The organism is Imhoffiella purpurea (assembly GCF_000585215.1).
In the GTDB taxonomy this organism is placed as follows: domain Bacteria; phylum Pseudomonadota; class Gammaproteobacteria; order Chromatiales; family Chromatiaceae; genus Imhoffiella; species Imhoffiella purpurea.
Window position 1 is genome coordinate 1 of sequence record NZ_AONC01000035.1, and the last position, 99,359, is coordinate 99,359.

Below are 99,359 nucleotides of genomic sequence, written 5' to 3' on the forward strand. Positions count from 1 at the left end.
CTTTCATGAAGCAGAAAGACATCGCCGCACTACTCGACGAGCCGGCCTGCGTTCATAACGCGAAGGGCAAGACCGGCTGCGCCAAGCCCAAGCCGGGCACCACGGCGGGCGGCGAGCTGCGACCGGATCAAGATCGGCGACCTCAAGGACCTGGAACTGGCCGCGCGCGAGCACAAGGCCGAGGTCCTGATCACCAATTCGCACGGCGTGCACACCGCCGAACGGCTGGGTATCCCGCTGTTGCGCGCCGGCTTCCCCCAGTACGACCGGCTCGGCGGCTATACCCGCACCTGGATCGGCTACCAGGGAACGCGCGCGACGGAACGCGCGCGACCCTCTTCGACCTGGCCAACATCCTGCTGAGCCTGGAGAAGGGCGAGATCCATCCCTATCGCTCGAGGCTCGAGCAATGGCCGGAGAACGAGCGCCATGCCGAGATGAAGCACGCCGCATAGGATGGGTCGAGCGCATCCGGGCCCAGCGGCCCGATGCGCCGGCACCACGCCCACCGGCACTGGAGCCATACACCAATGGAACGACGACTGAGAATTCTGAGCTGCTGCAGCGAGGCCAACCCCATGGGCACGATGGTCAAGGTCGCCTTCGCGACCTCCGACATGAAGCACGTCGACCAGCATTTCGGTGCGGCCGAGGCATTCGCCATCTATTCACTGGACGAACAGGACGCCAACCTCGTCGAGGTGGTGCAGTTCGGACAGCTGGATATGGACGGCAACGAGGACAAGCTGTCCGCCAAGATCGAGGCGCTCGACGGCTGTATCGCCGTCTATTGCCAGGCGATCGGCGCATCGGCTGTCAACCAGCTCCGCCCCAAGGGCATCCAGCCGGTGAAGGTCACGCCCTGCACCCCCGTGAGCCAGGCCATCGCCGCCCTCCAGACCGAGATGCGCGACGGCCCCAGCGTCTGGCTGGCGCGCGCCATCGAGAAACGGAATCCCGACCGCGCCAGCCGTTTCGAAGCCATGGAGGCGGAGGGCTGGAGCGAATGATCGAGGAAAGCGCCACCGTCGTCGCGGTGGGAGAGGGTTTCGCCTGGGTCGAGACCCAGCGCCGTTCGTCCTGCTCGACCTGCGGCAAGGCGGCGAGCTGCGGCACCTCGATCCTGTCCTGGCTGTTCCCCCCCACCCGCAACCGTCTCAAGATCCAGGACCCGATCGGCCTGCGGACCGGCGAGCGGATCGTCATCGGCATCACGGACGCCACGCTCAACAGCGCCGCGCTCCTGGCCTACATGCTGCCCCTGCTCGCCCTGATCGGCGCCTCCGGGCTGGCGACGGCCCTGGAGACCGGCGAAGGGGTGGCCGCGCTCGCCGGACTGGGCGGACTTGCACTCGGCCTCTGGCTGGCTCGGCTGCTCACTGGCGGCGCCACTGGGCAGGCGCGTTTCCGGCCTTCGCTGATCCGGCGCGAGGCCCCGGAGCACCAGTTCGCGCTCGCAGACCTGGCCCTGGACGACAGCTTGCAGAGTCACAAGCGATTCACCGCTTGACCACCTAGGACACGGCTTCAACATCCATTCGAGGCATCCATCATGACCGAGACCGCCGCGGCGACCGCCGAAAACGAAGGACTCCTGCAGTCCGCATTCGTCGTCGAAATGGTGCGCCAGATGCGCGCCATCGACCCCTATGGACACTACGACTCCATGTCCACCACGGAGATCCTGGAGCCCTTCATCCTGACCAAGGAGAAGAAGCGGGAGATCCCCATCATCGGCGATCCGGACGAGCTGGTGGTCGCGCGGGTCAAGGTCTTCTTCAACGCCATCTCGGCCATGATCGAGTCCGAGTGCGGCCTCATGGCCGTGCCCCTGGTCAACCTCACCCACGAGGGCTTCGGCCGAGCGCTCATCACCGTGGGCAAGCTGGTGGTCATGGACCGCACCCTGCGCGACGTTCATCGCTTCGGCTTCCCCAGCCTGTCCAAGATGAAGGACGAGGGCGACAAGATCCTGTCCATCGCGCTCGGACTCATCGGAGAGCACTCCAAGGTCGCGGGACTCTGACCCGGTCGATATCACCAGGACAGGTCCGATCCGGTCGCCCCGCGCGGCCGGACCGGGGCGTCACCGACTCCACATTCGCTCAGGGAACGCCAACCATGACCCCAGAAGAGCTCAAGGCCCTCGAAAAATCCGTCAAGAAGGCCAAGCGCATCGCCTCGGAGAAGGCCAGCGAGCTGCACGACCTGGTCGAGGACCGCTTGCCGGGCGCCTATGAGGAGATCCCGGCCATCGCCCAGGCGACCTACGACGCCTGCAAGGCATGGGCCGATGCCAACGCGCAGCTCGCCGCCGCTTCGGCGGCGGCATCCAACTAACCCTTTCGATCATCATCACGCAAGGCGGCACATGCGGTGTCGCACTCGGAGAGAATCATGTCCGTCATCACAGGTCTTACCCGCGGAGGCGTCGAATGGACGCCGTCCTTCGTCATCGCCCTCAACCAGAGCAAGTGCATCGGCTGCGGCCGCTGCTACAAGGTCTGCCCGCGCGACGTCTTCGAGCTGATCGATCGCGACGATCTCGACGACGACGATTTCGAGGACATGGACGACGATTTCGATGACGAGGCGCCCGGCATGGTCATGAACCTGAAGGACACGCTCGACTGCATCGGCTGCGAGTCCTGTTCGCGCGTCTGTCCCAAGGGCTGTCTGACCCACGAGCCCCAGACCGTCGCCGCCTGATCCGCCCCGGCATGCGCCCGAGCATCCTCGCTCGGGCCAGCGTGACGATGCCGCCATTGCCCTCCGCTGAAAGCTGACGACTGGAGGCTGGCGGCCAATAACATTGACCCGCACGCCCCCGGCTGCTAGAAACGGCGCCGTTCCCATCCCAGCCATGGTCGACGGACTTCATGCCTTCCCCATCTCAGCCTCTCGACCATCATCCCTGGCCAGCCCCGGTCGCGTTGGTGAGCGGCGCCATCGCGGTGCTGGGATTCGCGCCCTTCTCCTGGTTCCCCGTCGCGATCCTCGGCATCGCCCTGCTCTACGAAACCTTGGCGGGCACCTCGCCCCGACAGGGCTTCTGGCGCGGCTGGCTGTTCGGCGTGGGGCTCCTCGGCTTCGGGGTCTTCTGGATCCGCATCAGCCTCAACGAATTCGGCAACATGGACGCCTGGGTCGCGCACCTGCTCACGGCCCTCTTCATCGGTCTCATGGCCCTCTATTACGGGCTGGCGGGCTGGCTGATCGCGCGACTGGACACAGGACGCAGCTGGGCCGGCCCCGTGCTGACACTGCCCTCCGTCTATCTTCTGACCGAATGGCTCCGGGGCTGGCTCTTCACCGGATTCCCCTGGCTGAACCTCGGCTATACCCAGATCGACGGACCGCTCGCGGGCTATGCGCCCCTGGCCGGCGTCTATGGGGTCACCCTGGTCGCCGCCCTGTCGGGCGGTCTTCTCTGGACGCTGATCCGCCGGACCGGCCGAGAACGCGCCCTGGCGGGCATGGCGCTCGCCGCCATCTGGTCGGGCGGAGCGGCGCTCCAGCAGGTGGAATGGACCCGCCCGGCCGGGCCTCCGCTCGAGGCCAGCGTCCTGCAGGCCAACATCCCTCAGTCCATCAAATGGACGCCAGAGGGCGCCCTCATGATCGCCCGGACCTACCTGGAACTCACCCGCGATCATCTGAAATCGGACCTCATCGTCTGGCCAGAGACCGCCCTGCCCGATTTCCTGCACCAGGTCCGCGAGCCGCTCATCGAGCCGCTGGCCGAGCGCGCCCGCGCCGAGGGTGCCGAGATCGTGCTCGGCATCCCCGTCCTCGACGCCGAGCGGTCGCGCTATTACAACGGGCTCCTCAGCATCGGCAGCCACGAGGACCTCTATGCCAAGCGCCACCTGGTCCCATTCGGCGAATTCATGCCGCTCAAGGAATGGCTCGGTCCCCTGGTCGAGCTGTTCGAGGTTCCCATGTCCGACTTCAGCCCGGGCGAGGCGAAACGGCCGCTGCTCCGGGTCGGCGATCATCTGGTCGGGGCCTCCATCTGCTACGAGGACGCCTTCCCCGCCGAGATCGTCCAGGCCATGCCCGAGGCCGAGTATCTGATCAACGTCAGCAACGATGCCTGGTTCGGCGATTCGCTCGCGCCCCATCAGCATCTGGAGATCGCGCGCATGCGCGCCCTGGAGAACGGACGCGATCTGGTGCGCGCCACCAACACGGGTGTATCGGCCATCATCGATCACCACGGCCGGCTGGTCGCGACCCTGCCCTCCTTCATCCGCGGCGGGGCCAGCGCCGAGATCCAGCCGCGTCAGGGCGCGACGCCCTTCGCCCGCATGCACGACCTGGCCGCGATCGCCCTCGCCCTGGGCATGCTCGGCCTGACACTGGCGATTCGACGCCGCCAGCCGCTCTGATCACGCCGAATCGCCCCGGCCGAGCCGATATGCAACGCAGGTTGTCGCATTCGAGGCGCTGGCGGTTATCATTGAGGCTTCATTCGCCGGTGTAGGATCTTCTCGTGCAGGCCCTGATCATATTCTTCGTCGAGCTCTGCCTGCTGCGTCGCCCCCCGCAGCATCTACCCGCATCCGAGGTCCTACTCGGCATCGTCCTCGTGACCGATCTCTTCACCGGCATGCTGGTGGGCATGACCGCCAGCCTCAGCTGGCTGGAGAGCTTCCTGCAAAGCCTGGTCGAGATCCTGCTGATGATGAGCGCGCTCTATCTGGCACTCAGGCAGCTTCGGCTCGCTACGCGCTTCGTTCAATCGGCCACCGCGCTACTGGGCAGCGGCACCCTGCTCGGACTGCTCGCGCTGCTTCCGCTCAGCCTCGACCCCACCGGCAGCGACGAGACCGATCTGGCGGCGCTCGGCGCCTTCCTGCTGCTCTCGCTCGTCATCTGGGGCATCCTGGTCACCGGGCACATCCTGCGCCACAGCTTCAGCATCACCCTAGGCCAGGGCGCGGCCATCGCCATCGCCTTCGAGATCTTCGCCGTCACCTTCGTGACCAGCCTCTTCGGCGGCGCCTGAGATCCGCGCCTCCCGGCTCACCCACCCCGAATTCGAACCCACTGGCTCCATCACAGGTCCAGACATGCATCTTCACATCCTTGGAATCTGCGGTACCTTCATGGGCGGTATCGCGCTGCTGGCGCGGGAACTGGGTCATCAGGTCACGGGCTCGGATGCCAACGTCTATCCGCCGATGAGCACCCAGCTGGAGGCGGCCGGCATCCGGCTCATGGAGGGCTACGACGCCTCCCATCTGGACCCGGCCCCGGACGTGGTGGTGGTCGGCAACGCCATGAAGCGCGGCATCCCGGCCGTGGAGGCCATGCTCGACCGCGATCTGCGCTACTGCTCGGGCCCCGAATGGCTGCATGAGAATCTGCTGCGCGACCGCTGGGTGCTGGGCGTCGCCGGGACCCACGGCAAGACCACGACCTCCAGCATGCTGGCCTGGGTGCTGGAGGATGCGGGGCTGCAGCCAGGCTTCCTGATCGGCGGTGTCCCGCTCGATTTCGGCCTCTCCGCCCGGCTCGGATCCGCACCCTTCTTCGTGGTCGAGGCGGACGAGTACGACACCGCCTTCTTCGACAAGCGCTCCAAGTTCGTCCATTACGGTCCCAGAACCCTGATCCTCAACAATCTGGAGTTCGACCACGCCGACATCTTCGACGACCTGTCGCAGATCCAGCGTCAGTTCCATCACCTGGTGCGCACGGTCCCTGGCAGCGGTCTCATCCTCCATCCGGGCCGCTCGGCCGCCCTGGATCAGGTGCTGGGCATGGGATGCTGGACGCCGCGCGAGTCCTTCGGTCCGGACGGTGACTGGAGCGCCGAGCTCCTCGAGGCCGACGGATCCGAGCTGCGGGTGCTGTTCAAGGACGAGGAGATCGGAACCCTCGCCTGGCAGCAGACAGGTCTGCACAATGTCGAGAACGCACTCGCCGTCATCGCCGCCGCGCGACACGCGGGCGTCCCGCCCGAGACGGCGATCGAGGCGCTGGGACGCTTCAAGGGGGTCAAGCGGCGCATGGAGCTCCGCGGCGAGGTCAAGGGGATCCGCGTCTTCGACGACTTCGCCCACCACCCCACCGCCATCGCCACCACCCTCGACGGCCTGCGCCGCCAGGTCGGCGACCGGCGCATCCTGGCCGTGCTCGAACCGCGCTCCAACACCATGCGGCTGGGCGTCCACAACCAGGAGCTCGCCGCCTCGCTCGCCAAGGCCGATCAGGTCTTTCTCTACGCCCCGTCGGACCTGGGCTGGGACGCCTCCGCCATCTTCGCCGGACAGGGCGAGCGCGTGGCCGTGCTGGACTCGATCGACGCCATGGTGACCCGGATCGCGGCCGAGAGCCGGCCCGGAGACCAAGTCCTGGTGATGAGCAACGGCGGATTCGGCGGCATCCACCAGCGTCTGCTGGATGCCCTGCAGGGTCCGGCGTCCGCCTGAGCGGCGCGACAGACCCGAGCAAGCCGATCGATGACGGACCCGCTCCAGCCCAACAGAGTCACGGTCGCCATCACGGGCGCCTCCGGTGCCAGGTACGGTCTGAGACTGGTCGAGTGTCTGGCGGCCGCCGGGATTCAGGTCGACCTGCTCATCTCACAGGCCGGGCAGGTCGTGCTGAAGATGGAGGCCGACCTCGAGGTCCCGTCGCGACCCGCCGAGGCGGAAGACTTCTTCCGCAAACATTTCGGTTCTCAGCCAGGACGCATCCGGGTCTTCGGCCGCCAGGAGTGGACGGCCCCAGTGGCGAGCGGCAGCAACCCGCCCGACGCCATGGTCGTCTGCCCATGCACCTCGGGGACGCTGGGACGCATCGCCGCCGGTCTCTCCTCGTCACTGATCGAGCGCGCCGCCGACGTGGTCCTCAAGGAGCGCAGACCGCTGCTGCTGGTGGTGCGAGAGACCCCATTCAGCAGCATCCATCTCGAGAACATGCTGCGTCTGACCCAGGCCGGCGCCGTCGTGATGCCGGCCAGTCCGGGGTTCTACCACAAGCCGACCAGCGTCGAGGCCATCGTCGACTTCATGGTGGCCCGCATTCTGGATCATCTGAGTGTGCGGCACGCGCTCATGCGGCGCTGGGGGGAATGAGACGCCGCCAGGCGGCGTCCGGGGGGCTGCATCAGGCCGCTTCGCGGTCCTCGCCGATCAGGAGGGTGGTGTCATCCAGATAGACGTGCTTCGGGATGACCAGATTGGTCGGAGCCGGCACGTTCTTGAAGACGCGCGCGGCCAAATCGAAACGCGACCCGTGACAGGGACAGAAGAATCCTCCCTTCCAGTCCGACCCCAGATCGTCCGCGCCGAATTCGGGCCGATAGGTCGGCGAACAGCCCAGATGGGTGCAGATTCCGATCGCCACCAGATATTCCGGCTTGATCGATCGGGTCGGGTTCTGGCAATAGCTCGGCTGCTGGGGCACCTCGGAGCCCGGATCCACCAGTTTGGGATCGTTGCTCGCCAGCGCCGCCAGCATCTCGGGCGTGCGGCGGACCACCCAGACCGGTTTGCCGCGCCACTTGACGCGCAGCAGCGCGCCCGGCTCCAGCTTGCCGATGTCGGCCTCGACCGGGGCACCGGCGGCCTTGGCGCGTGCGCTCGGATTCATGGAACCGATGAAGGGAACCAGGGCGAAACCGGCACCCACGGCACCGACCAGACTTGTCGCGGCGATCAGCACGCGCCGCCTTTCCTTGCTCTCAACTTCTTCGTTCATGGATTCGCTCCTGACCGAAACAGACGCGCCAATCGAGCGGACGACTGTTGCGGCCGATTGGGTCATGGTTGGATCTACGAGATAAATGCTCGATTGAGAAGCATTTTCCCCCATTAACCAACCAAATTACCCTGACATTTATCAATCGGGGGAGAGCAGGATTTCGATGAGGCGCCAAGGCGAAACAGGGGCTCGAATGAACAAAATCCCAACTGGACACACAAGCCCCATCCATCCATGACAAACCCGGCATCGACGATATATGAGGATGCGATCGGAGATTCGATAGCACCATCCCGAGCGGGTGACCAAGACCTAGAAGGCTCTCGCGGTACAACCGAGCCAATCGTCCCAATCGACCAGTGTGACCACTGAAATCCCGTTTGGTTGCCGACCGGCATGCCCCGCAGATGGATGCCGGGATGGAAGACGCGATCAGCGTCTCGCGCTTCCCAGGGTCATGACGACGCCCCGGATCAACACGGGGATGCCGAGGATCTGGATCAGATGGAAGATCCCATTGTGGTCGAATTCCCAGATCAGTCTGAACCTCATGGCACCTTGCGCCTGCGCGACCGCGGCGACGATGGTGATGGCCAGCCCGACCGCGATCATCCAGAAGCCCGTATCGGCGCGACGCCAGGCGAGATGGACATAGATGCCCAGGGCCGACGCCATGACGACGCCTTCGTAGAGAATGACCTGGAGAAAGGTACCGCCCAGCAGGTAGAGGGAGGCATAGACCCCCAACCCCAGAGCCAAGAGCAGCGGACCGAGCCTGAACATCCAGGTCGGGCCGAGCCGGTCCAGTATCGCGGCCATGCCGAAGCAGGTGATCAAGAGGATCAGCAGGAGATTCAGGACACGCCACAGGTCTTCGTGAACCTCATCCGTCATGACCAGTCCATGAGCGCCCGCGCCCAGCACTCCCGAGACGGCCAGCAACGCCAGCATCCCGATCCAGAGCCCGCGTTTCCAGGTCTGATCCGTCCCGGTGCGCAACAGCCACAGGATGGCGAAGAGCGAAACCAGGGTCAGGACCAAGTCCGTGACCGCCGTGGTCATTTCGGTTTGAGATTGGACGAAGGTCATGGTTGCCTACCTCGATGAGTGAGGAACGGGGAATCGCGGGATCGGGCGAGGACGCCTCGCGCCTGCCGGACTGCCGAGCCGGCACCGCATCACAGCAGCCCGAACCAGAAGGCGCAGCCGCCGACGAAGAAATGGAGCAGGGTGACTCCGAAGATATTGGGGTTGCGCAGATAGAAGAGCCCGAAAACGACCCCGCTCACCAGCGTGAGGGCCACGGCCGAAAAACCGAAATGCAGATGGAAGAGCCCGAACAGGGAGGACGTCAGCAGAACCGACCTGACGCCTTTCCGATCGTCGAGGAAGCGCTGGAAGGCCGTCTGCAGGAATCCCCGCGCCACCAGTTCCTGAAAGAAGCTGTGGATCAGATAGCCGAAGGTGGGCAGGGGCTCGAATTGTCCCGGATGCCCGGGCAGTGCACCGAAGTGATAGAGGGTCAGGGCCAGGATTGCGACCAGACCGGCGAAGGCCACCGAGATCAGGATCCCTTCCTTGAGCGAGCGAGAGAGTCCATCCGCGCTCAATCCAAGGTCGCGCCAGCTCAGCCCCATCGCCCGGATGGCGAAGAATGACGGGACCAGGAGCACCACCAGATAGCCCCAGGCGAAGGCTGGGGTGTAGATATCGAAATCGACGATGGAACGGGCGATGAGATTGTTGACGATCGTGCCGATCGACATCACGCCGAGCGTATAGAGGAAGAACCGGCCGAAGAGCTGTCTGACCCGGACCTGCTCCAGCTTCTCTTCGAGCAGACGCACCTGCTCGCTGACATCGGCGACGACCGCCACGACACCGACCGGCTCCCCGCCCTCGCCGACGAGCAGGCTGGTCCGGACGACCAGATGATAGCGGTCGCCATTCCCCCCCAGGATCTGGATCTCGGCGGTATGGGGCGTCGCCGGATCGTAGATCGCCTGCAGAATGCAATCGTTCAGATCCTCGAGGTCCACCCGGTCGATGAAGGTCTGGGCGAAGCTGCGTCCCAGCACGTCCCCCGCGCTCACCCGCAGCAGCCGCTCCGCCGCCGGATTGAGCATGATGATGGTCCCGGTGCGGTCCATCGACATGACCGCGTCCCGCATACTGGATACGGTCTCGCGGGCCAGCAGATCGGATATTTGGATATCGTCGCTCATCGGCTTCCTATCGTCGTTGTGGGCGTGCGAATCGGGCCCGGTCCCATGCTCGCATCAGAGGGGCTCGCTTCGATCCGGCGGCCACCGGTTCTCCAATAGCCGGTCGATCGCCGACTCCCAGCTCAGGCTCGTCTCCAGCGGATCGGCTGCGGGCTGGTGGGTCAGCGCAAATCGAAGGCACGCCTGAAACCCCTCGGGCGAGTCGTAAATCAGGGCGTTCTCGAACGGATAATAGGGCTCGTTGCTGACATCCCTGGGCAGGATCACGAATTTGCGCTGCCCCAGGGCCTCGGCCGTGGTGGTGCAGAGCCCCTCGCTCCGGGACGGGTTCACGAAGATCTTGTAGGGCGCGATATCCTGGGCGGGCCGCGCGGAAAGTCCCTTGAAACGCAGACCGACCCCGCGCGCTCGGGCATGGTCCCCGATCGCCTCCCGGTCTCGGCCCGCACCGAAGACATCGACCTCGGGGTGCTCGTCCGCGGCGAGCAGGTCGATCAGCTCGCGAAAGCCCTTCTCCCAGATCAGCTTGCCCATGAAATAGAGTCCGCCGTCTCCCCCCGCCCGGCCGGCGTGGGCGAAAAACTCGGGATGGATGCCGCTGCTCAGGAATCGGCGGGCGTTCGGCAGACCGCAGATGCTGTTGCCAAGCACGATCCAGTCGTCGCAATGACGCCGGGTCAGCCAGCGGTCGTAGCGCTCCAGAAGGTCCGCGACCCAGGGCGCGGCGGGCAAGGCATGGGCACAGTAATAACGATAGTTGGTCAGCAGGATCCCGGTGATGCGGGGTGAGACCCGGCGATAGTCGCTCCAGGGACGTGTCCAGTTCAGATGCTCCGGCTCCTCGAGGATGAGCCAGTCGCACACGCGCAGACGCCGCGGAAGGGAGCAGGCGGGCAGAATGGAGCCGAGCGAGGCTCGATATCTGGCGGGATAGAAGACCAGATGCAGGCCCGGACACCCGGGCTCCGGCAGACTGGAGCGGATATGGGCCGCCTGATCCTCCTCGCTTGCGAAGATGCGGCCCTCGCCGAACAGCGCGGGCTGCTGCTCGGGCGGAATCCAGGGCAGATGGAGCTGGACGTCCAGCCCGCAACGGGCCAGGTAGAAGGCGCGCAGCAGGGCCAGGACGGCCGTCCCAGTCCGCCAGGGAAGCGCGGCGGTTGCAACGATATCGACAGTCTGGAGCACGCCTTGGATCGCCCCTTCGAAGTAGTGGCACGCGGCGAAATCCGTGTTTCACTCGGCCATATCCGCCCGAGCGGCTATATTAAGCCGCTCGGCGGGGATCCTTCCAGGAGGTGATGGCGGATGTTTCGAGCGCTCGTGGTTCGCGGAGACCGGCGCAGACTGGATGGCATCGCGAATGCGGTCGTACCGATGCTCCCCGATGGGGATGCCTCGCTCCTGGACGTCGGATGCGGCAACGGCGTCCTCGCCGCACGCCTGCAGCAGCGCAAGCCCGATCTGCGCATCGAGGGTGTCGACGTCGCCGTGCCGCCCGACGGTCGCATCCGGTCATCGGTCTACGACGGGCGCACCCTGCCTTTCCCGGACGACGCCTTCGATCTGGTGCTGTGCGCGGACATGCTGCACCATACCGACAACCCCCAACGGATGCTGAGGGAAGCGGCTCGCGTCGCCCGCTCCTGGGTGATCGTCAAGGATCACGTCGTCGAGACCCGGTGGCAACGCCTAACCATGACGGCTCTCGATTGGATCGGCAACGTCGGCACCGGGGTCCCCATGCCGTTCAACTTCCTCTCATCCCAGCAGTGGCGGGATGCCTTCGGGCGGGCCGGGCTTCGGATGGAGGAAGAGAGGAGCGGACTCCGCTACTGGTTCTGGCCGCTGACCGAACTGGTCGACCGCGACATGCATTTCGTCGTCAAATTGCGGCCAACGCGACCGGCATCCATCGCCGAATCGAGCGAGTCACATCACCCCGATCCGGACGCTTGATCTTTGTTCCTGCAAACAGCATCATCGGCCGCATGCGGATCGAACGCCCTCGGGCATGCGATCGGCGCCCCGAACACGAATGCAGCTCGGATCAATGGGAGTCGGCCCGATAGGTGCGCACAGATCTCACGTCCTAGTCGTCTACACCGAAGCGGGCGGCGGCCACAAAGCAACCGCAGAATGCATGCGCGACCTGCTCGAGCGAACCGGCCGCTATCGGGTAACGCTGGTCAATCCATACCGCGAGATCCATCCGCAGCTCGACGTCTACGCACGCTGGACCCCCTACGACGGCGAGCGCATCTACAACGAACTGATCATCAGGGACGGACGCACCGGCCCCTTCTGTCTCGCCTATTATGCGATCATCATGGCGAGCGTCGTCATCCAGGCACCGATCGGAAGACGCGCCTTTCGGGCCTATTTCGACCGTACCCGCCCGGACCTGATCATCTCCGTGCTGCCGCTGCTCAACCGGGTCATCACCGACGCGGCCAGGGACGCCCGTGGCCATCCCGAGATCCCGGTCGCCGTCCTCATGACGGACTGGCTGGAGGTCAAGCGCGGCTCTTGGTATCCCAGGGGGCGCGACTATTACGCGCTGTGCGGCACGGCGGCCGGCCGCGCGTCGCTGGCCGATGGGCGCCGAGGCGCGCGCCTCTTCCCACTGACCGGACTCTTGATCCATCCCCGCTTCCTGAACGCCCGGCTCCGTCCAGAGGATCGCGCCGCCGAGCGCTCCGCCTTGAATCTCGATCCCGCCCGCCCGACAATCTGCTTCCTCTATGGCGCTGGCGGGAATTGGCGTATCCGCGACCTGGCGTTGAAGCTGCGTGAAGATCCGTTGCCGATCCAGGCCATCTTTCTCTGCGGACGACATCAGGCACTGACCGAGGAGCTCGCAGCGATCGACTGGCCCTTTCCCGTCGTCATCGAGGGTTTCACGCGAGAGGTCCACCGCTTCCTGGGGCTCGCCGATCTCTTCGTCGGCAAGCCCGGCCCTGGCAGCGTGAGCGAAGCGCTGGCGCTGGGGCTGGGATTGCTGCTCGATCGCGCCACCGCGCTCCCCCAGGAGCAGGCACTGGTCAAATGGCTCGACCGCGAGGGACTGGGCCAGAGCTTCAGGCGTCCCGATCAATTCGTCGCACTGGTGCGAAAGGCGTGCGGAGCGGAGAATATGGCACCTTTCCCCCCGCATCCACACCGAGGACCGGGGACCAACCGCGCCGCCGACGAGCTGCCCGGCGTGATCGATGAAATCCTGCGACTCGGCCCTCCGCCATGAGGCTGGCCGAGCCGCCACCGGGCACCACCGAGGACGCCATGGCGTTTTCAGCCGGTGCCGCCGTCTCGCCGACCCAAAATCTCACCGACCTTGAATCATGGAGTGACACGAGATGAGTCTTACGTCGAGCAAACAGTCGGGTGTGCTGGTCATGATGCCAGGGTCTCGACTGGACACCCAGACCGCCCCCGAGGCCGACGCGCAGATCGCCGCGGCGATCGCAGGGGGCGAAACCCGCATCCTGATCGACTTCGCCCAGACCCGGTACATCTCGAGCGCGGGCCTGCGGGTCCTGCTGAAGGCATCCAAGCAGCTTGGCAAGGTCGGCGCCTTCGGACTCTGCAACGCCAATCCGCAGATCCGAGAGGTGTTGGATATCAGCGGCTTCGCAACCATCATGCACTGTTACGGCGGCCTCGACGAAGGTCTCGAGGCACTGACCTCGCCCTGAATTCGCTCGCATCGGCCGGCGCACGCACGCACCCGACCGCAAGGCACGGCGATCGACGAGCCTCTCCGATTCCACGCAGTTCTGGACCGCAGACCGGATCATGACTGACGACAGAGCACATCCCCAACCTCCGGCCGGGCCGACGGATCGGTGTCTGCAGATGACGCTGAACAACCGTGCGGAGGATCTCGGCGCGGCCCTCCTGAAATTGGAGGCATTTCTGGAACGGACGGACACCAGCCCCAAGCTCGGCTATGCCATTCAACTGGTCTTCGAGGAACTCGTCACCAATATCATCAAATATGGCTACGACGACCAGGATCTGCACCAGATCCATGCCGACATCAGCCTGGGGCCTCCGACCGTCCTGACCATCGAGGACGACGGACACCCCTACGATCCGACCACCCAGGCCGAGGAAGTGGATACGCTGGCCCCCCAAGAAGAACGCCAGATAGGCGGTCTGGGGCTGCATCTGGTCCGAGCCCAGACGACCTCCATGCGTTACGCGCGAACCGCCCGCCTCAATCGGCTCGAACTCGTCTTCGCCGAATGACGATCGCCGCTCCAAGGATGCGAACGGCGCATGGATCTCGGCGTCAGCGAGTCGCCGTGTCGGGATTCGCGGACACGATTATTGCGGCTCGAATCACACATGGGGCCGCAGGGCGGCCACGAAACGCTCCATCGCGCTTCAGCCGCCTGCCATTGCACGGTATCATCCCCGCGCAAACCGTCAAGAGATCGCGGACCTTCCTCTCGGACATCCTCCCTGAGACTTTCCGCAATTGCCATGATCGTCATGGCTGCCAGGGTGGCGCGACACCTCAGCGCATGCATTCGACTCCAACGCTTGCAGCGCGCCCGCGGCCATAGAGGACGCCTCCGAGGTGTCTATACCCATGGGTCCTTTGGGGACAGGGTCTACACATAATGATCACGAACCCATTGCCCTCGGCGTACAGCCTCTGAACATGCGTATCGAACCCCATGACTCCTGATCGACACGACGCGAGCGACTCGAGCCTGCATGCCGTCGAGAATGGAGATGACTCGGCGCTGGCCCAGCCCACCGCCCAGGCGCCCCGCGCTCCCGTCGCCTCGACGAATCTGTTCCGGAATTTCAATCGTCTGATCGGCGTCGCCTACGGGGCGCTCCTGATCGTGCTCACCCTCTTCTTCGCCTATCTGTTGCACCGCAATCTGCAGGAGGAGATCGGGCTGATCAAAGGGGATGTGGCCCGACATGGACAATTCTTCGAGTTCGTGCTGAGGGCATCCGCAGATCAGCTCGAAACCTTTCGCATGTCGACGTCCTCGACGGACCAGGAACAGTCTCCGGCCACCGCCGAGGCGATTCTCGACCGCCCCCCGGGCGCCTGGCTGCGAGAGGATGCCGAGCGCGGCATTTTCCATCTGGACGCCCTGCCGAACAGAGATTCCGCGGGCAATCTGATCGGATTGGGATCGCTGCACGGCCGCGATGCCCAGTTCTACGACGACCTGGACACCGCCCTGCGTCTCAACGGCGAATGGAGCTCGCTCATCTTCACCCTGCCCAACGCAGCCGAGGCACGCTTCGTCACCGTCGACAGCTTTCAGGCGATTCTGCCCTGGCGCCCATCCATCGAGCTGACCTTCGACCCGGAGATCTACGACAGCCCGGTCTGGACCATGGGACAGCCCGCGACCAATCCGGATCGACAGAAATACTGGGCGCCCGTCTATTTCGCGGGTCCCGAGCGCGGGCTCCTTGCGCCGGTCGCCGCCCCCGTTCACGATGGAGAGCGATTCGTCGGCATCCTCTCGATCGACGTCAGCATCGATTATCTCAATCGCATCAACGCCGATTTCAACTATCCCCTGGGAATCACGCTGCTGGTCGATCAGCGCCGCCAGGTACTGACGCATCCGGAACTCTTCGCCAAACCGCTGCAGGTCGACAGGACCCAAGATCTCGCCCAGGCCCTGCCGCCGGAGCTCGCCAGCGAAACGGAGCGTCTGCTGCGGCTTCCCCCGGGCACCCCCACCCACCTGAACGGCTACCTGGTGATCCGCTACGGCCTGGTCAGCGCGCCCTGGTCCCTCTTCTATCTGGTCCCACTCTCGGACCTGCGCATGGCGGTGGCCTCCGACATGGGCGCCCACATGATCGCGGTCCTGATCGGCCTCGCCCTGCTCATGGGGTTGACCTATCTCCTGACCGCGCGCGAATTCGTCGGCCCGGCCGCCAAGCTGGTGGCGCACATCGCCTCCGAGTCGAACTTCGTCCCCACCACCATTCCGGTGGTGCCCAGCGGCTGGCGCCCCTGGTTCGAGACCATCACGCGCGCCTTCCGCGAATCGCTCCAGCTGGTCGCCCTGCGCCAGGAGCTGAGCATCGCGGCGAGCATGCAGCAATCCATCCTGCCCCGCCATTGGCCCCAGGATTCGCGCTATTCGCTCTGGGGAATGATGCGGCCGGCGCGCGAGATCGGGGGCGACTTCTACGATCATTTCGCCCTGCCGGGAAATCGTCTCGGTCTGGTCGTGGCGGACGTCAGCGGCAAGGGAGTCCCCGCCGGACTCTTCGCCATGGTGTCCAAGACCCTGCTGCGATCGGCCGCCATCAGGGGAGAGCTCTCGATTCGCGAGATGATGGCCGAGGTCAACGACGGGCTCGCCGAGGACAACGAGAACTGCATGTTCGTCACCCTCTTCTATGCCCAGTTCGATCCCGACACGGGTCGCCTGGACTATGTCAATGCCGGGCATCCGTCGCCTCTGCTGGTCCATGCCGACGGCACGGTCTCCGAGCTGCCGCTCACCCGCGGAATGGCGCTCGGGGCGCTGGAGGGACTCGGCTACGCCTCCGCCTCCATCCAGCTGTCTCCCGGGGACACGCTGCTGATGTTCAGCGACGGCGTCACCGAGGCCATGAACGCACGGCATGAGGAGTTCGGCGACGCCCGGCTGTCCGAACAGCTGCGCGGAAGCTCGCCGCGGAATCCACGCGAGGCCGTGGAGCGCGTCCTGACCGGCGTGGATCGATTCGCCAGCGAGGTGGAGCAGGCGGACGACATCACCTGCGTCGCGCTGCGCTATTGCAGCGACCAGCCTCCGCCCGAATGCCGAAATACGGATCGGCAGGAGGTCAGGACATGATCCCCGCCGGACTCGCCCGCACCCTGGCCTGGACGCTCGCGATCCTCACGGCGCTCCTCGCGTCGCCGGCGCGGGCCGACCTCCTCGCCGAGATCGAACAACGCGGCACCCTGATCGTTGGCGTCAAGGCGGACGTGCCGTCCTGGGGTCTGCTCGACAAGGCGAGCGGCCGCATCATCGGCCTGGAACCCGACCTCGCCAAGGATCTGGCCGAGCGACTGGGCGTCGATCTCGAGCTGGTCCCGGTCTTATCGGCCGACCGCGTATCGGCGCTCGAGAGACGCCGCGTCGACGTGGTGATCGCCACGCTCAACCAGACCCCCGAGCGCAGCAAGCAGCTGGCCCTCGTCTCGCCGAGCTACTACGAATCCGGCGCCAGCCTGCTGACACGCCGCAAGGACGGCTTCAACGACTGGTCCGAGCTGCGCAACCGGCGCATCTGCTCGCGTCGCGGATCCTTCTACAACCGCCCCATCGCCGTCGAGTACGGGGCCGATATCGTGGCCCTCTACAGCGCCGAGATCGCCCTGGCTGCGCTGCGGGACGGACGTTGCGACGGCTTTCTCGGCGACACGGCGGTGTTCGGGTTGATGCTGCAGGACCCGGCGATGGCCGCGCGCTACGAAATGACCCTGCCGGCACTCAATCCGACGGGCTGGGCGGTCGCGCTGCGCCGGGAAGAGCGCGGCGGCCGACTGGAGAATCTCATCTCCGAAACCATCATCGATTGGCTCAGCAGCGGGCTGATTGGACGACTGGAGGACAAATGGGGCATTCCACGCTCGGACTTCAGCCGCCGAATGGAGGCCTACTGGAGCGAGCACTCACAGAGGAAGAACCACTGATGCCAACAGCCTTCGGCAAGACCAGGGCATCGGGATCCGTGCCCGGACGAGGCCACTGGCACCTGATCCTCGGGCTGATTCTGGCCGGCCTGACACTGGTCGCAACGGCCCGGCCCGGTTCCGCCCAGGAGCCCTCGTCGGCGGCCGAGGGTCGCCCGGATCTGGCCCCGGATATCGCGCGAATCGTCGATCGAGGTGAGCTGATCGTCGCAATGGCCGACATGAACACCCCGCCGTTCTTCTACCGGCAGGGCGATGATCTCGCGGGGCTCGAGGTGGACATGGCCAGGGAGCTGGCCAGAGAGCTTCGGGTCGGAATCCGCTTCGACCGCAGCGCCAAGACCTTCAACGACGTGATCGACGTGGTGGCCGGAGGGAAGGCCGATCTCGGCATCAGCAAGCTGTCCCGCACCCTGAGCCGGGCCGGGAAGGTCCGCTTCTCGGACCCCTATCTGCGACTGCACCACGCGCTCGCCTTCAATCGCCTGGCGCTCGCGCGGATGGCGATGGACACCCCCATCCCGAGCATCGTCCGCAATTTCCGGGGATCTCTGGGCGTGATCGCCGATTCGTCTTTCGCCGACTTCGCCAAGCGACACTTCCCCCAGGCGAGCATTCGCACCTATTCCAGCTGGCCCGAGGTGGTCGCGGCCGTTCGCTCCGGGGAGGTCGTCGGCGCCTATCGGGACGAATTCGAGATCAAGCGCCTGATCACCAGCAATCCGACCATCGCCCTGACGCTGCGCACCGTGACGCTCACGGACCTGGAGGACACCCTGGGCATCGCCGTCGGCGCCGACTCGCCCGTGCTCCTGGATCTGGTCAATCTCTTTCTCGCCCAGCGCCAGGAGAAGCTCACCATCGACAAGGTCCTGGATGCGGTCAAACCCTATCGCAACAACCGACCGGCAGCGCCTTCCATGAACCCCATCCCTGACCTCGCGGGCATGGATCGGGATACAGACAGCAAGCAAGAGCGCGACCGTTAGCGAGACGCTCGCCTCATCGGATGACCAACATGCATGCGCAAAAAAAGCAGCCGCCACGCCGCCTGATCGACCTGGCCCTGAGTCCCTGGCTGATCCTCCTGAGCATGGGGGGAGGTCTGGCCTTCGGCACCTATATGCCCGAGATGTCGCTCAACCTGGGCTTCGTCGGAGAGGTCTATCTGGACCTGATGAAGATGGTCGTGCTGCCCTTCATGCTGTCGGCCGTCATTCTCAGCACCCAGCGTCTCATCCAGGAGGGCCGCAGCGGACGTCTCTTCGGCCGGCTCGTGATCGTGTTCGCCGGTTTCTCGGTCGTCTCGGTGCTGGTCGCGATCGGCATCATGCTCGTCATGCAGCCGGGCGCCGACCTGACGCCGCAGACCATGAGCAGTTTCGGCGAGATCGTCGGCGGCGACCTGGATTCGAACAACCTCTCCATGACGCTCAACGGCGAGGACCAGCAGTCCGAGTCCAGCGCCATGGGATTCGAACAGCTGCTGCTGAGCCTGGTGCCCTCCAACATCTTTTCCGCCCTGGTCAACGACGACACCCTCAAGATCCTGGTCTTCTCGCTGCTCATCGGTCTCGCCGTCGGCCATGTGACCAAGGACGCATCGGATACCTTCGGCAAGACGCTCGAGGCCCTCTACGAGGGCTGCCAGATGCTGATGCGCTGGATGACCTATCTGCTCCCGCTGGTCCTCTTCTGCATGACCGCCGGCCAGCTGGCCGAGACGGGCGTGGGCCCCCTGCTGGCCATGATGCAATTCGTGGCCGCCTTTTCGGCCGCCTCGCTCATCGTGCTGATACTGACCTTCTGGATCATCTGGTTCCGCGCCAACGTGACGCTGGGCCAGGCGGCCATGGCCATGAAAGGACCCTTCGCGCTCGCGGTCGCCACCCGCAACAGCGTCATCTGCATGCCGATCATGATCGAGTCGCTCATCGAGCGACTCGGCTTCGCGCGCTCCCAGGTCGAGCTACTGGTCCCGCTCAGCGTCTCGCTGCTGCGTATCGGCCCCATGGTCTATTACGCCTGCGCCACGCTCTTCATCGCCCAGCTCTACGGCATTCAGCTCAGCATCACCGAACTGGCCCTGGTGGTGACCGCCTCGGTGATGGCCGGATTCGCCTCCGCCGGCATGACGGGTCTGGCGGTCGTCTCGCTGATCGGCGTCTCGTGCGGCTATCTGGGGCTGCCCTTCGAGGCCGCCTTCATGCTGTTCCTGGCCGTGGACCCCATCTGCGACCTGCTGCGCACGCTGGTGCTGGTGCTCGCGAACATGGCGTCCGTGACGCTCATGACCACGCGCCCCGAGCCGATGCCGGAGGACGCATGCCCTGTCTAGGCGTACTCGGCGGCATGGGGCCGGCGGCGACCGTGGACTTCATGTCCAAGCTCGTCGCCCTGACCCCGGCCTCGCACGATCAGGAGCACCTTCCGGTCCTCGTGGCCAGCCTGCCTCAGATCCCGGACCGCAGTGCCGCGATCCTGGGACAGGGCAAGGATCCGCTGCCCGCGCTCCTCGAGGGTCTGCGTTTGCTCAATCAGGCCGGGGTGGGACTCATCACGATCCCCTGTGCCACATCGCATCATTGGTACGACAATCTGAGCGCGCAGAGCAAGGCCCCCATCCTGCATATCGCCCGAGCCACAGCGCAACGGATCGCACAGGGCGGGCATGCGATGCTTCTCGCCACGCGCGGAACCATCGCCTCGGGGTTCTTTCGCGATGAGCTGATCGCGCAAGGCATGACGGTCGAGATTCCGGATCCGGAAACGGAACAGATCACGGTCGACGACTGCATCCGTCTCGTCAAGGAAGGCAGGGCGCCATCCGCGAACCAGTTGATGGAACGATTGCTGGAACGGGCCGATGCGCGGGGAATCCGCACCTTCATCCTTGGCTGTACCGAGCTGCCGCTCGCCGCCCGAGGGATCGCCCGGGATGGTCTGACCCTGATCGACAGCACCCTGGAACTGGCACGCCAGGCCGTCGAGCACGGCCTGAGGCAGGGCTGGAACAGACAGCCGATCGTCGACGTCCCCATGATCGATCATCCTGGATGACCTATTCCCTGCGCAAGCGCGTCCTCGTCACCGGCGGAGCGGGCTTCCTCGGCAGCCACCTCTGCGAACGCCTGCTCGCCGATGGCCATGACGTGCTCTGTATCGACAACTTCTTCACCGGCACCAAGGAGAACATCGCCCACCTGCTCGACAACCCCTTTTTCGAGCTGATGCGCCACGACGTCACCTTCCCGCTCTACGTCGAGGTCGACGAGATCTACAACCTGGCCTGTCCGGCATCGCCGATCCACTACCAGCTCGACCCGGTGCAGACCACCAAGACCAGCGTGCACGGGGCCATCAACATGCTCGGTCTGGCCAAGCGATTGAAGGCCAAGATCTTTCAGGCATCGACCAGCGAGGTCTATGGCGATCCGGCCATCCATCCTCAGCCAGAACATTACTGGGGCAACGTCAACCCCATCGGCCCCCGCTCCTGCTATGACGAAGGCAAGCGCTGCGCCGAGACGCTCTTCTTCGATTACCGACGCCAGCACGGACTCCGGGTCAAGGTCGCCCGCATCTTCAACACCTACGGCCCGCGAATGCATCCGAACGACGGACGGGTGATCTCCAACTTCATCGTTCAGGCACTACGCAACGAGCCGATCACGGTCCACGGCGACGGGAACCAAACGCGCTCGTTCTGCTATGTCGATGATCTGATCGCGGGTTTCCTGCGACTGATGGACAGCCCGGATACGTTCGCAGGCCCCGTGAATCTGGGCAATCCCGAAGAATTCACCATGATCGAGGTGGCCGAGACCATTCGCAACCTGACCGGATCGCGCTCGTCGCTGGTGCAACAGCCGCTTCCGGCCGACGATCCTCGCCAGCGCAAACCCGACATCGGCCTGGCACGCTCGGCACTCGGCTGGGAACCCGAGGTGCCCCTAGGGGACGGGCTGAAACCGACCATCGCCTATTTCGAGCGGTTGCTAAGACGGGTCTAGCGACACCATCATGCCCGGCCCAGACCGCGCGCCATTTTTCGACGCCGACCTGAATCTCAACGCCGAAAGAACCCCCGCCCCCGCAAGAACTCCAGCAGTCCCTCGCGCTTCTTGCCCTGAAGCGCAGCGGCGGTGGTAACGGACCAGTTCCCCGAGCGGCGATTGGTCGGACGAGCGCTGTAATACTCGGCCATGCGCGCGTCGTAATCGGCCATGGTCTGGGGGAGCGGATCGCGATAGACGTCCTGATGCAGGATCACCTGACGCGGAAGACGCGGCTTGACCAGCGGATCGTCGGCCGGCCAACCGAGACAGAGGCCGAACAGAGGAGCCACCAGATCGGGCAGTTCCAGCAGCTCGGCGACCCGATCCGGATCGTTGCGGATCGCCCCGATGAAGACGCAGCCCAGACCCAGGGACTCGGCGGCCAGGGAAAGATTCTGCGCCATGAGGGCGACGTCGATGACCGAGGTCAGGGCGTGCTCGGAATAGCCCTCCAGCTCACCCTGGCCCGTTTCGCGACAGGCCGCATCGGCCCGTCTCAGATCGGCGCAGAAGACCAGAAACTCGGCCGCCTACTCGACCCAGCTCTGCCCTCCAGCGAGCGCGGCGATGGCGCTGCGCGACTCGGTCCGGATCACACGCACGACCGAGTAGGCCTGGATGAAGTTGGACGAGGCCGCCGACTGTCCGGCCTGGATCAAGAGATCGAGCATCTCGGGCGGAATGGAGGCGGAGGTAAAGGCGCGGATCGAACGGTGCGCCAACTGCTGGGCGATGACGGGAGAGGATACCGGACCGGAATACATGGGCGACGAGGCTCCCGAGGGATTGGAGAATGGGCAGGAGGGAGGCGGGATCGGTGCCGCGCCGACGGGACGCGGCACCGATTCGGATCAGCGCATATTCTCCTGCAGCAAACGGATGATGCGCTGGGCGCCCTCGGTGCGGTCGGGCTCGCCCTCGGCATCGAGCACGCTCACCCTGGATTCGGTATCGTTGCCCGTCACCTTGATCCGATACTGACGAACCTCGTCATCCTTACCCTTGCCGCGCCAGAAGGCCATGCGCGAGAAGAAGCCGGGTTTCTCCTCCTTCCCCGGAGGCGGCGCGGCCATGGTGGCCCCCGCATCCCGACCGGAATAGCGCACGTAGTAGAGGCCGTCCGACTGATTGCGGTCCTCGACCGCGAAACCGGCCCGATCGAGCGCCGTCCCGGTCAGACGCCAGGCGCGCCGGTATTCCTGCGGGATCACCAGCACGGGCAGACCGCCCTGGGTCTCGAGCCGACCCACGGGCGCCTGGGAGGCAGACCCGGACGGGGCCGAGGTCGCAGCGGCCGCGGTCCCCTGAGGCGCCCCCAGATAGACCATGAGACGCCTCAGCATCTCGGCCTCCTTCTCGGTATCCGTTCCGCTCGGCTCCCAGATGGTGCGGCTGCCGTCGCCGATGGCGTTGGTCACCAGCTTCTCGGCCATGCCGCGGTGGGTGAGATGGATATCCGTCGTCCCCGACTTCCGGCCCTCCTCGATGCGCAATGTGTACTGGTCGCGGGTGGAGGTCGAATAGACCCCCTCGACCACCTTGCTCATCATGCGGGTCACGAAGTCCTTGCGGATCTCGGCGCGGTTGTCGAGCCAGTCGGTGCGCATGACGCCGACCGCCGGATCCTGCTCGACCAGCAGAATGCCCTGCTGACGCCAGAAGTCCATCACCCGCGGCCAGACCTGACCGGGCGAGCCGTCGACCTGGAGCCAGCGGTCGTCGCCGCTGCGCTCGAGCTCGACGTTCGACGTCGTCGGCAGCACGTCTCCCCTGTCGGCGACCTGGCGGCGATGCTCGCGACTGCCGCTATATTCGGAGTAGGTCGTGGGCTCGCCGGCGGCACCCGGGATGTCCAGCGCGTCGTCGAAGGTCCCGGACGTCAGATCCGGCGGGACCTCCAGATTCTCGCTGGCCTCGCGCTGCTTCTTATAGACGAGACGCTGATCGGGAACGGCATCCTTGAGGTCGGTCGAGCAACCCTGGAACAGAGACACCAGGAATAGAACGGCCAGCGCACCGACGAATCCGAACTCGGGTCTCGAGACGGGCGACCTCTCATTCATGATGCCCAGCCTGTTGACAATACTCAACATGTTCACATTGCCGATCCTGTTCACATTGCTGTTCCTGAAAAACTCCCGTTGGGAAGGGCGTGCTCAGCGCAGGCCGGCCCGCTCCATCGCATGACGGACACGCGCATGGTATTCCTCGGAAAGCCGCGTCAACGGCAGACGGATGCCGCTCGGACAGAGCCCCAGCTCGGCCGCCGCCCATTTGACGGGGATCGGGTTGGATTGGACGAAGAGCTCGCGATGCAGCGGATCGAGCTCCTGATTGACGGAGAGGGCGCGCTCGCGATCCCCTGACAGCGCCGCCTCGCACATGAGGTGCATCTTGTGCGGCGCGACATTGGCGGTCACCGAGATGACCCCGTCGCCGCCGAGCAGCATGAAATCGCAGGCGGTCGCGTCGTCGCCGCTGTAGAGGGCGAAATCCGCGCCGCAGCCCTCGCGCAGAGTGGCCACCCGGCTCAGATCGCCCGTGGCCTCCTTGAGTCCGACGATATTCTCGACCTCGGCCAGGCGGACGACGGTCTCGGGCAGCATGTCGCAGGCCGTGCGCCCGGGGACATTGTAGAGGATCTGCGGGATGTCGACGGCCTCGGCCACCGCCTTGTAGTGCAGATAGAGCCCTTCCTGGGTGGGCTTGTTGTAATAGGGCGTCACCAGCAGGGCGGCATCGGCCCCGGCATCCTTGGCGCAGCGGGTCAGGGCGATGGCCTCGGTGGTCGAATTGGCCCCCGTCCCGGCGATCACGGGCAGACGTCCGGCCGCGAACTCGACCGTGCGGGCGATGACGTGGCAATGCTCGTCCTCGTCCAGGGTCGCGGACTCGCCGGTCGTGCCCACGGCCACGATCGCCGACGTCCCCTCGGAGACATGGAAATCGACGAGACGTTTCAGGCCGGCGTCGTCGATCCCACCATCCGGATGCATTGGCGTGATAAGCGCAACGAGGCTGCCGCGAAACATGCTCGAACTCCACTAAATGAATGCAAAGGGCGAAAGACCGCATGGTAGCTTGCGCGACCATCGGGACACAACCGAAGCAATCTGCAGAAGAACGGAGACGGAGAGTCCCCGGAGGGTCGCGATGGTCGGACCCGAGATCCGCGACCCCTTCACCAGGCTCGCTCCCCCGATCCGGCCATCGGATCGCATCAGACGAAGGCGGATTGACAGAGCGTCAGGAGCGCCGCCGGGAACATACCTAGGGCCAAAAGCGAGAGACCGTTGAACGTCATGGCAACGCGCACGCCGCCGGTCGTCGCCAAGACAGGGGCGTCCTCGGCGGGCTTGTCGAAATAGATGTATTTGACCACCCGCAGATAATAGAAGGCGCCGATGATGGAGAAGAAGACGGCGACCAGGGCCAGCCAGACCATGTCGATCCGCACCACGGCCTCCAGCACCAGCAGCTTGGCCATGAAGCCCACGGTCGGCGGCACGCCGGCCATGGAGAACATGACCAGCGCCATCATGGCCGCGTACCAGGGGTCGCGGTCGTTCAGCCCCTTGAGATCCTCCAGACGCTCGGCGTCGAAACCGGTCCGGCTGAGGATGATGAGGATGCCGAAGGCGCCGGTCGCCATGACCGCGTAGACGATCGAATAGAACATGGCCGCCGCATAGCCCTGATCCGACCCCGCGAGCAGACCCAGGAAGATGAAGCCCACGTGCGAGATGGTCGAATAGGCGAGCATGCGCTTGATGTTGGACTGGGCGATGGCGACCAGATTGCCGAGCCCCATCGAGAGCACCGCCAGGATGACCAGCATGTCGCGCCAGTCGGCGTGCAGGCCCTGCATGGCGTCGATCAGGATACGGACGGCCAGCGCGAAGGCCGCGATCTTGGGCGCGCTGCCGAGGATGAGCACAGCCGGGGTGGGCGCGCCCTCGTAGATGTCTGGCACCCACATATGGAAGGGCACGGCGCCGAACTTGAAGCCGATGCCGATCACCATGAAGACGATGCCGAACACCAGGACCTTGTTGGACATGCCCTGCTCGGCGATGGCCTGGGCGACCGGACCCAGCTCGATCGAGCCGGTGGCGCCGTAGACCATGGAGATGCCGTAGAGCAGCATGCCCGAGCCCAGCGCGCCCAGCACGAAGTACTTCATGGCCGCCTCGGCCCCGCGCTTGGAGTCGCGCTCGAAGGCGACCAGGGCGTAGAGCGACAGGGCCTGGAGTTCGAGCCCCAGATAGAGGGTGAGGAAGCTGTTGGCCGAGACCATGATCAGCATGCCCAGCACGGCGAGCAGGCCCAGCACGTAGAACTCGCCGACCAGCATGCCGCGGTCCTTGAGCCAGGGACGCGCGTAGATGAAGGCCAGCAGGCTGACGACGAGGATCGCGCCCTTGAGCAGATCGCTCATGGCGTCGCGGACCAGGTTGCCGTCGAACAGGATCTGGGTCTCGCCGCCCCCGACGAAGCCGGTCAGCAGCAGGGCGACCACCAGCCCCAGGAGCGACAGGCTGTGATTCAGCCCCTTGTTGCGCTCCTCGAGATAGAGATCCAGGACCAGCACCGTGCTCGCGGTCACCAGGACGGCGATCTCAGGCAGGATGGGCAGCAGATTGGCGGCGTCGAATGACATAGCTAGTTCCAATTCTCAATGGGGCATCGCCCGCTGAATCCGCGGGGGTCACTCCGAGCGCACGGCAACCGCCGCAACCGCCTCGGGGCGCATCAACTCGCACTGGCCGCGCTCGGCGTCGGGCAGTTTGCAGACGCTGACCTGGGTCACCAGGTTCTCGACCGTCGCGTGCATGACGTTCATCAGGGGCGCGGGCCAGAGACCCAGGGCCAGCACGGCGGCCGCCAGCACCCCCAGGTTGATCCGCTCGCGAATGTCCAGATCGGCCAGCGCGGCGACCTTCTCGTTCTTGACCTCGCCGAAGACCACCCGCTTGACCATCCAGAGGGTGAAGGCCGCGGCCAGGATCAGGGTCGTGGCGGCCAGGAAGGCCCACCAGAAGTCCGCCTTGAAGGTGGCCAGGATGACCATGAACTCGCCGACGAAACCGGAGGTCCCGGGCAGACCGGCGTTGGCCATGGCGAAGTAGACCATGAAGGCGCCGAACCAGGGCATGGTGTTGATGACGCCGCCGTAGTCGGCGATCTCGCGCGAATGGACCCGGTCGTAGAGCACGCCGACGCAGAGGAAGAGCGCGCCCGAGATGAATCCGTGCGAGATCATCTGCACCATGCCGCCCTCGATCCCCATGACCGAGCCGCTGTCGACGGCGGGGTTGGCCAGGATGCTGAAGACGATGAAGAAGCCCAGGGTCACGAAGCCCATGTGGGCGATCGAGGAATAGGCGATCAGCTTCTTCATGTCCTGCTGGACCAGCGCCACGAAGCCGATGTAGACGATGGCGATCAGGGACAGGGCGATGATGAGCCAGTCGAGCGAGGCGCTGGCGTCCGGCGTGATCGGCAGCGAGAAGCGCAGGAAGCCGTAGCCGCCGATCTTCAGCATGATGGCCGCCAGGATCACCGAACCGCCGGTGGGCGCCTCGACGTGGGCGTCGGGCAGCCAGGTGTGCACCGGGAACATGGGCACCTTGACCGCGAAGGCCAGCAGGAAGGCGATGAAGATCAGGGTCTGGGCCGTCATGCCGAGCTGCAGCGAATGGAAGTCCAGGATGCTGAAGCTGCCCGACTGGAAGTACATGTAGATCAGCGCGATCAGCATGAAGACCGAGCCGAAGAAGGTATAGAGGAAGAACTTGATGGTCGCGTAGACCCGGTTCGGACCGCCCCAGACCCCGATGATGATGAACATCGGGATCAGCATCGCCTCCCAGAAGACGTAGAAGAGCACCGCGTCCAGGGCCGAGAAGACGCCGACCATGATGCCGTCCATGATGAGGAAGGCGGCCAGGTACTGGGTCTGCTTGTATTTGATCACCTCCCAGCCCGCGATCACCACGAAGATGGTGATGAAGGTGGTCAGCACGATCAGCGGCATGGAGATGCCGTCGACGCCCAGGAAATACTCGACGTTGAAGGTCGGGATCCAGGGCGAGCGCTCGACGAACTGCATCTGCGCCGTCGAGGCGTCGAACCCGATCCAGAGTCCGAGACTCACCAGGAAGGTCAGGGTGGCGAAGGCCAACGCCGTCCATCTGGAGAGGTCCCTGGATTTCTCGCCATTCGCCAGGACCACCAGACCGCCGAGGATGGGCAGCCAGATGGTCAGCGTCAGCAGGGGGAAATCGTTCATTCGGAGTCGTCTCCCTTCGGCGTCAGAAGGTCACGAAGACCGTCAGCAGGCCGACCAGCCCGACGATCATCGCAATCGCATAGTGGTAGAGATAGCCGGTCTGCAGATGACGGGCCTGTAGCGCGAATCGACCGACCGTGCGCGCCGAGCCGTTGACCACGGCGCCGTCGATCAGGGCGCGGTCGCCCGTCTGCCAGAACAGACGTCCCAGGCGGCGTCCGCCGCCGGCGAAGACGCGCTGGTTGAAGTCATCGAAGCCGTACTTGTCCTGCAGGACGCGGGTGACGGGACCGCCCAGGGCCTGGAGCTGATCGTCGATGCGCGGATTCCATTTGTGGATCAGCCACCAGACGATCGTGGCCATGATGAGTCCGGTCATCGCCAGGATGAACGGCAGGCCGCCGAGACCATGATGCACGAACTCCGCCTGGCCGTGCCAGTTCTCGCGCAGATGGTGGAGCGTGTCGTGCTCGTGGGCGACGACGATGGGATTCCAGTCGCCCGACGCCCACCAGTCGCCGATCAGCATGGGCTCGATGGCGTACCAGCCGATGAAGACGGACGGAATGGCCAGCATCAGCAGGGGCAGGGTCACCACCCAGGGGGTCTCGTGCAGATGATGCTTGGTGTGCTCGTCCATGCGCTCCTTGCCGTGGAAGACCAGGAAGTACATGCGGAAGCTGTAGAGCGCGGTCACGAAGACGCCCGCGGTGAGCAGCAGCGACGCATAGCCCGAGCCCGTGACCTGCGAGGCATGGACCGCCTCGATGATGGCGTCCTTGGAGAAGAAGCCGGAGAAGCCGGGGAAGCCGATGAGCGCGAGCGTGCCGAGCAGGGCCGTCACCCAGGTGATGGGCATGTGCTTGAACAGCCCGCCCATGTCGCGGATGTCCTGCTTGTGGTGCATGGCGATGATGACCGAACCGGCGGCCAGGAACAGCAGTGCCTTGAAGAAGGCATGGGTCATGAGATGGAAGATGCCGGCGGCATAGGCCGAGGCGCCGAGCGCGGTGACCATGTAGCCGAGCTGCGACAGGGTCGAATAGGCGACCACACGCTTGATGTCGTTCTGCACCAGACCGATCAGCCCCATGAAGAAGGCGGTGGTGGCGCCGACGATCAGCACGAAGCTCAGCGCGGCCTCGGAGAGCTCGTAGAGCGGCGACATGCGCGCCACCATGAAGACGCCCGCGGTGACCATGGTCGCGGCGTGGATGAGCGCCGAGATGGGGGTCGGACCCTCCATCGAGTCGGGCAGCCAGACGTGCAGCGGAACCTGGGCCGACTTGCCCATGGCGCCGATGAAGAGCAGGACGCAGATGAGCGTCATGAGCGAGACGCCGCCGAAGAGATCGACCTGGGTCTCCGCATGCCCGGGCGCGGCGCCGAACACCTCGACATAGTCCATGGAGCCGAAATACATGCCGACCGCGGCAATGCCGAGGATGAAGCCGAAGTCGCCGACCCGGTTGACCAGGAAGGCCTTGAGGTTGGCGAAGATGGCGCTCTCGCGGGTCGACCAGAATCCGATCAGCAGATAGGACACCAGACCCACGGCCTCCCAGCCGAAGAACAGCTGCATGAAGTTGTTCGACATCACCAGCATCAGCATGGAGAAGGTGAACAGCGAGATGTAGCTGAAGAAGCGCTGGTAGCTGTTCTTGCCCGTGAGCGCGCCATGCGGCCAGTTGTGCTCGTCGTCGGCCATGTAGCCGATGGTGTAGATGTGCACCATGAGCGAGACGAAGGTCACGGTCGCCATCATGACCGCGGTCAGCTTGTCGATCAGGAAGCCGACCTCGAAACGCATGCCGTCCGAGACCATCCAGGTATAGACGGTATCGTTGAAGACGGGCTGATCGCCCCAGATGAAGCGCGACAGCACCCACAGCGACAGTCCCGCCGAAACGGCCACGCCGGCAATGGTCGCCCGATGCGCGCCACGACGGCCGATCCGGCCACCGAAGAAGCCGGCGACGATGGCGCCGATCAGCGGCGCGAGCACAATGGTCAGGTAGACGTTTTCCATTCGTTCGCTCTAATTCGCTCGTGTTACGACAGCCGCGACCCTAGCCCTTGAGGGCATCGAGGTCCTCGACGTTGATGGTTCTCCGGTTGCGGAACAGGACCACCAGGATGGCCAGGCCGATCGCGGCCTCGGCGGCGGCGACCGTCAGGATGAAGAAGACGAACACCTGCCCGGTCATGTCGCCGAGGAAGTGCGAGAAGGCGACGAAATTCATGTTGACCGCGAGCAGCATCAGCTCGATGCACATCAGCAGCAGGATGACGTTCTTGCGGTTGAGGAAGATGCCCGCGACCGAGATCGAGAACAGCAGCCCGCCCAGGACGAGATAGTCGGACAGTGCGATCATGATGTCTCTCCGCTTTCCGTGGTGGGGGACGCGCCGAAGGGTTCCTCGACCTCGGGCGCCATCTTGACCAGACGGATCCGGTCCGGTCCCTTCTTCACCCGGACCTGGCGCGCCGGATCCACCGACTTGTTGTCGGGGCGGCGGCGCAGGGTCAGGCGAATCGCGGCGACGATGGCGACCAGCAGGATCACGGCGGCGATCTCGACCGGATAGATGTAGATGCTGTAGAGCAGGATGCCCAGATCGCGCGTATTGGTGGCGTCGGCGGGCGCGGCGTCCGGCGGCGGAAAGGCCTCTAGGCCGAAGTTCGCCGGTCCCACGATGAGGAAGATCTCCACCGCCATCACGCCCGCGACCAGCAACCCGAGCGGCAGCGCCCGGATGAATCCGGCGCGCAGCGCCGCGAGGTCGACGTCGAGCATCATGACGACGAAGAGGAAGAGCACCATCACCGCGCCGACATAGACCAGCACCAGCACGATACCGAGGAACTCGGCCTCGATGAGCACCCAGAGTGCCGCGCTGCTGACGAAGGCCAGGACCAGGAACAGCACGGCATGCACCGGATTGCGCCGGGTGATGACCATCCCCGCCGCCCACAGGGTAATGAGCGCGAAGACGTAGAAGAGGAATTTTTCAAAGCCCATGATTCGTCCCGATTAGCGATAGGGCGCGTCGGCCGCGCGGGCGGCGGCGATATCGGCCTCGTACTGATCGCCGATCGCAAGGAGCTGGTCCTTGGTCATGACGTTCTCGCCGCGATTCTCGAAGTGATACTCGTAGACCCCCGTCTCGACGATGGAATCGACCGGACAGGACTCCTCGCAGAATCCGCAATAGATGCACTTGAAGAGGTCGATGTCGTAGCGCGTGGTGCGGCGCGTCCCGTCGGCGCGCGGCTCGGCCTCGATGGTGATGGCCAATGCCGGACAGACGGCCTCGCACAGCTTGCAGGCGATGCAGCGCTCCTCGCCGTTGGGATAGCGGCGCAGTGCGTGCAGGCCGCGGAAGCGCGGCGAAATGGGCGCCTTCTCCTCCGGGTACTGGACCGTGAACTTGCGGCGGAAGAAATAGGCGCCGGTCAGACGCAGCCCCTTGAACAACTCCACCAGCAAGAGGCTTTGGAAATAGTCGCGTGCGGTTTTCAGCATCCTCGTTCTCCCGGTCAAGCCGACCACCAGGGCGGCAGTCGGTAGACCACCGCGAGCGCCACGACCAGGATCCAGACGATCGTGATCGGGATGAAGACCTTCCAGCCCAGGCGCATGATCTGGTCGTAGCGGTAACGGGGAAAGGTCGCCCGCAGCCACAGGAAGACGAACATGAAGAAGAAGGTCTTGAGCAACAGCCAGTGGAAGCCGTCGCCGAGCAGCCAGAGATCCCCGACCCAGGCCTGCGGCAGCGGCGACAGCCAGCCACCGAGGAACATCAGCGACGTCAGGGCCGCGATGAGGATCATGTTGGCGTACTCGGCCAGGAAGAAGACGGCGAACCCCATGCCCGAATATTCGACGTGGAAGCCGGCCACGATCTCGGACTCGCCCTCGGCGACGTCGAATGGCGCACGGTTGGTCTCGGCCACGCCCGAGATCAGATAGACCCCGAACAGCGGCAGCAGCGGCAGCCAGAACCAGGTCAGGAGGCTACCCTGCTGGGCCGCGACGATGGCCCCTAGATTGAGGCTGCCGGCGGCCACCAGCACCCCGACCAGGGCGAAGCCCATGGCGATCTCGTAGGCGACGATCTGGGCCGCCGAGCGCATGGCGCCGAGCAGGGCGTAGCGCGAGTTGGAGGCCCAGCCGGCGATGATGACGCCGTAGACCCCGAGCGAGGTGAGCGCCAGGATGTAGAGCAGCCCGGCATTGATGTCCGCCAGGACCAGTTCCTCGTCGAAGGGAAACACGGCCCAGGCCGCCATGGCCGGCGCGATGGCGATCATGGGTGCCAGCAGGAAGAGCGTCTTGTCCGCCTTGGTGGGGATGACGATCTCCTTCATCATCAGCTTCACCGCGTCGGCGATGGGCTGCAGCAGCCCGCGCCAGCCGACGCGGTTCGGCCCGATGCGGATCTGGATATAGCCGATCACCTTGCGCTCGGCATAGGTGTAATAGGCCACCAGCCCCAGCAGGGGCAGCAGGATGGCGGTGATCTTCAGCAGAATCTGGATCACCAGCGGGAGTGCGTTCCAAAGTTCGGTCATCTTGGTCGTCTCGTCTCGCCAGTGGCCTAAGGGTTTTTCACGCGCTCGAGACTGATCGGCCCCATCAGCGGCCCGAGCGTCTCGCCGCCGGGCAGACCGCCCGGAATGCGCGCGCAGCCCATCGGCACGTGATCGTCGAGGATGACGCGGATACGCACACCCGACTTGCCTTGCTGCGCATAGAGTAGGGTGCCCGGACCGAAGCCATCCTCCGCCGCCTGCGCGGGATGCAGATAGACGGCGAATTCGCCGCGCGCCAAGGGCACCTCCTGCAGCGGCGCCGAACGTCGCGTCAAGGGGTCGAGCGCATAGACCGGGATGTTGCCGATCCGCGTCAGACCGGCCCGCGCCGGGCTCGTAGGCTCGGCCTCGCAGTCGCCGCGCGGGGCGTTGGCGTCGTACTGGACCTCGGCGCACAGGGCCGCCAGCTCGGACTGCACCTCGGCACCGTCGCGGTATTCGAAGCCATTCAGGTCCAGCAGGTTGCCGAACACGCGCAGCACCTTCCAGCCGGGCCGCGCCTCGCCGGGGGGCGGAACCGCGCCCTGAAAGCGCTGCCAGGTTCCGTTCGCGTTGACGAAGGTCCCCGAGGTCTCGGCGAAGGCGCCGATCGGCAGCATGAGGTCGGCGGCGCTGTCCAGACCCGGGCCGCGGAAGGCGGAGCAGGCGATGACGAACTCGGCCTCGCCGAGCGCCTCCGCGGCACCGGCCGCGTCGACCAGATCGCGATCGGGCTCGAAGCCCCAGAGCACCAGCGTCTTGAGGCTGCCGTCGAGCATCGCGGCAACCGAACGGCCCGGGGCCTCGCTCGGCTTGGCGCCGGGCAGACGATCCGGATGGGCGCCAGCCAGATAGGCGCCGACGCTGTTGGCCGCCGCGGGCAGATAGCCGACCCGGCATCCGGCCGCGGCGGCGATCGCATGGGCCAGGACCTTGATGAGGCTGTAATCGGGATGGGTCGCCGCCAGCGCACCGAGCAGCACGACCGCTTCCTGTTCGCCTGCCTCGCGCAATGCGGATGCCGCCTCGGCATGCGCCTCGGTGGGCTCGGCGGCGCCGATCAGATCGTTCAGGGCGGAAGAACCACGCGCATCGAGCGACTTGGCGATGGCCGCCAGGTCGTCGAGCATGGCCGCGGGCGTGCCGACCAACTGGCTGGCCGGGTGATTCAGGTTCAGCTTGAGCGGATTGACGCAGCAGACCGTCGCACCGGCCAGGGCCGCCTTGCGCAGACGATGGGCCAGCAGCGGCTGCTCCTGACGGATGTCGCTGCCGACGAGCAGTACGGCCTTCTGGCGCTCCAGCTCGGCGACCGGCAGTCCGAGGGTCGGCACCAGCGGATCGGCCGCGTCGGCGCGGAAGTCCTGCTGGCGCAGACGGTGATCGATGTTGGCGCAGCCGAGATCGCGCGCGATCCGCTGGGCCAGATACAGCTCCTCAAGGGTCGCGTTGGGCGCCAGCAGCCAGCCCGTCTCGGCGGGATCGGCCCCTTTGAGGCGCTTGGCCGCCAGTTCGAGCGCGTCGCTCCAGCCGATCTCGCGCCAGACGCCCTCCTCCTTGACCATGGGCGCGGTCAGACGATCATCCGACTCCAGACCGGCATAACCGAAGCGGTCGCGGTCCGAGATCCAGGTCTCGTTGACGGCCTCGTTGTCGCGCGGATGCACCCGCATGATGCGGTTGCGGCGCACGTGCAGGCGGATGTTCGAGCCCAGACCGTCGTGCGGCGCGATGCCGTCGATCCCGCTGAGCTCCCAGGGACGCGCGGTGAAGCGGAACGGCTTGGAGGTCAGGGCGCCCACCGGGCAGAGGTCGATCACGTTGCCCGAGAGCTCGTGCGTCACCGCCTGACCGACGAAGGTACCGATGCGCATGTCCTCGCCACGGCCGGTCGCACCCAGCTCGCGCACCCCGGCCACCTCGGCGGCGAAGCGCACGCAGCGGGTGCACTGGATGCAGCGGGTCATGTCGGTGGCGATCAGCGGCCCCAGGTCCTCGTCCTCGACCACCCGCTTGCGCTCGCTGAAGCGCGAAACGTCGCCGCCATAGCCCATGGCGACGTCCTGGAGCTCGCATTCGCCGCCCTGGTCGCAAATGGGGCAGTCCAGGGGGTGATTGATGAGCAGGAACTCCATCGTCCCCTTCTGGGCCTCGATGGCCTTGGGCGAACGCGTCCACACCTTGAGTCCATTGCCGACCGGGGTCGCGCAAGCGGGAACGGGCTTGGGGAAAGGCCGGCCGCCCTGCTCCGCCTCCACCAGACACATCCGGCAGTTGGCCGCAATGGACAGCTTCTTGTGATAGCAGAAGCGTGGGATCGAGATGCCCTCGCGGTCCGCGACCGCGATGATCATCTCCCCCGGCGCCGCTTCACAGTCGCGGCCGTCGATCTCGATGGTGATCTTGTCCGTCATTTAGGTCTCTCGATCGGCACCAGCTGCACGGGTCCAGCGGATCCGGCCGACTGAATCGGCCCTGCGAACGCATACGCGGCCCGCTGCATCCGCCACGGCGAATACTGCCTGATTTCAAATTAAGCCAGTCGGACGCAATGCACTCGCGCGCCCGGCGGCGGAAAGAGCGATCGGGCCGAATCAGGCCGCCATCGGGCGGCCATGCTCGATCATGTAGGCGAACTCGTGCCGGTAATGCTTCATGAAGCTCTGAACCGGCATGGCCGCGGCGTCGCCCAGCGCGCAGATGGTGCGCCCGCCGATCCGGCCCGCGACGCTGTCCAACAACTCCAGATCCTCGGGGCGTCCCTTGCCGTCCAGGATGCGACGCAGCACCCGCTCCAGCCAGCCGGTCCCCTCGCGGCACGGCGTGCACTGACCGCAGGACTCGTGCATGTAGAAGTGCGACAGATTGTGCAGCACCTTGACCATGCAGGTCCCCTCGGCGATCACGATGATGGCGCCCGAGCCCAGCATGGAGCCCGCCTTGGCGATGGAGTCGTAATCCATGTCGATGTTCATCATGACATCGCCCGGCACCACGGGCACCGAGGAACCGCCGGGGATGACGGCCTTGAGTTCGCGGCCGTCCTTGACGCCCCCGCACATCTCGAGGAGCGTGCGGAACGACGTTCCCATGGGCACCTCGAAGTTGTCCGGTCGGTTGACGTGCCCGGACACGGAGAACAGCTTGAGCCCGCCGTTGTTCGGACGGCCCAGTTCGAGGAACCACTGGCCGCCCTTCTCCAGGATGACCGGAACGGACGCCAGCGATTCGGTGTTGTTGATGGTCGTCGGACAGCCGTAGAGCCCGTACTGGGCCGGGAAGGGTGGCTTGAATCGCGGCTGCCCCTTCTTGCCCTCGATGGACTCGAGCAGAGCGGTTTCCTCGCCGCAGATATAGGCGCCGGCGCCCATGTGGGAGTAGCAGTCGAAATCGATCCCGCTGCCCTGCACGTCCTTGCCCAGCAGACCGGCCGCGTAGGCCTCGCGCAACGCGCCCTCGAAACGGGCGATGGGTTCGAAAAACTCGCCGCGGATGTAGTTGTAGCCGGCGGTCGCGCCGATGCAGTAGCCGGCGATCGCCATGCCCTCGATCAGCTGGTGCGGGTTGTAGCGCAGGATGTCTCGGTCCTTGCAGGTACCCGGCTCGCCCTCGTCCGAATTGCAGACGATGTACTTCTGACCCGGCGCCGTGCGCGGCATGAAGCTCCATTTGAGCCCGGTGGGGAAGCCAGCGCCGCCGCGACCGCGCAGGTTGGAGGTCTTGACCTCCTCGATCAGGTCGTTCGGGTCCGGACGCTCGCGCAGGATACGCTCCCACTGCGCATAGCCGCCGACGCTGCGATAGGACTCCAGGGTATGGCGGACGTCCTCGCCGAGGTGCATGGTGCGGAAGCAAACTTCATTCTGATTCTCTACCACGGCCCTCACTCCAGCTCGTCGATCAGCTTGTCCAGCGACTCGGGGGTCAGATCCTCGTGGTAGCTCTTGTCGAGCAGCACCACGGGCGCGTGACGGCAGGCGCCCAGACACTCCACCTCCTTGAAGGTGAAACGACCGTCGGCGGTCGTCTCTCCCGGGCCCACGCCGTACTTGTGCTCGATGTGCTCGATCAGCGCCTCCGAGCCCTGCAGCAGGCAGGAGATGCTGTTGCAGACGCAGACCTTGTGCCGGCCCTGCGGCTCCAGGTCGTACATGCCGTAGAAGCTGGCCACCTCGTAGACGGAGACCTGCGGCATGTCGAGATAGGCGGCCACATCGTCCATCAGCTCGGTCGTGAGCCAGCCGCCGTTGGCGTCCTGGACGATCGTGAGCGCGGGCATGACGGCCGACTGTTTCCACTCCGGCGGATACTTGGCGATGTGCGCGTCGATCGCGGCGCGAATCTCGGGCGTGAAGAGTGTCGTCTTGTCGCGTTCGTGATCGACGGCGACGGGTGCGTTACGGAAGCTCATCAGCGATCGATCTCCCCGAACACGATATCCAGTGTCCCGATGATCGCGACGACATCGGCCAGCATGTGTCCCCTGGACATCTCGTCAAGCGCGGCCAGATGCGGGAAACCCGGCGCGCGAACCTTCAGACGATACGGCTTGTTGGCGCCGTCTGAGATGATGTAGCAGCCAAACTCGCCCTTGGGCGCCTCGACCGCGGCATAGACCTCGCCGGGCGGCGGGCAGTAGCCCTCGGAGAAGAGTTTGAAGTGGTGGATGAGGGCCTCCATGTCGCTCTTGACCGTGGCGCGCTTGGGCGGCACCACCTTGTGGTCGTCGATCGAGACCGGCCCCGGATTGGCGCGCAGCCAGTCCACGCACTGTCTGATGATGCGGTTGGACTGGCGCATCTCCTCGATGCGGACCAGATAGCGGTCGTAGGAGTCCCCGTTCACGCCCACCGGGATGTCGAAGTCGACCTTGTCGTAGGCGGCATAGGGCTGCTTCTTGCGCAGATCCCACTCGACGCCGGAGCCGCGCAGCATGGGCCCGGTGAATCCGAGCTGCAGCGCGCGCTCGGGCGAGACCACGCCGATGTCCACGGTCCGCTGCTTCCAGATGCGGTTGTCCGTCAGCAGGGTCTCGTATTCGTCGACATGCCCCGGGAAGCGGTCGGTGAAGTCCTCGATGAAGTCGAGCAGCGAGCCCCCGCGCGCCGCGTTGCGCTTGGCGATGGCGCGCGCGCTGTGCCACTTGGACTTGCCCGCGTACTGGGGCATGCGGTCGGGCAGATCGCGATGCACGCCGCCCGGACGGTAGTAGGTCGCATGCATCCGCGCGCCCGAGACCGCCTCGTAGCAGTCCATCAGATCCTCGCGCTCGCGGAAGCAGTAGAGGAACATGCTCATGGCGCCGATGTCGAGCGCATGCGCGGCGAGCCACATGAGATGGTTCAGGATGCGCGTGATCTCGTCGAACAGTGTGCGGATGTATTGGGCGCGCTCGGGCACCGGGACGTCCAGCAGCTTCTCGATGGCGCGCACGTAGCCGTGCTCGTTGCACATCATGGACACGTAGTCGAGACGGTCCATGTAGCCGATGCTCTGATTATAGGGCTTGTACTCGGCCAGCTTCTCGGTCGCGCGGTGCAGCAGACCGATGTGCGGATCGGCACGCTCGATCACCTCGCCGTCCATCTCCAGGACCAGACGCAGGACGCCGTGGGCCGAGGGATGCTGGGGACCGAAGTTGAGCGTGTAGTTGCGAATCTCAGGCATCGCCCGTCTCCTTGTCGACACCGGTCCCGACGTAGCGGCTGTCCGAGCGAATCACGCGCGGCACCAGGACCCGCGGCTCGATGGAGACCGGTTCGTAGACCACGCGCGCCTGCTCGGGGTCGTAACGCATCTCGACCTGGCCGATCAGCGGGAAGTCCTTGCGGAAGGGATGGCCCACGAAGCCGTAGTCGGTGAGGATCCGGCGCAGATCCGGATGCCCCTTGAAGAGGATCCCGTAGAGGTCGAAGGCCTCGCGCTCGAACCAGTTGGCCGCCGCCCAGACCGGAATCAGCGAATCCACCATCGGCCGGTCGCCGCCAGCGTAGACGCGCAGACGCAGACGCCGGTTGAACGCAACCGACAGCAGATGAACGGCGACCGCGAAGCGCTCGGGATCCTCGGATTCGACATCCAGGTCGCGGTCCACGCCGCGACCGAAGCCGGTGAAGGATGCCTCGTCGGTCTCCCACTCGGACTGGCCGTAGGCGGCATAATCGACGCCGCAGAGATCGATCAGCTGCTCGAAACGGAAGTCTTGATGGTCGCGCAGGGTCAGAGCGACATCCAAGAGACGCTCGGCCGGCACGACCAGGGTCAGCTCGCCAGGGGCCTCGATCAGCTCGCAGCCCTGGTCCGCGAAGTGTTCGCGGATGGAGACGGCGAGCGCGTCCAGCCTGGCGTTGCGGGTCAGGGAATGTGTTGCCATTGGGTTCTGGGTACGACTCAGCGGGCGATGGTATTGGTACGGCGGATCTTGCTCTGAAGCTGCAGAATCCCGTAGAGCAGCGCCTCCGCCGTCGGCGGACAGCCAGGGACATAGACGTCGACCGGAACGATACGGTCGCAACCGCGCACGACGGAGTATGAATAGTGATAGTAGCCGCCGCCGTTGGCGCAGGATCCCATGGAGATGACCCAGCGGGGCTCGGCCATCTGATCGTAGACCTTGCGCAGCGCGGGCGCCATCTTGTTGACCAGGGTCCCGGCAACGATCATCACGTCCGATTGACGCGGACTCGGCCGAAAGATGATGCCGAACCGGTCCAGATCGTAGCGCGCGGCGCCCGCGTGCATCATCTCGATGGCGCAGCAGGCGAGCCCGAAGGTCATCGGCCACAGCGAGCCGGTACGCGCCCAATTGATCAGCTTGTCGGCCGACGTCGTGACGACGCCCTCCTCAAGCAGCCCTTCTATTCCCATTCAAGTGCACCTTTCTTCCACTCGTAAATAAAGCCAACGACCAGGATCCCGAGAAAGACGACCATGGCCCAGAAGGCGAAGATTCCGAGTTCGTCGAGCACGATGGCCCAGGGAAACAGAAAGGCAATCTCCAGGTCGAACACGATGAAAAGGATCGCGACCAGATAGAAGCGGACATCGAACTTCAGACGGGCAGTCTCGAATGCCTCGAAACCACACTCGTAGGGGGAGTCTTTCTCCGCATCGGGCCGACGCGGGCCAAGCAGGTAACCAAGCGCGAGCGGCCCAACCCCCACCAGGATCCCGACAAGGATGAAAATCAGGATTGGTAGATAGTTGTCGAGCACTGTCCCCTCTCTATAGTTTTTCTAATATAGCCAGCAGGATTAGGAGTCTAGTGCAGCCGCCGCCGCGGTGTCAACCCAAACATCAATCCAAATTATTAGCTATTTCAAGGATTTATATTTTTATTAGGCATAAAAAAACGGCATGCCGCTAAAAGCGGCATGCCGTTTGCTTGTTGGTGCCGACGGCCAGACTCGAACTGGCACGGCTTGCGCCACTACCCCCTCAAGATAGCGTGTCTACCAATTTCACCACGTCGGCTAATAGAAACCTCTCAACTCAATACTATTCGTCTTTCTGCCCGGAGTCTGCAGCAGACTCGACAGGCGCCGCCGGTACATCGGAGCCCGATGCCTGGCCAGCGTCACCCACCGGGGCCGGAACCACCGGCAGATCGGACGACTGCGGCTCGACCGCCGCGTCCGACCCGGGGACGACCGGCACATCCAAGGTCGAGGCGGGCTCAGCCTTGGGCGCCTGCGGCACGATCAGCGTCTCGTTCAAACCGTCCATGAGACCCTCGGGTTCCGTACCCTGGGTCGCATAATAGGCCAGCGCCATGCTGGTCAGAAAAAACAGGGTCGCTATGATAGCAGTCAGACGGGTCAAAAACGACCCCGAGCCCTGCGCCCCGAAAACCGTCGCCGAGGCACCACTCCCGAATGCGGCCCCAGCATCCGCCCCCTTGCCGTGCTGAATCAGCACCAGGCCGATCAGACCCAGGGACAAGAAGACTTGAAAGACTGTCAAAATCGTTTGCATGCCTTACTCACAGATTGAGGACGTCAGCCTGCCGACAAGTCCCCAGCCTGACAGATTGCCAGGAAGTCGTCGGCGACCAGCGACGCACCGCCGATCAAGCCACCGTCGATATCAGCCTGCGACAGCAATTCACGCGCATTGGCGACCTTCATGCTGCCACCATACAAAATTCGGATCTTCTCCGCGATGACCGCACTCTGGGCGGCGATCCTTCCGCGAATGAAGACGTGCACATCCTGCGCCTGCTCGGGCGTCGCCGTCTTGCCGGTGCCAATGGCCCAAACCGGCTCGTAGGCGATCTCGAGACGGTCGAAGGCATCGATACCGATCTCGCTCAGAACACCCTCGAGCTGAGATCCGATCACCGCCTCCGTCCGGCCTTCCTCGCGATGCTCCAGCGTCTCGCCGACACAAAGGATCGGAGTCATACCGGCATCCATGCAGGCCGCGAGCTTGCGAGCGATGATGGCATCCGTCTCGCCATAATACTCGCGACGCTCCGAATGTCCGCAGATCACGTACCGGCAGCCGAAGTCGACGAGCATCGCCGCCGAGACCTCGCCCGTATAGGCGCCGCCCGCCTCCGTACAGACATTCTGCGCACCCAGCCTGACCGAACTGCCCGCGAGCAACTGCTCGCCGAGATAGAGCAATGGAAAGGGAACGCAAACCGCGATCTCCGACTTGGAGATGGATGCCGATCCCGAAACGACCCCGTTCAACAGCGCATCGGCGCTGGACTTGGTGCCGTTCATCTTCCAGTTTCCTGCAATCAGAGGCTGGCGCATGTCAGAACTCCATTGAGGCGAGCGCGGAATGATAGCCATATTTCCGCAGATTTCAAGTATGGATTCGAAAAAATTCCCAAGCCCCGAGATTCGACCGCACTCGCGACCGACATGCAAGCCCCATCCCGACTCTTACTTATACATGACGCTTTCCGATAGAATCGCGCGCATGGCAAAAGCGAAGAAAAAACAGGACGGCGGCTCGACCATCGCCTTGAACAAGAAGGCGGGGCACGAGTATTTCATCGAGCAGCGCATCGAGGCCGGCATCGCCCTCGAGGGATGGGAGGTCAAGAGCCTGCGTGCCGGGCGCATCCAGCTCAAGGAGAGCTACGTCAAGATCCTCCACGCCGAGGCATTCCTCATCGGCGCCCACATCTCGGCGCTCGCCGCCGCCTCGACCCACATCAATCCGGATCCGACCCGCAGCCGCAAGCTGCTGCTCAAGCGCAGCGAGCTGAACCGCTTCATCGGTCTCACCGAGCGCGCCGGCTACACCCTGATCCCGACCGCCATGTATTGGAAGCACGGCCGGGCCAAGCTGGAGATCGGCCTGGCCAAGGGCAAGAAGCAGCACGACAAGCGCGCCACCGAGAAGGACCGCGACTGGAAGCGCGAGAAGGAGCGCATCTTCAAGACGGGCTGAGCCCCACAGACAGGTCGAGCTTGCCGCGGAACCAATCACACCCTATATTGACCAACTCGTTACCAAGGGGGCGACATGGCTTCGACGTGGGTCGCAAAACCTGAGGTGCATGCCGAGGTGCGGGTTACCTCGTAAATCCATCCGCAAACTTATAGTTGCCAACGACGACAACTACGCTCTCGCTGCTTAACCAGCGGGCCTCTGACCGTCTCTTGCCTATGGGCGGCGGATTCCAGGGGTAAAATCACATGGGATCGCGGTGACGGGAGTCCGGACCTGATCCGCTAAAACCTAACGGAATCGCCGACTGATCGCCCTGCCCCTCGGGCGGCGGAAGGTTAAAAATAATTGAGCGGGCTAAGCATGTAGGACCAAGGGCAGAGGGCTTGCGGACGCGGGTTCGATTCCCGCCGCCTCCACCAAATACCCATCCAGAGACATCCAAGAACGACAAAGAACCCGCCTAAGTGCGGGTTTTTTATTGCCTATTTGTCTTGCAGCGTCCAGCGGGATCCATTGACATCAACCTTTGAGTGGGGGCAGCATCGGGGGCAAGAGCCGATACACCCAATCGGATGCCCCCAATTTCTCCGCTCACCGGCCCGAAGGAGTTGCCCCCATGCCGCTCACCGACGCCAAGATCCGCAACGCCAAGCCGTCCGAGAAGGCCGCCAAGCTCTTCGACGAGCGCGGCCTATATCTCGAGGTCTCTCCAGCCGGAGGCAAGTGGTGGCGGCTCAAATATCGATCTGGGGGCAAGGAGAAGCGGCTATCCCTCGGCGTCTACCCCGAGGTAGGGCTCAAGGAGGCTAGGGAACGCCGCGAGGAGGCCCGCGCCCAGCTGGCCAACGGGATCGATCCGAGCGAACACCGGAAGGCTCAGAAGGCCGCCCAGCAAATCCAGGCCGCCAACAGCTTCGAGGTCATCGCCCGCGAGTGGTTCGCCAAGCACGAGGGCACATGGTCGGAGAGTCATGGCGTGCGGATCATCCGACGCCTGGAGCGCGACATCTTCCCGTGGATCGGCTCTCGCCCAATCACCGCCGTCGCTGCCCCCGAACTACTGGCGACCGTGCGCCGCATCGAGGACCGCGGCGCCCTGGAAACCGCCCATCGAGCACTTCAGAACTGCGGACAGATCTTCCGGTATGCCGTTGCCACCGGACGCGCCGAGCGTGATCCGTCGGCCGATCTCCGAGGAGCCCTGCCACCAGTTCGAGGCCGGAACTTTCCAGCGGTCACCGAACCGCCCCAAGTCGCCGAGATCCTGCGCATGCTCGACGGCTACACCGGCACGCCGACCGTTCGGGCCGCGCTGCGCCTGGCGCCGCTGGTGTTCGTGCGCCCTGGCGAGCTGAGAAAGGCCGAATGGAAGGACATCGACCTCGAGGCGGCCGAGTGGCGCTACATCGTCACTAAGACCGACACCCCGCATATCGTGCCGCTCTCGACCCAGGCCGTTGCGATCCTGCGCGAGCTGGAGCCCATCACCGGACGCTGGCGCTATGTCTTCCCGTCCGCTCGCGGCGCCGATCGCCCGATGTCCGACAACGCGATCCTGGCGGCGATGCGCCGGTTGGGGATCCCCAAGGAGGAGATGACCGGGCACGGCTTTCGGGCGATGGCCCGGACCATCCTGGACGAGGTCCTCGGCTTCCGGCCCGACTTCATCGAGCACCAGCTGGCCCATGCCGTGAAGGATCCGAACGGCCGCGCCTACAACCGCACCGCTCACCTTGAGGCCCGCAAGATGATGATGCAGGGATGGGCGGATTACCTGGACCAGCTGAAGCAGGGCGAAGAAAGCAACGTCGTCCCGCTCAAGGCGCAGCGCACCGGATAGATGAACCCGGTTTCGTGTTCGGATCTGACGATTTCGAGCCTTTTCCGACCCGGCGCCGACAGCTCGAGCCCGACGTTATCGGCTTTTCGTACACGTCAAAATGAACAGGCCCCGAGACGGCTCTACCCGCCTCGAGACCAAGACCTTACCGAACTATCAGGGAGATTCGGCAGTGTCCTGCGATCATGATCTCAGAGAAGCCGTGCGAAGACTAACCGCCCCCAAGCCGCCCCCGCGTCGCCTTGGCCCCATAGCCCCATCCGACATCCCGGGAATGGTGGCTGCAATTCTCGATGGCGGACAGGATGAGCCCGCCCTTCAAATACCGCCACACATTGACAGTTGGCTCGGACGCAAGGAATGGACGGCCGAGCAAGCATCATGGCTGGCCGTCAACGTAGACCCGCATTGGAAATTACGCCCCGGCATAGGCTCAAGGGGCAACCGCTTGCACGATCTCGGCATGGTCATGACCGAAGCGCTACGGGGGCACGTGGGTGAGCGAGGGAAACCCGCCGACTTCATCAATGCCATGAGGAAACTGAGCATCGATCCTCCTTGGATGACTCATCCCGCCTCGGCCGAGCAACTACTGGATAAGCCAATGCGCGAAATCGAACGCCGAACTCTGCTGGTCGTCATCGAGGCCCTGGCTCGACACGCCAAGATAGACACAGGTCGCCACGAAGCGGCAGGCGCCATCATCGAGAGGCTGACAGACGAGATCGGCGCTCATGTCGATTCAGGCACTATCGCCCGGCACCTGAAAAAGATTCCAGACGCCCTCGAGGCCCGCACGAAATAGCCCGCCAATCCACGTGAGGACTGACCCTATCCTCACGTGGATCCACGTCACCGACGCGGTGATAGTGTCTTGCCACGTCCACCTAGGTTGCAAGGCAAACAATGGCGAGCAAGAACACGATACCCCCCACCAAACGCATCATCCGCCTCCCCGAAGTCGTCGAGCGCTGCGGCCTGTCGAGATCGAGCGTCTACAACCTGATGGCGGCCGGCCGGTTCCCCCGGTCCATCAAGCTCTCCGAGCGGGCCGTCGGCTGGCGCGAATCCGATATCGACAACTGGCTGGCCGGGCGCCAGTCGGTCGCCGCGTAGGAGGCCAAGATGTCTGCACGTTCAAGACAGATCCGCGCCGAACGACGCGCGAAGCAAGGCCGGAAGTGGCCCAGAAACGAACAACGCCCGGCGGGGACCAGCCGCACAGGCGTTGCAAAGGATTCGATTCTGGGCTTATCGTGCAAACCGTCCGCCGAGGTGTTTGCACCACCCCGACGGTAAAGCAATCCGACTGGCATCGGCTTGCACCGGCGTGGAAATTATACCGTCCCAGGATACTTGCGTCTGCACTATCCGTCCGTCCGCGCCCATGCCCGCCTATCCGGTCGGTCAATCCATTCCTATTGGAGACCGACATCATGAAAACTACCACCGCCCCCATCGCCACTATCTCCCAGGCCCAGCGCGTCGCAGACGATCTGGACAGTCTGACCCAACGCATCCTGGGCGACCTCGAGGCCCTTTTTGTTGCGGTTCAAGACGCGACCGACAGACACCCCAAGGCCAACCAGCTCGCAGGGATCGGCAAATATCTCGCGCAAGATTGGGCGAACCTGCTCGCATCGAACCTGGAGGAGCTACAGGCCGCGCTGGCCGACGTTGCTGGACTGGAGGCCAAGGACGCGCCAGCCAAGGAGGATGCAGCGTGAAATCCGCATCCGATCTGTTCGACCTCGCCGCCGGTCTGCGGTCGATCACCATCAAGCTCGTCGAGCACTCCGACGACAAGAGCCCGTCCGAGATGCGGTTCGGGCTCTGTGTGGCGGCCGAGCACCTGGCCACCGATCTCGCCGCTGCGACTTGGGAACTCGTCGAGGCAGACGGCCAGCCCCAGGGTTCTGAGCACTTGGCGCGCCTGCAACGCCTCGCCGACACCTGCAACAGCGGCCAGATCGACGACATCCTGTTCGAGTCGATCGAGCTGGCGATGAGCCGCACGGGGCGCCCCGAGCTGACCGGCGAGGAGGCTGCCGCGTAATGAGCCAGCCCGCCCCCTGCGAGGGGGCGGCTGCGGCCGCTCCCGGCATCGACATCGCCAAATTGTCCCCGGAGGTTCGGGCGCAGCTCGCCATGCAGGCGCCCGCCCAGGCGCCGGTCCATCTCGAGCGGCAGGATGTTGCGGCGGAGCCGTCCGCCAACCGCCCGCCACGGGTGGACATCAAGGACACCGCCCGCGCGGCCCTGGATGCAGCCGAGTCCATCTGCCGGCACTGGCTGCCCGAAGGCAAGCGTCAAGGCCCCGAGTGGATCGCCCGCAACCCGACCCGACACGACGAGACGCCCGGCTCGTTCGCGGTCAACGTGACCACCGGCAAGTGGTCGGATTTCGCCACCGGAGACAAGGGCGGGGATCTGGTGTCCCTGGTCGCCTACCTGGAGGGATTGAGTCAAGGCGAGGCCGCCGGCCAACTGGCCGCCTGGCTCGGAGTAGCACCGCCAGCACCAGCCGCCAGACCGAACTGGATGACGACCGAGCCGACCCCGAGCCCCCCGCAGGCCAAGCGCCAGCCGAAGGTAATGGCGACCCGTCCAGCCAGGCACCCCAAGCTCGGCAATCCCTCCCGATCGTGGGAGTACCGGGACGCCACCGGCGCCGTGCTCTGCGTCGTGCTGCGCTTCGAGACTGCCCAGGGCAAGGAGTTTCGCCCGCTCACCCGGACCCCCGAGGGTTGGATCTGGCGGGCGCCCGAAGAGCCCCGCCCCCTCTACGGACTCGACCGCCTGGCGGCCCGCCCCGAGGCCGAGGTCATCCTGGCCGAGGGCGAGAAGGCCGCCGACGCCGCTGGCGCGCTGCTGCCCGAGCTGGTGCCCGTCGCCAGCATGAACGGCTCGAAGAGCCCGAAGAAGAGCGATTGGGCGCCGCTGCAAGGCCGTCGAGTGCGAATCTGGCCCGACCACGACGACCCCGGCACTCAGTACGCCCGCACCGCCGCCGCCCTGGCTTACGGAGCCGGTGCGACGTCGGTCGTGATCCTGGACCTGTCCGCGCTGGCCGATGCGCTGCCGAAGGGATGGGACGCGGCCGACGCCTTGGCCGATGGCTGGACGCCCGAGCGTCTCGCCGAACGCGCCCGCTGGGTCGTCGCTCCCTCACCCTTTGCCGATTCACGGGGAACCGAGGGAACCCGGGGAACCGCCAGCAATGACGCGGGCTCCAGCGGTTCCCCCAGCGACAGCGCCCAGGGAACCGAGGGAACCACCAGGACGAAACCGGCCGTCGATCGCCCCGGGTTCTCGGTCCAAGCGGGCTGGACGGGGTACGGCAAGCCGGGCACCTACTGGCACGGCCTCAAGGACGAGGAGGAAGTCAATCAATGGGTCTGTTCCCCGCTCTGGGCGGACGCGATGGCGCACGGCGAACGCGACGCCGACTATGGTCTGCTGCTGCGCTTTCGCAACGCCAGTGGTCGCGAGCGGGAATGGACCATGCCCATGGCGATGCTGCGAGGATCCGACGAGGAACTGCGCGGCGAGCTGCTGAATCTGGGCGTTCGCATCGATCCGATCTCGCATCGCTTGCTGAATGCCTACCTGATGAGCCGCTATCCCGAGCGGCGCATCCTGGCCGCCACCTGCACTGGCTGGCACTCCGAGGGCGCCGTGTTCGTGCTGCCGAATCGCATCATCGGCACCGGCGACGTGCGCTATCAGAGCGAGCAGGCCGACCACGATGAGTTCATCCAAGCCGGCACGTTCGAGGGCTGGCGCTCGGAGATCGCGGCTCGCTGCGCCGGCAACCCGATGCTTCAGCACAGCGTCTCGGCCGCGTTGGCGGGTCCGCTGCTGGCCCGGCTCCACCGCACCGGATGCGGGTTCCATTTCGTCGGCGACTCGTCCACGGGCAAGAGTACCGCTCTGAGCGTGGGCGCTTCCTGCTGGGGCGGTCCCGGTTTCATTCGCACCTGGCGGGCCACCGGCAATGGACTGGAAGGCATCGCCGCCGCGCTCAACGATACCGCCCTGATTCTCGACGAGATCAGCGAGGCCGACCCGCGCGAGATCGGCTCGATCATCTACGCCATCGGCAACGGCACTGGCAAGAGCCGGGCGGCCCGCTCCGGCAAGGCGCGCGAGGTACGCCGCTGGCGCGTGGTGCTGCTGTCCTCGGGCGAGCGCACCCTGGCCGCGACCATGGCCGAGGGCGGCAAGCGGACCAAGGCCGGGCAGGAGGCGCGCCTGCTCGACATCCCCTGCACACGCGCCCATGGCGTCTTCGACGATCTGCATGGACTGGCCGATGGGCGCGCCTTCTCGGATGCGCTGCGGACCAGCGCGAACCGTCACTATGGACATGCCGGACCCGCCTTCGTCGAGCGGCTGATTGCCGATGCCCGCGACCACGGCGAGTATCTGGCCCGGCTGATCGCCTTGAAGGAGTTCAAAGCCGACAACGGCCTCGAGGGGCGCGCGGCCGGTGCCTTCGCCCTGGCCGCCCTGGCCGGAGAGCTGGCGATCGAGTGGGGGATTCTGCCCTGGAGTGAAGGCGAGGCCCTGGACGCGGCGACCATCGCCTATCAGGGTTGGCGCCAGGCGCGCGGCAAGGGACAGACCGAGACTCGCCAAATCCTCGAGGCCGTCGCCGACTTCATCGCCAAACACGGCGACGCGCGTTTCTCGCCGCTGCGGCCCACGGAGGACGAGGAGGAACACGCCCCCGTCGTCCGCGATCGGGCCGGCTGGTGGAAGGAGGCCGCGGACAACCATGGGCGCGCCTATCTGTTCTCCTCGGCCGGTCTGCGCGAAGCGACCGAGGGGTTCGATCTGCGCCGGGTGCTGGATGCGCTGGACCAAGCCGGGTGGATCGACGAGCACGACGAAGGCAAGCGGTCGAAGAAGTTCAAGGCCCAGGGGCGTCCCCAGAGCCTCTATGCCATTGCTCCGGCGGAGGTCGAGTCATGAGCCTGGAGAGCCTGCTGCAACGCCTGGAGGTTCCCTCGGTTCCCCCAGGGAACCCGCCCCGGGGAACCGGAAAACCCCTTACCGCACAAGGCGGTTCCCTTGGTTCACCGAGTTCCCTCGGGAAACAGCATAGGGACGAAGAAGCCACACAACCGAGCAAACCGACAGCCGGCAAGCCGCTCTCAGAAATCGTGAATCCTCAACGGCGGACTATTCAAATCCAACCATCTGAGGGAACCGGGGAACCTGCCCCCCGAGCTGCCAACGACCCACCCGGCATCTGCTACGCCTCGCCCGAGCGCCTGGAGGACGACCGGCGGACCTGCCAGCAGTGCCTTGCCCTGGAGGAGTATGACGGCCAGTGCTCGGCCGCCCGTCGCGGCGATGTTCCGCAAACCTCAACTCGGTACTACCCGGACACTGAGCAACTGTGTCGCTGTGTGGCGTATCGACCAGGCCCAAGCGATCCAGACCAACGACCCGGGCGCGAGAGATGGCCGAATCTGTATCGGCGATCCCAGGATCGGGAGATTCGCCCATGAGCCGCCCCGACCTGTTCGATGAGCCCCGCAATGCTCGGTGCCGAGACTGCATCCATCGTGATCAGATCCGCCCCCGTCTTCCGAGCCTGCATCCTCGCTGCCGAATGACCGGGGTGAAGATCGGCAGCCTGAAGCATCTTCGGCGATGTGCGAGCTTCGCGCCGTTCCCCGCGCACCCAGACCCGATTCCGCTGCCGCAGCCTCAGGAGCCCATACCAACGCGCGTCGCGCCATCGCCAGCCGTTGAGCACCTGCGGGGATCCCTGGCCGAACGTGGGCTCCTCGAGGCCCTGGTCGAGCTGCGTCCGCTGCCTGGCGGTCGGCTGGGCGTGCGGCTGCGCCCAGGTCTACCGACAGCCACCGAGAGCATGGTGCTCGATCTGCTCGACCGGGCAATGGAGGTGACCGCATGAATGCCCGTCCCCTCACGCTCAACAAAGCCATTTCTGGATGGTTCCATTGGCGCCGCACGCTTGAGCGGCGGATCAAGCAGGGAGCCCATCCAGTGCTCATTGAACAAGCCGCCGAGAGCATGGTCCGCTGCGGTCTGTGGCTGGATGCGGAGACCGACCCCTACTTCGTAGCACGCTGCAACGCAGCAGGGACCGTTCCAGGGCTATGCGGGGTCCCGAACGGCAGCGTCCTCGAGATTTGGCTCGACATGCGCCGGCACCGCGAGATTCTGCCGATCGACGCCCCCGTGGATGATGCGCTCGCCGATCTGGCGCCGGCCTTGTATCTGCTCTATGGGCGCCCCTTCGGCGAGGATCCGGCATGACGACACCACCTACATGGACGCGCGAATGCCAGATGTGCAGCGTGCTCTTCACAACGCCGGCCGACGACAAGGGCTGCATCTGCATCGCCTGCCAGCCCAAGGACGGGCTGGTCCACGTCGACGCGGCTGAGTGGCGGGATACCCTGACGCGCCTGCGGCAGCTCGAGGCCCAGATGGGTGGTTACTCCCGCCGTGCCCGGGAGGCCGAGCGCGAGCTGGAGATGGTGCTCGACGCCATGCCCCGGTCCGAGGTGTACGTACCACACGAAATCGCCAAGACGATCCAGCATGCATTGAGCCGGTTCACCCGACCGCCGAGCGAGAAAGACATCGAGGCCGCGCTGAAGTGGCTCTTCTCTCAAGCGTGGTCGTCCCCGCCGAAATAGCCCGCAAAATCGGGAAAAACGCCCGATTTAACCGCCCCGAAGCCCGCGAAAATAGCGACTACCCGATTTTTTAATCGAAAAATTCAGGAGTCGCCATTGGCATCCAAACCCACCGGCCGACCTCGCGGACGCCCCCGAGGATCTGTCTCCAAGCGCCAAAAACAGATCCGAGAAGCGATCGAGTCCGCCGCGCCCGATCTGGTCGAGAAGCTGCTGGAAGCCGCTACAGCCGGCGACACGGCCGCCGCTACCGCGCTGCTGGATCGCGTCATCCCGAAGCTACGCGCCAGCTCTGCGGCCATCGTGCTGGATCTCAGCGGCTCGCCCACCGAGATCGGCCAGCGTCTACTGGATGCGGTCGGCAAGGGCGAGGTGCCCGTGGACGTGGCTCGAGAGGTCTTGGACCTGGCAGCTCGGGCGCGCCCGGCGGAGATCGCCTTCGAGCCACCCGACTACAAAAATCTCGACCAAAGGTATGAGGAGCTGTTGGCGAATCGAGAGATCGAGAAGCAACGCATGATCGAACGCGCGCAGAACCTTCAAGAGGAATGGGAGCATGAGCAGCAAGCCAAACCAAGCGCCTGAGACCGAAGCGCCAAGGCCCAAAAATACGACCGAACAGCTATTCGACGTCCTCGAGACTATTCACAGGGACGTGATCGATTTCGAGCGCGACACCACCGAAATACTGCTGCGCCACCTCGTCAGCCACCACCAAACCCTTCTTGCTCGACTCGATCGCCTCGAGCAGCTCGTCCAACAACAGCCCCCTATCAAGCCGGAGTGAATCACATGCCCACGAGCTTTAGCCTCAGCGAAGCCAAGAAACTCGCACCGCGATTCAACCCCGGGGGCGATCTCGGCGAGGCCGTCAACGTCGTACGCAGCGCGCTCGCCGATGCCGTCGCCGCTGTTGGCAGTCGGAGATTCAGCAATCTTGGGCTGCTGGCGGTTGCTCGCGACCGTTACCCGGATCTCGACGACGAGCAGGCACTATTGGCCCTGGCGGACGGCCTGCGGCCAATCGCTGACGCGCGCTGGCGATCGATCGACATGGCTGAGAATTTCAAGAAGGAACGTGCGGGCCTGGAGCCGATCTTGAACGCCGCGATGACCGAGATGCACGAGCTGACGCGCAAGATCGACCACATTCGCCGCGAGATCCAGCAGGCCGAGGCCGGCGTGGCGGATCGCCGCGCCAAGCTGAAATCGGCCAGTGTCCCGGACGATGAGGCTGCTCGACTGGCGCCCGACTTCGACCGCGCCAAACTGGACAACCGGATCGCCGAGATCCGGGCCGAGGGCGATCAATTCGCCAGGTTCATCAAGTCCTGCGACACGGCCGACCTGCCCCAAGACTGGCTGGCGTCGCTGGTGCCGGTCGTGGGCATGCCCCGCGTACTGGTCCCTTCACCCGAGGTCGTCCGTGGCTGAGGAGTTCGGCAACCTCAACAAGCACCTGATCGCTTCGATCTACCCGGTGGATCGGGGCGGCAACCCAAAGATCGATCTCGGCACGAACGCGACCGGAAGCATCAAGGATGGCGAGGTCCGGGCGATGGTCACGGAAGCGACTATGGAGGTCAGTCTGGGCTGGCAATCGCCATTCGAGCAGTGGGGTCCCGAGGCGACAAGCCCCACGCTGATGGCGCTGGTCCAGAGCGGGACGCTCGACGATCTCAAGAATCTGATCGGCGGCTTCTTCGACGGCTGGCTCGGAGGGATCATCGATAAGATCACTGATCCTGGAGACTGGGCGAGTCTGGTCAACGAAGGCGTCGGCCGCACCGGCATGACCAAGATGAACTCGACCCAGGTCTTCACCGGCATGCCGCCGATCAAGATCAACGCGACCCTGCTGTTTCGCGCCTGGAGCAACCCCAAGACCGAGGTTGAGGCGCCGTTCGACACCCTGATGGGCTGGGCGTTGCCGCAATGCCTGCAACGCGACAGTATCCTGAGCGGGCTGCTCAATGGTGACGCCCCGAAGTGTCCCGGCGCCGATGGATCGGCGTTCGACATCGCCCGATTCCTACCCTCGCTCACCCCCAAAATGGTCGGCCTCACCTACAAGGGCCGCACCTACAGCCCCCTGGTCATCGAGTCGGTCGGATTCCCGATGGACTCGCCAAGCACGGCCGACGGGCGCTATGTCGAACTTCTGGTCCCGGTCACGTTCGCGACCTGGCAGGTCTACGACGCGAACGATTGGTCGAATGTGCGAACCGTGGCGTTGTGAGGCGCCCTCGAAGGCCGCAAAGCGGGCTCATGCCCTGCCGAGCGGTCTTCTTCAGTCCAGCGCCTCTCATGTGCTCCTCTGAGCCGATCCGCTCGACACCCGACCCGAACTGACCGTCTGCTGTCGCGAGCTGTACGGGCGTTCTGTGCGGTCGGTTTCTGCGTCACTGACGATATAACCGGCCCCAGTCTCGCTTGGGTACAACCCTTGCCAATTCCGTCACTAACGCTAATATCTAATTACCGTCACTGACAGGAAATGCACCCATGACCGATCCAGCAGCCCAGACACCCAGGAAGCGCGGCCGCAAGCCCACCGGCAACGCCATGACCGGCGCCGAGCGCCAGCGTCGATACCTCGAGCGCCTGAAGGCTGGCGCCAATATCGTCACTGACACGAAACCGGACAATGCCGTCAGTGACAGAATTAACGTCCTGGAGCGGGAGCTGGCCGCAGCTCAGCAGACCATCAAGGCCCAGCTCCGGGAGCGAGCCGAACATGAGCGCACCATCCGCGACCTTCGAGCCCGAGTGAGCAGCCTGGACACCAAGCTCCGCCAGGTCCTTGAGGAGCGCGTCCGCGAAGGCGAGCGGCTCATCCAAGAGCGCGATGAAGCCCGTGCGGCCCTGAAAGCCGTCACTGACGATAATCAGCCGAGCGATGAGGAGCTGTCCGACCGCGACCGCCGGATCCGGGATCTGTATCAGCAAGGGACCGCCAAGCGAGCCATCGGCCGCGAGCTGGGGATCAGTGATGGAACGGTGAGGAATGTGCTCGGGCGGCTGGGTGTGGATTGAGTTACGGAAGGGCTCGACGACCGACGGCATCCCATCTCGCCAAGGTTGATGGCGTAACTCCCGAGCCACTCCCGCCCCTTCTTACTGAACTCGTTTCCGCCATATAACAATGGCCGAAGCCGCTGCTGACCGGCCTTAGCTCCGCCGCTCCAGCCATTCCCGCATCGCGTCATTGACCCGGGTCTGCCATCCCTTGCCCGTGGCCTTGAGTCCGTCGAGCACGTCCGCGTCGAAGCGAATGGTCGTTGAGATCTTGGTTGGCGCCTTCTGCGGACCGCGTGTGCGTCGGCGCTCCTCGAGGGCAGCCTTCACGGCCGGATAGCCGCCGCCCGGGGTGAAAGCCGCATCGGCCCAGTAAGCGGCGACAGCATCCGGATCGTTCGGGTCATAGGGGCAATCCGGGTCATCCACGTGATCCGGCGCCTCGGCGATGATCTTCTCCCATTCTTCAGGGGTGGCTGGAAACCCAGCGGGCAAATTGTCGCGTTTCATGGCTCGATGCCTTTCGCAGGCTGATGATGTGCAGATCGTCTCCGCGCTCGGTGTAGGTCAGATGGACCACCTGTCCATGCAGCATCCCGATCAGATTGATGCGTTGCTCGCCATAGGCTAGACGGGCATCTTCCTCCGTCATCACCGGGCCATCGAACACCGCTTCAACGCCTCCGAAGTCCAAGCCATGCTTGGCGCGGTTGCTGCGACGTTTCGATTCGTCCCAAGTGATCATTCATTAATTGTAGTAACGATTTAAGCATCCACAAGCAGACAGCCCAGCCGCCACTCACAGCCCCGCCAGCAGATCCTCGACGACCTGCTGGATCTGATCATTGTCGAACCCACACCCCGAATCGCGATTGATCACCTTCCGCAACTGGCCGATCACGTCCTCGGTCAGGATCGACCGGATGACGTTTTCACGGGTGAGCGCCTTGACCTCGTTCCACTGTCGCTCGATCAGCCCTCCGCGCGTCATCCCGAACCGGGAGATCAGCACCAGTTTGGCGCAATCGTCCAGGCTGATGTCGGGACGCAGGTCCACGGAGAACACCAGATTGGCTTCGACCTTGTCGTGGGCCGAGATGTGGTAGACCTGCCAGGTCGTCAGGTTGGTCAGGAAGGCCCAGCGAATGCCGGAATAGGCCCCGTAGGATGTGGCCTGGAAAATGTGCTTGTCGCGCAACGACAGCCCGGCCTTCTTGGCTTCGCCGACCATGACGTCCCTGGTGTCGATCGAGAGCACATAGTCGGCCTTCCGCCCCTGCACGACCTGCTCGGCCTGGACCTCGTCCATAGCGTATTCAAAGGCGTCCATCAGGATCTTGTCGATGACCATCCTGGTGTTGCTCTCGTTGTACTGTCCGTCCACCGCCTTCTGCACCTGCGGCATCAGTGCCTTCAGCGCCTGCTGCAGCTTGGCCGCCCGCTCCAGGATCGCCTGCTGCTTGCGCGTCAGCGTCGCGCTCTCCTCCTGGGCCGCGCCCGCTCCCCCGTCCGCCGCGCCGATCTCCACCCCGAGCTCGACGGCGAGCGCTTCCAGTCCCCCGCTATACCCCTGGCCAACGGCCCGGAATTTCCAGCCCCCGTGGTAGCGGTATAGCTCGCCCAGGATCAAGGCCAGCTCGTCGCTCGCCTCGCGAAAGTCGTAGCGTGCGAAGCACCCGCCGGCGGGATCGGACATCCGGATGCCGATTCTCCCCACCATCCCGAAACTCGGATGATCGCCTTGGCCGGCGTCGAGCGTGATGGCGAACACGATCTTCGCGACATCCTCGGGAACGCGCGTCAGGTCGGCCGCGAACTCGGCCCGGTTCTCTCGGTCACCGGGCTCGGTGTTGAGCGTGAGGCAGCCGGCTTGCGCCGAGGGCTGGTTGTAGAACACGAAGTCCTGATCGCACCGAACGCGCTCGTTTGCCCCGACCAGGAAGGCGCTGACATCGATCTCGTACGGCGCGCCCCTGTCCCAGCCCACGCCCACGAGAATGCGCTCGCGATCGATCTGAACATTCGCGCCCCGCACCAACACGTCCGTCATCTCGGCCTTCCTCGTCACTCGGGTACGGCCGCCCGTCGCCGCCGCCTCTGGCCGTAGCCTTACACAGGCTGAGGTGGCGGGCAATGGCGTGAGAGGTGGGCATACCCGAATCGCCTAAACCGTTCCGTGACCCACACGTATGGCGGATTCCTCGTCTCTGAGGTCTCACCTTCCCGTTGCGAGTCGCAGAGTCGCGAAAGTCGCAGCAGACGAGACGTGGCGGGTTTGGCGGGAGTGGTGGGTTTGTTTCGGGCGGCTGGATTCTCGCGTCTGGACGTTAGAAGACACTGCTAGACTATCAGGGTATCAAGGCCCATCTGGGGGCAACTTTAGGGGCAACACGACGAATTACATAAAATATTTCTGATTACAGACAGATGCTTACGAGCAATATTCGGTAGACGCCGCCCAATTCGATTTCCGACGACATCTCAGAAAGCCCAAAAGCCCGCGCTCCAGCGGGCTTTTTTATTGCCTGCTCGATCGGCGCGGCGCCCCCCGAGACAGTGGATCACCCAACACCTTGCGCGCATACCTCGGTAGACATCCAGATCACGCAACGGTGAGCCGAGCCAGACCTGTCGAGCGACGCATAGGCCGGAGCCTTCACTCGAAATCCGGATACTGTTCCGGTCTCTCGCCCGTCTCCTCAATGAGACGCGGATACTCTGCGCCCGGCTCGGCCTCGAAGGGCTTCTTGCGGCTGCGGCTGACCTGAAAGATCCAATTGTCGCCATAGTCGAACAGATAGAAGAGCTTGCGGTGCTTGGGCAGTGGAAACAGCTCCTCAACCCGCGTCTCCCAAGGCGCGGCCTCGCCCCACTCCTCGTCGAAGAGGACGCGCTCGTGGCTCCAGGGGGTACGGGCGATGAAGAAGCTGTAGAGATGGTCGTTGTCGAAACCGACGGTCCGCAGGATCAGTCGATGCAGGGCATCCAGTGTCGTGGAGGCGTCGAGCGCGACGCTCGCCGACCACTCCTGTTCGGCATAGCAGCCGGATACGAGCTTGATGTTCAGCGTCCAGATCATATGACACACTACTTGGCTACGTTCGCGACCACGGCCGAAAGGAAGGTCGGCAATGCGCGACCTGCCTCCAGACCGGTTGTATGGAAACCAGGGGCCAAGATACTTCAAGCCGCCTCGGCGACGATAGGCTCGGACTCCAAGGGTGTTCACATATACGACGGCGAAGACAATCCAAACCGTTGAGACTGAAGTCGGAGATGCTTGTTGGACGCCGTTTGCACTCAAGCCGCAATCGCTTACGAATCAGCTTATTAAGCCGGCCAGAAGACACCCTCCTATGCGGAAGGCAATCTGAATTCCGCCATCACCGCCCGCAGCCGCTCGGCCATGACCGCGAGCTGATGACTGGCCTCCGCCGTTTCGCGCGCCCCTCCCGAGGTTCGCTCGGCGACGATGCCGATATGGGTGACATTGGTGTTGATCTCTTCGGCGACCTGGAACTGCTCCTCGGCCGCGCTGGCAATCTGCAGGTTCATGTCGGAGATTCGGTGGATGCCCTGGAGAATCCTCTCAAGCGCATCTCCGGCCCGGCTCGCGGCCACCGCGGCCGAGTGCGTCGCGTCCCGTCCGGATTGCGACTCGGAGGCGGCCTGAGTCGAGTGACGCTGCAGCGCACCGATCATCTCCTCGATATGCCGGGTCGATTCCTGGGTCTTCTGCGCCAGGGACCTGACCTCATCGGCCACGACGGCGAAGCCTCGGCCCTGCTCCCCGGCTCGCGCGGCCTCGATCGCCGCATTCAGGGCGAGCAGGTTGGTCTGCTCGGCGACGTTGCGGATCACCTCGACCACCGTCTCGATCCGGGCGCTGCTGTCGGCGACGGATCCGATCACGGCCGTGATCGACTCCATCCTCTCGGCCAGTCCCTGGATGTCGGCGATGGTCTCGGAGACGATCTGGCGCCCGCGCTCGGTCTCGGAAACGGCCGAGCGGGAGGCCTGGGAGGTCTCCTCCGCGTGTCTGGCCACCTCCTGCACCGAGGCCGACATCTGGGTGATGGCGGTGGCGACGACCGAGGTATCGCGCTCCTGCTCGCCGATGCTGCGGCTCGTCTGATCGCTGATGTTGGAGGTCTCCTCGGCCGTCGTCGCCAAACCATCGGATATCTCGGCGACCTGAGCGACCATCCGCCGCAGCGTATGGCTCATGCGACGCAAGGCCGCATAGACGCCGGACTCCCCGGCGGTTCGGGGCAGTTCGAGCGTCAGATCGCCATCGGCGATCGCCTCGGCGATGCGGCGCATATCGGCGGGCTCCCCGCCGAGCGGTCTGGTGATCGCGCGTTTCTCCAGCAGCGCCAGAAGGACGATGGCGACGACCGCGAGGAACAGGACGCCCAGGGTCAGACGCCGTACTTGCCGGATCGGAGCGAAGGCCTCGGCTTCGTCGATCTCCGCCAGCAGCGCCCAGGTGGTGTCGCCGACCGACAGCGGACGATAGACGGACAACACCGGGTTGCCAGTGTAGTCGATGACGATCTGCGCTCCGGACTCCCCGGCCAATGCCTCGTCGGCCGCCACCGTTCTCACCTGCCCGGTCTGGGGGTTCCGGAAGGAGGCGAGCACCGAATGATGGATCGGATCGAGGAAGGAATCCGAACGCATCAGATGATCGCCGCCCACCAGATAGGTTTCGCCGCTCGCCCCAAACCCTGGCGCTCGGTCATGATCGCGTTCAGTTCCCCGATCGGAAACTGGAAGACGACCGCCCCCAGCCTCTGGCCCTGGGCATTCAGAACGGGGGCCGAGACGAACCCGGCGGGTGCTTCGTAGGAAGGGAAATAGCTCGCGAAATCGATGATGGCGGCCTGCCCCGGGGCGGCCTTGTCGGCCTGACGGAATGCCTGCCCCAAACCCGTGTCGGCATAGGGGCCATCGCGCAGAGAGGTCGCGAAATCGACCTCCTTGAAGACCGAGTAGAGCACGCGCCCCGTCCGTTCCTCGACGAGAAAGATGTCATAGAACCCGAATCGTTCGAGGTAGCGTCGAAACACGGGATGAAAGCGTTCGTGCAGTCGATGATAGGCGGCGGCACCGTCCGCCCGATCGAGCTTGTCCTTCTCGCCGGTCGGGTAGGGGTTGTCGAGGATGTATGCCGACTGCAGGGCGATCGCGAGCGCATCGAGCTCGGCCAGAGCACCATCGAGCTCCGGTCGTCGTCCGTCATGGCGTTGGGCGTAGGCGGATGCGAACGACTCCGAGTAGTCCTTTTTCAGCCGATCCCGCATGCCTTGGATTCGGGGCGCGTCCAACGAGGATTCCTGCAGGTATCGCTCGGCGGCGCTACCGAAGCCCTCCAATGCCTCGACGACCTCCAGACTATCGGCGAAGCTCAGCGTCAGGTCGGTCAGGCCATCGAGATAACGTTCGATGGTTGCATGCTTGATCTCCGCGACGGCGGTCAATTTGTTGAACGCCTGCTTCGACAGGGCATCGCTGGCAATCGACAGGGTGATGAGCGCAAGCAAGGAGAGCGGAATGATTCCCGTCGCCAACAGGACCAGCAGCAAGCGAGAGCCGAGCGTCATGCGAGCTGGAAAGCGGAACATATCACCCTCGACCGATCATGGGTTGCAGTTGGGTGCCGAGGATCCCCGCCTCCTGGCAGAGAGAGGATTGAGTTCCTCGATAGACTCCAGTCAGCTTCAGCTGTGAAGCCGTCGACCGAGAGGCCAGGGGGGACTCGGGGTCGTCACTTCTTGCGTGATCCATGAACCGGCGTGACCCAGGTCACTGGCATAAGCCGAGCGGCGTCGCACGGCTTCCGCGACCAATCCCTGCTCATGATCCTGCTCTACTGGACCGATGATAGACCCCCAAGCGCAAAATCCAACACATAACGTCGCCGGCGAGACGAGGATTGCGGGACGGCACGAGACCGGCCAGGAGCGCACAGGGGACCGCCCACACCCTCGAGCGGCCCGGATGGACGGACCGCGCCTTCTATCCTCGGATCACGCAAGGGCGCGGCGAGGCGCAGCGGGCCATACTTGCGATCCGAACCTCCACTCACCGAACCCCCTCGAGGCCATCGCATGAGCGCTCTCCCATCCAATGCCAGGTCCGATGAACTGCCGAAAGCTGTCGGCTTCGGCCGCGAGATCTGCGGCCAGCTCGACCAGGCCGAGCGCCGCGAATGGTGGCTGACCAACGGCCGGGGCGCCTATGCCGCCGGGACCCTGGCCGGCTCGCTGACACGCCGCTATCACGGGATCCTGGTCGCGCCCGTCGCGCCGCCGCTCGGGCGCGTCCTGGTCCTCGCCAAGGCCGACGCCAGACTGGTCGAGGGCGAACGCGAATGGCCGCTCTTCACCAACCGCTGGTCCGGCGGGGCGGTGCAGCCTGCCGGGCTGGTTCGGATCGAATCCTTCCGCCTCGTGGGACGCATTCCGACCTGGATCTACGCGATCGGCGACATCCGGATCGAGCAGCGGATCTGGCTGGAGCGGAACGCCGATCGGATCTGGATCGCCTGGCGTCCAGTCGCCGGACATCCGGACCGGAATCTGCGGCTCCGCGTCGATCTGTTGGTGGACGCCCGCGATCATCACGGCGTCACCCAGGGCGGCCATACCCAGCCCGAGCTTCGCCTGGAGGATGGGCAACTGCGCGTCCTGCATCACCATTGGTTCGAACTCGGCATCAGGACCATCGGCGGCACAGTCCGCATCGATCCGGCCTGGGTCGAGGCCTTCGACCTGCCGATCGAGCGCGAACGCGGGCTCGAGGATCGCGACGACCATCTGCGGGTCGCCCAGGCCGAGCTGAGGCTCGAAACCGGGACATGGACCGGCATCACGGCGGCCGTCGGACCAGAGCCGGCGCCGACACTCGATCTCGAGGAGTCGCTGCGACGTCAGTACGCCCGGGATGCGGAACTGATCGCCCGCGCCCGCTCGGCCGATCCTGCGTTCGAGATGGCGCCGGACTGGATCCGCCGACTCCTGCTCGCCGCCGACGACTTCATCTTCGCCCGTCCGCTGGAGGACGTACCGGACGGCGAATCGGTCATCGCCGGCTATCCCTGGTTCGGCGACTGGGGCCGCGACACCATGATCGCCCTGCCCGGCCTGACCCTGGCGACCGGACGGCCGGAGAGCGCACGGCGGATCCTGGAGACCTTCGCCCGCTTCGTCGACGGCGGCATGCTGCCCAACGTCTTCCCCGGCACTGGCGAGGTCCCGGAGTACAACACGGTGGACGCCGCGCTCTGGTATCTGGAGGCCTGGCGCGCCTATCTGGAGACGACCGGAGACATCGGCGCCCTTGAGCGGGTCTTCCCGACCCTCGACGCCATCGTCCGGGCCTACCGCGACGGCACCCGTTACGGCATCGGCATGGACCCGGAGGACGGTCTGATCCGGGCCGGCGAGCCGGGCGTACAGCTCACCTGGATGGACGCCATGGTCGACGGCTGGGTGGTGACGCCCAGGATCGGCAAGCCGGTGGAGATCAACGCGCTCTGGTACAACGGCCTGGTCGCCATGCGCGACTTCGCCCTGCGGCTCGGGCTCGATCCGGCACCCTATGCCCGGCTGGCCGAAGACGCGGCAGCCGGTTTCCAGCGCTACCTGAGATCCGACGGCGACGGGCTCATCGACGTGCTGGACGGCCCCGAGGGCGACGACGCCAGCCTGCGCCCCAACCAGATCTTCGCCGTCAGCCTGCCGGCGTCGCCCCTGTCGCCCGAACAGCAGGCCCGCGTGGTCTCGGTCTGCGGACGCGAGCTGCTCACCTCCCACGGACTGCGCTCGCTGGCACCCTCGCACCCGGACTACCGGGGACGCTATCTCGGCGATCGCTGGGAGCGCGACGGCGCCTATCACCAGGGCACGGTCTGGGGCTGGCTGCTCGGCCATTACGCCCTGGCCGAATACCGGGTGACCGATGATGCGGAGCTGGCACTTTCGCGCCTGGAACCCATGGCAGATCATCTGCGCGACGCGGGGCTCGGCAGCATCGGCGAGATCTTCGACGGCGATCCGCCCCATACCCCGCGCGGCACACCGCTCCAGGCCTGGTCCGTGGCCTGCACGCTGGAGGCATGGTGGCGTCTGCGTCGGACGCAGACAGCGGACCCGGGTCAGGTACCCGCGACGTGACCGGCTGCAAGGTGTCGTTCGGCGAGGGTGTCGCCACGCTGGTCCGGCCAACAGCGACGGGGCCTGCCCCGGCTGAGTCAAGGGCGGACCGGCGTCGCGGTCCATTCCTCCACCAGGAGACCGAAGACGAGCACGTCATCGTATCGGCCGTCGATCTTGCATGCCCTGCGCATACGCCCTTCTTCACGGAAGCCCATGGCGCGATAGAGGGCGATCGCCGCGCCGTTGGAGGCGAAGACCTCGAGCTCCACCCGCTCGAACCCATGCCGGAAGGCATCCTCCAGGGCGCTCGCCATCAGCGTCCTTCCCCAGCCCCGGCCTCGGTACCGCGGCATGAGTCCGATTCCCAGGCGCCCCATATGCCTCGATACCTGGAAGGTTTCGCGGGCGATATTGCACCAGCCGACCAGATCGTCTCCATCGAGGGCAACCCAATGAACGCCACCGGACGCCTTCTGCCCACGAATGTACGCTCGGGTCTCCTCGGCCGAAAACCCCTCCGTGGTCACCAGAAACCGTCTTTCCCTCGCGACCGCAGTGACGCAGCGCGCAACGGCATCCGCATCCGCGATCTCCGTCGTCCTGATACCAAGCACCATAGCCTCCTCGATCATGCCGCCAACAAAGCGCGCGCAGAATGGAGCTCACTGGCCTAACTTTGTCGACACACCGGACTTGCGCCGTCCGCCATTTTCACTGCCGAACCATTATTCACGCGGCAAGGGATTCGAGCGAGCCACCAGATCGGACGATATCGGTCATCGGCCGGCTTGGGCCGCACAGCCTTGGCAATCGAGGCTGGATTCGCTTACCATTATTGACAATTATCAATAACGAAGCGTGTCGGCTGGACGATTCCCAATCGCCGCCAGACCGCCATTCGGTGCACCGAAGCGCACCACCAAAGGAGGACAGGAAGATGTCGAAGACGTCTTCGCGCCGCATTTCCATGATAACAGCGGGGTATCTGTTTGCCGCCGGCATACTCTTCGTGTGGGGCATCGACTTCGCCATCAAGTCGACCAACACGCTCGAGTTCTGCACCTCGTGCCACACCATGTCGACCAACTTCGAGGAGTACAAGAAGTCGCTCCACTACAAGAACGCCTCCGGCGTTCAGGCGACCTGTGCCGACTGCCACGTCCCCAAGCCGCTCGGTCCCAAGCTGGCGACCAAGATCATCGCCGCCAAGGATGTCTATCACGAGGTCGTGGGCACCATCGACACGCCCGAGAAGTTCGAGGCCCGGCGCTGGCATCTCGCCAACATGGTCTGGGACCGGATGCGCGCCAGCGACTCCCGCGAGTGCCGCAGCTGTCACGACTTCGCCAACATGGACCTCTCCGAGCAGGGACGCTCCGCCCGCAGCCGGCACGCAGCCGCCCAGGACAAGGGACAGACCTGCATCGACTGCCACCGCGGCATCGTCCATTACGAGCCGGACCCGCCCGAAGAAACCGACCCGGAGACGCCGGGCGCCCACTGACCCGGCCAGCGAGCGAGGGTAAGCAGAGACCATGCACCAGTCCCCCAAACGCCCCATCCGTATCGCGCTCCTCCTCGGCGGCCTGCTTATGGGTAGCCAACCCCTCTCGGCCGAGGAAACCGACCTCGACCGCGAGCTGAGACTGGCCGCCATGATCGGCGATATCGAGACCGTCGCGACCCTGCTCGACCAAGGCGCTTCCGTCGACGCCCACAACCCGTTCGACAAGACCGCGCTCATGATGGCGGTCGAGGCGGAGGAGCTGCCGACCGTGACCCTGCTTCTCGACCGGGGAGCCGACGTCAACGCGCGCACCGTCGCCGGATGCACCCCCCTGACCTTCGCCGCCGAGTCGGGACATTCCGAGATCAGCGCATTGCTGCTCGATCGCGGCGCCCATGTGCACGACCGCACCCGCTCCGGCTGGGACGCGCTCATGATCGCCTCGCGTTACGGCTTCACCGAGGTGGTCGGACAGCTCATCGGCAAGGGAGCGGACCCCAAGGCCTCGGACCGCGACGGCCAGACCGCCCTGACCCAGGCGGCCGCGAAGGGCGAAACCGATGTCATGCCGCTGCTGGTCGCCGCCGGCGCCGAGCTGGAATCGCGCGACAAGCAAGGCGATACCGCCTTGCTGGTCGCCGCCGAGCACGGCCAGCTGGACTCCGTCCGCACCCTGCTCGAGCTGGGCGCGAACCCCGAGGCGCGCGACGACCTGGGGGCGACGGCGCTCATCCTGGCGGCCGGCCGAGGCCACACCGATGTGGCCGAACGGCTGCTCTCCCTCGGGGCCGATCCCAACGCCCAGGACAAGGAGGGCACGACGGCGCTCATGGAGGCCGTGGCGACCCGTCACAACGCCCTCATCGGCCTGCTGCTCGAGAAGGGCGCGCGACCCGATCTGAAAAACGCACGGGGACGGACCGCCGCCGAGATCGCCCGCGAGCGGGACAACCCAGAGGCGCTCGACGACTTGGCCACCCAGCCCGCCTCATGAACCTCCGGGGGCAGCGTCCCGACGCTGCCTCGACACCCGCAGACTAGCCGCGTCCCATGCGTCCCACCCGTCGGGACAGCCCGGGGCGGGACGCGGCCATTCCACACCGCCCCGGCATAACGACAAGCAGGATCACAAAACCAAAAGAGGAGAGGAGTCAAAGATGAAGACGAGAAAGAAACCTCTGACCCACGCGATCGGGGCCATCGCCCTCGGTCTCTCATCCGCGGCCGGCGCCGACGGAGCCACCGGCGAGATGCTGGCCGGCGCCTGTGCCGGCTGCCATGGCGACAGCGGCAACAGCATGGGTCCGGCGGCCCCCTCGATCGCGGCCATGGATCCCATGGTCTTCGTCGACGCCATGGAGGCCTTCAAGAGCGGCGAGACCTATTCCACCGTCATGGGGCGCATCGCCAAGGGCTATTCGAGCCAGGAGTTCGAGAAGATGGGCCAGTACTTCAAGCAACAGACCTACGTGCCGGCCGACCAGGGCTATGAGGTCGCCCTCGTCGACGAGGGCGCCCGGCTCCACGACAAGTATTGCGAGAAGTGTCACGCGGAGGGCGGCAAGCCGCTGGTCGACGAGGAGGACTACAGCATCCTCGCCGGTCAGTGGACGCCCTATCTGCAGTTCGCCATGTCCGACTTCCGCGAGGACCGCCGGGAAATGGAGAAGAAGATGCGCCGCAAGCTTGAGGAAATGCTCGAACGCGAGGGCGAAGAGAGCCTCGACGCCGTCTTCAGCTTCTACGCCAGCCAACAATAGGAATCCGGGAGGAGTTCAGACATGGCACTCGACAGACGCGACTTCATCAAGATCTCCGGCCTCGCCGCCATGGCCGGCGCGATCGGATTCCCGCACCTGGCGCTCGGCGCCAGCCACCGCATCGTGATCGTCGGCGGCGGCACGGGCGGTGCCACCACGGCCCGCTATCTCAAGAAGGCCGACCCCGGCATCCAGGTCACCCTCATCGAGCCGAACGCCCACTACCACACCTGCTATATGAGCAACGAGGTGCTCAGCGGCGAGCGCAAGCTCGAGTCCATCCGCCACGGCTACGACGGGCTCAAGGGGATGGGCATCGAGGTGGTCCAGGACAGCGCCACCGGCATCGACCCCGAGAAGAAACTGGTCAAGACGGCCGGAGGCAAGGAATTCGGCTACGACCGCTGCGTCGTCGCGCCCGGCGTCGAGCTCCTCTACGACAAGATCGAGGGCTACAGCGAGGAGGCATCGCTCAAGGCACCCCACGCCTGGAAGGCCGGCGAGCAGACGGCGATCCTGCGCAAGCAGCTCGAGTCGATGAAGGACGGCGGCACGGTCGTCATCGCCGCGCCGCCCAACCCCTTCCGCTGTCCCCCCGGTCCCTACGAGCGGACCAGCCAGATCGCGCACTATCTCAAGACCCACAAGCCCAAATCGAAGGTCGTCATCCTCGACAGCAAGCAGAAGTTCTCCAAGCAGGCACTCTTCACCCAGGGCTGGGAACGCCTCTACGGCTTCGGCACCGACGATGCGCTGATCGAGTGGCACCCGGGTCCGGACGCCGCCGTGGTCAAGGTGGACACGGGCGGAATGGTCGCCGAGACCAGCTTCGGCGACGAGATCAAGGCCGACGTCCTCAACGTCATCCCGCCCCAGCGCGCAGGCAGGATCGCCCAGATCGCCGGGCTTGCGGACGAGAGCGGCTGGTGCCCGGTCGACAAGAAAACCTTCGAGTCCTCGATCCACAAGGGCATCCACGTCATCGGCGACGCCTGCATCGCCACCAAGATGCCCAAGTCCGGATATTCGGCCAACAGCCAGGGCAAGGTCGCGGCGGCCGCCATCGTCGCCATGCTCAAGGGCGAGGAACCGGGCACGCCCTCCTACATCAACACCTGCTACTCCCTGATCGCCCCCGGCTACGGCATCTCGATCGCGGCCGTCTACCGCCTGAGCGAGGACGGCTCCGAGATCGCGGGCGTCCCCGACGCCGGCGGCCTCACCCCGATCGACGCCCCCGACTGGGCGCTGGCCCGCGAGGCGCAATACGCCCACAGCTGGTACAACAACATCGTCAAGGATACATTCGGGTAGTCAACACCAGTCGCCCCGAGCCGGGATCGCCCTCCCAGGAAGCCCGGCCTGGGGCCGTCCGTATTCGCCACTTCCCCTTCGGCTCGAGCGATCGAGGGAGACGCATAGAACGAATCTGGCACAATCCTGTCAAGAGGTCGTGGCACGACGGCTTCAAACCACAGGGATGCCTCATCACCAGATGCTCGAGATCTCCGACCTTCAACGCCGATTCGACGGCCGCCCCGTCCTGCGGTCCGTCTCCATGCGCCTCGAACCGGGCGAGTATGTCGCCATCACCGGCGAGTCCGGGGTCGGCAAGTCCACACTGCTGAATCTGATCGCCGGGCTGGACCGGCCGGACGGCGGCCGGCTCGCCCTCGACGGGGCCGACTACGGCGACCTGGACGAGGACTCCCTGACCCGGCTGCGCCGCGACAAGCTCGGTTTCGTCTTCCAGGCATTCCACATCCTGCCCCATCTGACACTGCGCCAGAACGTGGTCCTGCCCTTGTGGCTCAAGGGACGCAAGGGTCCCCAGGCGGACCGCGAGGCCGACCGCCTGCTGGACGCGGTGGGACTGGCCGATCGCGCCGACAGCTGGCCGCGCGAGCTCTCGGGCGGCGAGATGCAGCGCGTGGCGATCGCCCGCGCCCTGGTCCACGCGCCTCGCCTGATCCTGGCGGACGAACCCACCGGCAACCTGGATCCGAGCAACGCGGCCAAGGTGCTGACGCTGCTCGCCGAGCGCATCCGCGCCTCGGGGGCCATGGGCATCCTGGTCACCCACTCGCCCGAGGCGGCCCGGAGCGCCGACCGCGTCCTGCACCTTACCCCCGAGGGACTGAGCGCATGACACTGGCCCCCGTCTTCCTGGGCTCGCTCGCCCGGCGCCGGACGGCGACGCTCTTTTCCTTCGTCGCCATCCTGCTGGGGGTCGCGCTCGGCATGGCGGTCCAGGCGGTGAACCAGGCGGCCCTGTCCGAATTCGGCCGGGGCATGCGCACCATGGCCGGCGCGGCCGACCTCCAGGTCGTGGGACCGCGCGGCGGCTTCGACGAGGGGCTCTACGCCACCCTGGCCGCGCGCTCCGAGGTGGCACAGGCGAGCCCGGTGCTGGAGATGCGCACCGAGCGCATCGGCAGCGCGGACGGACTGCGCATCCTCGGTATCGATCTCTTCGCCGCGGGCCCGGTCACGCCCGCCCTGCTCCCGCGACCCGCCGAGATCCAGGACGGATCCGACCGCGACACCCGCCTCGCCGCGCTCGCGGAAGACAGCCTCTTTCTTAGCATGGCGGCCCGGGAAGCGCTCCAGGTCGACCCAGGCGACCGGATCCAGGTCCATGCGGAGGACAGAACCCTGACCCTGCGGGTGGCCGGCGATCTGCCCGGCGCCCCCGACGACCCTCGGCTGGCCGTCATGGACATCGCCGCCGTGCAGAAGCACTTCTCCCGAATCGGCCGACTGACCCGCATCGACCTGCGTCTGGCCGGCGGCCAGGACGCACAAACCGCCCGCGCCGCGCTCGAACCCCTGCTCCCGGCGGGCCTGATGCTGGAGGTCCCCGAGGCCGCCGTCGACCAGGCGGCCAACCTCTCCCGGGCCTATCGCGTCAATCTCACCATGCTGGCGGCGATCGCCCTCGTCACCGGCGGCTTCCTGGTCTTCTCCGCCCAGGCGCTCTCCGTGGTGCGCCGCCACACCGAGCTGGCCTTCCTGCGCGCCATCGGACTCGCCCGGCGCCAGCTGTTCCTCTGGCTCCTGGCGGAGGGCGCGCTCGTCGGGCTCCTGGGCGGACTGGCGGGCGTCGCGCTCGGCCACGGCATCGCCCTGGGTCTGCTGACGCTGCTCGGGGGCGATCTGGGCGCCGGATTCTTCTCCGGGCTGTCACCGACCCTGAGATTCAGCCCCTGGGCGAGCGCGGCCTATGTGCTGCTCGGCATCGGCGCCGGGGTGGCCGGGGCCTGGCTCCCGGCACGCGAGGCCGCCGCCGTCGCGCCCGCACGGGCGCTCAAGTCCGGCGACGATTCGGCCCTGTCCGGCGGACGCGGCGTCCCGATGCTCAGCCTGGCGATGCTGACCGCGAGCCTCCCGGCCTGTTTCATCCCGCCGATCCAAGGGCTGCCCCTCGGCGGCTATCTGGCCATCGCCTGCCTGCTCGCCGGGGCCGTCATGCTGCTGCCGACCCTCGCCTCCATGCTCGCCCGAACCCTGCCGCTTCGAGGCCCGGTCCCGGCGCGGCTTGCCGCCGCCCGGCTGGCGGCGGCACCCGGTCAGTCCGTGATCGCGGCCACGGGCGTGCTGGCGAGCGTGGCCCTGGTGGCCGCCATGGCGATCATGGTCGGCTCCTTCCGCGATTCGGTCGACGTCTGGCTGGGGCAGATCCTGCCCGCCGACCTCTATCTGCGTGCCGGACGCGCCCAAAGCGCCGGCAGTCTGGACGAGGCGCTGCAGGCGCGGCTGGGGAAGATCCCCGGTGTTGCTCGAGTGCAGTTCACGGCCTTCGAGAGCCTCCGACTCGAGCCGGGCCGTGCCCCGGTCGAGCTGCTCGCGCGGCCGGTCTCGCCGGATGGCGATGGGCTGCCCCTGGTCGGATCCGCGCGGCCGGCAGCCAAGGGCGAGACACAGATCTGGATCTCCGAGGCCATGCGCGACCTCTACGGCTGGCGCCCGGGCGAGCGCGTCCTGATCCCGCTCGCCGGGGACGAGGTGGCCGTCCAGGTCGCCGGCGTCTGGCGCGACTACGCCCGGCAGGGAGGGGCGATCATGATGGATCTCGCCGACTATCGGCGACTGACGGGCGATGCGTCCGTTCAGACCGCCGCCATCTGGCTCGCCCCGGGCGCGGACGGCATCCGGGTGGGCGAGGCACTCAAGTCGACGAGCGACTCGGGCGCGCTGGAGGTCGCCTTCCCGGGCGAGATCCGCGAACGCAGCCTCACGATCTTCGACCGCACCTTCGTCGTGACCTATGTCCTGGAGGCCGCCGCGGTGGTCATCGGTCTGGCCGGGGTGGCCGCCAGCTTCGCCGCGCTCACCGCCGCCCGGCGCCGCGAGTTCGGCATGCTGCGCCACCTGGGACTCACGCGTCGACAGATCGGCGCCATGCTCGCCCTCGAAGGAACCCTGGCGGCCGGCGTCGGGGTGCTGGGCGGACTCGCGGCCGGCGGCGCCATCTCGCTGATCCTGATCGAGGTCGTGAACCGGCAGAGCTTCCACTGGAGCATGGATCTGCACCTCCCCTGGGCCTCGCTCCTCTGGTTCGCGGGCCTGCTCGTCGCCCTGGCCGGACTGGCCGCGATCCTCGCGGGACGCCAGGCGATGCGCGAGGACGCCCTGCTCGCGGTTCGGGAGGACTGGTGATGCACCGACGCACCTGTCTGCTCGCACTCGCCGGCCTGCCGCTGACCCGACTCCTGGCGGCGGACGAACCGGCCGCCGAATCGACCGCTCGGGAAGTCGTCTTCGCGCCCGTGCTTCCCGGCCGCACGCTCGTCTTCCCCGACGACGAGGGCGCGCACCCGGAATTCCGCACCGAATGGTGGTACGTGACCGGCTGGCTCGACCTGCCGGACGGCCGCCCGCTCGGATTCCAGGTCACCTTCTTCCGCGTGCGCACCGGCATCGGCGAGGACAACCCCAGCGCCTTCGCCCCGCGCCAGCTGATCCTGGCCCACGCGGCCATCGCCGATCCCGAGCTGGGCCGCCTGCGTCACGACCAGCGTGCCGCCCGCAGCGGATTCGGACGCGCCGGATTCTCCACTGGACGTGCCGGGGTCTGGCTCGGCGACTGGTCGTTCGAGCAGATCGGCGACGGCTATCGCGCGCGCGTGGACGCCGAGGACTTCGGCTACGACCTCGCCTTCCTCCCGGACGGACCGCCCCTGCTCAACGGCCAAGAAGGCTTCAGCCTCAAGGCGCCCGGTCGGGACAACGCCAGCTACTACTACAGCCGGCCCCAGCTGACCGTCGAGGGCCGCCTGACCCTCGACGGCCATCGCCAGAGCGTCGCCGGACGGGCCTGGATGGACCACGAATGGTCGAGCGCCTACATCCCCGAGGGCGCGGACGGCTGGGACTGGGTCGGCCTGAACTTGGACGACGGCGGCGCCATCATGGCCTTCCGGATGCGCAGAACCGACGGCGGGAAGCTCTGGGCCAGCGCCACGCTCCGTTCGCCCGACGGCAGCGCGGAGCATCTCTCGCTGGAGGCGGTCGAATTCGAGCCCCTTCGGAGCTGGAAATCGCCGCGCACCGGAATCGAGTATCCGGTCGAATGGCGACTGAGCCTCGGGACCCGCCGATTCACCTTGCGCCCACTGATGGACGACCAGGAGCTCGAAAGCCGCCGCTCCACGGGCACCATCTATTGGGAAGGCGCCATGCGCCTTCTGGAGAACGGGCGCGAGATCGGGCGCGGCTATCTGGAGATGACCGGTTACGGAGAAAGAATCCAGGTCGGTTAGTGGTGCGTGCGGAGCAGGGTCTGATCGATGCTGATCTCGGCGGCGGAGTCATCAAGCAGCGTTTGGCGCGCCCTGGGCAAGGCCGATCAGGAGGCTACCGGACGCTGATCTTGTACCGTCAGGCGCATCGCGCCTTCTTCGTCTACGGATTCGCCAAGAGCCAGCAGGCCAATATCAGCGACGAGGAAGAAACAGCATTCAAGAACGCGGCGCGGCACATCCTTGAGTTGACGGACGAGCAGCTCTCTGCACTGATCCAGAATGGGCAATTCTCGGAGGTTGAACAGGATGGCTAGACAGTATCGTAGCAACGCGATGGCTTCGATTCACGAGACCATGGAGGCCCTCCAAGAGGTAGGTGCCATCGACAAGCAGACCATGCGCGAATTCGATGACGCTGCTGACCCTTTTCAACAGCCATGCCTACTTGTTCAGGGGGTTGCTCGGTGCAGGATTCGACAGCGTCAAGGGATTGATCGAAACCTACGACTGCGACGCCGCACTCGACATCCTCAAGGCCGAATGGTCGACAGGGGAGGGTTCGGTCACCCTGCTGGGTCGGCGATCGCGATCCAGCAGGGTGGTCCGAATCAGAGCCCGACCATCTGGGCATGCACGCCCTTGGCCCGAATACCCTGGAGCAGGGTTCCGGCATCCGTCACGTCGGGACGATAGCCGACGAGCGTCAGATGAGGACGGTCTTCGGGATTATGGACACTGACGACACCCTCGACATCACGCAGGAGCCCTTCGACGTCGCTGCGATCCTCGGCGGACAGGGTCTCGTCGATATGGATCAGCACGTCAGCAAGCGAGACAGTCATGATTGACCTCCTTCGATCGATCAAGCCGGCCCGTCGGATCGGCCGTGTCTTGCGGCTCGGGCGAGGAAGCCCGAAACCCTTGCGGACCAAGGGTCTTCCCAACCACTGCCATCGCGGACCGGAAAAAGTAACGCCATCACCACTCGACTCAGTCAACCGAAATAGCCGAGCGGCCCTGTCACCATTATAGCCGCCACGGAGCTGACGGAGCCCATAAGCCAGACCGATGCGGACGATCCGAACAACGGCGTATTTCAATGGAGCGCGCATCGAACCCGGCTACAATGAAGGGCCGATGTCGCCGGACGGCTGCGGCACTGGCCCAGGCGCGGCGCGCGGACGATCCCATTCCCACAACGAGCGCATCCCGGAGGACAGACGACATGCAGAGACGCCATTTCCTCAAGACCGCGGGCCTCGGCGCGGCCGCCGCCGGTCTTTCGCTTCCGGCCAGGGCGGACGCGCCCGACATCAAGTGGCGCATGGCCTCGAGCTTTCCCAAGAGCCTGGACACCATCTATGGCGGCGGCGAAACGCTGTCCAAGCGCGTGGCCGAGCTGACCGACGGCCGCTTCGAGATCCGCGTCTTCGCCGGTGGCGAGATCGTGCCCCCCTTCGGCGTGCTCGACGCCGTGCAGCAGAACACCGTGGAGTGCGGACACACCGCCTCCTATTACTATTTCGGCAAGAACAAGGCCCTGGCCATGGAGACCACCTGGCCGTTCGGGCTCAATAGCCGCCAGATGACGGCCTGGGTCTATCACGGGGGCGGCATGGAGCTGCTGCGCGAGATGTTCGCCGAGTACGGCATCCTCCATTTCCCGGGCGGCAGCACGGGCGCCCAGATGGGCGGCTGGTTCCGCAAGGAGATCAAGTCGCTCGACGACATGAAGGGCCTGAAGATCCGCATCCCCGGCTTCGGCGCCGAGATCTTCTCGCGCCTGGGCGCGGTGCCTCAGTCCCTGCCCGGCGGCGAGATCTACCCGGCCCTGGAGCGCGGCGCCATCGACGCGGCCGAGTGGACCGTCCCCTACGACGACGAGAAGCTCGGCTTCTACAAGGTCGCCAAGTACTACTACTACCCGGGCTGGTGGGAGCCGGGCACCCACCTGGTCTTCTACGTCAACCAGGAGCAGTGGGCCTCGCTGCCCCCGGCCTACAAGTCGGCGTTCGAGGTCGCCGCCAAGGAGGCCCATCTCGACATGCTGGCGGCCTACGACGCCAAGAATCCGCCCGCGCTGCAGCGCCTCATGGCGAACGGCGCCGAGCTGCGCCGCTTCCCGGACGACGTTCTGCTCAAGGCCTACGAGACCGCGCAGCAGGTCTATGCCGAGGAGTCCGAGAAGAACCCGACCTTCAAGAAGCTCTACGATTCCATGGTCGCCTTCCAGAGATCCTCCGACGTCTGGTGGGGCGTGGCCGAGTCGTCCATGTCCAACTTCAGACAGGCCGTACGGCGCATGCGATAGCCGTCCCCGGTGCGCCGGGTCCCCGCAACGCGGAGACCCGGCGGCCAGTCACCGGACCGGCTAATCGGGACCTCCCGTCTTTACCGGCATCCGCGAGAGATAGTCGATCACCTGCTCGACCTGCGCGTCCGAATAGGGCTCGATCGCCTTCACCATGTCCGGATTGGCGTTGCGCCGCACCCCGTCGCGGATGTCCAGCGCCTGGCGCAGCATGTACCGATAGTGCTGTCCGTTCAGACGCGGATAGAACTTCTCGGCATCGCCCATCCCGTCCGTCTTGTGACAGACCCGGCAGTCGCGGCGATAGAGTTCCTCGCCTGCCGCGAGCCCCTCGCCCGGCCCCTCGCCGTGCGCCTCGGGAACCGGCAGGGAATTCAGATAGGCGGCGATGTCCGCTACCTCCTGGGTGGTGATGACATGCTCGCTGGCGAAGGGATACATCTTGGGGTTGTCCCTCCGCCCCTCGCGCACGTCGGTCAGCTGCTTGATGATGACCGAGGCATGCTGCCCGACGAGCCGCGGATAGAAGCCCGCCTCGTCGCCCAGCGCCCGGCCGCCGTGGCATCCCTCACAGACGATGAAGGCATCCTTGCCCCGGGCCACGTCGCCCTTGGCCCGCAGGGCGAGCAGCTCCTCGCCCTTGAGGTCGTTCCAGATGTAGCCGGGCGACTCGATGCCGGGCGCGTAGGGCTGCTCGGGCACGTCGGCCGCGTGGCTCGCCCTCTCCTCGTCGGCATGGACGGCGGAGACGATCAGCAGGAATATCAGGATCAGATATCTGTTCATGGTGCGACCTTCAGCGCGCTGAGGGTGGGACGGGCATGGAGGCGACGTATTGCGCCACCGCCAGGATCTCGGCATCGGTCAGACGCGACACCACGGTACGCATGAGCTTGCCGAAGTCGTTGGAGCGCTCGCCGCTGCGGAACTGCTTCAGCTGCTGGACCACGTAGTCGGCGTTCTGGGCGGCGATCATGGGGAACCTGGGCGCGCCGCCGCCGTCCGGGGTATGGCAGCCGGCGCAGGCCGGCACGCCGGCCTCCTTGTTGCCCTCGCGGTAGACGCGCTCGCCCTCGTCCACCAGGTCCGGACGGGTGACGATGCCCGGGGTCCGCGGCTGACGCGCGAAATACTCGGCCAGGGCATTGATCTCGCCGCGCGACAGCTCGTCGAGGATGGGTCCCATGATGTCACTGCTGCGCTTGCCGCTGGCGACGTCGCGCATCTGCTTGGCGAGATAGTCCGGGGCCAGTCCGGACAGCTTGGGAAAGGGCGGCGCGGCGCTGTTGCCGCTCTGGGTATGACAGGTGGCACAGCTCTCCTTGACGATGGCGCCGGCATCGGTGGACTGGGCGCTGGCCGAGGCCGCACCCAGGATCAGGATCGGGGCCAGCAACGCCCCCTGGATGGCATGGCCGAGCAGCGCTCGACCGCTGGCAGAACCGAACGGCCCGCCATGAGTCTCGACGAGATTGCGCACGATGGATCTCCCCGCGAAGCGAGGCGGCCGGATCCGGGCAGAGAACCTGTCCCGGATCCGCACCGCATGAGGTTCAGAAGTTCACCTGCACCAGCAGGCCCACGCTGTTGTCGTGATAGTCCTGGGTTCCGGAGTCCAGGTAGACCGCCTGGCTTCCCGAATCCGTGGGCACTGGATTGTCCGAGACCCCGGCATAGTGCCAGTCGTCGATGCTGCCCTGTTCGTAGCGGTAGATGGCCCGCAGGGCGACCGACTTGGAGATGGGGAAGACCAGATCCAGGCTCAGGATGTGCTGGTCGTAGTCGGAGTCGGGCATGCCGCTGCCGGCCAGCTCGGTGACTGCGGAGCTCAGACCGAGCCCATTGGCGTTGTAGCTGTAGTCCAGGGTGGAGGTGCCGGTCACGTAGCTGTAGTCCAGCTCGAGCCGCGCGAACCCGAGGTCGTAGCGCCCGCCGATCCCCAGGGCGTGGTTGGTGTCCTCGTAGTCGAGGGTCCATTTGCGGCTTTCCGTCCACAGCGGACTGGTCTGCGCGTGGTCGCCGCACTGGTTGTGCCAGTTCCCGGAGGTCACCAGGACCGTGTCGACCAGGCTCGCGCCGCTGCGGGCCGGGGCGACGGGATCCGAGCCGGAGGCCACGGCGCCGTCGCTGTAGAAGTAGTAGTAGTTGCCGATGACGCAGCCGTTCGGCTGGATACTCGACTGGGTCATGGTGGAGCGCTGATAGCTGTAGTACCCGTAGAGCCCCAGCTTGGCGGACGGCTGCCAGTTGACGTCGAGCGAGGCCGTTCCGACCCTCTGGTCGTCTTTGCGCCCGAAGTCCGAGTTGGGGAAACGGTTCTGGCGATACTGGCCGCTGAAACCAATGTCCAGGTCGTGCCGGGCGATCAGGTCCAGACGCAGATCGAGCGCCAGCCGATCGCGGTCGGAGAGATCGAACTTGCGGAAGGACCGCATGGCATGGATCCAGCTGAAGAGGTTGGTCCCGTCGGCGGTCGGCTCCGGCCCCAGGGAGACGCTGTAGAACGACTCGTAGGGATCGGGGTTGTAGCTGTCGCCGCGTCGGCGCCCGAACTCGGCCGAGGCCCGAAGAGTGCCCCATTGATAGGCCCGGTTCAGATAGCCGATCCGGAGCATGTCCTCCCAGGTCGAATCGCGCTCGCGATGCTCGCGCTCGTACTGCTCGCGCTCGATGCGCCCGCTGATGGTCTGGCCGCGGGCCAGCCGGTATTCGCCGCCGAGCTCGATGTTGGTCTTGCTGTACTCGTACGGGACGTTGCGGATGTTGGACGCGCCCGAGCTGGGAACCAGGCCCAGCGCCCTGACCGCGTTCAGATTGCAGCCCATCGCGTCGTAGGCGCTGCCGAGGGTTCCGGCCGGGTTGTTCCCCGCCGCCGTGTTGGGAAAGGCGAAGGCACCACCGCTGCCGTCGTTCAGCAGCCGCCCCAGCTGGCCGGTGAGCGGATTGCAGGCCACGTAGTCGGTCTTGTTGTCGGTCTCGTAATAGCGGATCTTGGTGTCGAGGCCCAGCTTGTCGGTCGGGCGCATCGAGAAGGCGACGTCGAACAGCCGGGTATCGATCTCGGCGCCGGCGCGCCGCCGGCTGAGCGCGGAGGTGGTGTTCCAGTTGTTCTCGGCCGACACCCCGTTGATCTCGAGACCGCTGAGAGCATGGGCGGTGGGTGGGATGAGGTCGTCGTTCTGCTTCATCCGGCTCAGCGAGACCGTCGCGGTGAGACGGCTGTGGTACCACTCCGGCATCGAACGGGCGTATTCGGCCTTGACGTTGTAGAAATCGTTGTCCGGATAGAGGTCGTAGCGCCCGCTGGTGAAGATGGTCGGATCCAGCACGTTGGGCGCAGTGGCCGAGATGGTGTTGGTACTGGCGTAGATCGGATTCTCGAAGGTGAGGGTGTCGATGTTGTTGCGGAACAGCGAGACGTTGGTCTGCAGATTGAAGCTGTTCGTCCCGTCGTCGTAGCGCAGCATGGCCAGGATGTCGTGGGTGTCGTAGTCGATCGATTCGGGGATCTCCAGGCTTCCGCCGCCGCCACCGCCGCCGAACACGGCCCCGAAGGGACGCGAGCCGTCCCGATGCTCGCGGCTGTAGCTCGCGATGAGGCGCCACTTGCTGGACAGATATTTGTCGATGCTCACCCCGCCGGTCTCGCGCACCAGGCTCAGCTCGGAGTCCTCGACCGCCTCGATGGCGCTGCGCATCCCCGCGACGGTCGCGGTCTGGCTGGCCGTCGCGTTCATGGTGCCGTCCGCGTTCCGGATCCCGACGCCCCCGGGCGGCAGGCCGTTCAGCCGGAGATGGCTGCTGCCCACCCCGCTCCAGAGACTGCGATAGCGGTTGGTGAAGACGTGCGGGGTCTCGTTGTAGAAGAGATCCACCTTCCAGTCGTTGTAGCGCCCGAAGCTGACCCCTTCGTACTGGTCCCGATAGCCGATGCCGCCGCCCAGCGCCTCCAGGAAGTAGCCCTTGCCCTTCTCCAGCTGCTCCGCCTGCACGGAGAAGTTGTTCAGATAGAGCCCCGAGGTCGGCAGATCCTTGTAACGACGGAACCAGGCGCTGTCCGTATTGCCGCCGGTCGCCATGCCGCCGATCTCCACCTGGCCGTGATACTCCCACCCGTCTTGAGTGCGGCTGGTCTCGGGCAGCTTGTCCGGCCAGCCCAGCAGTTTGCCGGTCGGGGTCCGCTCGTCCGGCCAGGCATCCAGACTGTCCGGATCGCGCTCGGGGATGGTTCGCAACCCCCCGGGGTTGAGCGCATTGCCCAGATTCTCGCCGACGCCGGCCGCCGAATCCGCCCGCACCTGGGCGGCGATCATCTGAGCGGCCGCTGCCGTGACGCACAGGACCAGGGTCTTCCGCCAGGGTTTCATCTCGCCCCTCCTCGTCTTCCGTCCGCATTCGCCCCGGAGCGGGGCGCCGCACATGCCTTCGGTGATGGGTCTGCTCATCGCTGGAACCTCGCCCCGGAGGGATGGTTGCTGCCGTGGACCTGGGTATGGCAGTTCTGGCAGGAGCGTCCGATGATGCGTGCGCTCTGGGTTCCGCCGATCAGCGCGGACGCCGCCGTCTGACTGTTGTTGAAGAGCTGGCCGGGATGCCCGATCGAGGCGTCGTGGCATTGCTGGCACAGCCAGGGACGCGGCGCGGCCAACAGCTTGTCGTTGTTCGAGCCGTGCGGGAGATGACAGTTGGAGCAGTTCTCGCGGACCGGGGCGTGCTCCCAGATGAAGGGACCGCGCTTCTCGGCGTGGCAGTCGTAGCAGAGGTCGTTGACGCTATCGCCCTTGAGCAGGGGACGGGTCGTCGAGCCGTGGGGATTGTGGCAGTCGACGCAGGTCATCTTGCCCTCGGGAAGAGGCATGTGCGAGCGCTTGTGGAACTCGGCGCGCTGCTGCTGGTGGCAGGTGTAGCAGGTCTCGGAGACGCTGGAACGGACCAGGGCGCCGTTCACCGAGTTCTTCATCATGGGATTGTGACAGTCGCTGCAGGCGACCCCGGCCCGGTCATGGGCCGAGCTGGTCCAGTGCATCTGTCCACCGCCGGTGTGACAGGTCTGACACTGGGCGTTCTGGACCGCGATCGGCGTGCCCCAGTCGCGGGTGTAGCCGATGATGAGCGAGCGGTTCAGACTGTCCTCGGCATGCTTGGAGCCGGGCCCGTGACAGGCCTCGCACATCTCGGTCTGGGCCGGCGTGCTCGGATTGGAGCGAAACACCTTCAGGTGCTTGCCCATGCTGGCATGCTCCCTCGCATGCTCGTGACACTCGGCACAGGCCTGCTCGCCGATGTAGGTCGAATCCTGATTCATCAGATCCACCTCCGTCGCGCCATGTGCGTGGGTGGATTCGTCGGGCACGGTTCCCGGGTGGCCGGGCGTACAGGAAACGGCCAGCAGCGCCAGGAGAGACGCAGCCGCCAGCCGCCCGCCCGCTCGCGCGGAGACAAGCAAGGAATAGATGCTCATTGCACTCCTCGATTCTCTTATCGTTCTTATCGAGCGCCGGAGAGGCACCCGTCGTCTGTCGTTATCTCCACTGGAGACCCGCCCCCGCAGGGGACCGATCGTCAGTGAACGGCCCTCCGAATGCAGGGGCCTAGGGGCACGGGGCTAGTCTGACAAACTGAAGGGCATGGGTATTGACGCAGAACGACAAGGGTTTTGACTCTGCGTGACAGTCTCATGAAACCGGCAGACCCCATCGACCGAACGCCGCGACGGCGCCGGTTCGGGAATCGAACGAACGGGAGGACTGGATCAGTCGACGAGTTCGGAGGCCGCGCGGCGCCGCACGTCGCGTGGCGAAAGACCGAAATGCTTGCGGAAGGCGCGGCTGAAATGGGCCTGATCGTTGAAGCCCCAGGTATAGGCGATATCGCTGATGGAGCGGCGCCCGGAGTCGCCCTGGCGCAGCTCCCGATTGCATTGCTCGAGCCGCTGCACCCAGACCCAGCGCATCAGCGAGGTGCCCTCGTCGGCGAAGACCCGGTGGACCTGACGGGCCGAGAGCCCGACCGACCCGGCGATCAGATCGACGTCCAGATCGGGATTGCGCAGATTGCTCAGCACGACCTTCTTGATCCGATCCTTCTGCAGCAGCGACTGCTGCAGGCAGTCCTTGTTGACCGGAACCGCGAAGCAGACCAGGGCACCGATCAGGTTGACGATGACATCCGCCAGATGATCGCTTCCCGCCCCGCTCAAGGTGTCCTTCCAGCGGTGCAGCGAACGCACCGCGTCGCAGAAGACCGCGGGGACGCCGCTCGTCCCCCGGATCGGCGTCATCATGGCCGCGCGCCACAGCGGGAAGCGGTCGACGACCTCGTCCTCCGGGACCTCGACCAGCGCCAGGCGGAAGGGACCGGAGACCTCGAGCGAGAGCGCCCGCCCGCTGCGCAGCAGACAGAGATCGCCTGCCCCCAGTTCGATCCGACGCTCGCCCTGACGGATACGGCTCGCGCCCTCGATCTGGACCAGTGCTGCGATACGGGCCGAGTTGCCGCACCCTGCCGCGTCGATGGCCAGGAACTCGCCGCGGATCTTCAGCATCTCGACCCGTCCCACGCCGCAGCGCTGGGCGCTCGAACAGCCGCCGCCCTCCTCCGACACTCCCTGATCCCCGAACGCGCCCAAGCCCTGTGTCAGGGCATCGAACAGCGTCGCGCGCGCGGCGATCCGGCGCATACCGGCGTCATCCAGGCCGCCATTCCGCTGCGGCACTGGCACGCCACGATCCAAACCTGATCCTCTCATCGCTCTTCCAGGCAGTTGGTTCTGCCATTTTTTTGCACACATATTTTCAATGTGTGCAGAGCGAGATACAGCGTCAATGACTCAAATCAAAAACCCCACAAAATTAAATTCACAGGATTGATGTTTATCATTTACTTAAATACTTCCCAATGTGTACGCGAGGCGCACCGAAAATCAGGCACTCGAGAGACCTCGAGACGCCCTCCGGGAGAGGCGCGGAGCGTCGGCCCGCCCCAGCCAGGGACGCGAGCCCTCAGGGCTGTCCGGCGGGCGGAGGCCCCAACAGCAGTCCATCGAAATCGCTGCTGTCGAGCAGACTGGAGCCGCCCTGATCCGGGACGCTGATCTCGGTCGGCGTCACCGCGACCGCAGGACGGTCCAGCCCCCAATCCACCAGCTGTGGAAAAACGACGATCAAGGCGACCATCAGCAGCTGGATGCCGAGGAAGGGCACGGCCCCCCAGTAGATGTCCGAGGTCTTGATCTGGGGCGGAGCCACCGAGCGCAGATAGAAGAGGGCGAACCCGAACGGCGGATGCATGAAGCTGGTCTGCATGTTGACGCCGAGCAGCACGCCGAACCAGACCAGATCGATCCCCAGCTTCTCGGCGACCGGCGCCAGCAGCGGCAGGATGATGAAGGAGATCTCGAAGAAGTCGAGGAAGAAGGCGAGCAGGAAGACCAGCAAGTTGACGAAGATCAGGAAGCCCACCGCCCCACCCGGCAGCCCGGTGAGCAGATGCTCGACCCAGAGGTCGCCGTCGACGCCGCGGAAGGTCAGACTGAAGACGCTCGAGCCGATGAGGATGAAGAGCACGAAACTGGTGATCTTGGCCGTGGTCAGCATCGATTGCTGCAGCATCTCCAGATTCAGCCGCCCCTTGATCGCGGCCAGCAGCAGCGCGCCCACGGCACCCATGGCGCCGCCCTCGGTCGGGGTCGCCCAGCCGATGAAGATGGTTCCCAGCACCAGGAAGATGAGCGCCAGGGGCGGGATGAGCGCGATCACCACCCGGGCGGCGAGCGCTCGGCCACGCAGAGTTCGCGCCTCGGGCGGCAGCGGCGGCGCCATCTCGGGCCGCATCTGGGTCCGGAAGAAGACGAAGATGAGATAGAAGCCGGTGAGCATCAGCCCTGGCAGGAGCGCGCCCTTGTACATGTCGCCGACCGAGCGCCCGAGCACGTCGGCCATCACGATCAGCACCAGCGAGGGCGGGACGATCTGGGCCAGGGTTCCGCTGGCGGCGATGACGCCGGTCGCCAGACGCGGATGATAGCCGTAGCGCAGCATGATGGGCAGCGAGATGAGCCCCATGGCGATGACCGAGGCCGCCACCACGCCGGTGGTCGCGGCGAGCAGTGCGCCGACGATGATGACCGCGTAGGCCAGACCGCCACGCACGCTGCCGAAGATCTGGCCGACCGTGTCCAGCAGCTCCTCCGCCATGCCGCTACGCTCCAGGACCAGTCCCATGAAGGTGAAGAAGGGGATGGCGAGCAGGATCTCGTTGCGCATGATGCCGAACACCCGGTCCGGCAGGGCCTGCAGCAGGGCCGGGGTGAGCATACCCAGCTCGATCCCGATCCAGCCGAACAGCATGCCGACGGCGGCGAGCGAGAAGGCGACCGGATAGCCGATGAGCAGAAAAAGCACCAGCGCCGAGAACATCACCGGCGCCATGTTGGCGGCGAGCCAGGCTTCCACGATCAATGACCTCCGCCGGAGCTGGGCAGGGGCCGCAGACCGGCCAGGATGGCGACGCCCTTGATGACCTCCGACACCCCCTGGGCGGCGAGCAGGACGAACCCGACCGGAATGACCAGCTTCATCGGCCACCAGAGCAGACCGCCCGGATTGTAGGAGGCCTCGTTCTGATGAAAGGACAGCAGGAAGTAGTCCCAGGCGTCGATGACGATCAGGATCGAGACCGGCAGCAGGAACAGCAGTCCGCCGACGATGTCGATCAGCACCCGGACGCGGGGCGGGAAACGGTTGTAGAGGATGTCCACCCGCACGTGTCCGCGCTCCTGCAGCGTCCAGGGCGCGCACAACATGAATACCAGACCGAAGAGGAACCACTGCGCCTCGATCATGGCGTTCGATCCCCAGTCCAGGGTGTAGCGCAGCGTGGCGGTGAGCGCGCTCAGCAGCACGCAGACGAGGACGAGCCAGACGCTGGCCCGCCCGATCCGGCCGTTGAGCCGATCGATCAGGTCCGCGAAACCCAGCAGTTTTTCCATCCTCGCCTCCGGGGAATTCGACCAGCGCGGAACACTAACAGAGCACGCAGGCGGAACCAAGCGCGCGGCCATCCTCGGTGCCGTTTCGGACGCATATCGCTTGATCCCGGACGCACCCCGGCCGATAGTGGGCACCAGACGACGGCGATGGGATCAGAACCATGACGCGAGAGCCCGACGACTCCCGGCCAGACCCGATCGACCCCGAACCGACCTCGGTCCCCGAGCCGGCGCCGCAGTCCGCGCGCCGGCACGTCAAGGCCGCCCGGCACCGCCATGCCAGGCGGACTGCGCGCTCCCGTCTGCCGCGGGCCAAGCGCACGCAGCCCGGGCAGCCGGCGGGCATCGAGTACCACGAGCTGATCCAGACCGCCTCGGACACACCGACACGCATCCTCTGCACCGACTTCAGCCCGGATCGCATCCACACCCAGGAGATCTCCGACACCTCGGCCTTCCTCGCCGCCCACCGGCCCAGCTGGACCCGGGTGCGCTGGATCCATGTCGAGGGGCTCCAGGACCAGACCATGCTGCGCACCGTCGCCGAGAAATACCAGCTGCACCCGCTGGCGATCGAGGACATCCTGGACCGGGCCCAGCGGCCCAAGCTGGACGACTATCCGGGGGAGGACGACCAGCCCGGACGGCTGTTCGTCATGGCGCACGGGGTGAGACTCATCGAGGGTCAGCTGGTCAGCGAGCCCGTGGGATTCTTCCTCGGACGCACCACCCTGCTGAGCTTCCAGCACGGGTCCTGCGTCGCCATCGGCGAGATCCGAAGACGTCTCGATACACCCCGCTCGCGGGTGCGCCAGAACGACGCCAGCTTCCTGCTCTACGCACTCGTCGACGCGCTGGTCGACCGCTACTTCCCCATTCTGGATGCCTGCTCCGAGCGTCTCGAGGCCGCCGAGGACGAGGTCCTGGCCCGGCCCGACACCCTGAGCCTGCACGCCATGCACCAGATCAAGCGCGACCTGGTGATGATCCGCCGCAGCGCCTGGCCGATGCGCGAGCTGGTCGCCCAGCTCCAGCGCGAGCGTCACGAGTGTCTGTCCGAGATCGCCCAGACCTATTTCCGCGACGTCTACGACCATTGCGTCCAGATCATCGATCTGATCGAGACCTACCGCGAGATCGCCAGCGCCGTGACCGAGACCTACGTCTCCGTGGTCTCGAACCGCACCAACGACATCATGAAGGTCCTGACCGTCATCGGGACCATCTTCATCCCCCTGACCTTCCTCGCCGGGGTCTACGGGATGAACCTCGAGATGCCCGAGACCCACTGGGCGCCGGCCTATCCGCTGTTCTGGGTGGCCTGCGTGACGATCGCCGGCATCATGCTCTGGCGCTTCAAGCGCGGCGGCTGGCTCTAGCGAACGGAGCCGAGCCACACTCCCATCTCACCGAGATCCATCCACCATGACCGACAAGGACCCAATCCCCGATGCATCGCGCAGCCTGGGCATCGACCTGCTGCGCGGCGCCTGCATCCTCTACATCGTCGGCTACTGGCACCTGATCCCCTACACCACCGCCCTCCCGGGCTATGCCAACTGGTTCACCGAGGGGCTCAAATACGTCGCACTTTCCACCTTCGTCTTCTGCTCCGGCTATCTGCTCGCGCGCGCCCGCATCCAGCTCGATCCAAGCGGACTCGGATCCTTCTACCGGCGCCGGCTACTGCGCATCTATCCGCTCTATCTGGTCGCCTTGGTGGCATTCGGACTCTACGGCATCGCCAGCTGGAAACAGGTCCAGGACGGCATCCTGCTGACCTCCATGTTCACGCCCCCGGCCATGCCGACGCTCTGGTTCGTCACCATGATCATGGTGTTCTATCTGGCCGCCCCCTTCCTGATCCGCACCGCCGACCGCGCGCTGCCGACACTCCTGCTCGGCCTGCTGCTGACCTGCGCGCTGGCCGCCCAGCATCTCTGGGTGCGGCACATCGACATGCGTATCCTCATGTATCTGCCGGTCTTCGTGCTCGGCATCCTCTACCGGCGCCAGCCGTCCTGGCGCGCCCTGGCCGAACGTCACCGCTGGCTCCTGCTGGCGCTCGCGGCGCTGCTGCTGCCGACCAGCCAGATCGGCAACGAGTCGACCCTGAGCGGCGGACTCATGATCGTTCCACTGCTGCTGACCAGCGCCACCGCCGCCGTCATCTTCGCCGACGGCCTCGCCGCCCGGCTCCACGCAGGCACCGTCGAACGGCTCGCCTATGCCAGCTTCGGTCTCTATCTGGTGCACCGCCTGGTCTTCAAGGCGAGCATCGCCCTCTATTTCCCCGCCGAGGGCTGGAACCAGGTCGGCTATCTGCTCGCCGCCGCCCTGCCGATCAGTCTGGCGATCGGATACGGCATGCAGCGCGGATACGACAGACTCGCATCGCGCTGGAACCCGCGTCACCGAGGCGTGTGAGATGACACGGAGAATACGGTGACCTGACAGATGCGGTTCTGCCGCAGAGTGGACTCGGAACGAACGGGCATCGCTCGGACGGCCCGGTATCAGACCTTGAAGTGCCCGATCTGCTCCTGCATCTCCGCCGCCAGACGCGCCAGGGCGTCGCTCGCCTGCGACAGACGCTCGGAACCCGATGCCGTGTCGTCGACCGTCTTGGTGATGTGATGGATGTTGCGGTTGACCTCCTCGGCGACGGCCGCCTGTTCCTCGGCCGCGCTGGCGATCTGGGCATTCATGTCGTTCAGCGCGGTCACCGAATGGGCGATGCTCTTGAATGAGTCGCTCGTCTTCCGCGCATCCTCGACGCTGCACATGGCCCGCTCCTCGCTCTTCTGGATCGCCTGGACGACGCTGGACGCACCCGACTGAACCCGCTCGATCTTCTGACGGATATCCTCGGTCGAGGCCCGGGTCCGGGTCGCCAGGGTCCGCACCTCGTCCGCCACCACGGCGAAGCCTCGTCCCTGCTCGCCGGCGCGCGCCGCGCGACCTCCTCCACCGTCGCCGTCATCTGATTGATGGCGGTCGCCACCTGATCGGTCTCGTTCTGCTCCTCCTTGACCTGGCGATTCGTCTCGCTGCTGTTGAGCGACAGTTCCTCGGCGGCGGAGGAGAGGTGGGCGGAGGCGCCCGAGACCCGAGCGACCAGGTTCTGGATCCTCTCCACGAAGGTGTTGAAGGCGCGGGCCAGATCCGCCAGCTCGTTGCGCCCATCGGCCTGCAGACGCAGCCTGAGGTCGCCATCCCCCTCGGCGATGGACGCGAGTCGCTCCCGGGTCTCGCGAATCGGCCGCGAGATGCCGCGCGCCGTGATCCACGCCAGGGCCAAGCCATCGAGAATCACCACCAGACCAACGCCCAATATCCAATAGAAGGCGCTGTCGAAGACCGCAATGGTCTCGGACCGGTCGACCGCCAGCTCCAACACCCCGACCGGATTGCCGGAGAAGTCGCCCACCAGGCGCCCATAGACCGCAACCGGTTCACCCTCGAGCTCGATCCGCCGAACCAGGACCTCTCCATCCATGATGCGCTGGAGCTGGGCGTCGGAGAACAGCGTGCCTTGCTCCAGGGTGCTGGCGAAGGTCTTGAAACCGGCCCCATCCGGAATCTGCAAGGCCGCCTCGACGCTCGTATCCTTCTTGAATCGATCGAAGAATGGCTGGCCGAAGGACATGCCGAACTCGACGACGCCGATATGGCGTCCCTGATAGAAGACCGGCTCGACGCCCCTCACCCCGAGCCCGGCCACGCCGCGCTCCAGCCCGCGGACCGGCTTCCTGGACCGGTTGGCCTCGACGATGGTCTTGCGGATCGCGGTCAGATCGTCGCCATAGCGCTCCAGCATGTGCACCCGCAGGAAGGAGGTCGCCGGAGGGGTCAGGAACTGGAACTGACGCACGGCGTACTCCTTCGACATGTAGTCGAAGATGGGACGCGTGATCTCACGCAGGCGGTCGCGGTCCCCCTCCGCGAACGCTTGCTGGACGACCGGGATGCGCGAGACGAGGGCACTCAAGGACTGAGCCAGTTCGCCCTGCGAGGCGATCCCGCCGCTCAGTGAATAATAATGGTCCTCCAGCGCCTTCACCTCGGCGCGATCGGAGAGATGCGCCAGCTTCGACAAGGCGATCGGCAAGATGAGCGCGACGCTCAGGACGCTCACCAGCGCCGACCCGATCAAGACCCGAGATCCAATCGTCAGATTCTTCAGCGACACCTGATACTCCCCTGCCTGGCTCGTTATCGTTATAGGCGACCAAGGCCGACCCCTTGCGCCAACGCGCATGGACGGAGCGCGACTGTTTTGGACGCCTCATTGCCCCATCATCGAGTAGGAAGCGATCGACGCGTACTCGAAGCGTTTCAGGGGTCAAGATAGACACGGAAGACGAGACCACAAGTCAGGCGCAATAATCGGACGATCCGCCCGGCCGGATTCGAGACGGACGTCATGTCATCGAGCGCACCTCGGACCGCATCTCGCCAGGCTCGCGGTCCAATCGGAGAACATCCGGAGCCGACATCAAGAGAGGGAAGATTCGACTCATGCCCCAGCCATCCCCACGACGGATCCGAAACCGACGCTTCACCCGCATTCTCGGCGGCATCCTGCTGACGACGGTTGCGGCGATCGGAGGCGCCCTATTCTGGATCGGCGCCAGCCTGCCGCCGATCGACGGCGAGGAGCGGCTTTCGGGACTCCAGGCCGAGGTCGCGCTCGAACGCGACGCGCGCGGACGTCTCGGCATCCGGGCCGCCGACCGGGAGGACCTGCTGTTCGGACTCGGCTATGCCCATGCCCAGGACCGCTACTTCCAGATGGATCTGCTGCGGCGTGCCGGAAGCGGCACCCTGGCCGAGCTGATCGGACCGGCGGCCGTCGAGGTCGACCGTGTCGCGCGGCTGCACGACCTGGCCGGCACGGCACGCGCCTCGCTCGCCCGGCTCGCCCCGGAGGAGCGTGCACAGCTCGACACCTATGTCCGGGGCGTCAACGCAGGCCTGGCGAGCCTGGGCGCGAGACCCTGGGAATACCTGCTCCTGCGCCAGCCGCCCGCGCCCTGGACCCCGGTCGACAGCCTCCATGCGGTGCTGGCCATGTACCGCGACCTCCAGGAGGAGAGCAACCGGGCCGAACGAGCGCTGGACCTGGCGTCGCGGACCCTGGACCCAAGGGTCTTCGCACTCTTCCGGGTCTCGCCCGGCCCCTGGGAGGCGCCGATCGAGGGAGAGGCCGGCAGCTGGCCCCAGGTCGAGATCCCGGTCTCGGGCCCGGGACTCCGGACGACCCGATCCGAACCGCCGTCCATCCCGGATCCCATGCCGGCGGGCAGCAACGCCTTCGCCGTCGGCGGCGCCCTCACAGCGGACGGACGGGCGCTGATCGCCAACGACATGCATCTGACGCTGCGGGTGCCGAACGTCTGGTATCCGGTCCGTCTCCGGCACGGCGGCGAGACACCGCTCGACGCGGTCGGCGTCAGCCTGCCGGGCGCCCCGGCGCTGGTGGTCGGCAGCAACGGCCATATCGCCTGGGGTCTGACCAACAGCTATGGCGACTGGCTCGACCATGTGGTGCTGGAGCTGGACCCGAGCGACCCGAACCGCTATCTCACCCCGGACGGCTGGCGCCGCCTGGAGCGCCGCACCGAGTGGATCCGGGTCGCCGGCGAGGATCCGGTGCGACTGGAGATCCAGCAGAGCCTCTGGGGGCCCCTGGTCGGTCACGACCCGGAGGGCCGTCCGCTCGCCCTGCGCTGGGTGGCCCAGGAACCGGAGGCGCTGAACCTGCGCCTGATGCGCATGGTGGATCAGACCTCGGCCGAGGCCGCCCTGCGGCTCGCCCCGACCTGCGGCGTCCCGGCCCAGAACATCCTGGTGGCCTCGGCCGACGGCGAGGTCGGCTGGACCATCCTCGGCCGCGTCCCGCGCCGCCGCGGTCTGGACGGCCCCCGGCCGCGAAGCTGGGCCGACGGCAGAACCGGCTGGCTCGGCTGGCTGGAACCGAACGAGGTGCCGCGCATCGGCCCGAGCCGCGAGGCGCGTCTCTGGACCGCCAACGCCCGGGTGGTCGACCTGCACGCCCAGTCACTGCTCGGCGACGGCCGCTACAACCTGGGCGCACGCGCCCGCCGCATCCGCGACCGGCTCATGGAGCGCCTACTCTTCGACGAGCCGGCCCTGCTCGACATCCAGCTCGACGACCGTGCCGAACTCATGGAGGGCTGGTATCGGCGACTGGTCGCCTTGGTCCAGGCACGGAAGGAATCGCCCGAGCGCACCCGGATCCTGCGGCTCCTCGCCGACTGGGACGGCCGGGCGAGCATCGGCTCGGTCGCCTACCGGCTGACGCGCGAATGGCGCACCCGGGTCTCCTCGGTCGTGCTCGACGCCTTGAACCGGCCCCTGACCCGGCTCTCGAACGCCGTCCGGCTCGCCGACCTGCCCCGCACCGAGATCGCGGTCTGGTCCATCCTGCGCGATCCGCCCGCCTGGGTCCCGCCCGGCTATGACGGCTGGAGCGAACTGCAGAATCGCTGTCTGGACCAGGTGCTCGAGCGCTGGGGCGCGCCCGAGGACTGGCCGTCGCACACCTGGGGGGCGCGCAACACGACCGCCATCCGCCACCCCTTCTCGCCGCTCCTGCCGAGCTGGATCGGCGCCTGGCTGGATCTGCCGCCGCGTCCCGTTCCGGGCGACTCGAACGTCACGCGCGTCTCCAACCCGACCCAAGGCGCCTCGGAGCGGCTGGTGGTCGCGCCCGGCGCCGAGTCGCGCGGCATCCTGCAGCTGCCGGGCGGAGCCAACGCCCACCCCTTCTCCGGCACCCGGGAAGGCGACTACCGGGAGTGGCTCTCCGGAGAGCCGGTCCCGCTGCTGCCCGGACCGGCGCGGCACCGGCGCATCCTCAGACCCGCCGCGAGCGGCCCATGAGCGCCCGCATCCCGCCTCGACGCCTCGCGCGACAGACCGGCCGAGCGGCGCTGAGCCTGCTGCTGTGCGCATCCATGCTGCTGCCGATCCAGAGGACGCATGCCTCGGACCTGGAGCTGAGCGGAGAGACCGGTCTCGGCTACGACACCAATCCGGCGCAGAGCCACAGGAGCCGGGATCTGGCCTTCGCCCGTCTCGCGCTCGGCGCCGCGCAGACACTGGGGCTGAAGACGTCCGACCTGAGCTTCGCGCTCGAGGGCTGGTACCGCGACTACGAGGCCGACAACGACAGCTACCGGCTGTCCCTAGGCTCGAGCTGGTCGCGATCCACCGAGCGCGACCTGGGGCTGATCAGGGTCTCGGTCTCGGGCGTCCTCTATCGCGACGCCCTGGTGCCGGCCGACGAGCGCGACGAGGCCGCCCTCGCCCTGCGCTACGACCGCATCCTCGGCGCCCGCGACACGCTCGGTCTCTCGGCCGAGGTCCGCTGGCTCGCCTACCGCAACCCCTCAGAGCCCTGGTCTGGACGTCCCGGATCCGGCTCGGGCCGATGGGACTCGAACGGACGTGGCCGGGGGACGGGCCGACAGGGAAGCGGGCGTCCGACCGCACGACTGGAGCAGCGCCGCGACGACCGGCTCTCGACCCTCGCGCTCGACGCCGCCCACGACTGGTCCCCGACCGTCTCGACCCGGATCACGCTCGCCCATGCCCGCAACGAATCGCCGGTCGCGCTCGAGTCCTACGACCGCGACGGCATCGGCCTGCTGGCCCGGATCGCGCTGGGCCAGAAATGGCTGGTGGAGGCTGGACTGGGCTGGTCGCGCTGCGACTACGACCATGCCCAGCGCCGGCTGAGCCGAGAGGACGAGCAGCGCAGCGCCGCACTGGCGATCCGGCGCCAGCTCGGCGCGCGCGAGCTCTACTGCAGCCTGGACTGGGTGGACAGCGATTCGACCCTCGACGACCGCTCCTTCCGGCAAGGGGTGACCCAGTGTGGCCTGGCCTGGTCCTTCTGACATGGAACCGCCAAGCACGCGAAGGACGCCAAAGGCAGCAACGCCTTGCGCCCCAAACGACAGACGGCCAAAGATACCGACGCAGGCACCGGCCGAGTCCCGGAATTGCTTCGCGCCCTTTGCGCCTTCGCGGTTCAAGCCCCTCCTCCTCGTTCTCGCATGCATCTGCATCCCGGCCGTCTGGGCCGAGACCCCCTGGCTGGCGCGGGTGCAGAGGATCGAGCCGGATCGGGTCACGGTCGCCATCGAGAATGCCGCCGGGGGGCCGGCGACCGCCGTGCTGGCGGTCGACCCGAAATCCGGACCGCGCGGGATCGAGCCAGGTCAGCTGATCCGGGTCTGGCCGGGGGCGCCGCCCGGCGCGGACGGCATCTGGACCCAGGCGCGCCTGGTCCCCTTCGAGCGCGGCGCCGGAGCCGCCGACCGCACCGGCGTGCGGGCCCGCATCATGTTCGGCGCCCAGCGCGGATTCGGCGGAGGCCGTGGTGGACGCTGAGCGGGGCAGCAACCGGCTGCCGCCCCTCTGGCTCGGACACCTGCTGGTCTTCGGCCTGCTGTTCGCCCTGGTCCTGACCTGGTTCTTCGTCCAGACCCGTCAGGCCCAGCGGCTCTTCCTCGACGACGCCAGCGAGCACGCCCGGCTGCTGACCGACGCGGTCATCCTCCATGCCCGCGGCGCCCTCATGGCCGAGGAGATGACCGAGGGTCTGCTGACCCGCTCGCTCGCCAACTCGGCGCGCTTCGTCGCCTATCTCGACGCCATCGCCCCCTTTCGCGCCGAGGAGCTGAGCGCCTTCGCCGCCGAGGCCGGGCTCTCGGTGATCCGCGTGGTGAGGTCGGAGGAAAACGTCCAGGGTCCGCCGGACTGGGCGCCGAGCCAGCCGCTCGACTGCGGACGGCTGGAGCAACTCATCCGCATGCCGTCCGCGCACGCCCTGGTCTACGGCCTGGCCCGGGAGGATGGGGACGGCTGCGTCCTGGTCGGCATGGACAGCCGCGACAGCGAAGCGCTGGAGGATGCGATCGGTCTGCCCAAGGCGCTGGAGTCGATCGCCGACCTGCCCGGCGTGGTCAGCGTCCGGCTGGAGGGCCGGCCGCGCGAGCGCGTGACCCAGCCGCTGGAGTGCAGCCTGCCGGAGGTCTCCATCCGCCAGCTGGCAGACGGCCTGACGGTCGCCCGGGCGACCGCCCCGGTGGCCGGCGCGCGTCTGTTCCTGGAGCTGGACGCCGGCCCCCTGATCCTGATGCGCGAGCGTCTCTGGCTCGAATTCGTCGCCTTCATGGCGGTGCTGGTCCTGGCCGGAGGCGCCGCGACCTGGATCCTCATCCGTCACCAGCGCGCCCACGAGCGCCAGCGGCTCGACTACGAACGCCGTCTCTCGCGCCAGCGCGAGGAGGCCGGGCTGGGACGCGCCGCCGCCGCCATCGCCCACGAGATCCGCAATCCGCTCAACGCCATGGCGATGGGACTGCAGCGACTGCAGCTGGAGGCCGAGGAGCTCAGCCCCGATCATCGACGTCTGGTCGAACTGGTCGGCGAGGCGGTGCGGCGCACCAACGCCACGGTCACCGGGCTGCTGGACTATGCCAGGCCGGTCAGACCGCGACAGGAGCGCGTCGCGCTCGACCGTCTGGTGGAGGATCTGTTGAGCCTCTACCGCCAGCGGCTCGACGACCGCGGCATCCGGCTCGAGGCGAGCCTGCGGCCGGAGACCTGGATCAGCGCCGACCCGGATCTGCTGACTCAGGTCCTGGACAACCTCCTGCGCAACGCCCTGGAGGCCCAGCCGCGAGGCGGAGACATCCAGGTCCGGGTCGAACTCGACGGCGACCGGGCGCGTCTGATCGTCGCCAATCCCGGACTGGAGCTGGAAGCCGCCGAGGTCGAACGCATCCTGGAGCCCTGGTTCACCACCAAGGCCGAGGGAACCGGACTGGGCCTGGCCATCTCGCAGCGCATCGTCGCCGCGCACGGCGGACGGCTGGAGATCAGGGTTCCGACGCCGGGACGGCTGAGCCTCTCGGTGACGATGCCGACACGGGGGACAACCGACTGATGCGTCGAGAGCCGGGTCTCGCAGGGCGCAATAGGCCGCCTTCAACGGGTGCCTACACGGCTTCGATGCCGTCGATACGCTCGATGCATTGCAGACCGATCGACTCCGGAGCGGCCGTATTGCGCCGTATCGCCGTATGCAAACGACGAACGGGGTCGGAACCTCAATGCTCTTTCCCATGCGGCGCAATACGCTATCGCTATTGCGCCCTACGCCGGATCGCAAACCGCGCTTGAATGCGCGCCGAAGCCAGATGGATCGAGAACCATGAACATCCTGATCGCCGATGACGACGCCATGCAGCGCGAGCTGCTCGGCGGATTCCTGGAGAAGCGGGGACATCGGGTCCTCGCCGCCGCCGACGGCGAGGAGGCGCTGAGGCTCTTCGGGCAGGCGCCCGTCCAGCTGGCACTGCTCGACCATCGCATGCCCGGCCTGACCGGCGATCAGGTGCTGGAGCGGATGAAGGCCCGCAACCCGCTGGTCCGCGCCATCATGATCACCGCCTATGGCGAGGTCTCCACCGCGGTCAGCGTCATGAAGCTGGGCGCCGACGACTTCCTCGAAAAGCCGGTCGATCTCTCCCGGCTACTGGACAAGATCGACGACCTGGAACAGCAGATCGCGATCGCCGACGACCTGGACGAGCTGGTCCGGGCGGTCGAGGAGGCGCCGCTGCCGCTCGACATCATCGGCTCCAGCCCGGCAATGCGGGACACCCTCTCGCGCGTGCGCCGCATCGCCGACAGCCCCTGGAGCGTGCTCATCCAGGGCGAGACCGGCACCGGCAAGGAGCTGATCGCGCGGCTCATCCATCTGCTCGGACCGGACCCGAACGCGCCATTCGTCGAGGTCAACTGCGCCGCCATCCCCGAGAGCCTGTTCGAGAGCGAGCTCTTCGGGCACGAGAAGGGATCCTTCACCGGAGCCGACCGCCAGCACAGGGGACGCTTCGAGCAGGCGCGCGGCGGCACGCTCTTCCTCGACGAGGTCGGCGAGCTGTCCGCTGGCCTCCAGTCCAAGCTGCTGCGCGCGCTGCAGGAGAAGCGCATCAGCCGGGTCGGCGGCGAGCGCGACATCGCCGTCGAGGTCCGGGTGGTCGCCGCCACCAACCGCGACCTGCGCGCCATGGCCGAGTCGGGCACCTTCCGAGAGGATCTCTATTTCCGGCTCAACGTACTCGACGTCCAGCTGCCGCCGCTGCGCCAGCGGCGCGAGGACATCCCGGCACTGGTCGAACACTTCCTCGCCCGCTATGCCAGACGCCCCACCCGGCTCGCGCACGAGGCCCTCGACGCGCTCATGCGCTACCAGTATCCGGGCAACGTGCGCGAACTCGAACACATCATCCAGCGCACCTTGACACTGGCGCGCGGCGCCAGGCTCCAGCGCTCGGATCTCCCGGACGAGGTGCGCCGGGCCGAGCCGCCGGATCAGGGCGCGCTCCAGGAGCGGCTCGACAGCGTCGAGCGCGAGATGCTCCTGGACGCGCTCGACAAGAGCGACTGGATCCAGACCCGCGCCGCCGACCGCCTCGGCATCAGCGAGCGAGTGCTGAGATACAAGATGGGGAAATATGGGATTCGGCGGAGGGAATGACGCGAGGCTGAAAGCGCTGACAGCGGACCTCGGCCATCGGGCGCAAGATCCCGATGCCCTGCGACGGGATGTCGCTGGAAACCGATGGCAACGATTATCTGGAGGAAACCAGGATGGGCCGCAGACCTTGCGCCCATCCGGTCACGCCCCTATCTGGCCACCAGTGGTCCATGTGTCGGACCGCTGGAGCCGTCGTCCTATTCCGTTCCCGCACACCTCTATAGGCGGGAACATGCATCGATCGAAGCGAGCGGCGGCTCACCACATCATCAGGAGCAGTCCCCAACCCGGCAGGACGCGGCATGCGTACCTCGGGAGGATCCGGCATCTCTCGCGGATCCTGCGTCGACTAGGCTCCGGATGGGCGAGGTCGGCGTCATCTACGACAACCGATAAGAGCCCACCTTAGGAGCAGATGATGAAACGTCCCCTCGGCACGCTCGCGCTCATCCTGATCGCCATCACACTGAGCGGCAGTCTCCTGGCCAACGACCGGTACGGCAAGCAGAAGGTCGTCTACCACATCAACAGCGACGATCCCCAGACTCAGGTTGCCGCACTGCGGAACGTACGCAACCATCTCGACGCCGTCGGGACAGAGAACATCGAACTCAAGATCGTCATGCACGGCGACGGCGTGTCGCTGGTGATGGATCCGGACTATCTGGAGGGAACCAAGATGAAGGCCGCCAACGCGGACCAGGAGATGCAGGCCCGCATCGTCGGCCTCAAACAGCGGGGCGTCGCCTTCGAGGTCTGCGCCAACACGCTGAAGGGACGCAACATCCCCAGGGATGCGCTCTATGACGTCAACGACGCGGACATCGTTCCGAGCGGCGTGGCCGAACTCTCGCGGCTGCAGCAGATGGGATTCACCTACATCAAGCCCTGAGCGGCGACTGCCCGCTGCCTGGACCGGGAAGACCGGTCCGGGCGCAAACAACCTCCGACATGACCGCTTGCCGTCCGCCGAAACGATCCCGCTACGAACAATTGTCGACTAAACCGTCACATCGATCTTTTGAGGCATACTGGAGATAATGGATCGTAGATATATGCTTCAGATATATCTGTCTTTTCAGCCTAATTCCACCTCGAGATCCAACGCCAACCTAAGCATATCCTTGAGTTGAATTCCATCCTCATAGATCGGCCCGTCGTAATTGGACAGAAAGAAGTCTTTTTCTATTGCGTCCACGCGAAAACCTTCGCGTTGATAGAAGGCCAACTGATACCCGAATGTCCCCGTCCCTACTTCCAACCGCTTTACCTTGGCCCGACGAGTCGAGACGATCACATGTTGAAGCAACTTCCTGCCGATACCACTCCTTTGATATTCCGGCGCAACAGAGATGTTCATCAACTCTTGCACATCGGCTGAGACGGGCTGAACAATACACGCACCAACAACCTGGCCTTTCAATATTGCGACAAAGCATCTGGATCGACTTAGGTAGCCTTCGACCTTCTCCTTCGAAGGATCTGCCTGCAGAAGCAGCCCCATTGGCACTTCCGATCCTGTCACCTCTTCTATCATCATCGAATATACCATAGCTTCATTTCTTAAGATTACGAAGAGCGACTCCTCGAAAACCCGTACCCATGTGTACTCTAGACTCATCCTGTCGATAGAAGTTTATACATCCGGATACACTCGAGTCTCACTCCATCAGGAAGCTCATGAAATGTCTTATCTTCACCGATATAACCGTGGAGTAGATAGAACCCATGCGCATTGATCGTTGAGCACAAGGTCAATCGTTCGACATTTTCCTTCGAAGCCCTGGCCTCCAGATCCAGCAGCAGACGACTCCCGACACCTGTCCCCTTGACCTTGGGATGAATATACATCGCCGCTATCTCTTTCTGTTTCAAATCCAAGATCCCAAGACCAATGATTTCTCCCTCATCCTCGGCGACGATCATGACTTTGTCTTTGATGGCATTTTCATAGATATCTGGAGCAATAATCCCTATCCAACCCCCTATGTCTTGCGCGGAGTAAGCTCCAGAACACAAACCCTCAATAGAGGCTCTATGCGTCGCAGCGATACTTACCGTATCGGCCATTCCTGCGGAACGAATAACCATTTGACCCTATCTTTGCATTACGATTCAATCAACCATCTACTACCACACAGGCACGACATGGGGCTCTAACATCGAGTCGAATACGCGATATTGGATCACGCAACGAATCCATTGTTATGCAGCGAACCTAACAGCGGCCATAAATGCACCGAGTTTTTCTTCGTCCAATGCGCCGGCAGTGCGAACGCCCGTGCAAAGGTCGACACCGAACGGTCGAACCTGTTCGATCGCCAGATTCACATTCTCGGAGTTCAAGCCACCGGCCAGAAACACCGGAACTCCCGACCTTTTGACGATCTCAGCGCTCAAGGACCAATCATGCGTTCGACCTGTACCACCGAGTTCTTTAACCTGAAGTGACTGATTCCCTGAATCGAGCAGAATCGCATCGACTTCGCGGCCTGTCTCCAGCGCCTCCTCTACGGAATTTTCATCGGTGACGTGGATGACCTGGACGAGGTCCACGCCCGGAAGCGCTTTGCGTATCCTCTCATGAACCCCGCGTGGCAGCCGGTCGCATAACTGCAGTGTATTTGCTCCGGTACGTTTCTGCTGATCCACGATATCATCCGGGTCCGTTCGACTCGTAAGAAGAAAAGTGGCGATGGCAGGAGGAACCTCTGCAACGATCTCGCCGATCAAATCTTCTGAAATGACACCTGGACCGCTGGGCATCTCAGATACGAATCCAAGCGCCGATGCTCCGCACCTTATAGCGAGGAGCGCCTCCTCGATAGAACCGATACAGCAAACCTTGACCCTTGTCATAAGACTATTTCCGTTGATCAACGCCTTGGCTAAGGCGACCCACACCGCGCCCCGCCAGGACTTCAGGACACGTTGGAACGAAGCGAAGAAGGACTGCGGCCGTAGCCGCGCCTTCATTTGATGAAATCTCATCGAAGTTCGAGGCCGAAACCCTGGAGCGATCCACCCTCCCTTCTCATCCTGAGGTTGCAAATCCAGCATGCGTCCCAATGCTTCCTCAGAAGCACAGAAGCATGCATCGAACGCCCGGGTGCGCGCTCTCATCCAGAGGAGTAAGACCGTGGAATACAACCAGAGCTTTGCCGTGGGAGAGGCCATCGCGCTCGTCGGATTTGTGGCCTGGCTCATCTACATCAACTCGTCGAGTTCGGGTAGCCGTTCCAGCAGCGATCGGCCCGAGCAAAAAGCGGGAGGGGACGACTCGGATCGGACCTGAGCCTTCCAGGCAGCCGGAATCGGACGCCTCTGCGTCCAAGGAAGGATCCTGATCTCCCGATCACCGCCACCACCAGCCTCGAGACATCCGAAGACATTCATCAGCGAATGGTGTGATTCACTCGGATACTCGTCTGATCGATCGCCAGGCGCTCCGCATGGATGGCGGGAGACGCCGATGGCAGAACCTCCCACTCACCGTGACGCCCTGAGCCATAACCTACACGAGGAGGCCGCCGCCTGAAAACCGGTAGGTTGGGCCGACGCAAGGAGGCCCAACATGCCACGGCGCCTAAACTCTGGCACCTGCGCCCCAACCTCCAAACCAGCCGTTTCACGGCAATCCCGGCTTGCCCGGCACGGAACGGCGGGCCAGAATCCGCCCATGCTTCAGATCACCGCCGCCATCCGTATCCCGGAATCCGAGCTCTCCGAGCGCTTCATCCGCTCCCCCGGACCGGGCGGACAAAACGTCAACAAGGTCGCCACGGCCGTCCAGCTGAGCTTCGACGTCGCACGCTCGCCCTCGCTTCCGGAGGACGTGCGTCGGCGTCTGAACGGGCTGGCCGGGCGGCGGATCGACGGGGATGGCGTGCTGACGATCGAGGCCCATCGCTTCCGCACCCGCGAGCGCAACCGCGAGGACGCCCGGGAGCGTCTGGCCGATCTGATCCGCCAGGCCGCGCACCGTCCCAAGCCGCGCATCGCCACCCGTCCCACCCGAGGCTCCAAGGAGCGCCGGCTGGCGTCGAAGAAGCTTCGCGCCCAGGTCAAGCAGACACGGTCCCGGCGGACCACAGAGGACTAGCCGCTCAGCCCGCCGAGCCGGCGCAGCGGATCCTGCCCGTAGAAGCGTTCGAGCTGAGCGTAGACCCGCGGATACTCCTCGACGAGCAGACCGGGGATCTCGAAGAAGGCCTCGCTGACCACGGCGAAGAACTCGGCCGGCGATTCGGTCCCGTAGGGATCGATCGGCGTGTCCTCGCCCGAATCGGCACGGCGGCAGAGGTCGGCATAGGCATCCGCGAAGGTGCGCTTCCAGTCCGCGCCCGACATGCCCTTGTGCAGCGGCGGACAGCCGTTGGTGCTGCCCGAGCGCCCGTCCAGCTTGTGCGCCAGCTCGTGGATGACCACGTTGTGGCCATCCAGCTCGCCGTCCTGGCGGATGTCCTCCCAGGAGAGGATGACCGGCCCCAGATCCCAGGACTCGCCGGCCTTGACCGTGCGATCCACCCAGACCACGCCGTCGTCGCCCATCACCTGATGCTCGGGGACGAAGGCGTCCGGATAGAGGATGACCGAGTACCAGCCGCCGTACCAGTCGAGCCCCAGCTCGAGCACGGGCAGCGCGGCCAGGAGGGCGATCCTGAGACGCATGGGGTCCGTCAGGACGAGCCCCTGCACGGGTTCGAGGCTCTTGTCGTCCAGGAAACCGAGGGCGAGCCGACGGAGCCTGGCGCACTGATCGTCGTCCAGACCCTGGAGCTGCGGCAGCGATCGCCAGGCCTGCTCCCAGTCCTTGGCCCCGAAGGGATCCCGCTCGCCGTGCCTGGACAGTGAACGCCACCAATGCGCGAATCGCCCGAGCTCGGCCGTCATCAGCGGCCGTCCTCATTCGCGACGTCCGATTCCGGCACCATCCCGACGCCGATCTCGATCCAGTAGGGCTCGGCCCCGCAGGAACCGCAGCCCTCCCAGACGGCGATGCCATCGTGCATGCTCCGCACAGGCGATTTCGGCTCGGACGCGGCCTTGGATGGCGGACATGTCGAGCGAAGAACCGGACACGCGGTCGCTGGAGCCCGATCGGCTGGAGGTCTTGGCTGGATCATGGATGTCGCCCTATCGAATGCTGTCGCGGGAAAGACTACACCGCCTCTCGCACGGCCCGCGAGACTCCATGAATTGGGGCAACCCTGGACAATATCGACGACCACCCAAGCCGAAGCGGATTCAGACCCCGTCCATAGGCGGTTTCCCGACCTGGCCGGACGGCAAGCCCCAGAAAAGGATCCGCGTCATCGAGCCGACCGTCTCCGGGCTGGGGCCCATGCAAAACGAGGACGAACATGCATCGAATGCGAGGAACTTGAAGATCGGGGATCCTCTCGAGAGTCCAGAAAGGATGATGGCATATGCCTGGCGCGCCTGATCCAGGCGAGTGACGGGAGAGACCACCTGGACCTTGATGGCAGCCAACATGAGGAGAGTAACCATCCCCCGGCAAAGCCGGGGGCTTTCTGATCGCGGGCCCCTCAAAGGGGCCGGATCGCGATCGTAGTCAAACGCTGAAATGTTCTGGCTTCATTCAGGCGTCAGTGATCGCTTTGAGCTAATCAGCGGCCTTACCGTGAACTTCCACAAAAGAGATGGAAACCTCATGAAGCCAAGCCGCTTCAGAACAGACTCCCGTAACGGGTGCGGCCTCCGCATGATGTCCTCAGCAGCAGCATTCAGCGCCAAATTGATCGATTTTCTCCCAGAACTGAGTCCAACGTCCGGTGGT

Annotated in this window: 98 protein-coding genes, 1 tRNA gene, 1 other RNA gene and 2 pseudogenes; 56 read left to right on the top strand and 46 right to left on the bottom strand. The window is 65.5% G+C overall.

Features of this window, described 5'->3' with window-relative positions:
• The first annotated feature begins 156 nt into the window (after window positions 1-156).
• From D779_RS23280 to D779_RS11410, 10 genes are all read left to right on the top strand, one after another.
• Window positions 157-363, top strand: coding sequence for a nitrogenase component 1 (locus tag D779_RS23280; protein ID WP_408606010.1), 207 nt, complete (start codon window positions 157-159; stop codon window positions 361-363).
• 167 nt (window positions 364-530) lie between these two features.
• Window positions 531-1,010 (top strand): NifB/NifX family molybdenum-iron cluster-binding protein, encoded by a 480-nt coding sequence (locus D779_RS11370; RefSeq protein WP_232424164.1) that lies wholly within the window; start codon window positions 531-533, stop codon window positions 1,008-1,010.
• Window positions 1,007-1,510: a SoxR reducing system RseC family protein gene (locus tag D779_RS11375; protein ID WP_043753976.1), complete on the top strand. Its 504-nt coding sequence runs from the start codon at window positions 1,007-1,009 to the stop codon at window positions 1,508-1,510. Before D779_RS11370 ends, D779_RS11375 begins: the two co-directional genes overlap by 4 nt.
• Before the next feature lie 42 nt (window positions 1,511-1,552).
• Complete coding sequence (locus tag D779_RS11380) at window positions 1,553-2,026, top strand: NifX-associated nitrogen fixation protein (protein ID WP_043753977.1); 474 nt, start codon at window positions 1,553-1,555, stop codon at window positions 2,024-2,026.
• A gap of 95 nt (window positions 2,027-2,121) precedes the next feature.
• Window positions 2,122-2,340 carry a CCE_0567 family metalloprotein gene (locus D779_RS11385; RefSeq protein WP_043753983.1) on the top strand — a complete coding sequence of 73 codons (219 nt, stop codon included), beginning with the start codon at window positions 2,122-2,124 and terminating at the stop codon, window positions 2,338-2,340.
• A 57-nt stretch (window positions 2,341-2,397) separates the two neighbouring features.
• Window positions 2,398-2,709 (top strand): ferredoxin III, nif-specific, encoded by a 312-nt coding sequence (fdxB, locus tag D779_RS11390; protein ID WP_043754155.1) that lies wholly within the window; start codon window positions 2,398-2,400, stop codon window positions 2,707-2,709.
• 170 nt (window positions 2,710-2,879) lie between these two features.
• The gene (gene lnt, locus D779_RS11395; RefSeq protein WP_043753986.1) at window positions 2,880-4,391 is read left to right on the top strand and encodes an apolipoprotein N-acyltransferase; all 1,512 of its coding nucleotides are present in this window, start codon (window positions 2,880-2,882) and stop codon (window positions 4,389-4,391) included.
• Between the two features lie 104 nt (window positions 4,392-4,495).
• The gene (locus D779_RS11400; RefSeq protein ID WP_043753987.1) at window positions 4,496-5,011 is read left to right on the top strand and encodes a hypothetical protein; all 516 of its coding nucleotides are present in this window, start codon (window positions 4,496-4,498) and stop codon (window positions 5,009-5,011) included.
• A 64-nt stretch (window positions 5,012-5,075) separates the two neighbouring features.
• Window positions 5,076-6,440, top strand: coding sequence for a UDP-N-acetylmuramate:L-alanyl-gamma-D-glutamyl-meso-diaminopimelate ligase (gene mpl / locus D779_RS11405; protein WP_043753990.1), 1,365 nt, complete (start codon window positions 5,076-5,078; stop codon window positions 6,438-6,440).
• Window positions 6,441-6,470: 30 nt separating this feature from the next.
• Complete coding sequence (locus D779_RS11410) at window positions 6,471-7,088, top strand: flavin prenyltransferase UbiX (RefSeq protein WP_043753994.1); 618 nt, start codon at window positions 6,471-6,473, stop codon at window positions 7,086-7,088.
• A gap of 31 nt (window positions 7,089-7,119) precedes the next feature.
• Here D779_RS11410 and petA read toward each other — a convergent pair whose 3' ends face one another.
• From petA to D779_RS11430, 4 genes are all read right to left on the bottom strand, one after another.
• Entirely contained in the window at window positions 7,120-7,713 is a 594-nt protein-coding gene (gene petA / locus D779_RS11415) for a ubiquinol-cytochrome c reductase iron-sulfur subunit (protein WP_043753996.1), read from the bottom strand.
• Between the two features lie 435 nt (window positions 7,714-8,148).
• Complete coding sequence (locus D779_RS11420) at window positions 8,149-8,805, bottom strand: DUF6962 family protein (RefSeq protein WP_043753998.1); 657 nt, start codon at window positions 8,803-8,805, stop codon at window positions 8,149-8,151.
• An 89-nt stretch (window positions 8,806-8,894) separates the two neighbouring features.
• A complete protein-coding gene (locus tag D779_RS11425; protein ID WP_043754000.1) occupies window positions 8,895-9,941 on the bottom strand; it encodes a CPBP family glutamic-type intramembrane protease in 1,047 nt (348 codons plus the stop codon).
• A 54-nt stretch (window positions 9,942-9,995) separates the two neighbouring features.
• A complete protein-coding gene (locus D779_RS11430) occupies window positions 9,996-11,129 on the bottom strand; it encodes a hypothetical protein (protein WP_043754007.1) in 1,134 nt (377 codons plus the stop codon).
• Window positions 11,130-11,249: 120 nt separating this feature from the next.
• Here D779_RS11430 and D779_RS11435 point away from each other — a divergent pair, with 120 nt between their 5' ends.
• From D779_RS11435 to D779_RS11480, 10 genes are all read left to right on the top strand, one after another.
• Entirely contained in the window at window positions 11,250-11,900 is a 651-nt protein-coding gene (locus D779_RS11435; RefSeq protein ID WP_052348061.1) for a class I SAM-dependent methyltransferase, read from the top strand.
• Between the two features lie 184 nt (window positions 11,901-12,084).
• On the top strand, window positions 12,085-13,185 hold the full coding sequence (locus tag D779_RS11440; protein WP_043754010.1) for a glycosyltransferase family protein: 1,101 nt from the start codon (window positions 12,085-12,087) through the stop codon (window positions 13,183-13,185).
• Between the two features lie 112 nt (window positions 13,186-13,297).
• Entirely contained in the window at window positions 13,298-13,636 is a 339-nt protein-coding gene (locus D779_RS11445; protein ID WP_081763472.1) for an STAS domain-containing protein, read from the top strand.
• 160 nt (window positions 13,637-13,796) lie between these two features.
• On the top strand, window positions 13,797-14,192 hold the full coding sequence (locus tag D779_RS11450; protein ID WP_052348063.1) for an ATP-binding protein: 396 nt from the start codon (window positions 13,797-13,799) through the stop codon (window positions 14,190-14,192).
• Between the two features lie 434 nt (window positions 14,193-14,626).
• On the top strand, window positions 14,627-16,780 hold the full coding sequence (locus D779_RS21110) for a PP2C family protein-serine/threonine phosphatase (protein WP_052348064.1): 2,154 nt from the start codon (window positions 14,627-14,629) through the stop codon (window positions 16,778-16,780).
• A complete protein-coding gene (locus D779_RS11460) occupies window positions 16,777-17,625 on the top strand; it encodes a transporter substrate-binding domain-containing protein (RefSeq protein ID WP_052348065.1) in 849 nt (282 codons plus the stop codon). The genes D779_RS21110 and D779_RS11460 overlap by 4 nt, the downstream gene beginning before the upstream one ends.
• Window positions 17,625-18,614 (top strand): ABC transporter substrate-binding protein, encoded by a 990-nt coding sequence (locus tag D779_RS11465; RefSeq protein ID WP_081763475.1) that lies wholly within the window; start codon window positions 17,625-17,627, stop codon window positions 18,612-18,614. Before D779_RS11460 ends, D779_RS11465 begins: the two co-directional genes overlap by 1 nt.
• A 29-nt stretch (window positions 18,615-18,643) precedes the next feature.
• Window positions 18,644-19,963, top strand: coding sequence for a dicarboxylate/amino acid:cation symporter (locus tag D779_RS11470; protein WP_052348066.1), 1,320 nt, complete (start codon window positions 18,644-18,646; stop codon window positions 19,961-19,963).
• The gene (gene cuyB / locus D779_RS11475; protein WP_052348067.1) at window positions 19,951-20,685 is read left to right on the top strand and encodes a cysteate racemase; all 735 of its coding nucleotides are present in this window, start codon (window positions 19,951-19,953) and stop codon (window positions 20,683-20,685) included. Before D779_RS11470 ends, cuyB begins: the two co-directional genes overlap by 13 nt.
• The gene (locus tag D779_RS11480; protein ID WP_043754013.1) at window positions 20,682-21,638 is read left to right on the top strand and encodes a UDP-glucuronic acid decarboxylase family protein; all 957 of its coding nucleotides are present in this window, start codon (window positions 20,682-20,684) and stop codon (window positions 21,636-21,638) included. The genes cuyB and D779_RS11480 overlap by 4 nt, the downstream gene beginning before the upstream one ends.
• Before the next feature lie 56 nt (window positions 21,639-21,694).
• Here D779_RS11480 and nfsA read toward each other — a convergent pair.
• From nfsA to tpiA, 20 genes and pseudogenes are all read right to left on the bottom strand, one after another.
• Window positions 21,695-22,447 (bottom strand): annotated as a pseudogene (gene nfsA / locus D779_RS22850) (oxygen-insensitive NADPH nitroreductase).
• Between the two features lie 87 nt (window positions 22,448-22,534).
• Window positions 22,535-23,746: an outer membrane protein assembly factor BamC gene (gene bamC / locus D779_RS11490; RefSeq protein WP_052348079.1), complete on the bottom strand. Its 1,212-nt coding sequence runs from the start codon at window positions 23,744-23,746 to the stop codon at window positions 22,535-22,537.
• Between the two features lie 93 nt (window positions 23,747-23,839).
• Window positions 23,840-24,715, bottom strand: a complete 876-nt coding sequence (gene dapA / locus D779_RS11495; RefSeq protein ID WP_043754016.1) for a 4-hydroxy-tetrahydrodipicolinate synthase — start codon at window positions 24,713-24,715, stop codon at window positions 23,840-23,842.
• Between the two features lie 188 nt (window positions 24,716-24,903).
• A complete protein-coding gene (nuoN, locus tag D779_RS11500; RefSeq protein WP_043754017.1) occupies window positions 24,904-26,343 on the bottom strand; it encodes an NADH-quinone oxidoreductase subunit NuoN in 1,440 nt (479 codons plus the stop codon).
• 48 nt (window positions 26,344-26,391) lie between these two features.
• A complete protein-coding gene (locus tag D779_RS11505) occupies window positions 26,392-27,975 on the bottom strand; it encodes an NADH-quinone oxidoreductase subunit M (protein WP_043754019.1) in 1,584 nt (527 codons plus the stop codon).
• A 22-nt stretch (window positions 27,976-27,997) separates the two neighbouring features.
• A complete protein-coding gene (gene nuoL, locus D779_RS11510; RefSeq protein WP_043754021.1) occupies window positions 27,998-30,004 on the bottom strand; it encodes an NADH-quinone oxidoreductase subunit L in 2,007 nt (668 codons plus the stop codon).
• A gap of 40 nt (window positions 30,005-30,044) precedes the next feature.
• Window positions 30,045-30,350, bottom strand: a complete 306-nt coding sequence (nuoK, locus tag D779_RS11515; RefSeq protein ID WP_043754023.1) for an NADH-quinone oxidoreductase subunit NuoK — start codon at window positions 30,348-30,350, stop codon at window positions 30,045-30,047.
• Window positions 30,347-30,997, bottom strand: a complete 651-nt coding sequence (locus tag D779_RS11520) for an NADH-quinone oxidoreductase subunit J (RefSeq protein WP_043754033.1) — start codon at window positions 30,995-30,997, stop codon at window positions 30,347-30,349. The genes nuoK and D779_RS11520 overlap by 4 nt, the downstream gene beginning before the upstream one ends.
• A 12-nt stretch (window positions 30,998-31,009) precedes the next feature.
• Window positions 31,010-31,501 carry an NADH-quinone oxidoreductase subunit NuoI gene (gene nuoI / locus D779_RS11525; protein ID WP_043754034.1) on the bottom strand — a complete coding sequence of 164 codons (492 nt, stop codon included), beginning with the start codon at window positions 31,499-31,501 and terminating at the stop codon, window positions 31,010-31,012.
• A 14-nt stretch (window positions 31,502-31,515) separates the two neighbouring features.
• A complete protein-coding gene (gene nuoH / locus D779_RS11530) occupies window positions 31,516-32,550 on the bottom strand; it encodes an NADH-quinone oxidoreductase subunit NuoH (protein WP_043754036.1) in 1,035 nt (344 codons plus the stop codon).
• Between the two features lie 26 nt (window positions 32,551-32,576).
• Complete coding sequence (gene nuoG / locus D779_RS11535) at window positions 32,577-34,964, bottom strand: NADH-quinone oxidoreductase subunit NuoG (RefSeq protein ID WP_043754038.1); 2,388 nt, start codon at window positions 34,962-34,964, stop codon at window positions 32,577-32,579.
• Between the two features lie 180 nt (window positions 34,965-35,144).
• A complete protein-coding gene (gene nuoF / locus D779_RS11540; protein WP_198295711.1) occupies window positions 35,145-36,428 on the bottom strand; it encodes an NADH-quinone oxidoreductase subunit NuoF in 1,284 nt (427 codons plus the stop codon).
• Window positions 36,429-36,433: 5 nt separating this feature from the next.
• A complete protein-coding gene (locus D779_RS11545; protein ID WP_043754042.1) occupies window positions 36,434-36,961 on the bottom strand; it encodes an NADH-quinone oxidoreductase subunit NuoE family protein in 528 nt (175 codons plus the stop codon).
• Window positions 36,961-38,217, bottom strand: a complete 1,257-nt coding sequence (locus D779_RS11550) for an NADH-quinone oxidoreductase subunit D (RefSeq protein WP_043754044.1) — start codon at window positions 38,215-38,217, stop codon at window positions 36,961-36,963. The genes D779_RS11545 and D779_RS11550 overlap by 1 nt, the downstream gene beginning before the upstream one ends.
• Window positions 38,210-38,923: an NADH-quinone oxidoreductase subunit C gene (locus D779_RS11555; protein WP_043754046.1), complete on the bottom strand. Its 714-nt coding sequence runs from the start codon at window positions 38,921-38,923 to the stop codon at window positions 38,210-38,212. The genes D779_RS11550 and D779_RS11555 overlap by 8 nt, the downstream gene beginning before the upstream one ends.
• Before the next feature lie 17 nt (window positions 38,924-38,940).
• On the bottom strand, window positions 38,941-39,417 hold the full coding sequence (locus tag D779_RS11560) for a NuoB/complex I 20 kDa subunit family protein (protein ID WP_043754048.1): 477 nt from the start codon (window positions 39,415-39,417) through the stop codon (window positions 38,941-38,943).
• Window positions 39,408-39,764 carry an NADH-quinone oxidoreductase subunit A gene (locus D779_RS11565; RefSeq protein ID WP_043754049.1) on the bottom strand — a complete coding sequence of 119 codons (357 nt, stop codon included), beginning with the start codon at window positions 39,762-39,764 and terminating at the stop codon, window positions 39,408-39,410. Before D779_RS11565 ends, D779_RS11560 begins: the two co-directional genes overlap by 10 nt.
• 174 nt (window positions 39,765-39,938) lie before the next feature.
• Window positions 39,939-40,023, bottom strand: a tRNA-Leu gene (locus D779_RS11570).
• A 24-nt stretch (window positions 40,024-40,047) separates the two neighbouring features.
• Complete coding sequence (gene secG / locus D779_RS11575; protein ID WP_043754050.1) at window positions 40,048-40,524, bottom strand: preprotein translocase subunit SecG; 477 nt, start codon at window positions 40,522-40,524, stop codon at window positions 40,048-40,050.
• A gap of 23 nt (window positions 40,525-40,547) precedes the next feature.
• Complete coding sequence (tpiA, locus tag D779_RS11580) at window positions 40,548-41,312, bottom strand: triose-phosphate isomerase (RefSeq protein ID WP_043754052.1); 765 nt, start codon at window positions 41,310-41,312, stop codon at window positions 40,548-40,550.
• Between the two features lie 169 nt (window positions 41,313-41,481).
• Here tpiA and smpB point away from each other — a divergent pair, with 169 nt between their 5' ends.
• The 16 genes from smpB (at window position 41,482) to D779_RS22235 (ending at window position 53,520) form a co-directional block, all read left to right on the top strand.
• Complete coding sequence (smpB, locus tag D779_RS11585) at window positions 41,482-41,958, top strand: SsrA-binding protein SmpB (protein WP_043754055.1); 477 nt, start codon at window positions 41,482-41,484, stop codon at window positions 41,956-41,958.
• A gap of 66 nt (window positions 41,959-42,024) precedes the next feature.
• Window positions 42,025-42,380: a transfer-messenger RNA gene (gene ssrA, locus D779_RS21690) on the top strand.
• A gap of 197 nt (window positions 42,381-42,577) precedes the next feature.
• Entirely contained in the window at window positions 42,578-43,801 is a 1,224-nt protein-coding gene (locus tag D779_RS11590; RefSeq protein WP_043754057.1) for a tyrosine-type recombinase/integrase, read from the top strand.
• Window positions 43,802-44,075: 274 nt separating this feature from the next.
• A complete protein-coding gene (locus D779_RS11595; RefSeq protein WP_043754060.1) occupies window positions 44,076-44,606 on the top strand; it encodes a hypothetical protein in 531 nt (176 codons plus the stop codon).
• 101 nt (window positions 44,607-44,707) lie between these two features.
• Entirely contained in the window at window positions 44,708-44,917 is a 210-nt protein-coding gene (locus tag D779_RS11600) for a helix-turn-helix transcriptional regulator (protein ID WP_043754062.1), read from the top strand.
• Window positions 44,918-45,237: 320 nt separating this feature from the next.
• Window positions 45,238-45,528 carry a hypothetical protein gene (locus tag D779_RS11605; protein ID WP_157726378.1) on the top strand — a complete coding sequence of 97 codons (291 nt, stop codon included), beginning with the start codon at window positions 45,238-45,240 and terminating at the stop codon, window positions 45,526-45,528.
• Window positions 45,525-45,857, top strand: a complete 333-nt coding sequence (locus tag D779_RS11610; protein WP_043754066.1) for a hypothetical protein — start codon at window positions 45,525-45,527, stop codon at window positions 45,855-45,857. Before D779_RS11605 ends, D779_RS11610 begins: the two co-directional genes overlap by 4 nt.
• Window positions 45,857-48,778: a DUF927 domain-containing protein gene (locus D779_RS21695; protein ID WP_232424165.1), complete on the top strand. Its 2,922-nt coding sequence runs from the start codon at window positions 45,857-45,859 to the stop codon at window positions 48,776-48,778. Before D779_RS11610 ends, D779_RS21695 begins: the two co-directional genes overlap by 1 nt.
• 538 nt (window positions 48,779-49,316) lie before the next feature.
• Window positions 49,317-49,733, top strand: a complete 417-nt coding sequence (locus D779_RS11620; protein WP_157726379.1) for a hypothetical protein — start codon at window positions 49,317-49,319, stop codon at window positions 49,731-49,733.
• Window positions 49,730-50,098 carry a hypothetical protein gene (locus D779_RS11625; protein ID WP_157726380.1) on the top strand — a complete coding sequence of 123 codons (369 nt, stop codon included), beginning with the start codon at window positions 49,730-49,732 and terminating at the stop codon, window positions 50,096-50,098. The genes D779_RS11620 and D779_RS11625 overlap by 4 nt, the downstream gene beginning before the upstream one ends.
• Window positions 50,095-50,484: a hypothetical protein gene (locus D779_RS11630; protein WP_157726381.1), complete on the top strand. Its 390-nt coding sequence runs from the start codon at window positions 50,095-50,097 to the stop codon at window positions 50,482-50,484. Before D779_RS11625 ends, D779_RS11630 begins: the two co-directional genes overlap by 4 nt.
• A gap of 96 nt (window positions 50,485-50,580) precedes the next feature.
• Window positions 50,581-51,069 carry a hypothetical protein gene (locus D779_RS11635; RefSeq protein ID WP_043754071.1) on the top strand — a complete coding sequence of 163 codons (489 nt, stop codon included), beginning with the start codon at window positions 50,581-50,583 and terminating at the stop codon, window positions 51,067-51,069.
• On the top strand, window positions 51,041-51,271 hold the full coding sequence (locus D779_RS22230) for a hypothetical protein (RefSeq protein ID WP_157726382.1): 231 nt from the start codon (window positions 51,041-51,043) through the stop codon (window positions 51,269-51,271). The genes D779_RS11635 and D779_RS22230 overlap by 29 nt, the downstream gene beginning before the upstream one ends.
• The gene (locus D779_RS11640) at window positions 51,268-51,918 is read left to right on the top strand and encodes a hypothetical protein (protein ID WP_157726383.1); all 651 of its coding nucleotides are present in this window, start codon (window positions 51,268-51,270) and stop codon (window positions 51,916-51,918) included. The genes D779_RS22230 and D779_RS11640 overlap by 4 nt, the downstream gene beginning before the upstream one ends.
• Window positions 51,911-52,723: a hypothetical protein gene (locus D779_RS11645; protein WP_052348068.1), complete on the top strand. Its 813-nt coding sequence runs from the start codon at window positions 51,911-51,913 to the stop codon at window positions 52,721-52,723. Before D779_RS11640 ends, D779_RS11645 begins: the two co-directional genes overlap by 8 nt.
• A 266-nt stretch (window positions 52,724-52,989) precedes the next feature.
• The gene (locus D779_RS22235; RefSeq protein WP_157726384.1) at window positions 52,990-53,520 is read left to right on the top strand and encodes a transcriptional regulator; all 531 of its coding nucleotides are present in this window, start codon (window positions 52,990-52,992) and stop codon (window positions 53,518-53,520) included.
• Between the two features lie 135 nt (window positions 53,521-53,655).
• On the opposite strand, the gene D779_RS11655 is transcribed toward D779_RS22235, so the two are convergent.
• From D779_RS11655 to D779_RS21120, 6 genes are all read right to left on the bottom strand, one after another.
• Entirely contained in the window at window positions 53,656-54,012 is a 357-nt protein-coding gene (locus tag D779_RS11655) for a BrnA antitoxin family protein (protein ID WP_081763476.1), read from the bottom strand.
• On the bottom strand, window positions 53,969-54,247 hold the full coding sequence (locus tag D779_RS11660) for a BrnT family toxin (RefSeq protein ID WP_043754082.1): 279 nt from the start codon (window positions 54,245-54,247) through the stop codon (window positions 53,969-53,971). Before D779_RS11660 ends, D779_RS11655 begins: the two co-directional genes overlap by 44 nt.
• A 54-nt stretch (window positions 54,248-54,301) precedes the next feature.
• A complete protein-coding gene (locus D779_RS11665; protein ID WP_043754085.1) occupies window positions 54,302-55,552 on the bottom strand; it encodes a TerD family protein in 1,251 nt (416 codons plus the stop codon).
• Window positions 55,553-56,158: 606 nt separating this feature from the next.
• A complete protein-coding gene (locus D779_RS11670) occupies window positions 56,159-56,581 on the bottom strand; it encodes an IS1096 element passenger TnpR family protein (RefSeq protein ID WP_043754088.1) in 423 nt (140 codons plus the stop codon).
• 275 nt (window positions 56,582-56,856) lie between these two features.
• Window positions 56,857-58,185 carry a methyl-accepting chemotaxis protein gene (locus D779_RS21115; protein WP_157726385.1) on the bottom strand — a complete coding sequence of 443 codons (1,329 nt, stop codon included), beginning with the start codon at window positions 58,183-58,185 and terminating at the stop codon, window positions 56,857-56,859.
• Window positions 58,185-59,129, bottom strand: coding sequence for a hypothetical protein (locus D779_RS21120; protein WP_157726386.1), 945 nt, complete (start codon window positions 59,127-59,129; stop codon window positions 58,185-58,187). The genes D779_RS21115 and D779_RS21120 overlap by 1 nt, the downstream gene beginning before the upstream one ends.
• A gap of 486 nt (window positions 59,130-59,615) precedes the next feature.
• Here D779_RS21120 and D779_RS11680 point away from each other — a divergent pair, with 486 nt between their 5' ends.
• The gene (locus D779_RS11680) at window positions 59,616-61,682 is read left to right on the top strand and encodes an amylo-alpha-1,6-glucosidase (protein WP_052348071.1); all 2,067 of its coding nucleotides are present in this window, start codon (window positions 59,616-59,618) and stop codon (window positions 61,680-61,682) included.
• 77 nt (window positions 61,683-61,759) lie between these two features.
• Here the strand turns inward: D779_RS11680 and D779_RS11685 are convergent, their stop codons facing one another.
• Window positions 61,760-62,281 (bottom strand): GNAT family N-acetyltransferase, encoded by a 522-nt coding sequence (locus D779_RS11685; RefSeq protein ID WP_157726387.1) that lies wholly within the window; start codon window positions 62,279-62,281, stop codon window positions 61,760-61,762.
• A gap of 320 nt (window positions 62,282-62,601) precedes the next feature.
• Between D779_RS11685 and D779_RS11690 the strand changes: the two genes are divergently transcribed.
• From D779_RS11690 to D779_RS11725, 8 genes are all read left to right on the top strand, one after another.
• Window positions 62,602-63,168 carry a NapC/NirT family cytochrome c gene (locus D779_RS11690; RefSeq protein ID WP_043754091.1) on the top strand — a complete coding sequence of 189 codons (567 nt, stop codon included), beginning with the start codon at window positions 62,602-62,604 and terminating at the stop codon, window positions 63,166-63,168.
• Between the two features lie 31 nt (window positions 63,169-63,199).
• Window positions 63,200-64,165, top strand: a complete 966-nt coding sequence (locus tag D779_RS11695) for an ankyrin repeat domain-containing protein (protein WP_043754094.1) — start codon at window positions 63,200-63,202, stop codon at window positions 64,163-64,165.
• Window positions 64,166-64,328: 163 nt separating this feature from the next.
• The gene (locus tag D779_RS11700) at window positions 64,329-64,931 is read left to right on the top strand and encodes a c-type cytochrome (protein WP_052348072.1); all 603 of its coding nucleotides are present in this window, start codon (window positions 64,329-64,331) and stop codon (window positions 64,929-64,931) included.
• A gap of 21 nt (window positions 64,932-64,952) precedes the next feature.
• A complete protein-coding gene (locus tag D779_RS11705; RefSeq protein ID WP_043754096.1) occupies window positions 64,953-66,245 on the top strand; it encodes an NAD(P)/FAD-dependent oxidoreductase in 1,293 nt (430 codons plus the stop codon).
• A gap of 181 nt (window positions 66,246-66,426) precedes the next feature.
• Window positions 66,427-67,080 (top strand): ABC transporter ATP-binding protein, encoded by a 654-nt coding sequence (locus D779_RS11710; RefSeq protein ID WP_043754192.1) that lies wholly within the window; start codon window positions 66,427-66,429, stop codon window positions 67,078-67,080.
• Window positions 67,077-69,590 (top strand): FtsX-like permease family protein, encoded by a 2,514-nt coding sequence (locus D779_RS11715; protein ID WP_043754097.1) that lies wholly within the window; start codon window positions 67,077-67,079, stop codon window positions 69,588-69,590. The genes D779_RS11710 and D779_RS11715 overlap by 4 nt, the downstream gene beginning before the upstream one ends.
• Window positions 69,590-70,693 (top strand): lipocalin-like domain-containing protein, encoded by a 1,104-nt coding sequence (locus tag D779_RS11720; RefSeq protein WP_043754101.1) that lies wholly within the window; start codon window positions 69,590-69,592, stop codon window positions 70,691-70,693. The genes D779_RS11715 and D779_RS11720 overlap by 1 nt, the downstream gene beginning before the upstream one ends.
• 2 nt (window positions 70,694-70,695) lie before the next feature.
• A complete protein-coding gene (locus D779_RS11725; RefSeq protein ID WP_094300786.1) occupies window positions 70,696-70,989 on the top strand; it encodes a type II toxin-antitoxin system RelE/ParE family toxin in 294 nt (97 codons plus the stop codon).
• 294 nt (window positions 70,990-71,283) lie between these two features.
• On the opposite strand, the gene D779_RS22240 is transcribed toward D779_RS11725, so the two are convergent.
• Window positions 71,284-71,517, bottom strand: coding sequence for a hypothetical protein (locus tag D779_RS22240; protein WP_043754106.1), 234 nt, complete (start codon window positions 71,515-71,517; stop codon window positions 71,284-71,286).
• A 383-nt stretch (window positions 71,518-71,900) separates the two neighbouring features.
• Between D779_RS22240 and D779_RS11735 the strand changes: the two genes are divergently transcribed.
• Window positions 71,901-72,986: a TRAP transporter substrate-binding protein gene (locus D779_RS11735; RefSeq protein WP_043754108.1), complete on the top strand. Its 1,086-nt coding sequence runs from the start codon at window positions 71,901-71,903 to the stop codon at window positions 72,984-72,986.
• Between the two features lie 60 nt (window positions 72,987-73,046).
• On the opposite strand, the gene D779_RS11740 is transcribed toward D779_RS11735, so the two are convergent.
• The 7 genes from D779_RS11740 to D779_RS11770 all read right to left on the bottom strand — a co-directional run bounded on the left by D779_RS11740 (window position 73,047) and on the right by D779_RS11770 (window position 81,975).
• Window positions 73,047-73,772 carry a c-type cytochrome gene (locus tag D779_RS11740; protein WP_043754110.1) on the bottom strand — a complete coding sequence of 242 codons (726 nt, stop codon included), beginning with the start codon at window positions 73,770-73,772 and terminating at the stop codon, window positions 73,047-73,049.
• A 10-nt stretch (window positions 73,773-73,782) separates the two neighbouring features.
• Complete coding sequence (locus D779_RS11745; protein ID WP_052348075.1) at window positions 73,783-74,466, bottom strand: c-type cytochrome; 684 nt, start codon at window positions 74,464-74,466, stop codon at window positions 73,783-73,785.
• A 73-nt stretch (window positions 74,467-74,539) separates the two neighbouring features.
• Window positions 74,540-77,353, bottom strand: a complete 2,814-nt coding sequence (locus D779_RS11750) for an MtrB/PioB family outer membrane beta-barrel protein (RefSeq protein ID WP_043754199.1) — start codon at window positions 77,351-77,353, stop codon at window positions 74,540-74,542.
• Between the two features lie 74 nt (window positions 77,354-77,427).
• Window positions 77,428-78,447 (bottom strand): DmsE family decaheme c-type cytochrome, encoded by a 1,020-nt coding sequence (locus tag D779_RS11755; RefSeq protein ID WP_043754120.1) that lies wholly within the window; start codon window positions 78,445-78,447, stop codon window positions 77,428-77,430.
• 291 nt (window positions 78,448-78,738) lie between these two features.
• Window positions 78,739-79,665 carry a helix-turn-helix domain-containing protein gene (locus D779_RS21125; RefSeq protein ID WP_232424166.1) on the bottom strand — a complete coding sequence of 309 codons (927 nt, stop codon included), beginning with the start codon at window positions 79,663-79,665 and terminating at the stop codon, window positions 78,739-78,741.
• 322 nt (window positions 79,666-79,987) lie between these two features.
• Complete coding sequence (locus D779_RS11765; protein WP_094300785.1) at window positions 79,988-81,439, bottom strand: TRAP transporter large permease; 1,452 nt, start codon at window positions 81,437-81,439, stop codon at window positions 79,988-79,990.
• A 2-nt stretch (window positions 81,440-81,441) separates the two neighbouring features.
• A complete protein-coding gene (locus D779_RS11770) occupies window positions 81,442-81,975 on the bottom strand; it encodes a TRAP transporter small permease subunit (protein WP_043754121.1) in 534 nt (177 codons plus the stop codon).
• A 161-nt stretch (window positions 81,976-82,136) separates the two neighbouring features.
• Here D779_RS11770 and corA point away from each other — a divergent pair, with 161 nt between their 5' ends.
• Both corA and D779_RS11780 read left to right on the top strand, forming a co-directional pair.
• The gene (gene corA, locus D779_RS11775; RefSeq protein ID WP_043754122.1) at window positions 82,137-83,354 is read left to right on the top strand and encodes a magnesium/cobalt transporter CorA; all 1,218 of its coding nucleotides are present in this window, start codon (window positions 82,137-82,139) and stop codon (window positions 83,352-83,354) included.
• 46 nt (window positions 83,355-83,400) lie between these two features.
• Entirely contained in the window at window positions 83,401-84,402 is a 1,002-nt protein-coding gene (locus D779_RS11780) for an acyltransferase family protein (RefSeq protein WP_043754123.1), read from the top strand.
• Window positions 84,403-84,491: 89 nt separating this feature from the next.
• On the opposite strand, the gene D779_RS23285 is transcribed toward D779_RS11780, so the two are convergent.
• Both D779_RS23285 and D779_RS23290 read right to left on the bottom strand, forming a co-directional pair.
• A complete protein-coding gene (locus D779_RS23285; protein WP_408606011.1) occupies window positions 84,492-85,265 on the bottom strand; it encodes a methyl-accepting chemotaxis protein in 774 nt (257 codons plus the stop codon).
• A pseudogene (locus D779_RS23290) lies at window positions 85,160-86,236 on the bottom strand (cache domain-containing protein); the annotation flags it as partial. The pseudogene D779_RS23290 and the gene D779_RS23285, both read right to left, overlap by 106 nt.
• Window positions 86,237-86,496: 260 nt before the next feature.
• Between D779_RS23290 and D779_RS11790 the strand changes: the two are divergent.
• The 6 genes from D779_RS11790 (at window position 86,497) to D779_RS11815 (ending at window position 94,451) form a co-directional block, all read left to right on the top strand.
• Window positions 86,497-88,884: a penicillin acylase family protein gene (locus tag D779_RS11790; protein WP_043754128.1), complete on the top strand. Its 2,388-nt coding sequence runs from the start codon at window positions 86,497-86,499 to the stop codon at window positions 88,882-88,884.
• Window positions 88,881-89,903 carry a hypothetical protein gene (locus D779_RS11795; RefSeq protein WP_043754130.1) on the top strand — a complete coding sequence of 341 codons (1,023 nt, stop codon included), beginning with the start codon at window positions 88,881-88,883 and terminating at the stop codon, window positions 89,901-89,903. The genes D779_RS11790 and D779_RS11795 overlap by 4 nt, the downstream gene beginning before the upstream one ends.
• A 208-nt stretch (window positions 89,904-90,111) precedes the next feature.
• Entirely contained in the window at window positions 90,112-90,399 is a 288-nt protein-coding gene (locus D779_RS11800; protein WP_043754133.1) for a hypothetical protein, read from the top strand.
• Window positions 90,389-91,960 (top strand): sensor histidine kinase, encoded by a 1,572-nt coding sequence (locus D779_RS11805; RefSeq protein ID WP_043754208.1) that lies wholly within the window; start codon window positions 90,389-90,391, stop codon window positions 91,958-91,960. The genes D779_RS11800 and D779_RS11805 overlap by 11 nt, the downstream gene beginning before the upstream one ends.
• A gap of 267 nt (window positions 91,961-92,227) precedes the next feature.
• Complete coding sequence (locus D779_RS23135; RefSeq protein WP_043754135.1) at window positions 92,228-93,559, top strand: sigma-54-dependent transcriptional regulator; 1,332 nt, start codon at window positions 92,228-92,230, stop codon at window positions 93,557-93,559.
• Window positions 93,560-93,977: 418 nt separating this feature from the next.
• Window positions 93,978-94,451 carry a DsrE family protein gene (locus D779_RS11815; RefSeq protein ID WP_052348081.1) on the top strand — a complete coding sequence of 158 codons (474 nt, stop codon included), beginning with the start codon at window positions 93,978-93,980 and terminating at the stop codon, window positions 94,449-94,451.
• 186 nt (window positions 94,452-94,637) lie between these two features.
• Here D779_RS11815 and D779_RS11820 read toward each other — a convergent pair whose 3' ends face one another.
• The 3 genes from D779_RS11820 to D779_RS11830 all read right to left on the bottom strand — a co-directional run bounded on the left by D779_RS11820 (window position 94,638) and on the right by D779_RS11830 (window position 96,619).
• Window positions 94,638-95,099: a GNAT family N-acetyltransferase gene (locus tag D779_RS11820; protein ID WP_232424167.1), complete on the bottom strand. Its 462-nt coding sequence runs from the start codon at window positions 95,097-95,099 to the stop codon at window positions 94,638-94,640.
• Between the two features lie 77 nt (window positions 95,100-95,176).
• Window positions 95,177-95,650, bottom strand: coding sequence for a GNAT family N-acetyltransferase (locus D779_RS11825; RefSeq protein WP_081763479.1), 474 nt, complete (start codon window positions 95,648-95,650; stop codon window positions 95,177-95,179).
• 114 nt (window positions 95,651-95,764) lie between these two features.
• Entirely contained in the window at window positions 95,765-96,619 is an 855-nt protein-coding gene (locus tag D779_RS11830) for a phosphoribosylanthranilate isomerase (protein ID WP_198295712.1), read from the bottom strand.
• Between the two features lie 79 nt (window positions 96,620-96,698).
• Here D779_RS11830 and D779_RS11835 point away from each other — a divergent pair, with 79 nt between their 5' ends.
• Both D779_RS11835 and arfB read left to right on the top strand, forming a co-directional pair.
• Window positions 96,699-96,854 (top strand): hypothetical protein, encoded by a 156-nt coding sequence (locus D779_RS11835; protein WP_157726388.1) that lies wholly within the window; start codon window positions 96,699-96,701, stop codon window positions 96,852-96,854.
• A 384-nt stretch (window positions 96,855-97,238) separates the two neighbouring features.
• Entirely contained in the window at window positions 97,239-97,661 is a 423-nt protein-coding gene (gene arfB, locus D779_RS11840) for an alternative ribosome rescue aminoacyl-tRNA hydrolase ArfB (RefSeq protein ID WP_043754146.1), read from the top strand.
• On the opposite strand, the gene D779_RS11845 is transcribed toward arfB, so the two are convergent.
• The gene (locus tag D779_RS11845) at window positions 97,658-98,452 is read right to left on the bottom strand and encodes a M90 family metallopeptidase (protein WP_043754150.1); all 795 of its coding nucleotides are present in this window, start codon (window positions 98,450-98,452) and stop codon (window positions 97,658-97,660) included. The genes arfB and D779_RS11845 overlap by 4 nt on opposite strands.
• A gap of 705 nt (window positions 98,453-99,157) precedes the next feature.
• A partial coding sequence (locus D779_RS22870; protein WP_232424168.1) for a hypothetical protein occupies window positions 99,158-99,359 on the bottom strand: 202 nt, incomplete at its 5' end.

Excerpts from the sequence above, each read along its gene's own strand:
- D779_RS11370 (WP_232424164.1), top strand. The coding sequence starts at position 531 with ATGGAACGACGACTGAGAATTCTGAGCTGCTGCAGCGAGGCCAACCCC.
- D779_RS11375 (WP_043753976.1), top strand. The coding sequence starts at position 1,007 with ATGATCGAGGAAAGCGCCACCGTCGTCGCGGTGGGAGAGGGTTTCGCC.
- D779_RS11380 (WP_043753977.1), top strand. The coding sequence starts at position 1,553 with ATGACCGAGACCGCCGCGGCGACCGCCGAAAACGAAGGACTCCTGCAG.
- D779_RS11385 (WP_043753983.1), top strand. The coding sequence starts at position 2,122 with ATGACCCCAGAAGAGCTCAAGGCCCTCGAAAAATCCGTCAAGAAGGCC.
- fdxB (WP_043754155.1), top strand. The coding sequence starts at position 2,398 with ATGTCCGTCATCACAGGTCTTACCCGCGGAGGCGTCGAATGGACGCCG.
- lnt (WP_043753986.1), top strand. The coding sequence starts at position 2,880 with ATGCCTTCCCCATCTCAGCCTCTCGACCATCATCCCTGGCCAGCCCCG.
- mpl (WP_043753990.1), top strand. The coding sequence starts at position 5,076 with ATGCATCTTCACATCCTTGGAATCTGCGGTACCTTCATGGGCGGTATC.
- D779_RS11410 (WP_043753994.1), top strand. The coding sequence starts at position 6,471 with ATGACGGACCCGCTCCAGCCCAACAGAGTCACGGTCGCCATCACGGGC.
- petA (WP_043753996.1), bottom strand. The coding sequence starts at position 7,713 with ATGAACGAAGAAGTTGAGAGCAAGGAAAGGCGGCGCGTGCTGATCGCC.
- D779_RS11420 (WP_043753998.1), bottom strand. The coding sequence starts at position 8,805 with ATGACCTTCGTCCAATCTCAAACCGAAATGACCACGGCGGTCACGGAC.
- D779_RS11425 (WP_043754000.1), bottom strand. The coding sequence starts at position 9,941 with ATGAGCGACGATATCCAAATATCCGATCTGCTGGCCCGCGAGACCGTA.
- D779_RS11435 (WP_052348061.1), top strand. The coding sequence starts at position 11,250 with ATGTTTCGAGCGCTCGTGGTTCGCGGAGACCGGCGCAGACTGGATGGC.
- D779_RS11440 (WP_043754010.1), top strand. The coding sequence starts at position 12,085 with ATGCGCGACCTGCTCGAGCGAACCGGCCGCTATCGGGTAACGCTGGTC.
- D779_RS11445 (WP_081763472.1), top strand. The coding sequence starts at position 13,298 with ATGAGTCTTACGTCGAGCAAACAGTCGGGTGTGCTGGTCATGATGCCA.
- D779_RS11450 (WP_052348063.1), top strand. The coding sequence starts at position 13,797 with ATGACGCTGAACAACCGTGCGGAGGATCTCGGCGCGGCCCTCCTGAAA.
- D779_RS21110 (WP_052348064.1), top strand. The coding sequence starts at position 14,627 with ATGACTCCTGATCGACACGACGCGAGCGACTCGAGCCTGCATGCCGTC.
- D779_RS11460 (WP_052348065.1), top strand. The coding sequence starts at position 16,777 with ATGATCCCCGCCGGACTCGCCCGCACCCTGGCCTGGACGCTCGCGATC.
- D779_RS11465 (WP_081763475.1), top strand. The coding sequence starts at position 17,625 with ATGCCAACAGCCTTCGGCAAGACCAGGGCATCGGGATCCGTGCCCGGA.
- D779_RS11470 (WP_052348066.1), top strand. The coding sequence starts at position 18,644 with ATGCATGCGCAAAAAAAGCAGCCGCCACGCCGCCTGATCGACCTGGCC.
- cuyB (WP_052348067.1), top strand. The coding sequence starts at position 19,951 with ATGCCCTGTCTAGGCGTACTCGGCGGCATGGGGCCGGCGGCGACCGTG.
- D779_RS11480 (WP_043754013.1), top strand. The coding sequence starts at position 20,682 with ATGACCTATTCCCTGCGCAAGCGCGTCCTCGTCACCGGCGGAGCGGGC.
- bamC (WP_052348079.1), bottom strand. The coding sequence starts at position 23,746 with ATGAATGAGAGGTCGCCCGTCTCGAGACCCGAGTTCGGATTCGTCGGT.
- dapA (WP_043754016.1), bottom strand. The coding sequence starts at position 24,715 with ATGTTTCGCGGCAGCCTCGTTGCGCTTATCACGCCAATGCATCCGGAT.
- nuoN (WP_043754017.1), bottom strand. The coding sequence starts at position 26,343 with ATGTCATTCGACGCCGCCAATCTGCTGCCCATCCTGCCTGAGATCGCC.
- D779_RS11505 (WP_043754019.1), bottom strand. The coding sequence starts at position 27,975 with ATGAACGATTTCCCCCTGCTGACGCTGACCATCTGGCTGCCCATCCTC.
- nuoL (WP_043754021.1), bottom strand. The coding sequence starts at position 30,004 with ATGGAAAACGTCTACCTGACCATTGTGCTCGCGCCGCTGATCGGCGCC.
- nuoK (WP_043754023.1), bottom strand. The coding sequence starts at position 30,350 with ATGATCGCACTGTCCGACTATCTCGTCCTGGGCGGGCTGCTGTTCTCG.
- D779_RS11520 (WP_043754033.1), bottom strand. The coding sequence starts at position 30,997 with ATGGGCTTTGAAAAATTCCTCTTCTACGTCTTCGCGCTCATTACCCTG.
- nuoI (WP_043754034.1), bottom strand. The coding sequence starts at position 31,501 with ATGCTGAAAACCGCACGCGACTATTTCCAAAGCCTCTTGCTGGTGGAG.
- nuoH (WP_043754036.1), bottom strand. The coding sequence starts at position 32,550 with ATGACCGAACTTTGGAACGCACTCCCGCTGGTGATCCAGATTCTGCTG.
- nuoG (WP_043754038.1), bottom strand. The coding sequence starts at position 34,964 with ATGACGGACAAGATCACCATCGAGATCGACGGCCGCGACTGTGAAGCG.
- D779_RS11545 (WP_043754042.1), bottom strand. The coding sequence starts at position 36,961 with ATGAGCTTCCGTAACGCACCCGTCGCCGTCGATCACGAACGCGACAAG.
- D779_RS11550 (WP_043754044.1), bottom strand. The coding sequence starts at position 38,217 with ATGCCTGAGATTCGCAACTACACGCTCAACTTCGGTCCCCAGCATCCC.
- D779_RS11555 (WP_043754046.1), bottom strand. The coding sequence starts at position 38,923 with ATGGCAACACATTCCCTGACCCGCAACGCCAGGCTGGACGCGCTCGCC.
- D779_RS11560 (WP_043754048.1), bottom strand. The coding sequence starts at position 39,417 with ATGGGAATAGAAGGGCTGCTTGAGGAGGGCGTCGTCACGACGTCGGCC.
- secG (WP_043754050.1), bottom strand. The coding sequence starts at position 40,524 with ATGCAAACGATTTTGACAGTCTTTCAAGTCTTCTTGTCCCTGGGTCTG.
- tpiA (WP_043754052.1), bottom strand. The coding sequence starts at position 41,312 with ATGCGCCAGCCTCTGATTGCAGGAAACTGGAAGATGAACGGCACCAAG.
- smpB (WP_043754055.1), top strand. The coding sequence starts at position 41,482 with ATGGCAAAAGCGAAGAAAAAACAGGACGGCGGCTCGACCATCGCCTTG.
- D779_RS11590 (WP_043754057.1), top strand. The coding sequence starts at position 42,578 with ATGCCGCTCACCGACGCCAAGATCCGCAACGCCAAGCCGTCCGAGAAG.
- D779_RS11595 (WP_043754060.1), top strand. The coding sequence starts at position 44,076 with ATGGTGGCTGCAATTCTCGATGGCGGACAGGATGAGCCCGCCCTTCAA.
- D779_RS11600 (WP_043754062.1), top strand. The coding sequence starts at position 44,708 with ATGGCGAGCAAGAACACGATACCCCCCACCAAACGCATCATCCGCCTC.
- D779_RS11605 (WP_157726378.1), top strand. The coding sequence starts at position 45,238 with ATGAAAACTACCACCGCCCCCATCGCCACTATCTCCCAGGCCCAGCGC.
- D779_RS21695 (WP_232424165.1), top strand. The coding sequence starts at position 45,857 with ATGAGCCAGCCCGCCCCCTGCGAGGGGGCGGCTGCGGCCGCTCCCGGC.
- D779_RS11620 (WP_157726379.1), top strand. The coding sequence starts at position 49,317 with ATGAGCCGCCCCGACCTGTTCGATGAGCCCCGCAATGCTCGGTGCCGA.
- D779_RS11625 (WP_157726380.1), top strand. The coding sequence starts at position 49,730 with ATGAATGCCCGTCCCCTCACGCTCAACAAAGCCATTTCTGGATGGTTC.
- D779_RS11630 (WP_157726381.1), top strand. The coding sequence starts at position 50,095 with ATGACGACACCACCTACATGGACGCGCGAATGCCAGATGTGCAGCGTG.
- D779_RS22230 (WP_157726382.1), top strand. The coding sequence starts at position 51,041 with ATGAGCAGCAAGCCAAACCAAGCGCCTGAGACCGAAGCGCCAAGGCCC.
- D779_RS22235 (WP_157726384.1), top strand. The coding sequence starts at position 52,990 with ATGACCGATCCAGCAGCCCAGACACCCAGGAAGCGCGGCCGCAAGCCC.
- D779_RS11655 (WP_081763476.1), bottom strand. The coding sequence starts at position 54,012 with ATGAAACGCGACAATTTGCCCGCTGGGTTTCCAGCCACCCCTGAAGAA.
- D779_RS11660 (WP_043754082.1), bottom strand. The coding sequence starts at position 54,247 with ATGATCACTTGGGACGAATCGAAACGTCGCAGCAACCGCGCCAAGCAT.
- D779_RS11665 (WP_043754085.1), bottom strand. The coding sequence starts at position 55,552 with ATGACGGACGTGTTGGTGCGGGGCGCGAATGTTCAGATCGATCGCGAG.
- D779_RS11670 (WP_043754088.1), bottom strand. The coding sequence starts at position 56,581 with ATGATCTGGACGCTGAACATCAAGCTCGTATCCGGCTGCTATGCCGAA.
- D779_RS21115 (WP_157726385.1), bottom strand. The coding sequence starts at position 58,185 with ATGCGTTCGGATTCCTTCCTCGATCCGATCCATCATTCGGTGCTCGCC.
- D779_RS21120 (WP_157726386.1), bottom strand. The coding sequence starts at position 59,129 with ATGTTCCGCTTTCCAGCTCGCATGACGCTCGGCTCTCGCTTGCTGCTG.
- D779_RS11680 (WP_052348071.1), top strand. The coding sequence starts at position 59,616 with ATGAGCGCTCTCCCATCCAATGCCAGGTCCGATGAACTGCCGAAAGCT.
- D779_RS11685 (WP_157726387.1), bottom strand. The coding sequence starts at position 62,281 with ATGGTGCTTGGTATCAGGACGACGGAGATCGCGGATGCGGATGCCGTT.
- D779_RS11690 (WP_043754091.1), top strand. The coding sequence starts at position 62,602 with ATGTCGAAGACGTCTTCGCGCCGCATTTCCATGATAACAGCGGGGTAT.
- D779_RS11695 (WP_043754094.1), top strand. The coding sequence starts at position 63,200 with ATGCACCAGTCCCCCAAACGCCCCATCCGTATCGCGCTCCTCCTCGGC.
- D779_RS11700 (WP_052348072.1), top strand. The coding sequence starts at position 64,329 with ATGAAGACGAGAAAGAAACCTCTGACCCACGCGATCGGGGCCATCGCC.
- D779_RS11705 (WP_043754096.1), top strand. The coding sequence starts at position 64,953 with ATGGCACTCGACAGACGCGACTTCATCAAGATCTCCGGCCTCGCCGCC.
- D779_RS11710 (WP_043754192.1), top strand. The coding sequence starts at position 66,427 with ATGCTCGAGATCTCCGACCTTCAACGCCGATTCGACGGCCGCCCCGTC.
- D779_RS11715 (WP_043754097.1), top strand. The coding sequence starts at position 67,077 with ATGACACTGGCCCCCGTCTTCCTGGGCTCGCTCGCCCGGCGCCGGACG.
- D779_RS11720 (WP_043754101.1), top strand. The coding sequence starts at position 69,590 with ATGCACCGACGCACCTGTCTGCTCGCACTCGCCGGCCTGCCGCTGACC.
- D779_RS22240 (WP_043754106.1), bottom strand. The coding sequence starts at position 71,517 with ATGACTGTCTCGCTTGCTGACGTGCTGATCCATATCGACGAGACCCTG.
- D779_RS11735 (WP_043754108.1), top strand. The coding sequence starts at position 71,901 with ATGCAGAGACGCCATTTCCTCAAGACCGCGGGCCTCGGCGCGGCCGCC.
- D779_RS11740 (WP_043754110.1), bottom strand. The coding sequence starts at position 73,772 with ATGAACAGATATCTGATCCTGATATTCCTGCTGATCGTCTCCGCCGTC.
- D779_RS11750 (WP_043754199.1), bottom strand. The coding sequence starts at position 77,353 with ATGAAACCCTGGCGGAAGACCCTGGTCCTGTGCGTCACGGCAGCGGCC.
- D779_RS11755 (WP_043754120.1), bottom strand. The coding sequence starts at position 78,447 with ATGAGCATCTATTCCTTGCTTGTCTCCGCGCGAGCGGGCGGGCGGCTG.
- D779_RS21125 (WP_232424166.1), bottom strand. The coding sequence starts at position 79,665 with ATGCGCCGGATCGCCGCGCGCGCGACGCTGTTCGATGCCCTGACACAG.
- D779_RS11770 (WP_043754121.1), bottom strand. The coding sequence starts at position 81,975 with ATGGAAAAACTGCTGGGTTTCGCGGACCTGATCGATCGGCTCAACGGC.
- corA (WP_043754122.1), top strand. The coding sequence starts at position 82,137 with ATGACGCGAGAGCCCGACGACTCCCGGCCAGACCCGATCGACCCCGAA.
- D779_RS11780 (WP_043754123.1), top strand. The coding sequence starts at position 83,401 with ATGACCGACAAGGACCCAATCCCCGATGCATCGCGCAGCCTGGGCATC.
- D779_RS11790 (WP_043754128.1), top strand. The coding sequence starts at position 86,497 with ATGCCCCAGCCATCCCCACGACGGATCCGAAACCGACGCTTCACCCGC.
- D779_RS11795 (WP_043754130.1), top strand. The coding sequence starts at position 88,881 with ATGAGCGCCCGCATCCCGCCTCGACGCCTCGCGCGACAGACCGGCCGA.
- D779_RS23135 (WP_043754135.1), top strand. The coding sequence starts at position 92,228 with ATGAACATCCTGATCGCCGATGACGACGCCATGCAGCGCGAGCTGCTC.
- D779_RS11815 (WP_052348081.1), top strand. The coding sequence starts at position 93,978 with ATGAAACGTCCCCTCGGCACGCTCGCGCTCATCCTGATCGCCATCACA.
- D779_RS11820 (WP_232424167.1), bottom strand. The coding sequence starts at position 95,099 with ATGATGATAGAAGAGGTGACAGGATCGGAAGTGCCAATGGGGCTGCTT.
- D779_RS11825 (WP_081763479.1), bottom strand. The coding sequence starts at position 95,650 with ATGGTTATTCGTTCCGCAGGAATGGCCGATACGGTAAGTATCGCTGCG.
- D779_RS11830 (WP_198295712.1), bottom strand. The coding sequence starts at position 96,619 with ATGCTGGATTTGCAACCTCAGGATGAGAAGGGAGGGTGGATCGCTCCA.
- arfB (WP_043754146.1), top strand. The coding sequence starts at position 97,239 with ATGCTTCAGATCACCGCCGCCATCCGTATCCCGGAATCCGAGCTCTCC.
- D779_RS11845 (WP_043754150.1), bottom strand. The coding sequence starts at position 98,452 with ATGACGGCCGAGCTCGGGCGATTCGCGCATTGGTGGCGTTCACTGTCC.